Annotated in this window: 89 protein-coding genes and 2 tRNA genes; 37 read left to right on the top strand and 54 right to left on the bottom strand. The window is 40.2% G+C overall.

The genetic code is table 11. The annotated features are described in order from the left end of the window. Nucleotides 1-46: 46 nt before the first annotated feature. The 9 genes from ACESMA_RS05765 to ACESMA_RS05725 all read right to left on the bottom strand — a co-directional run bounded on the left by ACESMA_RS05765 (nucleotide 47) and on the right by ACESMA_RS05725 (nucleotide 14,013). Nucleotides 47-271, bottom strand: a complete 225-nt coding sequence (locus ACESMA_RS05765) for a hypothetical protein (RefSeq protein ID WP_372947825.1) — start codon at nucleotides 269-271, stop codon at nucleotides 47-49. Nucleotides 272-286: 15 nt separating this feature from the next. Next, nucleotides 287-2,689: an Hsp70 family protein gene (locus ACESMA_RS05760; protein ID WP_372947824.1), complete on the bottom strand. Its 2,403-nt coding sequence runs from the start codon at nucleotides 2,687-2,689 to the stop codon at nucleotides 287-289. A 38-nt stretch (nucleotides 2,690-2,727) separates the two neighbouring features. Continuing rightward, nucleotides 2,728-3,963 (bottom strand): deoxyguanosinetriphosphate triphosphohydrolase family protein, encoded by a 1,236-nt coding sequence (locus tag ACESMA_RS05755; RefSeq protein WP_372947823.1) that lies wholly within the window; start codon nucleotides 3,961-3,963, stop codon nucleotides 2,728-2,730. 17 nt (nucleotides 3,964-3,980) lie between these two features. Further along, nucleotides 3,981-7,178 (bottom strand): Eco57I restriction-modification methylase domain-containing protein, encoded by a 3,198-nt coding sequence (locus ACESMA_RS05750; protein WP_372947822.1) that lies wholly within the window; start codon nucleotides 7,176-7,178, stop codon nucleotides 3,981-3,983. Nucleotides 7,179-7,327: 149 nt separating this feature from the next. Beyond that, complete coding sequence (locus ACESMA_RS05745) at nucleotides 7,328-10,624, bottom strand: helicase-related protein (RefSeq protein WP_372947821.1); 3,297 nt, start codon at nucleotides 10,622-10,624, stop codon at nucleotides 7,328-7,330. Nucleotides 10,625-11,124: 500 nt separating this feature from the next. Beyond that, a complete protein-coding gene (locus ACESMA_RS05740; protein ID WP_372947820.1) occupies nucleotides 11,125-11,556 on the bottom strand; it encodes a hypothetical protein in 432 nt (143 codons plus the stop codon). Between the two features lie 49 nt (nucleotides 11,557-11,605). Further along, nucleotides 11,606-12,220: a recombinase family protein gene (locus ACESMA_RS05735; protein WP_372947819.1), complete on the bottom strand. Its 615-nt coding sequence runs from the start codon at nucleotides 12,218-12,220 to the stop codon at nucleotides 11,606-11,608. Between the two features lie 195 nt (nucleotides 12,221-12,415). Continuing rightward, a complete protein-coding gene (locus tag ACESMA_RS05730; RefSeq protein WP_372947818.1) occupies nucleotides 12,416-13,105 on the bottom strand; it encodes a hypothetical protein in 690 nt (229 codons plus the stop codon). A gap of 209 nt (nucleotides 13,106-13,314) precedes the next feature. Next, entirely contained in the window at nucleotides 13,315-14,013 is a 699-nt protein-coding gene (locus ACESMA_RS05725; RefSeq protein WP_372947817.1) for a hypothetical protein, read from the bottom strand. A 141-nt stretch (nucleotides 14,014-14,154) separates the two neighbouring features. Here ACESMA_RS05725 and ACESMA_RS05720 point away from each other — a divergent pair, with 141 nt between their 5' ends. The 4 genes from ACESMA_RS05720 to ACESMA_RS05705 all read left to right on the top strand — a co-directional run bounded on the left by ACESMA_RS05720 (nucleotide 14,155) and on the right by ACESMA_RS05705 (nucleotide 17,358). After that, the gene (locus ACESMA_RS05720; protein WP_372947816.1) at nucleotides 14,155-16,038 is read left to right on the top strand and encodes a hypothetical protein; all 1,884 of its coding nucleotides are present in this window, start codon (nucleotides 14,155-14,157) and stop codon (nucleotides 16,036-16,038) included. 208 nt (nucleotides 16,039-16,246) lie between these two features. Beyond that, complete coding sequence (locus ACESMA_RS05715) at nucleotides 16,247-16,432, top strand: hypothetical protein (RefSeq protein ID WP_372947815.1); 186 nt, start codon at nucleotides 16,247-16,249, stop codon at nucleotides 16,430-16,432. Nucleotides 16,433-16,450: 18 nt separating this feature from the next. Continuing rightward, a complete protein-coding gene (locus ACESMA_RS05710) occupies nucleotides 16,451-16,897 on the top strand; it encodes a hypothetical protein (protein WP_372947814.1) in 447 nt (148 codons plus the stop codon). 5 nt (nucleotides 16,898-16,902) lie between these two features. After that, a complete protein-coding gene (locus ACESMA_RS05705) occupies nucleotides 16,903-17,358 on the top strand; it encodes an HAD family hydrolase (protein WP_372947813.1) in 456 nt (151 codons plus the stop codon). 33 nt (nucleotides 17,359-17,391) lie between these two features. Here ACESMA_RS05705 and ACESMA_RS05700 read toward each other — a convergent pair whose 3' ends face one another. From ACESMA_RS05700 to ACESMA_RS05685, 4 genes are all read right to left on the bottom strand, one after another. After that, nucleotides 17,392-17,631 carry a hypothetical protein gene (locus ACESMA_RS05700; protein WP_372947812.1) on the bottom strand — a complete coding sequence of 80 codons (240 nt, stop codon included), beginning with the start codon at nucleotides 17,629-17,631 and terminating at the stop codon, nucleotides 17,392-17,394. A 3-nt stretch (nucleotides 17,632-17,634) separates the two neighbouring features. Next, a complete protein-coding gene (locus tag ACESMA_RS05695; RefSeq protein ID WP_372947811.1) occupies nucleotides 17,635-18,225 on the bottom strand; it encodes a hypothetical protein in 591 nt (196 codons plus the stop codon). A 1,200-nt stretch (nucleotides 18,226-19,425) separates the two neighbouring features. Beyond that, nucleotides 19,426-19,698 (bottom strand): HU family DNA-binding protein, encoded by a 273-nt coding sequence (locus tag ACESMA_RS05690; RefSeq protein WP_372947810.1) that lies wholly within the window; start codon nucleotides 19,696-19,698, stop codon nucleotides 19,426-19,428. Nucleotides 19,699-19,971: 273 nt separating this feature from the next. Beyond that, nucleotides 19,972-20,045, bottom strand: a tRNA-Ala gene (locus tag ACESMA_RS05685). A gap of 327 nt (nucleotides 20,046-20,372) precedes the next feature. Between ACESMA_RS05685 and ACESMA_RS05680 the strand changes: the two genes are divergently transcribed. Both ACESMA_RS05680 and hflX read left to right on the top strand, forming a co-directional pair. Further along, the gene (locus ACESMA_RS05680; RefSeq protein WP_372947809.1) at nucleotides 20,373-21,062 is read left to right on the top strand and encodes an energy transducer TonB; all 690 of its coding nucleotides are present in this window, start codon (nucleotides 20,373-20,375) and stop codon (nucleotides 21,060-21,062) included. Nucleotides 21,063-21,177: 115 nt separating this feature from the next. Beyond that, entirely contained in the window at nucleotides 21,178-22,386 is a 1,209-nt protein-coding gene (gene hflX, locus ACESMA_RS05675) for a GTPase HflX (RefSeq protein WP_372947808.1), read from the top strand. Between the two features lie 69 nt (nucleotides 22,387-22,455). Here the strand turns inward: hflX and ACESMA_RS05670 are convergent, their stop codons facing one another. Then, complete coding sequence (locus ACESMA_RS05670; RefSeq protein WP_372947807.1) at nucleotides 22,456-24,009, bottom strand: GNAT family N-acetyltransferase; 1,554 nt, start codon at nucleotides 24,007-24,009, stop codon at nucleotides 22,456-22,458. 95 nt (nucleotides 24,010-24,104) lie between these two features. Then, nucleotides 24,105-25,115, bottom strand: a complete 1,011-nt coding sequence (locus ACESMA_RS05665; protein ID WP_372947806.1) for an aspartate-semialdehyde dehydrogenase — start codon at nucleotides 25,113-25,115, stop codon at nucleotides 24,105-24,107. A 68-nt stretch (nucleotides 25,116-25,183) separates the two neighbouring features. Here ACESMA_RS05665 and ACESMA_RS05660 point away from each other — a divergent pair, with 68 nt between their 5' ends. From ACESMA_RS05660 to ACESMA_RS05645, 4 genes are all read left to right on the top strand, one after another. Beyond that, nucleotides 25,184-26,638, top strand: coding sequence for a lamin tail domain-containing protein (locus ACESMA_RS05660; RefSeq protein ID WP_372947805.1), 1,455 nt, complete (start codon nucleotides 25,184-25,186; stop codon nucleotides 26,636-26,638). A gap of 97 nt (nucleotides 26,639-26,735) precedes the next feature. Continuing rightward, complete coding sequence (locus ACESMA_RS05655; protein WP_372947804.1) at nucleotides 26,736-28,208, top strand: DUF5687 family protein; 1,473 nt, start codon at nucleotides 26,736-26,738, stop codon at nucleotides 28,206-28,208. 120 nt (nucleotides 28,209-28,328) lie between these two features. Beyond that, entirely contained in the window at nucleotides 28,329-29,057 is a 729-nt protein-coding gene (locus ACESMA_RS05650) for an ABC transporter ATP-binding protein (protein WP_372947803.1), read from the top strand. A 73-nt stretch (nucleotides 29,058-29,130) separates the two neighbouring features. Beyond that, complete coding sequence (locus ACESMA_RS05645; RefSeq protein WP_372947802.1) at nucleotides 29,131-29,601, top strand: regulatory protein RecX; 471 nt, start codon at nucleotides 29,131-29,133, stop codon at nucleotides 29,599-29,601. 27 nt (nucleotides 29,602-29,628) lie between these two features. On the opposite strand, the gene ACESMA_RS05640 is transcribed toward ACESMA_RS05645, so the two are convergent. The 3 genes from ACESMA_RS05640 to ACESMA_RS05630 all read right to left on the bottom strand — a co-directional run bounded on the left by ACESMA_RS05640 (nucleotide 29,629) and on the right by ACESMA_RS05630 (nucleotide 31,947). After that, on the bottom strand, nucleotides 29,629-31,173 hold the full coding sequence (locus tag ACESMA_RS05640) for a Fic family protein (RefSeq protein ID WP_372947801.1): 1,545 nt from the start codon (nucleotides 31,171-31,173) through the stop codon (nucleotides 29,629-29,631). Nucleotides 31,174-31,282: 109 nt separating this feature from the next. Next, on the bottom strand, nucleotides 31,283-31,696 hold the full coding sequence (locus tag ACESMA_RS05635; RefSeq protein ID WP_372947800.1) for a type II toxin-antitoxin system VapC family toxin: 414 nt from the start codon (nucleotides 31,694-31,696) through the stop codon (nucleotides 31,283-31,285). Beyond that, on the bottom strand, nucleotides 31,693-31,947 hold the full coding sequence (locus ACESMA_RS05630; protein ID WP_372947799.1) for a DUF6364 family protein: 255 nt from the start codon (nucleotides 31,945-31,947) through the stop codon (nucleotides 31,693-31,695). The genes ACESMA_RS05635 and ACESMA_RS05630 overlap by 4 nt, the downstream gene beginning before the upstream one ends. 117 nt (nucleotides 31,948-32,064) lie before the next feature. On the opposite strand from ACESMA_RS05630, the gene prfB reads away from it, so the two are divergent. Together prfB and ppk1 are read left to right on the top strand one after the other, a co-directional pair. Further along, a protein-coding gene (gene prfB / locus ACESMA_RS05625; protein ID WP_372947798.1) for a peptide chain release factor 2 occupies nucleotides 32,065-33,154 on the top strand; the annotation gives its coding sequence in 2 pieces (ribosomal slippage) (nucleotides 32,065-32,127 and nucleotides 32,129-33,154; 1,089 coding nt in all). Between the two features lie 99 nt (nucleotides 33,155-33,253). Continuing rightward, entirely contained in the window at nucleotides 33,254-35,656 is a 2,403-nt protein-coding gene (gene ppk1 / locus ACESMA_RS05620; RefSeq protein WP_372947797.1) for a polyphosphate kinase 1, read from the top strand. Nucleotides 35,657-35,761: 105 nt separating this feature from the next. On the opposite strand, the gene ACESMA_RS05615 is transcribed toward ppk1, so the two are convergent. After that, the gene (locus tag ACESMA_RS05615) at nucleotides 35,762-36,556 is read right to left on the bottom strand and encodes a hypothetical protein (protein ID WP_372947796.1); all 795 of its coding nucleotides are present in this window, start codon (nucleotides 36,554-36,556) and stop codon (nucleotides 35,762-35,764) included. Nucleotides 36,557-36,919: 363 nt separating this feature from the next. Here ACESMA_RS05615 and ACESMA_RS05610 point away from each other — a divergent pair, with 363 nt between their 5' ends. The 6 genes from ACESMA_RS05610 to ACESMA_RS05585 all read left to right on the top strand — a co-directional run bounded on the left by ACESMA_RS05610 (nucleotide 36,920) and on the right by ACESMA_RS05585 (nucleotide 42,387). Further along, nucleotides 36,920-37,861 (top strand): hydrogen peroxide-inducible genes activator, encoded by a 942-nt coding sequence (locus ACESMA_RS05610; protein WP_372947795.1) that lies wholly within the window; start codon nucleotides 36,920-36,922, stop codon nucleotides 37,859-37,861. 45 nt (nucleotides 37,862-37,906) lie between these two features. Further along, nucleotides 37,907-37,988, top strand: a tRNA-Leu gene (locus ACESMA_RS05605). A gap of 83 nt (nucleotides 37,989-38,071) precedes the next feature. Beyond that, nucleotides 38,072-39,424, top strand: coding sequence for a trigger factor (tig, locus tag ACESMA_RS05600; RefSeq protein WP_372947794.1), 1,353 nt, complete (start codon nucleotides 38,072-38,074; stop codon nucleotides 39,422-39,424). 101 nt (nucleotides 39,425-39,525) lie between these two features. Beyond that, nucleotides 39,526-40,209: an ATP-dependent Clp endopeptidase proteolytic subunit ClpP gene (gene clpP / locus ACESMA_RS05595; protein WP_372947793.1), complete on the top strand. Its 684-nt coding sequence runs from the start codon at nucleotides 39,526-39,528 to the stop codon at nucleotides 40,207-40,209. Between the two features lie 21 nt (nucleotides 40,210-40,230). After that, nucleotides 40,231-41,445 (top strand): ATP-dependent Clp protease ATP-binding subunit ClpX, encoded by a 1,215-nt coding sequence (gene clpX / locus ACESMA_RS05590; RefSeq protein ID WP_372947826.1) that lies wholly within the window; start codon nucleotides 40,231-40,233, stop codon nucleotides 41,443-41,445. A 273-nt stretch (nucleotides 41,446-41,718) separates the two neighbouring features. Further along, complete coding sequence (locus ACESMA_RS05585) at nucleotides 41,719-42,387, top strand: fasciclin domain-containing protein (protein ID WP_372947792.1); 669 nt, start codon at nucleotides 41,719-41,721, stop codon at nucleotides 42,385-42,387. Nucleotides 42,388-42,490: 103 nt separating this feature from the next. Here the strand turns inward: ACESMA_RS05585 and sppA are convergent, their stop codons facing one another. Beyond that, a complete protein-coding gene (gene sppA, locus ACESMA_RS05580) occupies nucleotides 42,491-44,263 on the bottom strand; it encodes a signal peptide peptidase SppA (protein ID WP_372947791.1) in 1,773 nt (590 codons plus the stop codon). A gap of 85 nt (nucleotides 44,264-44,348) precedes the next feature. Here sppA and folK point away from each other — a divergent pair, with 85 nt between their 5' ends. The 4 genes from folK to ACESMA_RS05560 all read left to right on the top strand — a co-directional run bounded on the left by folK (nucleotide 44,349) and on the right by ACESMA_RS05560 (nucleotide 50,017). Further along, nucleotides 44,349-44,837: a 2-amino-4-hydroxy-6-hydroxymethyldihydropteridine diphosphokinase gene (gene folK, locus ACESMA_RS05575; protein WP_372947790.1), complete on the top strand. Its 489-nt coding sequence runs from the start codon at nucleotides 44,349-44,351 to the stop codon at nucleotides 44,835-44,837. Continuing rightward, nucleotides 44,834-46,171: a SpoIID/LytB domain-containing protein gene (locus ACESMA_RS05570; protein WP_372947789.1), complete on the top strand. Its 1,338-nt coding sequence runs from the start codon at nucleotides 44,834-44,836 to the stop codon at nucleotides 46,169-46,171. Before folK ends, ACESMA_RS05570 begins: the two co-directional genes overlap by 4 nt. A 79-nt stretch (nucleotides 46,172-46,250) precedes the next feature. Then, nucleotides 46,251-48,725, top strand: a complete 2,475-nt coding sequence (locus ACESMA_RS05565; protein ID WP_372947788.1) for a glycoside hydrolase family 9 protein — start codon at nucleotides 46,251-46,253, stop codon at nucleotides 48,723-48,725. Nucleotides 48,726-48,727: 2 nt separating this feature from the next. Beyond that, the gene (locus tag ACESMA_RS05560; protein WP_372947787.1) at nucleotides 48,728-50,017 is read left to right on the top strand and encodes an AmpG family muropeptide MFS transporter; all 1,290 of its coding nucleotides are present in this window, start codon (nucleotides 48,728-48,730) and stop codon (nucleotides 50,015-50,017) included. Nucleotides 50,018-50,031: 14 nt separating this feature from the next. Here ACESMA_RS05560 and ACESMA_RS05555 read toward each other — a convergent pair whose 3' ends face one another. The 7 genes from ACESMA_RS05555 to ACESMA_RS05525 form a co-directional block, all read right to left on the bottom strand. Next, nucleotides 50,032-50,694 carry a hypothetical protein gene (locus ACESMA_RS05555; protein ID WP_372947786.1) on the bottom strand — a complete coding sequence of 221 codons (663 nt, stop codon included), beginning with the start codon at nucleotides 50,692-50,694 and terminating at the stop codon, nucleotides 50,032-50,034. Nucleotides 50,695-50,759: 65 nt separating this feature from the next. Continuing rightward, nucleotides 50,760-51,158 carry a DUF2752 domain-containing protein gene (locus ACESMA_RS05550; RefSeq protein ID WP_372947785.1) on the bottom strand — a complete coding sequence of 133 codons (399 nt, stop codon included), beginning with the start codon at nucleotides 51,156-51,158 and terminating at the stop codon, nucleotides 50,760-50,762. A 3-nt stretch (nucleotides 51,159-51,161) separates the two neighbouring features. Then, nucleotides 51,162-51,479: a CD225/dispanin family protein gene (locus ACESMA_RS05545; protein ID WP_372947784.1), complete on the bottom strand. Its 318-nt coding sequence runs from the start codon at nucleotides 51,477-51,479 to the stop codon at nucleotides 51,162-51,164. Nucleotides 51,480-51,637: 158 nt separating this feature from the next. Then, nucleotides 51,638-51,817 carry a DUF5320 domain-containing protein gene (locus tag ACESMA_RS05540; RefSeq protein WP_372947783.1) on the bottom strand — a complete coding sequence of 60 codons (180 nt, stop codon included), beginning with the start codon at nucleotides 51,815-51,817 and terminating at the stop codon, nucleotides 51,638-51,640. An 11-nt stretch (nucleotides 51,818-51,828) separates the two neighbouring features. After that, entirely contained in the window at nucleotides 51,829-52,353 is a 525-nt protein-coding gene (gene def / locus ACESMA_RS05535) for a peptide deformylase (RefSeq protein WP_372947782.1), read from the bottom strand. 48 nt (nucleotides 52,354-52,401) lie between these two features. Further along, nucleotides 52,402-52,848, bottom strand: a complete 447-nt coding sequence (locus ACESMA_RS05530) for a methyltransferase family protein (protein WP_372947781.1) — start codon at nucleotides 52,846-52,848, stop codon at nucleotides 52,402-52,404. 14 nt (nucleotides 52,849-52,862) lie between these two features. After that, the gene (locus tag ACESMA_RS05525; protein WP_372947780.1) at nucleotides 52,863-53,885 is read right to left on the bottom strand and encodes a putative manganese transporter; all 1,023 of its coding nucleotides are present in this window, start codon (nucleotides 53,883-53,885) and stop codon (nucleotides 52,863-52,865) included. Nucleotides 53,886-53,972: 87 nt separating this feature from the next. Between ACESMA_RS05525 and ACESMA_RS05520 the strand changes: the two genes are divergently transcribed. Then, complete coding sequence (locus ACESMA_RS05520; protein WP_372947779.1) at nucleotides 53,973-54,362, top strand: VOC family protein; 390 nt, start codon at nucleotides 53,973-53,975, stop codon at nucleotides 54,360-54,362. A 39-nt stretch (nucleotides 54,363-54,401) separates the two neighbouring features. After that, nucleotides 54,402-55,286 carry a metal ABC transporter solute-binding protein, Zn/Mn family gene (locus tag ACESMA_RS05515; protein ID WP_372947778.1) on the top strand — a complete coding sequence of 295 codons (885 nt, stop codon included), beginning with the start codon at nucleotides 54,402-54,404 and terminating at the stop codon, nucleotides 55,284-55,286. A gap of 331 nt (nucleotides 55,287-55,617) precedes the next feature. Here ACESMA_RS05515 and cobO read toward each other — a convergent pair whose 3' ends face one another. Genes cobO through ACESMA_RS05500 form a run of 3 tightly spaced genes read right to left on the bottom strand, consistent with a single transcriptional unit; the run spans nucleotide 55,618 to nucleotide 57,066 of the window. Continuing rightward, on the bottom strand, nucleotides 55,618-56,139 hold the full coding sequence (gene cobO / locus ACESMA_RS05510) for a cob(I)yrinic acid a,c-diamide adenosyltransferase (protein ID WP_372947777.1): 522 nt from the start codon (nucleotides 56,137-56,139) through the stop codon (nucleotides 55,618-55,620). A 4-nt stretch (nucleotides 56,140-56,143) separates the two neighbouring features. Further along, nucleotides 56,144-56,395, bottom strand: a complete 252-nt coding sequence (locus ACESMA_RS05505) for a hypothetical protein (protein WP_372947776.1) — start codon at nucleotides 56,393-56,395, stop codon at nucleotides 56,144-56,146. 5 nt (nucleotides 56,396-56,400) lie between these two features. Beyond that, nucleotides 56,401-57,066 (bottom strand): class I SAM-dependent methyltransferase, encoded by a 666-nt coding sequence (locus ACESMA_RS05500; protein WP_372947775.1) that lies wholly within the window; start codon nucleotides 57,064-57,066, stop codon nucleotides 56,401-56,403. A 187-nt stretch (nucleotides 57,067-57,253) separates the two neighbouring features. On the opposite strand from ACESMA_RS05500, the gene ACESMA_RS05495 reads away from it, so the two are divergent. From ACESMA_RS05495 to ACESMA_RS05475, 5 genes are all read left to right on the top strand, one after another. Beyond that, nucleotides 57,254-57,580 carry a cupin domain-containing protein gene (locus ACESMA_RS05495; RefSeq protein ID WP_372947774.1) on the top strand — a complete coding sequence of 109 codons (327 nt, stop codon included), beginning with the start codon at nucleotides 57,254-57,256 and terminating at the stop codon, nucleotides 57,578-57,580. A 21-nt stretch (nucleotides 57,581-57,601) separates the two neighbouring features. Next, complete coding sequence (locus ACESMA_RS05490) at nucleotides 57,602-57,850, top strand: YfhL family 4Fe-4S dicluster ferredoxin (protein ID WP_372947773.1); 249 nt, start codon at nucleotides 57,602-57,604, stop codon at nucleotides 57,848-57,850. Nucleotides 57,851-57,914: 64 nt separating this feature from the next. Continuing rightward, nucleotides 57,915-58,592, top strand: coding sequence for a YggS family pyridoxal phosphate-dependent enzyme (locus ACESMA_RS05485; protein ID WP_372947772.1), 678 nt, complete (start codon nucleotides 57,915-57,917; stop codon nucleotides 58,590-58,592). 12 nt (nucleotides 58,593-58,604) lie between these two features. Then, a complete protein-coding gene (amrS, locus tag ACESMA_RS05480; RefSeq protein WP_372947771.1) occupies nucleotides 58,605-59,678 on the top strand; it encodes an AmmeMemoRadiSam system radical SAM enzyme in 1,074 nt (357 codons plus the stop codon). A 23-nt stretch (nucleotides 59,679-59,701) separates the two neighbouring features. Further along, complete coding sequence (locus tag ACESMA_RS05475; protein WP_372947770.1) at nucleotides 59,702-60,454, top strand: ATPase domain-containing protein; 753 nt, start codon at nucleotides 59,702-59,704, stop codon at nucleotides 60,452-60,454. Nucleotides 60,455-60,476: 22 nt separating this feature from the next. Here ACESMA_RS05475 and ACESMA_RS05470 read toward each other — a convergent pair whose 3' ends face one another. The 4 genes from ACESMA_RS05470 to ACESMA_RS05455 all read right to left on the bottom strand — a co-directional run bounded on the left by ACESMA_RS05470 (nucleotide 60,477) and on the right by ACESMA_RS05455 (nucleotide 64,256). Beyond that, a complete protein-coding gene (locus tag ACESMA_RS05470; protein ID WP_372947769.1) occupies nucleotides 60,477-61,235 on the bottom strand; it encodes a Sir2 family NAD-dependent protein deacetylase in 759 nt (252 codons plus the stop codon). Between the two features lie 74 nt (nucleotides 61,236-61,309). Further along, the gene (locus ACESMA_RS05465; RefSeq protein ID WP_372947768.1) at nucleotides 61,310-62,254 is read right to left on the bottom strand and encodes a radical SAM protein; all 945 of its coding nucleotides are present in this window, start codon (nucleotides 62,252-62,254) and stop codon (nucleotides 61,310-61,312) included. A 14-nt stretch (nucleotides 62,255-62,268) separates the two neighbouring features. Further along, nucleotides 62,269-63,342: a class I fructose-bisphosphate aldolase gene (locus ACESMA_RS05460; protein WP_372947767.1), complete on the bottom strand. Its 1,074-nt coding sequence runs from the start codon at nucleotides 63,340-63,342 to the stop codon at nucleotides 62,269-62,271. 47 nt (nucleotides 63,343-63,389) lie between these two features. Next, nucleotides 63,390-64,256: a universal stress protein gene (locus ACESMA_RS05455; RefSeq protein ID WP_372947766.1), complete on the bottom strand. Its 867-nt coding sequence runs from the start codon at nucleotides 64,254-64,256 to the stop codon at nucleotides 63,390-63,392. Between the two features lie 383 nt (nucleotides 64,257-64,639). Between ACESMA_RS05455 and ACESMA_RS05450 the strand changes: the two genes are divergently transcribed. Further along, nucleotides 64,640-64,933, top strand: a complete 294-nt coding sequence (locus ACESMA_RS05450; protein ID WP_372947765.1) for a hypothetical protein — start codon at nucleotides 64,640-64,642, stop codon at nucleotides 64,931-64,933. Nucleotides 64,934-65,109: 176 nt separating this feature from the next. On the opposite strand, the gene ACESMA_RS05445 is transcribed toward ACESMA_RS05450, so the two are convergent. Next, nucleotides 65,110-65,709: a hypothetical protein gene (locus ACESMA_RS05445; RefSeq protein ID WP_372947764.1), complete on the bottom strand. Its 600-nt coding sequence runs from the start codon at nucleotides 65,707-65,709 to the stop codon at nucleotides 65,110-65,112. Nucleotides 65,710-66,008: 299 nt separating this feature from the next. Here ACESMA_RS05445 and ACESMA_RS05440 point away from each other — a divergent pair, with 299 nt between their 5' ends. Further along, nucleotides 66,009-68,474 carry a TonB-dependent receptor domain-containing protein gene (locus ACESMA_RS05440; RefSeq protein ID WP_372947763.1) on the top strand — a complete coding sequence of 822 codons (2,466 nt, stop codon included), beginning with the start codon at nucleotides 66,009-66,011 and terminating at the stop codon, nucleotides 68,472-68,474. On the opposite strand, the gene ACESMA_RS05435 is transcribed toward ACESMA_RS05440, so the two are convergent. The 14 genes from ACESMA_RS05435 to mfd all read right to left on the bottom strand — a co-directional run bounded on the left by ACESMA_RS05435 (nucleotide 68,471) and on the right by mfd (nucleotide 89,122). Next, a complete protein-coding gene (locus tag ACESMA_RS05435; RefSeq protein WP_372947762.1) occupies nucleotides 68,471-69,061 on the bottom strand; it encodes a DUF3109 family protein in 591 nt (196 codons plus the stop codon). The two genes, ACESMA_RS05440 and ACESMA_RS05435, sit on opposite strands and share 4 nt — an antisense overlap. After that, nucleotides 69,058-70,590: a 2,3-bisphosphoglycerate-independent phosphoglycerate mutase gene (gene gpmI, locus ACESMA_RS05430; RefSeq protein WP_372947761.1), complete on the bottom strand. Its 1,533-nt coding sequence runs from the start codon at nucleotides 70,588-70,590 to the stop codon at nucleotides 69,058-69,060. Before gpmI ends, ACESMA_RS05435 begins: the two co-directional genes overlap by 4 nt. A gap of 18 nt (nucleotides 70,591-70,608) precedes the next feature. Further along, nucleotides 70,609-72,732 (bottom strand): peptidylprolyl isomerase, encoded by a 2,124-nt coding sequence (locus ACESMA_RS05425; RefSeq protein ID WP_372947760.1) that lies wholly within the window; start codon nucleotides 72,730-72,732, stop codon nucleotides 70,609-70,611. Between the two features lie 235 nt (nucleotides 72,733-72,967). Further along, nucleotides 72,968-73,639, bottom strand: coding sequence for an LPS export ABC transporter periplasmic protein LptC (lptC, locus tag ACESMA_RS05420; RefSeq protein ID WP_372947759.1), 672 nt, complete (start codon nucleotides 73,637-73,639; stop codon nucleotides 72,968-72,970). Then, on the bottom strand, nucleotides 73,614-75,245 hold the full coding sequence (locus ACESMA_RS05415) for a tetratricopeptide repeat protein (protein WP_372947758.1): 1,632 nt from the start codon (nucleotides 75,243-75,245) through the stop codon (nucleotides 73,614-73,616). The genes lptC and ACESMA_RS05415 overlap by 26 nt, the downstream gene beginning before the upstream one ends. Nucleotides 75,246-75,277: 32 nt before the next feature. Continuing rightward, nucleotides 75,278-76,573 carry a hypothetical protein gene (locus ACESMA_RS05410; RefSeq protein ID WP_372947757.1) on the bottom strand — a complete coding sequence of 432 codons (1,296 nt, stop codon included), beginning with the start codon at nucleotides 76,571-76,573 and terminating at the stop codon, nucleotides 75,278-75,280. Further along, nucleotides 76,560-77,291, bottom strand: coding sequence for a type III pantothenate kinase (locus ACESMA_RS05405; RefSeq protein ID WP_372947756.1), 732 nt, complete (start codon nucleotides 77,289-77,291; stop codon nucleotides 76,560-76,562). Before ACESMA_RS05405 ends, ACESMA_RS05410 begins: the two co-directional genes overlap by 14 nt. Nucleotide 77,292: 1 nt before the next feature. Continuing rightward, entirely contained in the window at nucleotides 77,293-78,138 is an 846-nt protein-coding gene (gene nadC / locus ACESMA_RS05400; protein ID WP_372947755.1) for a carboxylating nicotinate-nucleotide diphosphorylase, read from the bottom strand. After that, nucleotides 78,135-79,715 carry an L-aspartate oxidase gene (gene nadB, locus ACESMA_RS05395; RefSeq protein WP_372947754.1) on the bottom strand — a complete coding sequence of 527 codons (1,581 nt, stop codon included), beginning with the start codon at nucleotides 79,713-79,715 and terminating at the stop codon, nucleotides 78,135-78,137. The genes nadC and nadB overlap by 4 nt, the downstream gene beginning before the upstream one ends. 77 nt (nucleotides 79,716-79,792) lie before the next feature. Next, nucleotides 79,793-80,119, bottom strand: a complete 327-nt coding sequence (locus ACESMA_RS05390; RefSeq protein ID WP_372947753.1) for a cupin domain-containing protein — start codon at nucleotides 80,117-80,119, stop codon at nucleotides 79,793-79,795. A gap of 5 nt (nucleotides 80,120-80,124) precedes the next feature. Beyond that, complete coding sequence (locus tag ACESMA_RS05385) at nucleotides 80,125-81,480, bottom strand: TolC family protein (RefSeq protein ID WP_372947752.1); 1,356 nt, start codon at nucleotides 81,478-81,480, stop codon at nucleotides 80,125-80,127. Next, nucleotides 81,464-84,529: an efflux RND transporter permease subunit gene (locus ACESMA_RS05380; protein WP_372947751.1), complete on the bottom strand. Its 3,066-nt coding sequence runs from the start codon at nucleotides 84,527-84,529 to the stop codon at nucleotides 81,464-81,466. Before ACESMA_RS05380 ends, ACESMA_RS05385 begins: the two co-directional genes overlap by 17 nt. Next, complete coding sequence (locus ACESMA_RS05375; RefSeq protein ID WP_372947750.1) at nucleotides 84,526-85,560, bottom strand: efflux RND transporter periplasmic adaptor subunit; 1,035 nt, start codon at nucleotides 85,558-85,560, stop codon at nucleotides 84,526-84,528. The genes ACESMA_RS05380 and ACESMA_RS05375 overlap by 4 nt, the downstream gene beginning before the upstream one ends. A 208-nt stretch (nucleotides 85,561-85,768) precedes the next feature. After that, nucleotides 85,769-89,122, bottom strand: a complete 3,354-nt coding sequence (gene mfd / locus ACESMA_RS05370; RefSeq protein WP_372947749.1) for a transcription-repair coupling factor — start codon at nucleotides 89,120-89,122, stop codon at nucleotides 85,769-85,771. A gap of 182 nt (nucleotides 89,123-89,304) precedes the next feature. Here mfd and ACESMA_RS05365 point away from each other — a divergent pair, with 182 nt between their 5' ends. From ACESMA_RS05365 to ACESMA_RS05355, 3 genes are read left to right on the top strand one after another with little or no spacing between them, the layout of a single operon-like run. Further along, the gene (locus tag ACESMA_RS05365; RefSeq protein ID WP_372947748.1) at nucleotides 89,305-89,553 is read left to right on the top strand and encodes a DUF6364 family protein; all 249 of its coding nucleotides are present in this window, start codon (nucleotides 89,305-89,307) and stop codon (nucleotides 89,551-89,553) included. 3 nt (nucleotides 89,554-89,556) lie between these two features. Next, nucleotides 89,557-89,985, top strand: a complete 429-nt coding sequence (locus ACESMA_RS05360; RefSeq protein WP_372947747.1) for a type II toxin-antitoxin system VapC family toxin — start codon at nucleotides 89,557-89,559, stop codon at nucleotides 89,983-89,985. Next, nucleotides 89,982-90,815, top strand: coding sequence for a patatin-like phospholipase family protein (locus tag ACESMA_RS05355; RefSeq protein WP_372947746.1), 834 nt, complete (start codon nucleotides 89,982-89,984; stop codon nucleotides 90,813-90,815). The genes ACESMA_RS05360 and ACESMA_RS05355 overlap by 4 nt, the downstream gene beginning before the upstream one ends. 105 nt (nucleotides 90,816-90,920) lie before the next feature. Here the strand turns inward: ACESMA_RS05355 and ACESMA_RS05350 are convergent, their stop codons facing one another. Both ACESMA_RS05350 and ACESMA_RS05345 read right to left on the bottom strand, forming a co-directional pair. Beyond that, complete coding sequence (locus ACESMA_RS05350; RefSeq protein ID WP_372947745.1) at nucleotides 90,921-91,523, bottom strand: DUF1080 domain-containing protein; 603 nt, start codon at nucleotides 91,521-91,523, stop codon at nucleotides 90,921-90,923. 21 nt (nucleotides 91,524-91,544) lie between these two features. After that, nucleotides 91,545-92,207 (bottom strand): hypothetical protein, encoded by a 663-nt coding sequence (locus tag ACESMA_RS05345; protein ID WP_372947744.1) that lies wholly within the window; start codon nucleotides 92,205-92,207, stop codon nucleotides 91,545-91,547. 105 nt (nucleotides 92,208-92,312) lie between these two features. Here ACESMA_RS05345 and ACESMA_RS05340 point away from each other — a divergent pair, with 105 nt between their 5' ends. Beyond that, nucleotides 92,313-93,425, top strand: coding sequence for a carboxypeptidase-like regulatory domain-containing protein (locus ACESMA_RS05340; RefSeq protein WP_372947743.1), 1,113 nt, complete (start codon nucleotides 92,313-92,315; stop codon nucleotides 93,423-93,425). Here ACESMA_RS05340 and ACESMA_RS05335 read toward each other — a convergent pair whose 3' ends face one another. Together ACESMA_RS05335 and ACESMA_RS05330 are read right to left on the bottom strand one after the other, a co-directional pair. Beyond that, the gene (locus ACESMA_RS05335) at nucleotides 93,426-94,721 is read right to left on the bottom strand and encodes an efflux RND transporter periplasmic adaptor subunit (protein ID WP_372947742.1); all 1,296 of its coding nucleotides are present in this window, start codon (nucleotides 94,719-94,721) and stop codon (nucleotides 93,426-93,428) included. 70 nt (nucleotides 94,722-94,791) lie between these two features. Next, nucleotides 94,792-96,042, bottom strand: a complete 1,251-nt coding sequence (locus ACESMA_RS05330) for an aspartate kinase (protein WP_372947741.1) — start codon at nucleotides 96,040-96,042, stop codon at nucleotides 94,792-94,794. Between the two features lie 132 nt (nucleotides 96,043-96,174). Between ACESMA_RS05330 and ACESMA_RS05325 the strand changes: the two genes are divergently transcribed. After that, entirely contained in the window at nucleotides 96,175-96,999 is an 825-nt protein-coding gene (locus ACESMA_RS05325; protein ID WP_372947740.1) for an aldo/keto reductase, read from the top strand. Nucleotides 97,000-97,036: 37 nt separating this feature from the next. After that, nucleotides 97,037-99,418, top strand: a complete 2,382-nt coding sequence (locus ACESMA_RS05320) for a prolyl oligopeptidase family serine peptidase (protein ID WP_372947739.1) — start codon at nucleotides 97,037-97,039, stop codon at nucleotides 99,416-99,418. A 281-nt stretch (nucleotides 99,419-99,699) separates the two neighbouring features. On the opposite strand, the gene ACESMA_RS05315 is transcribed toward ACESMA_RS05320, so the two are convergent. Next, entirely contained in the window at nucleotides 99,700-99,879 is a 180-nt protein-coding gene (locus tag ACESMA_RS05315) for a hypothetical protein (protein ID WP_372947738.1), read from the bottom strand. Nucleotides 99,880-100,001 lie beyond the last annotated feature (122 nt).

Below are 100,001 nucleotides of genomic sequence, written 5' to 3'. Positions count from 1 at the left end.
TTAAAATCGTTATTAAGTACATAGCCCTGAGCCCGGCGGATGTAGTTCAACATGGAATAATCGCTGGGTACTGCGTACCGCTCATATTCCTATTTATTGCCCTTGGTTCTTTTCTTAAAGTATCAAGCATGCTATGGATTAATAATACGGATTTACCACTACCTGCAAAACCCTGAACCCATATATTACCCGGTCTTTTAACTCTGTTATTTACAAATTCAAGTTGGTCAGTATCCAATTGGTCTTCACGAATCATCCAGTCTGTTGCCATATCGAAAAATGTTTGTTAGTTTATATCGTTGATGTTTGAAGCAAGATTTGCGGCATTATACCCTTTCTCAATCTGACGATTGGGTTTGGCATTCGCCACTTCATTTGCAAAACTGTGTTTCCCCATTTCACTTGCACACGATATTAACCAGCTATATTCATTCTTTTGCAAATTCCCCGACTGATAACGTTCCTTCCATATTTCAAAAGATTTTTCAATCATTATTTTACCTTCCTCTGGTTCATTATGGTACTTTTTATATCTCCCCAATTCAAATAATGCATGTGCATAATTCCCATCCATTTTTAAAACTTCCTCCATACACTCCACATAACGTTCTTCGTCAACATATTTAAGGCTAACCCCGAGATTAAATGCTGAATACGGTTTTGGGTCATATTCATAAGCTTTTTCATAAAATTTAATGGCAAGTTCATCCTGTCCAGCTGCATTGTAATGGAGACCAATTTGATTATAATCTTTGTTCCATGGAAATTTTTCGTTTATTTCTTCCAAGGTTTCCGCAGCCTTAAATTCAGATTCTTTTTCGCAATACACATCGTACAATTTTTTTAATGCATTTTCTGATTCACCACCTTTTAGCGATGCAATTTGGTCGTTGTATCTTTTTTCGGCTTCAAGTATCATTCGTTCCTCGGTGGTTAGCTCTTTATTTGAAAATGGATTTACTGGTGTGACAATTACCTGCTGATTTCCAACAGAAGCTTTGATGTACAGAATTTTATCTGCACTAATTTCAACCGAAATATTAACTCTGTCTCCTTTATTGAAAACTCCGTTGTCGGGTGTAATTTTTACATTAAAAAGCAGTTTATTACTACTGCCAATACAAATTGGAAGTTCTAATTGTGACTGGTTTTCATTCTCTATGTACAAGTCATCAAAATGAGCAATTTCAGTTGGTATTTCTGAACTTGCAGGAATAAGCACTTTAGGTATCTCGTCTTTGGTTATTACCAATATTGGTTCACTTGTAATGGGTTTTATTATGTTCTTTTTTAAACCATTAAGTACAAGTGAATGTATGGCCGCTCCCCTCGACACCTGAATTTGAGTATCACTTGGTACTAATAAATCGGATTTTTCGAAATATTTTTTTAATGCAAATTGAATGTACGGATTTTTCGAACTGCCACCAATTAGCAATACATTATCAATATCGGCTGTTTCTAAATTTGCTTTTTCGAGAGCTGATTCAATGGGTTTGAAAATACTTATAAAATCATCCTGCCCATTTACCTCAGGGGTAAACCGAAATCCATCTTCCGAGGTAAATTTTTTCATCAATTCGTTAAATTGATAATAGGTAATTGACGGTTTTTTCAGTTTTAAGGTTTTATCTCCAACGGGTATTTCAATTTCAACATCCAAATCAATTAACAAGTCACTTTCGGCTTCCTCGGGTAAAGTATAATTGTATGAAAGAATGGAAACCCCTTTACATACCTGTATTTTTAAAATTTCGGCTGATTTTAAAAGTTTAGGTAAAATTTCTTTATTGATAACTTTTGACCGGAAATCTTTTAGCGAAACTTTATTCTGTTTAAAAAGTTGCGGCATTAAAATTTCAAATGCAATCATCCTATCTACATCGTCACCCCCTAACTTTTCAAATTTCGAAATACTCAGGTTTTTTGAATAGATTTCGTTTTTTACTGCACCTACTTCCAATATCGATATATCACATGTGCCGGCTCCAAAGTCGAATACCAATATATTTGAATTGTAATCGGGAATTTGAACGGGTTTTTTGTTTTGGGTAGATTCCCACACATAACTAATAAAAGCAGCATTGGGTTCATCAATAAGCGATTGACTGTTTATTTGCATCCCATTTTCAAACAAACAATCAATTAAATCTTTACGCTGATTAGCTTCAAACGAGGCAGGAATACTAATGGCATACTGAATCTTTTTTGACCACCCTTTTTTCTCGACGATAGCATCTATTTTAAGTTTGAGGTATTTAAAAAAAACACGGGTTGCATCTTTTGCATTCAGGATGTTCCATTCATCGCCAGTATTTAAAACGCTTTCTGAAAAGGTTGCACCAAGGTCGGCTCCCAATTCCATTTTAAACGAATACCAAACATCGCGGTTTCGTTTTAAATTAAATTTTAAGTCGGCTGCACCTGAGCCAACCAATATATTTTTATCTACACATGCGATAACCGATGGAAGGATTCCACTTTTAATTTCTGTTCCATCTGCTGCTTTTTGTGGAATCCATAGAACTTCTGTATCGATTTTTTTTGTTTCAGGAGACATGGTTGCTACTGAAACTACGGTTGTTGATGTGCCAAAATCGATTCCAACAAAAGTAAATTGTTGGTTAAAAACATTCTCCGACAATTTTGATGGAAGTAAGCGGTCGATGGTAAGGTCAATTGAGCTCATAGTATTAATGACAGTTTAGATTTAAACGATTTTAATATTCAAAATGAAATTATCTCATGATATACTTTCAACGCAAAATTATCGGTCATTCCCGATATGAAATCCAAACAACACTTCACGTATGATTCACGTTTGAGAGCATCATAAATAATCTTGTTTTTAAACTTCAACTTATCTCTCCTTTCCAAGTCAATGTTGGAATATTTTAATAGCCACTCGTAAAAGTATCTGCTGAGAACAGGAAAATTTTCTTTGCTAAGAATGATTCTGATTTTATAATCGCGATATTCAAGATACCGCATCAATGTTTTAAAAATCGCACTAATAACGACTGTTGCATAATCCTTGAATGATTCTATTCTCCAATACTTATAAATTACAGAATAGTTGAAATTTTTAATATCATTCATTAACCCAAGATAATCAGGAGATAATCTGATTCCGTTTTCAGGCGAGCTGTTTTTAAGAAGGTTGGTAATAAATCCATGAATTAATATCCCATTATTAATTTCCCTCAAATTTGATTTTGGAAAATGTTTTTCCAGAATTGAGGTAAGTTCTTTGTAATTACCGAAATTCAGAATCTTAAAAAACATGGCATCTTCAATATCCCGCCCCAAATAGGCGATCTTATCTGCAATTTTCACTACACATCCTTCCCAAGTATAAGGCTGGTATTCATTGGACTTCGAAATATCTTCAAGATCAATGTACTCGGTTCTTGGGTAAATAGCATCTTGATTAACCTCTCCGCAATGTGAAATAATTCCATCCCTGACCGCATAAGTCAAGTTTAGGTTTTGCTCGTAACCTTCAGAATCAGTAAGGGTTTCAATATGATCGACAAAAAACAAACTGTTCTTTTCGTGCCAGAAACTGTTTCCGGGAATTTCATCATTCATGATTTTTCGTATTACAGACTCTCCATGATGACCAAAAGGTGCATGACCAATATCGTGGCCAATTGCAATTGCATTAACAAGGTCGTCGTTTAAACCAAGCTGTTTGGCAATGGTTGAACTAACTGATGCCACATGATTTACATGTTCAATCCTTGTACAGATATGGTCATTTTTTGTAGCAAAAAATACCTGCGTTTTTGTTTTTAACCGCCGGTATCCGTTGGAATGTAAAATCCTTGTATAATCACGTGCAAACTCAGACCTTATATCATTTGTGCGTAGGTACAAATCTTTTTCCCTTTTGATAAGGCTCCCCCAATTTGGACTTAAATTGTTGGCTCGTTCAGTTTTAAATACTTTTTTCGTTTTCATTGTTCAGGATTCACATTTTATTCTATTTCAAATGCTTCATATTCTTCCCTGTTCATCCAAAATTCAGGGTCAACCACCAATACTTCGTCCCAACTTAAATCATAAAGTTTGCATACTATGACGTCTATTTTAGTTTCTAAATCGGTAGTACTCTTATTTTCTTTTTTAAGTTTTAATATGGATTTGGATAAAGTCTCTAATTCAGTTATTAAAAAATTACTCGGGAGAGGGAATGAAATTTGTTTTATATAATCTGCTTTAATTGCAAGATTTAAAAACTTGGTTAAAAATATGTAGTCAATTAACTTTGAGTTAATTATACTAATTAAAAAATAAACTGAATATTGATAAGTTTTTGGAACAACGAAATTCATTCCTTGAGAACCATACACGCCAATTTCATCAACTGTTGCCACAATTCGTGGTTTTAGCCGTTCATTTCTTGTGTTTTGAATAATAATTTTTGGCACTATGTCTAATTGAGATTTATCTCTTGCCCATTGTAGGGAATACCAATAGATTGCACCAGTCTTACATTCTCTCCTTTTTGAAAGTTCAAATTTGAAAGGGGAAAGATGATTTTTTGCTTGAGGATAAGCATTAATATCAGCTTTTGCTCCAAGATAAATAATCCTTCGATTAATGTTTTTAATTGTCCATTTTCCGAAGTCTCTCCCATGAAGCAATATGTGTAATAACTCTTTTTCGATATTTGAATTTTTCCATTGTTCGATTTCATCAAATATAAACACAGGATTATTCCCTGTTACAATACCTTGAAACACGTCAAAGTGAGTTTCTATATTAATGTTACTGGAATTAAATATTTTATCAAACATATCATTTGAATTATCATCCCCTGCTACACTAATTACATTTCCAAATTTTTCAAAGAAATTTGGTTCAACTTTCATTGATGATATATTTTTAAAGTCCAATGCATTTATGAGATTAATTTCTTTATTCCCATTTTTATTGATAAGTAAAATTACGGTATCGACAGTAACTTCTTCAAATATTTTGTTTCCCGTATAGCAAACTGTATGTAACCAATTATTTGATAATATCTTATTTCTAATCAATTTGTAACTAAGATTATTTAATACGATTGATGGTATAATGAATGCAAGTTTCCCTTCAGGTTTTAGCAAATTACAAATTGAATGGTCAAGAAATACACCAAAAATATCTGTGCGTTTATAAAATACTTCAAACTTTTTTCTTAATATTTCTTTGAGTTCAGAATCCATGTGTTCAACATTAAGATACGGTGGATTCGCAATCACGATATCAAATCCCGTATTTGTTCCCATTATTTCATTGTTAAGAATTTCAGGGAAATCGAGTCTCCAATCAAAATGAATAAAAGGCCTTTCTGAGTGTCTTTTAAGTATTTCTAATTTAATAATGGTTTTCTTCCAAATTTGCGTTTTTTGGTATTGTTCGGTTTGGCGATTTAGTATTTGTCCGGTAGCATTGCTTTGTACATTCTCCAATCCATTCTTTTTAACCTGCAACTGTAATTGATTAATCAGTAAATCAATTTTCAGATTACGTATTTCGAGAGAAAGTTTATCTTTTTGGTGATTTTCTGCTGCGAAAAATTCCTTTTGTTTTTGAGTAATATTTTTTAAAAGTTTTTGTTTTGTTTTCTCCGTTTCATCTCCAAAAAGATTTCCCTGAGTAGCTTTTTCTTTTATTTCCCAATCTATATCAATAACTTGATTTTCAAATTTACTTAATATCGAATCTCCCACTACAATTTTGTAATCCAAGCTGGGCAGAGTGGTTGGTTTTTCTTCATCAATTATCAAGGAAAGCCAAAACCGCAAACGGGCAATATCAACCGCACCTTTTTCAATATCCACCCCATAAATAGAGTTCTGAATGATGTGTTTTTTTACGGTTGCAGGTTGCCAATTGTCCATTTTCCAAATGTCTTCCACCACATCGGGGCTGGCATTGTGCAACACATTTATCAACATCACCATTTCATTCAGAATCCCCATAGGGAATGCACCAGAGCCAATAGCGGGATCGCAAACTTTAATATCGTACAGAGCTTTGGCCAAAAGATGGTCGTGTTCGATAATGTCTTTGGCTTCATATTTCCGAACAAAGTTTCCAATCTGGTTTTCGAGATTGGTTTTTTCTTCCTCTGTTTTAACCAATCCTTCTTTTTCAAACGAAGTGATAAAATACTGAATCAATGATTCCTGACACATGTATTTTACAATCGGTTTTGGGGTGTAAAAAGCACCTTTATCTTTGTTGTCTTCGAGCAGGTTTTCAAAAATATGCCCCAGCATTTCAGGGTCAATTCCTATCTCGTTTTCATGTGGGTCGTTTTCGTCGATGGTAAAATTATACTCGTTAAAAAAATCAAACAAATTTTCAAAAAGTGATTTTGGAAAGGTAAGAAAGTCGGGTTCATTCCTGTCTTTTTCAAACAAACCGCCTCCTAAATATGGTATTCTGAAAGTTTGACCATCGGATAAAGTAAATACTTCTTCCGGCCTGTTATTTTGGTTTAAAGCATCAAAAAACAACGGTGCAAGTATTAACTGATAAAAAGTTTCCCTTTTCCCTGAATTCTGCCAAAGGTTGTACATAAACTGTTTTTCGCCATCCTGATAGTTTTCATCAGTAGCTCCCAGCCATCCTTTTTTCTGAACAAAATGAAGAAACACAATCCGGCCAAGCATGATTTTCACAAAATCGCGAATGGCTTTTTCTTCATTACTAAATGCAGATATCTTATAGCTGGAATTGTTCAGGTAATTTACAAAAGCGGTGTAATGTTCTTTATACTTATTAAAGAATTCTTTGCTAAGCCTTTCAACCGAGAAAGCAGTTTCCACGTCTTTTATGGTTGCTTCTTCCTTGTGCTGGCTCAGTTCCCAAAAACGGTCGCGGGCTGTGCGGCAACTTTCGTTTGCCCCCAAAACATAAGTAAACCTTTTGGTTTCGGTTTCCTTATCAACAAAATTACCCGTGGTTTCATCGTAATCGGTATCTTTTGCAGTAAATGTAAACCTGTATTCTTCAGTACCTTTTTCATAAATGGCAAGTACGCCATGATTTCGTTCCTGATCGATATACCCAGCGACAAGTTTACGCAGAGCTACACGGTTACGTGCAATATTTACATTTGGCTTAACGTGTACTTCAAACATGGCAAGGTTTTTCCCATCTTTTAACCTTACAGTTCCCACTTGTTGAAACGATTCCACCAAATTGTTGTCGGCTGGAATTGTAATTGGGTTTCGCAGGTATGAAACATTGGGGAAAGTAAAATCAACCACCTTTTTCCAATTGTCGAATTGATAAGGCTGATTTAGTAAGGTACGAAGATCTTCTTTGTTCATGATTGTTGAGGATATGAATAGGATTCGGAAATTATGATTTCAGGTTTTAGTTTTTCGAAAGAACGGACGGTAACAGTTGGCCGGTTATCAGGATTATCATCGGTTTCCAAAGGATATTTACCGAGAATCTTTAAAATAGCATCTACCAACTCTACTGCGTTAAGCGGTGTTTTTTTTACATTCTTTTTAAGGGCATTTACTTCGCGTTGAAGTTTTTGAAATTTACCCAGTTTTATGGCTTGTTTTGCTGCTTTAATCAAATCTATTTCTTGGCCAGATAAAAATGGAAATTTTAGGAATCCATCGAGGTATGACAATGCTTTTTTCTCGTTTGGCCCCTGAGTTGTATCCACCACCATTTGACTTGCTGCTTCTACCTGAAGTTTCTTTTCGAAATCGGTAATTGCAACCTGCACATGTTCATGATGATTTTCGTGTAAAGGGATACCTTTTTCTGGTGGATCGGCCCTAAATTCTTTGGCGGTTTCCACGAAAGTCAATTCTTCCAGATCACCATTGTCGCGAATCCAGTTAAAGGCATCACGCCGTTCATTTCGGATAAAACAAATGGTTGTGTCCTTTTTCATCCGATCTTTTCGACCAACTCTTGCCCGAAGCGGCATGTTTCTGATTTTTCGGAATTTTTCAGGATTTTCATCTTTAAATTTCCGAAGCTCCATAAGCAACACCAGCTTTTCATCTTTTTCTTCGCTAACGGTTTTATCAAATAAACCGAATGTTCCAATTTCTTCAACAGTAGAATATATCTGACTGTCTTCGCCCAATGCCGAATGAAAAGCCTGCAACTTCATAACAGCTTTTTTCTCCAAATCTATATCCTTGTTAACCTTTGCTGTTGGGAAGAAATTATAAATATAAATGTTCGGAGCTGATGAACCAATACGATTGATACGACCAATGCGCTGCATTAAACGAGTTGAGTTCCAAGGTGTATCGTAGTTCACAATTACATTTGAACGGTGAAGGTTTACTCCTTCAGCTAATACTTCGGTTGAAATAATAATGTTAAAATCAGAACGATACTGGTCACGCGGAATATTGGCATCAAAATTTTCACGGATTACAGGAACCAGTTTATTTCGGTTCGATGCATTAACTTCCATTACTTTTGTAAATCCATGTTTTTTCAAATTATCAAGTAAGTATCCGGTAGTTTCTTTTGATTCAGAAAATATAACAAGTTTTTGTTGCGGGTTTATTCTTTTATTTAAAATCTCCCCATTGAGGTGATTTAAAAACTCATCCAGTTTGGGATCTTCAGTAACTAATTCCCATCGTAAAACCAATGTTTCCAAAATCGACAAATCTTTTTCCAGACCTTCGTAGAATCCGGGTAAAAAATCTTCAGGTGTGCAAACTTCAATAGTAGGATCTGTTTCCCGGAGCATATTAATCAATTCGATTAACTCATCTTCGCGATCTTCGATAATAAACTGGGAAACTTTCAAATTTGGAGCAATGTAAATTATTTTGTTATCGAACATTTTCATCATGGCTTTTGTGGCCAAATAGAATCGATTCAATGATTGTTTAAAAGCGTAAAAGCTACTATCGATGCGTTTTACCAATAAAACTTTCATGATATGTGCCAGCTGAGTTGCAGCTAAATCAGCGTTTTTGTATTTCTTCTTTTTCTCAGGAATCAGATATTTTATAGCCTGATATCTGTTATAGGTTAATCCTTTTCTTTCATCACCAATATAAAACATGGTTTCGTCATACAACTGATCTAATTTTTCATCCAGTTGGTAAAGAATTTTAAACGGTGGATTTATAACAGGGAAAATAACACTCTGTTCTTCCAAATCCACAGAATACTGTTCATGATCCATAAGGTCGGTACGCGTTCTGCGAACCGTTAACGGAGCAATCACTTTTTCCCTTATATCTGCATATATGTGTTTAATGCTGTTTTGAACTTCTGAAATACTGAATTTACCCGATTTTAATCTATTATAGGCATCAATCCGAATCCTGAAAAAGTGTTGAAGATTTGAAATTGAAAGAGTAGAATCCTTTGAGTCCATAAATAAATACACTTGATTGGCAATATCTTCAGGACGGTTATTTAATGGAGTTGCAGACAAAAGCATTACTTTTTTTTCTGCCTTGGTTCCATCTTTTAGCATGTGCCGGGTTTTTGTCTTACAAATCTTTTGTAACTCGTTATACATCTCGGCAGTATCGTTTCTGAATTTATGTGCTTCATCAACTATTACAATGTCGTACTTTTCAGGATTGGTTATTTTCGGAAGACTTCCGTTGGTAATAATTCTATAATTCTGCAAGCCAAACTGTTCCAAAGTTTCAACCCAACCTTCTTTTAATGCAGGTGGAATAACAACTAAGGTATTTGTGATATGCGAAGGAAAATCATTGGTATAAAAGAACCTTTTTGCAATTAATGTTGCTACCACCGTTTTCCCCAATCCAACTACATCGGAAAGGAAAAAACCATTGTGCTTCGTTAATAGCTTGAATCCTTCATTTACTGCATCGACCTGATATGATAATCGTTTAAAACCCTTGGGTAAATCAGAGATTGAATTGGGGTCAAACTCTACGCTTTTCCCAAAATACTCTATCAGAAATTTCATATAAACTTCGTAGGGTGTAAAGTTGTCATTCAGATAAGTTTCCTTTTTAACCTTTTCAATTTCTGTTGGCAAAATAATAATTCCCTCATTCCAAAGGGTTTCAAATTCGCTGGTAGCAAACTTTATGTCTTCGTAATTGTGCAGTATTACATTGAATTCATAATTGGAAATTTCACCGGAACCTAATCCCGCATCAGTAAGGTTTGACGAACCTGTAATTACATATCCTTCGTTGTGTTCGTTCCAGTTTTCAGGTCGGAAAATGTAAATCTTCGCATGAAGTTTTCGGCTGGGATGAGCTTTGATTTCAATTTTCTTTTCAGCAATATCTTTTATGAACTGTAAAATACCCTGTTCAACTTCATTTTTATATTCGGCAGTTTGGATATCTTCCTGAACTTCTTTTAAAAATTCCTGAATAGTCTGGGTTGCATCGCCCTGAAATAATAATCCCTTTGAATGATATTTGGCAATTAGTTTATCAACATCAATACCAACCAATATTCGAATTTTTGGTACATTGTTTAGATAGGGTCGTATAGCAAAATATCCGGATGCCCTAAAATAACCAACCAAAGCATCGAAAAACTCAATATCCTTGTGGTTTTCAAATATTCCTTTAAATTTTTGAAGTAAAGTATTATGGCCGTTATTGGTAAAAAAGTTGGTTGACATGTTTAGAAAACGAATTTTGTAAATGAAACGGCAATTTAGCAAAATTTGATAAGTAAATCTGTTGAACAAATGAATTATGATACGGGATTACATTGAATTAAATGGTGATACTTATTGTCGGGTTTTAGATAGCTAGAATTACTGGATGTATTTTTTATTTGACACAGCTAAAATTTCTGCTGGCCCCTATGGAAACGAAAAAATATTAATTGGCAACTAGGCTTCACTTAGTCCTTGAATATTGACCTTTTCGTGAAATCCACTCACATTTTACGACAAAATAGAAAATTTAAAAATAAACGATTGCCAATTAAAATTTTGAAACGCCGGGATCAAAATAGATCTGGGCTTGCGCAATTCTAAAGTGCATAAAAAAAGGTGCCATTAAAGACACCTTTATTTTGAGAATATTAATAACAGGTCATCACCAGTTTAATTATAAATATCTGACAACTCAAAAATTTACAATATTTCATCACAATAAAATCGTTGTTTAATAACTAAGAAATCAGGTTAACTATTTTGTCGGGATGGTTGGTGTAATAGTCAATACCTTTAAGAAAATCGGTTTTACTTTTCAAATGAATTAATTCATTGAAATATTTAATTCTTGCCAATGTACTTGTATGTATGGATCTTTCTGTTTCGGTCAGGGTCTCTTTCCGTTCCAACTTATCCATAGTGTCAAACCGATTTTTGCGTTCCGCCAACAGGAAATCGATTGAGGAAAAATTGAATGGGAAATAGTAATTCAGGTTATATTGATCTTCTATAAACTTTAGTTGCAGGTTGAGTGGTTCGGTGTTTTTATCTTGGTTATCCAATTCGGATATTCTTTGTTTTATTTTACCGTAATCAAATACCAATTGTTCTAAGCTGGAACAAATTCTTGAGTTAACTAAATCTGATATCGCATCAATAGATAAATTCATTTTATGATAGATGGTTTGTTTATTTTTAAATTGAAATTGCTTTTTCTGTTTAATTCATCGCCAACATAATTCGCTTTATCTTTGTGATCGTATTTACATGGATTCCTGTAATACGAGATACTTCAACATTTTTATAACCTCTTTTTAAAAGTTCTGTCGCTTTTTTGTTTTTGGGTTTTGAAAGAAATCTTAACGGGTCTTCGTTTGAACCTTTCTGTCTTCCTGTATAACGATTTTGTAATTTTGCTATTTCAATCCCTTCTCTTTGCCGCTCTAGGATCAACTTTTTCTCTATTTCGCTGACCACCCCAAGGATTGAAATGACCATTTTTGCCACGGGATTTTCTTCACCTTTTTCATCAAGTGTTGAAAGTCCTTGTGAAATAAAATGAACAGGGATCTTTCTTTTGGATGTAAAATGAAGAAAGTTAATAATATCGCGTAAATCTCTGCCGCACCGGTCGATTTGCCAAAAACTGATTGATTTCACCAAATCTTTTTCTATCAACTTTAAAAGTTCTGTTCCACCGGGTCTTTCAAACATTGGAATTGAACCGGAACATTTATCCTCTATTACTTTGTCATAATCTTTTTCATTTACCCGTTGCCGATCTGTTCGTTGGTCAATCGAGGAAATGCGGACGTACAAAATTGAAATTTTCATATTTTTAGCATGGTATATGTTCTATGCTAAAATACGAATAAAACACCTGAAAGCCGCATGAATTCTATGGTTTTTAGCTATTGTGAGAGTCACAAAAAAAGGTGTACGCTATTATTGTGAGTAAACTATAATTAATTTGATTATTGGAATAGGTCTTTTGTAATTTTCTGAAAATTTTGTATATGCTTGAATAGTTCAAAGTATAGCTAAAAGATTTGTTATCGATGATCTACATTGATTCTCATATTCTTGGATCATGTATGAATGTTGGCTATCCATATTAGGAAAAAGTGATTCGGTGTTTATAATTTCACTCAGTCTGTTTATTACCAATATTTCAAGTCGATTAACATTTAGGACTAAATCTCCTATTGAATTTTTAAAGAATAATTTATTGGTCGGATTAGATGAATGATAAGAAATCTCCATCTTTAGTTTTGGCAAATAGTTATGTGTCATGCCATGGCGATAAACTTTTATAAGAACAGTTAATTCTGCTTGGTCAATAAATGTTGATGGGTAAGCAAAAAATTCTTTGAAATTTTTAGTGGTATTAATATAGTCAGTTCCAGTCCTTGTTAAATAGCCAAGAACATCAATCGTGGCAAATAAGGTGGCTGTGTTGGGTATAGTCGAACGAGGAACAACTGCGGATCCAATCATAAATTCAAATGAGTATGGATATTTTGTCGTTTGTATCAGATTGGTAGAGGATGTTTTTTTGATGAAAAAGTTTCTACATCCTTTATTTTTTGATCTATTTTGAATTTTTCTTTCTATTTCTTCAGCAATCTTAGCATTTTGATGAAATAATTCAAGGTCTCCTAAGAGATACTTTTCGAGATATATTAAATAGCGATAAACATCTGTTGATTGGTATGCCATATTACATTATTTTAAAATACAAAATTAAATGAATTATTCTTTCCTTAATAGTCACACATTTGAATAACAGATTTAATACTGCGAATTGTAGTTTTTCAAGAGTTTTTGTCATGGTTAAATCTTCTATTATAAATCAAGATTAAAAGGAAAATATTTCTAATAGGTAATATCAAGGAACAAATCAACAATGCCAATTATTGGGAACTTTTTTAAAGACAATTACTTATTTCATTTCCAATTTTATTAAAAGCATCTTGAATTGATTTACGATCCTTTTCAATAAAGTCTTTCGAGTTCTTTTCATTATAAGACATATTTCTATATTCAAAGGCCATTATTTTAAACCCAAAGCTTTTTTTGTCGATTAAAGAGGTGAATAGATTAGAAGATATTAACCTTCTATGTTTAACGGTATTTACATAGGCATTTAAATATTGAAAGCTTGATAGATTTATAAGATTTTCAATTTCTGCTTTTAATGGAGAAAATTCAGGAAGGTCTTTAAGTTTTTCTAAAATGTACCTCAAGCTGATTCTATCTTCATCTACGGGAATAAAACTATCTTCAGAAAGGCTGTAATATATTATATGTGCCAAAATATCTGCCATAGAATGCAGAGTTTGAGCAAAAGCAATCAAATTAGCCTCTGCTGTAAAAAGATCAATATTATTCTTTTGAACAAGTTCATTCGAACCAAAATTCAATGCAATTTTCAATAATCTCTCATTTTTACTGCCAGTTTGTCTTCTCAATAATCTCTTTATTATTTTGCCATGTTCATCTGCATGATAATTTGCAATTAATAATTTCCAACTAAATGATGACATTGCAGGTTCAAAAAGTTGGACTTGTTTTTCACCGTATCTGTTATTTACCTTATCTCGTAATTCGCTGGGTTTCCATGTCATAATCAATGATTTTATGGACTTAAAAGAATATTTTAAAGTTACAAAAGGATTTAATAACGTGATTCAAGTTGATGGTGAATTGTTTTCCTAATTTTGGCTTAATTGTGAAGTAGTAAAAAACTATAATATCCGATTTGAAAAATGAAAATTCCAAAATTCAATAGTGAATTTGTCTCTATTATAGATATACATCATTTAGCCTTAGGTGCGGTAATTTCCACTTTTTTACATAAAGAGGGTACGTTCTTGAACATCTTTGAGCTGGGGACTGCTACGGCAAAAATATCTGATATTTCTGAGGACACCGTGGATGAACATGCTATCTCAAGGACGAACTTAACAGCAATGAATGTAAAGATTCACAATTCAATTAAAAGGTTAAAAGGGAATCCAACGGTAATATTAGGTGGGCTATCAGAAGAACAAAAAAGTTATTTGACATTTTTGGATGACTATCCATGTATTGAAATTGATACAGTTGAGAGTGTTGAATTATATTTATCAGGTTTCTCATACGATAAGGACAAAGTTATTTCTGTTAAATCTGGTGAAGTTCTTTTTGGTTTATACGATGCATTAATGTCAAATTCAATTTTGAGAATCGATGAAAATGCAGAACCATTAAATATAAGTTTAGGTGACTCAGAGGGTTTGATTGTTATTGAGGACACGGATACCATCTCATCGGTCATTGCGACAAATTACGCAGTCTCAATTAACGCTTCAGTTCGTTATGTTGCTGCTCTTGAGGAAGAAATACCCAATAAAATATTATATCTCATTGAAGAATGGAAAAAAGGAAATGCCGATAGTTATAAAGAGTTGGAAGCAATTATATATCCTAGATTAGAAGGAATCAACTTCTCCAACTTTAAATTTGGTACTTTTTTTACTGAGGGAGTACCTTATTCTTTATTCTTGAAAAATATTATTCCATTTACTTATGTACATCTTCACTTACATGTTGATCTCTTTATTTTTAATAATATTTATAAGGAGCATCAAGATAGTACTGGATCTTCAGTAATTTTTTCTCCATTAGAATTTGGATACAATGAGGAAACTAGTTTTGTTGTTGAGCAATTTGATAAAGCTAACTTCCATGTAACTAGCCTAATTGGGAAAAATGCAAGCGCATATAATCTTCATAAGTTCATTCAAGATTATCCTTTTGATTTACTTCATATATGTAGTCATGGTGGTGAAGTCCCGGGTTACATAGTAACAAGAAAATTTAATGACAGAGATGGGATACAGCATACAATTGAATTTGATGAAGTTATAAGTTTATCTCCAAGTGACAGGTTTAATGATGAAAATGAAAGATTGATAGAGGTGACCAGTAAGCAAATTTGGAAGAAATTTGATAACATGGTTTGGAAAAGTAAGGAATTAAAAGATAAGAATTACCCTGATTATGTATTTGCCGATATGTTAAATGAGGTTCACAAACAAGGTCATTCCGGTAAAAAGTACAATGAAATACCTAAAGGAAATATTCCATATTCATGTTCAATTAAATGTTACGGAGATGGAAAATTTATTTCTACTTATCAAGCAATGTTTAATAGGATAGCTTCTTCATACGTCACACCAATAATTTTTAATAACACTTGCTTTTCTTGGGCTGAGATATCAAGATCTTTTATAGAGAGCGGTGCTGGAACAATTATTGGGACACTTTGGAGCATAAATAATGAAACTGCCAAAGACTCAGCTATTGAATTTTATAAAAATATATTTAATAGTACAATATTAAACAGCTTATCCAAGTCTTTTGAAGTTAGTAAGGGAACAAAGGATGAAAATATATACATAATGTGGGGGCTTCATTTTACAACCTTGAGGACAGCGAAGAATATTCACGTTAGTCGAGGTAATATTTTAAGAATTTTGCAAAACTCAATAGGTGGTTGGAAACAGAAATTACTAACAACAACTAATTCCAGAATTAAAACGGATGCTGAAGGAATAATTAAGTGGTTAATGAAGCAGAGTTTTTTATTACTTTTCAGGCAGCAGTAATCAGGATTCTTGAATCTAGAATTCGTCTTATTTATTTGATAATAAAACTTAAATAAAATATTTCGCACTAAATTAATCGGCAAAACCATTAAACTAAATTGACAAACACACTCGTACATCTATGTATTTACGCTTAAATTCAGCCAGTTAAGTTTGGCACTCTTAAATACTAGCGGTATTTTTGATCTCGAAATCAAATTAAATCCACATGGAAAAATACATTCCAAAAAACGATAGTGACGATTTAAATCCGAGGTATTTGTTTCAATTAATTGCCACAGATTTACTAGTGGCAATTGTAAAGAAGCAAATCGATACTACTGACCTTGCCAACAGAGAATTGGCAAATCGGGGGTTGGATGAAAATGGGAAATGGGTTGGTTTCAAGGTTTAGGTTTCTTGCCACAATGGAATGAAAATACTAAAGTTCATATTCGTTTTATTAGCCATCTCATTAATTACATTCTTCACCCATTTTAATAACACTAAACGGGTAAATCCTGTTGTTGCCAATTATTATTCCACCCTGAAGGAGTCATTGAAAGAAAAGGGTTATTCGAACAATCTTTTGGTTATTAGCACAAAACGGTCAAAATGGGAGAATATCTTTTTTGAAAACTTTTCCGCTGCTGCTCATGATAGTCGCCACCTAACCAATGATGCAATGGACTTTCTTGTTGGAGATATTAATAATGACAATTTTATTGACGGGAAAGATGTTGCTATCATTTATCAAGTTTTAAATGATGAAATAATCCTGAATCAAGGTGGAATTGGTACATATAAGAAACAAGGGTTTCTTACCAAACAAATGGTGCATTTAGATTGCAGAGTTGAAAAAAAACGTTGGAATTATTAATGAAGATGAAAAAACTTACAATACTTGACCTTGACAACACCCTCATTTATGGAACAACCATAAAACGTAACCTGTCAGCGAAAATCCTTTTTCATTTCTCCAAGTATCTAACAATTTATGAAAGACCTCACGCCAGAGAATTTGTCAAAAGGTGTCATACAATCGGTGACGTGGTTGTTTTTACGACCGCAGAACGTGAGTATGCAACTAAAATTTGTGAACATTTGGAAATCAATCCGGTTGAGTTATTTACGCGCGAAGATTGTTTATTTTTAAATGGGTCTTATGTGAAATCTGTTCCTGAATATTATTTTGATGCTTATGATTCTATCACCATTATTGATGATATTCCCGAAATTTGGGATAAAAAATCACATCAAAAATGTCGGATAATAGGGGTGAAAGCGTTTACAGGTGAAGTGGTTGATGATGAATTGAGGAAGCTCGAAATTCGGGTTTGATTTCTTCAAGATTCTTATGTCATTTCCGAATTATTAGTCATCTGGTGGACAGAGTCCAAGAATTCTTTCACTTTCTTTCACTTTTAGTAAAAATAGTTTCCAAACCAACCCTCTTGTACTTGTTTCATCGCTAAACCATGTGTCGGGAGTAACCAAATCATGTGGATCAGTTTCTTTGAGTTCATCTATTAAGGGTTGGTATTCAGGTTTAACCACCTGTTGAATTTCGTCCAAGTAGGTTTCATATTTTCGGATGAATATTATTGAGTCCATAATTCAAAAAAGTTTTGTATTACAAAGTGAGTCGAATTTTTTTGTTTCATGAGAAATATACAAACGTTCAAGGTTGAACTGAGCGATAGGATTTGTTCGGGCAAGTTCTCGGTAGTCTTGGATTAAATTGTCATACAGAACATTTAAAGGGTGATTAATGTATCTTGAAACGATTTCAGCAAACCAATAATTTGATTCATCAATTTCACTTGGCTCTATGTCGTAAAAATCATAGTAGATGGCTTCATCAATTTCGGAAATAAACATACCTGAATAGAACCCTTCTAAATCATAGTCATATACAAATTGATCGGCATTACACCAAATAAAGACGTTATCTTTCTTTTCCTTCAAAACATCTACCATTGAATAATCAATAATAAAACCATTTGTCGTTCCAAATTGCTGCATAGTTAAGAGGCCACCCGGGCTGCCATGTCCCAACATAATAACTCTGTCGTGTTCTTTTATTACTTCACGTAATTCGGTTTTCGAAATACCACCTGTTATTACGGTTTTGTTTTTTAAAGGTGCATAAATTGGCTTCAGAAAATCGGTTGAAGAATCGCGTGGATGAATAATCAAATTGTTCATGAGCATAAAATTAACGCTACTTATTAAATTGCGCGCTAGATCTTGGTCGCTTTTTTTTCGAGGCAATGTTTATTGGCAAATTAATTGTTAATATCCCCAGAAGTCCCGTAAAGTCTGTACCCTAACCACATCCTCTGAAGTAAAATGTGACTCGGATTCTCAAATAATAATTGGCAAAAACCACTAAACCTAAACTGACATCTGGTGAGGTGGAATATTAAATTTAGTTTGCACCGGAAAAGCACCATGTTCACGGTGCCAATCCATAACCGTTAAGTGCAGTTACCCTCGTTCGTTTTCAGTTTTTTGTTAAACCGGTAGTCTCAAAAGAACAGCGCCAAAATTCTTCCGGTGTATAGCTAAGATAGTGATTTATTGTGGATTGGCCAAGATAAAACTGATGTATTTTGCTGTAATATAGTTGTTTACGGTGCTCATTTTGCAGGTTAAGTTGTAGGGGGATATCGGTTGAGTTTGTTTAGAAATAAATATACTGACTCCCTCTCCCCGGTATAAGTGGGTGGGTGTCTGTCCGTACCCATCCCCCCTCTGCTGGAAAAAACCTTTCATAACAAAAAAGGGGGGTACAGTCCTATTTCTCAAACGGGGATCATTTTTGGATGAAAATCTAAGAAATCAGAGAAATGTCAAAATTTGAAAAATATTTTGAAAATTTTTTGGTGGAAATATGGGTTGTGTATTTATCGGATATTAAGTTCACATCAGATTGATAGGTGAACCTTTTTTCTCTTTGAACGTACTTAAATTGATGAATTTACGCATAAGTAAAATAGGAAAAAACAAATGGCTATGTAGGTTGTATAAGGCATGGCGGGATTGGCTGCGATTCGGTAATCGAATCATCTACTCATCATCTAATCAGTCGGACAGGATTTCAAAGCAAAATCTGCCACAATCTCATAATAAGACCCTCACGTTTTAGTTCAAATAGTTCCCATCTTGAACTTATAATCTTCTGACCCATCATCGGAAGTTCTTTAAATAATCAATCCAATTCCATTTAAAAATAAACAAAGACACAACCTTCAATAAAACACCAAAATATAAATCTTGAAACTTTATAGAATCGATAGATAAATCTTGAAGACATCCCCAAAATTTGGGATTCTAAATCACATGAAAAATGTCGGGTTGGGGTGATGTGTTTTATCGGTTGTGTTGGTTATCAAAATTGGATTCTTACTTAACCTTTGAAGAAAATACTTTGGAAGGTTTAAATGAAGGGATATTATGTGCTGGAATAATAATTGATGTGTTTTTTGAAATGTTCCTTGCAGTTTTTTCTGCTCTTTTCTTCACAATAAAACTACCAAAACCTCTTAGGTAAACATTTTTACCATCAACTAATGAATCTTTTACGGTTTCCATAAAGCCTTCTACTGATTTTAGTACTGTTGTTTTATCAATCCCAGTTTGATTGGAAATCTCATTTACAATATCTGCTTTTGTCATGGTAGTATTTTTATTAGGATATTTCAATTCAGGATTGCTCAAAAGTATTAAAAAATTGACAGATTTGAATATTGAAGATTCTCAAGATTACTATTTCTTTATGAAACCGCTCAACTAAACCTGTTTTATCCGCCAAAATTACAATCTATGTTTGTTTAAAAATAAACACCACATAATCGGTTCTATTCGCGTCTTTATTAATACATCTTGGCAGAATCTTGGCAGAAAAAAAGGGGTCACGATTTTTTATTTCGTAACTCCTTGATTATCAGGTGGAGAATATCGGAATCGAACCGATGACCTTTTGACTGCCAGTCAAACGCTCTAGCCAACTGAGCTAATCCCCCAAAATATCATTTTTTTTATTCACTTTCCCTGGCATTAGCGAAGTTGCCTGTCCCGATTATTCGGGAAGCTAATGTCCCAAAAGCGGGGCAAATATAAAAATTTTTTAAGACCAAAAGCAAACTCTGGTAAAGTTTTTGTTGCTTCAAATAATGTAACTTGAAGTTCTGAGAAACAATTAAAGACCATGAACAGTGTTCATAGCAGGAATTTATCCGGCATAATGAAAAACCAAAAAAAATTGATTTGCAAGTGACAATTATTTTTTATCTTTAGCCCTCTTTAATGTGGGAAAGAAATTATAAAAGAAACTAATAAAAAAAAGTACTATGGAAGTTAAAAAATCACCAAAAGCAGACCTTGAAAGCAAAAGGAATGTGTTCCTGATGTTAGGATTGGTAATTGCGCTGGGAGCAATCCTTGCTGCTTTTGAGTACAAAGCTGCTCCAACAAAAACAGAATCGTTGGGTCAGGTTCAAATGCAGGAAGTAGAAGAAGAGATTATTCCAATTACCCGTGAGCAGGAAGTACAGCCACCTCCACCTCCTCCACCACCGCAAGTTGTTGAAGTTCTGAACATTGTGGACGATGATGTGGAAATTGAAGACGAACTGTTCATTGAAGATTCGGATGTTACGGATGACATGGTAATTGATGTAGCTCCGGTAATTTCTACGCAGGAAGAAGAAGAGGAAGAAGACACCCAGGTTTTCTTTATTGTTGAAGACATGCCTGAATTTCCGGGAGGAGAACTGGCTCTGCGACAATACATTGCAAACGCCATCAAATATCCGGTAATTGCTCAGGAAAACGGAATCCAGGGACGTGTTTACGTTACATTTGTTGTAAATACTGACGGTTCCATTGCCGATGCACGAATTGCCAGGGGCGTTGACCCTTCACTTGACAAAGAAGCGTTGCGCGTGGTTAACACACTTCCTAAATGGAAACCCGGGAAACAACGTGGAAAACCGGTGCGTGTATCATACACTGTGCCAATTAATTTTGTATTACAGTAAAAAAAAGAAAAATATATAATTGCTCCTGGTCCCGGTTTGGGGCCAGGAGTTTTTTATGGAATTAAATTAAACTTCAGAGAGTTGAGGATTTTCGAAATAAAAGGAAATAATTTATATGATTGAAACTGCTCCGCAAACCGAAAAAGCTGTTCTTGTTGGGTTAATTTATAATAACCAGGAAGAAAAACAGGCAATGGAATACCTGGATGAGTTGGAATTCCTGGCCGATACAGCCGGCGCACAGGTATTAAAAAAATTCACCCAGAAGCTGAATGTCCCCAATGTTTCCACATTTGTTGGTCCCGGCAAACTTGAAGAAATAGGCAATTACATTAAAGTAATGGAAGCCGATACAGTAATATTTGATGATGAACTCACCCCTACCCAATTAAGAAATATTGAACGGAAACTTGAATGTAAAGTGCTCGACCGGACCAACCTCATCCTCGATATTTTTGCCCGGCGTGCCAAAACTGCTCACGCCAAAACACAGGTAGAGCTCGCACAGTATCAATATCTTCTTCCAAGGCTTACACGAATGTGGACTCACCTCGAACGCCAGCGCGGTGGTATAGGTCTGCGTGGCCCGGGTGAAACGCAAATTGAAACCGACCGCCGGATTATACTCGATAAAATTGCACGCTTGAAAGAACAACTCATAAAAATTGACAAACAAAAAGCCACCCAACGAAAAAACCGCGGAAAACTGGTACGGATTGCTTTGGTTGGATATACCAACGTGGGCAAATCAACGCTCATGAATCTACTTTCTAAATCGGATGTGTTTGCTGAAAACAAACTCTTTGCAACCCTCGACACCACAGTCAGAAAAGTAGTTGTGGTAAACCTTCCTTTTTTAATGGCTGATACGGTTGGATTTATCCGAAAATTACCTCACGATTTGGTTGAATCGTTCAAATCCACTTTAGACGAGGTGCGTGAAGCCGATATTTTGGTACATGTGGTTGATATTTCACATCCGGGATTTGAAGAGCAAATTGAAACCGTAAACAATACGTTAAAAGAAATTGACTCGGGAGTTAAACCCAATATCTTCGTTTTCAACAAAATTGATGCATTTACTCATGTTCATAAAGATGAAGATGATCTTTCCCTCAAAACAAGGGAGAACTTCACGTTAGATGAATGGAAAAACTCCTGGATGGCGAAAAATAATCTACCGGCTGTTTTCATTTCTGCCACCCAAAAAGAAAACATCGATGAATTGAAGAAAATCTTGTACGATGAGGTAAAAGTAATTCATTCCCAGCGCTTCCCGTTTAACGATTATCTTTATGACATTACCTGGGATGAAGAAGAATAGAAGCAAATGAAATTGAAAAAATTTTAACCCCTTCAGAAAGATAAAATTCTGTCGGGATTCATTTCAAAATCAAATTTTTCGTGTACTCACCGGAATTTTATCTGAATTCAAACAAACCGAATATAAATCGGTGCGACGGTCTTTCAAATTGCGCACGGCTCCAAAATTGTGCAATTCTTTCAAGAGGTCGAGATCCACATCGGCGACCAGAATCATCTCTGTATTGGCAGTTGCTTCAGCTTTAATTCCATTGGCAGGAAAAGAAAAATCACTTGGTGTAAATACCACGGATTGAGCAAACTGGATGTCCATATTTTCCACTTTGGGCAAATTACCCACCGAACCGGCAATGGCCACGTAACATTCATTTTCAATGGCACGCGATCGGGCGCAATATCTCACCCGCGAATACCCGTTTTGTGTGTCGGTGAGAAAAGGCACAAACAAAATACTCATCCCCTGTTGGGCAAGGATTCTGGAAAGCTCAGGGAATTCCACATCGTAACAAATTAAAACGCCTATCGGACCACAATCGGTTTCAAATACTTCGATTACATCTCCTCCCGAAAGTCCCCAGGTTTTAATTTCATCGGGGGTAATATGAATTTTTGTGTAGGTTTCGTAGGTTCCGTTTCTGCGACATAAAAAGCCTGTATTGTACAATTTTTCATCTTTTACCAAAGGAAAGCTGCCTGTTACAATATTAATATTGTAAGTAATGGCCAAGCTCATAAATCGTTCGCGAATTTCTTCGGTGTATTCGGCCAGTTTGCGAATGGCTTCCGCATAACTCAAATGGTTATAATCGGCCATCAGCGGCGCATTAAAATATTCCGGGAAAAGTACAAAGTCGCCGTTGTAACTGGCCACCGCATCCACAAAATATTCCACCTGGGTAAAAAGTTCATCAATGTTTTTGTACAGCCGCATTTGCCATTGTATCAGCCCCAGTCGCACAATTGATTTGTAATCACTTGCTTTTGCCGAAATTTTCTGGTAATAGATGTTGTCCCACTGCAACAATACCGCATAATCTTTTGATTCTTTATCGCCGGGCATGTACCCTTGCAAAACTTTTTTCACATGAAAATCGTTGGAAAGCTGAAAGTTAAGTACCGGATCGTTAATTTCCTGATATTTAACTTTCTGAATGTATTCTTTTGGCGACATTTCTCCCGAATATTTGTGGTAATTGGGAATTCGTCCGCCAAAAACTATGGCTTTCAGATTTAATTTTTCACAGAGTTCTTTACGCGCATCATATAATCTTCTGCCCAGTCGCATTCCGCGATATTCAGGGCGGATAAACACATCAATTCCGTAAAGTGTATTTCCTTTCGGATTGTGTGTGTTAAATGTATAATTTCCAATTATTTCTTCGTAAGTATGGTCGTCGCCAAACAACTCGTACTTCACAATAATGGAAAGTGCAGACCCCACAACTACATCATCAACCACCACAGCAAACTGGCCTTCAGGGAAAATTTTCACCAGTTTCCGGATGTCTTTTTTTTCCCAGTAGTCTTCCGGCCAGTTGGGATAAGCCTCTTGCAACGATTTAAACATCTCCTCGTAATCGCCTATATTGAGTTGCCGGACTTCTACTTTTCCAATGTTATCCATGATTTGAGCGTTGTTTTAATTGGTGTAAAAATAAAAAAGAAGCTGTCGGGAAAATATTTTTTTGACAACTTCTTTCAATTTTTTTTAGCAGTATTTTATTTTACTTCGCCTTCCTTAATCAGCCATTCAGCAATTTGAACCGCATTCAGTGCGGCGCCTTTTTTAATCTGGTCGCCCACACACCAAAATGTAATACTGTTCGGATCGGTAATATCTTTGCGGATTCGGCCCACATACACATCATCTTTACCTGAAACAAATAAAGGCATTGGGTATTGCTTTTCTGCCGGATTGTCGATTACCGATAACCCTTCGGTTTTTTCGAAGGCTTCTTTCACCTCTTCAACCGACAGTGAATTTTCGGTCTCCACCCAAATGGCTTCTGAATGTGCCCGTGCCACCGGAATGCGCACACAAGTGGCGCTCACTTCAGCATCGGTATGCATTATTTTTTTGGTTTCCCAGTTCATTTTCATCTCTTCCTTGGTATAATCGTTTTCCAGGAAAACATCAATGTGTGGGATGATATTCATGGCCAACTGATAAGGAAACTTACTAATAGTTGGTTCGTTTCCGTTTGCAATTTCCTTAACCTGCTGTTCCAGCTCTGCAATTCCTTGTGCACCGGCACCGCTGGCAGCCTGGTAAGTGGCAACGCGCACCCGTTTAATTTTCGACAAATCATTAATGGGTTTTAACGCAACCACCATTTGAATAGTAGAGCAGTTGGGGTTTGCTATAATATTTCTTGGCCTGTTTTTCGAATCTTCGGGATTGACTTCCGGCACAACCAGCGGTACGTCATCGTCGTAACGAAACGCACTGGAATTGTCAATCATTATTGCGCCATGTTTGGTAATGGTTTCTGCATATTCCCTTGAAATACCTGCCCCAGCCGAGGTCAGCGCAATGTCAATATCTTTAAAATCGTCACCGTGTTTCAATTCCTTCACTACGAGCTTTTTTCCTCTGAATTCGTATTCGTTCCCGGCACTTCGCACCGACCCAAACAATACCAGTTCATCCAGCGGAAAATTCCGCTCCTCAAGCACACGCAGGAATTCCTGTCCGACTGCTCCGCTTGTTCCTACAATTGCAACTTTCATTACTTAATTCTTTTTTATTAAACTCTGTTTTAAGTGAAAATTAATTCCCGTAAAATTACTATTTTGCCATGAATTGCTGTAAAATGACCCGGAATATTCTAAAAATCTTAACAATCATTCAGTTGTGCATGTTCAATCAGGTTTTTGCACAAGAAATCTGGCGCGAAAGTTTTTCTGTTCCCGAAAAAGGCATTTGGGGAAGCAACGATGCAGATTATATCAAATCTGATTTTGAAGGTATTTTAACTTGGACACTGGATTATTCAAATGCTTTCCCTGTTGATTCTGAAGATTATGCCAAAACCGTTTCTACATCAGGTGGCAGATTTGAAGTTTGCGACATTGACGGAGAAGTCATCTGGCGCTCGGAATGGATTGATATTTCGGGTTTTGATAAAGTGGATATAGAACTTTCTGCTTCGGAAACCGGTAGTGGTGCCAACACCGAAACCAAATACCTGAAAGCTTTTTACAGGCTGGATGATGGCGAAGAAATTCCTTTTACGGAAAACAGTGAAAATGCCGGGAACTGGGGTTCTGTGCAAGCTGTGAGCAAAAGCCTGGAGGGGAATGCGCTGCAAATTATCTGTTACCTCTCCAATCATTATGCAGCCGACAAAGTGATTCTGGATGAAGTGGTGGTTGCTGCGGAGGAGAAACACTATCCGCCGGCCGAACCGGATGAAATTATTTTAAATGAAATTCTGTTCAACCCATTCCCCGGAGGAGAAGATTATGTGGAGATTTACAACAACTCGGAACGTGAAATTCCAATCGGAAAACTGTTTCTGGCTTCACGCGATAAAAATCTTCAGTTGGAACAGATATACGATTTATCGGGGAAAATTTATCTTATTCCGCCCAAAAGTTACGTGGCCATTACAAAAGATACGAGCGGCGTTTTTCCTTTTTTTCAAATTAAATGCAGCGAATGTTTTCAGCAGGTTGCACGAATTCCGTCGTTCAACAACGACGACGATTACGTGGTTTTGCTGAACGAAAACCTCGAAATTCTTGATGAATTGTATTATACCGAAAAAATGCACACGCCATTTTTGGCCGATAAAGAAGGCGTTTCGCTGGAGCGGGTTTCTTTCACTCAACCAACCAACTCTCCCGTAAACTGGCATTCGTCTTCTTCGGATGTCGGTTACGGCACCCCAGGTTACGAAAACTCACAGACTGGCAGGGAACTGACCGAAAAACCCAAAGTCATTTTTGAGCCGGAAGCTTTTTCGCCCAATCACGACGGCTACAACGATGAGTTTGTAGTTCGTTATGAAATGGCGAAACCCGGCTACGTGGCCAACATTACCATTTTTGATGCAGCAGGCCGGTTTGTGCAACACCTGGCCAAAAATGAAATATTGGGAACCAGCGGAGAGTTTGTATGGAATGGCGAAAATGAAACCGGAAGTCGGCAACTGCTCGGCGTTTACGTGGTAATTGTTGAGGTTTTTAATGCCGAAGGAGAAATTCACCGGTTTAAAAAGGGTGTGGTTTTGACAGATGTGTTGGATTAAAAAGACTTTGCGGTGTTCGCAGTGTAATTATTTCTACTAAAATGAACCAATAAACAAATCAAATTTCTTAAAGCGAACCATCATTGTACTCAAAAAAATGAAACGAAATTTTGCCTTTTTTGCCTGGCGGGAGTTCACCCGTTCCTCCTACTTTGGGAAAAACATAGCTGCCAAGGGAGTGCTAATTTTTCTGGCCGTTTATTTTTCAGCTACTTTCCTCATTCTTGGTTTCAGTTTGAGTATGTTGCTGGCTGAAAAGTTTCCGGACCAGTCGCTGGTTTCCGCATTTAATTCCATGATTCTTATTTACCTTGGCGCCGATTTAATTTTGCGCATTTTCATCCAAAGCCTGCCTACGTTTGGGTTTCAGCCGTTTTTGGTTCTCCCCGTAAAAAAACGCCGCATTGCCCGGTATATGCTGAACAAATCGGTATTCCATTTTTTCAACATTCTGCCGTTTTTTATGGTACTGCCCTTTTTGTTTACTTCGGCTGTGAAAGAACTTTCGGGCATTAGTCTTTTTGTTTGGTTCGCGGGACTTTTTTTTCTGGTTTTGATCAACCATTTTTTGGCCATTTACCTCAAGTGGCGCACCAACGAAGACGACCGGTTTTTTTATGGATTTCTGGCTTTGGCAGTGGCAATCTTTGCACTCAATTATTTTGGAATCGTTGATTTTGCGGGAACTTTTGGGAAATTTTTCGAATGGGTAATTCAAAATCCTGTATCAGTTTTATTGTTTCCATGCGTTGCAGTTGCCCTTTATTTTCTGAATCAGAAGTACATTCTCAACCGGTTTTACCTCGACGAACTTTCGGAAAAAAAGAAACAGGGTTCGGCACACGATTTTTCATGGCTTTCGAGGGTAGGTGAATACGGCAGAATGTTATCGCTGGAGGTGAAAATGATTCTGCGCAACAAACGTCCGCGCACTTCAGCCATCATGTCGGTTTTGTTTATTTTTTACGGCTTGCTGCTTTATAAAGACAATGGAGAGGAAATATCCGATCTTATTCTGGTTTTTGGCGGTATGTTTATGACCGGCATTTTTGGAATGTCGTACGGACAATTTTTTCCTGCCTGGCACAGCCGCTACTATTCGCTTCTGATGACACAAAACGTAAAAATGAAAGAGGTGCTGCAGTCGGCTTTTTTCCTGATGGCGGCCACCAATGTGGTTTTTTACCTGCTTTCGCTTGGTTACATGTTCATTACTCCAAAAGTGCTTTACATCCACCTAGCCGTAATGCTTTACAACGTGGGTGTAAACTCAGTTGTGATTTTTGCTTTGGGATTAAACAGCCGGAAATCCATTGACCTCGACTCGCGCGGCATGTTCAACTACCAGGGAATGGGCGCCACCCAGTGGCTGATGGCTTTTCCCATACTGTTTGGCCCCATGGCAATGTATGGAATTATGGCCTTCGTTTTTGGAAAAATGACCGCACTTTTTATTCTCGGTTCACTTGGTCTGATTGGAATCATCCTGCACCCACGACTGATTGATTATTTTACCAGACAATACACGAAAAGGAAACATAAAATGATAGCTGCGTACAGGAGCAGTTAGAAGTAGGAAGCACGAAACAGGAAGTGGGAAGATGGAAGCACGAAGTCTGAAGGATAAAACTTTAAGTTACTGATATGCCTACAAATAATGGATTTAAATTTGAAAACGAATTAAAATATCATGATTCAAGCAATTAATTTACAAAAAGCCTACAGCCAAATAACGGTTTTGAACCTCCCAGAACTCACAATCAACCGCGGCGAGGTCTTTGGCCTGGTGGGCAATAACGGTGCCGGAAAAACCACGCTGTTTTCACTTGTTCTCGATTTAATCCGGGCTACCAAAGGAAAAGTGACCAGCAACGAAGTTGAAGTGGCCCGCTCCGAAGAATGGAAAAGTTTCACTGGCGCTTACATCGACGAAAGCTTTACCATTGGCTACCTTACGCCCGATGAGTATTTTGGGTTTCTGGGCGAGCTCCGGGACATGAACCAAAACGACATCGATCTTTTCAAAAACCGGTTTGAAACCTTTTTTCACGATGAGATTCTGGGGAAAAAGAAGTTCATTCGCGACCTCTCCAAAGGGAATCAGAAGAAAGTGGGTGTGGCCGGGGCTTTTATGGGAAATCCCGACGTAGTCATCCTCGACGAGCCGTTTGCCAATCTCGACCCTACTTCGCAGTACAGACTGCGCGAAATCATTAAGGAATATGCAATAAGAGGTGAAAAAACGCTGCTCATTTCCAGCCACGACCTCGACCATGTGGCCGATGTTTGTACCCGCATCGTTATTCTTGAAAAAGGCGAAATTGTAAAAGATGTTCCCAGAACCGAAACCACACTAGCCGAACTGGAAGAATTTTTTACGGGAGTGAAACAGGAAAAGCCTTTTTATGAGGATTTGTAAGAGCCGATTATACATTTTTTAGATGAGTCATTTTTCTTACCTTTATTTCCTTTAAAACTCAAAACCTTTTCTCATGGAAACCGAAGAAAAAACAGCGCAGGAAATTTATGCAAAAATGGCCGCCCTTTGCAGTCGTTCCGAACAGTGTTCAACCAATATTCATAAAAAAATTACGGTTGCCGGACTGAGCAGTGACGAGGCAGACGAAATCATTGAAAAACTGAAAGCCGAAAAGTTTATCGACGATGAGCGGTACATTCGTTCGTATGTTTCCGACAAATTCAAATTCAATAAATGGGGAAAAGTGAAAATACGCCACTACCTGAAAATGAAAGGGCTGCCGGGTGAACTCATCCAAAACGGTATGAACGAAATTGATATGGAAAAATACAAGGAAACCCTCATCAAGACGATGAAAGAAAAGGCTCGCAAAGTGAAAAAGAAAACCAAATTCGAAAAAATGGGACAGATTATCCGTTTTGCCCAAAACCGCGGCTTTGAACCGGAAATGATTCACCGGTATTTGAATGAGGTAGTGGAGTGATATTCCACTCTTTTTATAAAAAAGGATTTATTTTTTAAAAATTTCAGCATATTGTTCCTCAATTAAAAGGATTTCGTCTTCTGATAATTCGTCAAAAAACTTTTTCCTTTTTCTTGTAGAGATCCTGCCATTGTTTTGATCCAGAAATTTTATAAGCAAATCAACCTTTGAGTTTGGTAAATTGATAAATGCATTTATGGCATTTGTCAGTCGGTCATATTTTTCCAGATAATCAATTTCTGCCGGAATTATTTTATTTATGGTTTCTTCAACACATTCGTATAAAAATTCTGCCTGGGTTGTTAAATCAAAATAGCGGTAAAGATCAGCAGTTTCATTTAAAATGCGAATGTTGTGATCTGGTGTTGGTTTCCATTCAATTAAATCAACTCTCGGTAACGAAAAATCTTCCAGTAATTCCTGATAATCACTTATTCTGTTCAGGATTGCCGCTGATACCGGGAATATCATCTCTCTTTTAACAAAACCCATCCAGGTTAAAACATGATGGATAAGATACCGGTGAATTCTTCCGTTTCCATCAGACAAAGGATGGATAAAGACAAAACCAAAGGCAATAGTAGCGGCTGTTAACACAGGATCATATTTACTGTTCTGAAGGAGATTATTTGTTTTAAGCCAGCCATTCAACAGGGAATCCAGGTCATCAGCTTTTGCTGAAATGTGATCGGGAAGCGGTGTAAATGTTTCGCGGTCGTGTTCTCCGATAAAACCTTCTTCCGTTCTGAATCCCATACGTTTAAGCTTTTTGGACCCGATTACAATATGTTGTAAACGCTCAATTTCTGCCAGAGTTAATGCCTTTTTCCCAGCCAGACCTATTGCTTTCCCCCAATTGCGGGCCCTCATGTTTGGTGGAATTTCACCTTCTATGGCAAATGAGGCCCTGGAATCTTTCAGTAACAGAAAGGCTGCAGTTCTGCGAATGATATCTTTGTCACGGTCATTTAACCCTTTGTGAATCGCCTCATCCAGCCTGGAATTTATAAAGTTTTCCAGTTTCTCAGTCTTTCTGATTAGCGGACAGAATTCAGGCGTTCCGGGCAGGTTGTTTTTTACCCGGTGCCTGCCCGAATTGTTGGCAGGTCCTGCATATTGCAACTCAGGATTTAAAACATCCACATACGTGCCCTTTTTCAGATCGGGTATGTTCAGTCTGATATTGAACAACCATTCATAAAGAAACCAGATTTTTCTGTAATACTGACTCGTTGGCATCTTCATTACGGCTTCTTCAATGAATTTTTTTTCTAAAAGCTGGAAAGTTGTTTTTAAAATCAGCAAATCTATGCCTTCATATTTCAACGCAAAAACAACATGGCTCAAAGCATCATTCTTCGGTTTATGTCTTTTTGTAAACACCTGCCATTCAGAAGTATTGTATCTTTGATGTTTTTCTGTAATCATGGCAAGTTGCCGGGGAAGCGGCAAAAGTTTACCGGATTGCTCTTCAATAAACCGGAGTAAAAAGGCGTAACCGGTTAGAACACCCTTCTCGGGAAGTATCCTATCGTGAAAAATAGTTATTTCTTGTGAAAAATGATTTTCCATTGGCTGTTTTCATGAAATTCAGTTACAAATATAACATGAAAAAGGGATTAATTTATATGAAAATCATTTATTATTCTGTAAAATGCATGAAAAATGCTTATGGAATATATCACTCAAAAGCAGCCAGAAATTCCCTGGGTGTCTGAATAACCAGATGACTGAAAGAATAATCTTTGGTATTGCGGGTTATGATAGTCGTTAATTTCCCTTCCTCTGCACAAAAATTTTGCAACCCGTCTTCAAAATCCCTGAAATCAGAGAAAAGCGATTTTTTTACGGTTGATTTTGCAACAGGTAATATTTCAATCAGTTCGAGCAGGGCAATCAATTGCTTTTTGGCATTTTTGGCAGATTCCAGTTTACTTACAACATAGTTTATATTGTTCACCGAAAGTGAAGAAACAAAAAGTTTCAGTTTTCCCCGGCTGGCGTATTCAAAAATTCGCATGGCCGCTTCATGAAAAGGTTCCCTTTTGGTCAAAAAATCCAATACCACATCCGAATCAATAAAAACCTTTGTCATTGTTTCAAATGTTTTTTCAGAATTTCTTCTTCAACCAACTCGTTGTAATCTTTCCCCCCGGACATCGGTTTTACAGACCCCCAGAGTGATTTGACCAAAGTACCGGGTTCAATTTCCTTTTTCCTTTTGGAAATTAAAGATTTCAAATATTCTTCAATGAGTCCTGAAAGACTCCTGCCATGTTCCCGGGCGTACTGTTTTGCCTCTTCAACCACAGTTTTATCTACCGTAATATTCAATCGTGTTGCCATAATTATGCGTATCAAATTCATTTCAAATATACGCACAAAATTATTTTTTATCAAATTCCGTTCAGCAATATCCTTTTATATTGTTTACCTTTGCAAACCATAAAAATTTAAAAGAAAATGATTTTAAAAGACCAGGTAAAAGACCTCCTGGAGCGCCGGGATGCGCTGAGGAGGCATCTTTGACTACGATGCAAAGTTGCTGCAGTTAAAAGAAGAAGAACTCAAAACGCAAGATCCTGATTTTTGGTCAAACCCCCAGAAAGCTGAAAAACAGATGAAAGCCATCAAGTCGGTAAAAGAATGGACTACCGGTTTTGAAAAAGTAAACCAGTCTGTGGAAGATTTTGGCGTGCTGTACGAATTTTTTGAAGCCGGTGAAGCTACTGAAAAAGAAATCGACAAGGCTTATGCCGACACAATCGACCTGGTTGAAAAACTGGAAACCAAAAACATGCTGCGCAGCGAGGAAGACCATCTGGGCGCGGTGCTGAAAATAAACGCGGGTGCCGGTGGTACCGAAAGCAATGACTGGGCCGAAATGCTTTTCCGCATGTACACCCGCTGGTGCGAAGATAAAGGCTACCAAATTAAAGTGGCCGATATGCAACCCGGCGACGAGGTTGGGATAAAAAGCTGCATTATTGAAGTTGAGGGTGATTTTGCGTATGGATACCTGAAAAGTGAAAACGGTGTGCACCGCCTGGTGAGGCTTTCGCCGTTTAATGCCCAGAACAAACGAATGACCTCGTTTACTTCGGTTTATGTAGCCCCGTTAATCGACGACAGCATTGAAATAGAAGTAAATCCTGCCGATATTACCTGGGACACTTTCAGGAGCGGCGGCGCCGGTGGTCAAAATGTGAACAAAGTGGAAACCGGAGTGCGGTTGCACCATGCTCCTTCGGGAATTGTAATTGAAAATACGGAAAGCCGCTCGCAGGGCGGAAATAAGGAAAATGCACTTCGCTTGTTAAAGTCGCAGCTTTACGAAATGGAATTGCGCAAACGCCGCGAAAAGGTGATGGAAATTGAATCGCAAAAAAAGAAAATAGAATGGGGCTCGCAAATCCGCTCGTATGTCCTGCAGCCCTACAAAATGGTGAAAGACCTGCGCACCAGCTACGAAACCGGAAATGTGGATGCCGTGCTTGACGGCGAACTCGACGGACTGATAAAAGCCTACCTCATGGAATTCGGCGGTCAGTAAATGCCGGAAATATTTGCCGGTCAGCTTTCTTTTTCTATTTTTAGGAAGGAATCACAAAAGCAAAAAAACGAAACGTTTGCTTCTAAAAAATAGTCTGGTATGTATTCGAATGAAAACTTTATAAACCGCGAAATCAGCTGGCTTTCGTTTAACGAACGGGTTTTGCAGGAAGCAGAAGACCCCAACACACCGTTGTTTGAGCGCATTCGCTTCATCGGAATTTTTTCCAACAACCTCGATGAGTTTTTCCGTGTGCGTGTAGCCACCGTCCGCCGAATGGTGGATATCGGAAAAGATGAGGAGAACCTGCTGGGAAACCTCACTCCGCCGGAATTGCACGAAAAAATTCAGGAAATTGTTTCGGCACAGCAGGAAAAAGTGCAGCAAATTTTCCAGGATATTCTCGACGAGCTCAACCAAAACAACATTTTCATTGTCAGTGAAAAGGAACTGAACCACAAACAGGGCATTTTTGTGAAAAAATATTTTTACGAAAAGGTATTGCCCAATCTGGTGCCCATCATGTTGAGCAAAAAGAACAAGTTCCCTTATTTGCGCGACCGGTCGGTTTACCTCGCCGTTAAGCTGATGAAAAAAGCTGACCCCACAGATTTTGCTTACTCGCTCATTCGCATTCCGGGAAGATCTGTACCTCGCTTTTTGGTGTTGCCAAAAGATCGTAAAAAAACGTATGTGATGTTACTCGACGACGTCATCCGGTACTGCTTCGACGACCTGTTTTTCTACTTCGATTACGACATGTACGAAGCCTACACCATAAAAATTACACGCGATGCCGAGCTGGACATCGACGACGACATATCCAAAAGCTTCATTGAAAAAATGTCCAGCAGTCTGAAAAAAAGAAAGAAAGGAAAACCGGTTCGACTGATTTACGACCGTGAAATTCCTCAGGATATGCTGGATTTCATTCTAAAAAAAATGAAGCTCGACAATGAGGAAAATGCAGTGCCCGGCGGACGGTACCACAACCACAAGGATTTTATGAATTTTCCGGAAATTGGGAAAAAGCGCCACTATTACACCAAACTTCCACCGTTTACCCACAAGGATTTGCCCATGCACACCAGTATTTTGCGTGTGTTGCGCAAAAAGGATGTGATGCTGCATTACCCTTACCAAACCTTCAACCACTTTATCGACTTTTTGCGCGAAGCGGCCATCGATCCGCAGGTGAAAGAAATTGGCCTTACCATTTACCGTGTAGCGCCGGCATCAAGGGTTGTCAATGCCTTGCTGAACGCTGTGCGAAACGGAAAAACCGTGACCGTGGTCATTGAACTGCAGGCGCGGTTCGACGAAGAGGCCAACATCATGTGGTCGAACAAGTTGCAGGAGGAAGGGGCCAATGTGATTAATGGCATTCCGGGCATGAAGGTGCACAGCAAACTGGCCTGGGTAAAACGGCAGGAGGAAGACGGATTCAGAAACTATGCCTACATTGGCACTGGCAATTTTCACGAAGGAACGGCACGTGTTTATGCCGACGACGGACTGCTCACCGCCGACCCGCGTTTGGCCGACGAAGTGGAAAAAGTATTTGGGTTTTTCAAACAGAATTACCGCCACTACAACTACAAACATCTGGTGGTTAGTCCGTTTTTTATGCGCGATGTTTTTTCAGAACACATCGACCGCGAAATTGAACTGGCCAAAACCGGGGAAAAGGCCTGGATGATTCTGAAAATGAATAGCTTGATTGACCCCGGTATGATGAAACAATTGTATCGTGCCGCAAAAGCGGGAGTAAAAATCGAACTCATTGTGCGGGGCATTTTCGGGTTGCAGCTCGACAAGAAAAAATTCAGGGAAAACATTACCGCTGTTAGTATTGTAGACAAATACCTCGAACACTCGCGCATCTTTTTGTTTGGCAACGGCAGCGACGAAAAAATGTACATTTCATCCGCCGACTGGATGCCCCGCAACCTGAACCGGAGAATTGAAGTAGCCTGCCCGATTTACAATGAGGGAATTCGGGAGGAACTGAAAGAGATGCTGAAAATCCAGTTGCGCGACAACACCAAAGCACGAATCCTCGACCCGGGATTGCAAAACAATTACAATAAAAATAACCTGGAAGCAACTTACCGCGCACAGGAAGATTACTACAATTACATCAAAAACAAACACCATATTGTTATGAAAATTTATCATAATCCTCGCTGCGCCAAAAGCCGTGCCGGACTCAAATACCTGGAAGAAAAAGGGTACGACCTTGAAATTGTGAAGTATCTGAACGACGGTTTGTCGGAAAATGAACTGAAAGAGGTGATTGCCAAAACCGGAAAAAAACCAGTGGAGTTTGTGCGCATCCAGGAACAGGAGTACAAAGAAAATTACAAAGACAAGGAACTTGCAGATGACGAATGGATTAAAGTGCTGGTTGAAAACCCGAAATTACTCCAACGCCCTATTGTGGTGAATGGCGATAAAGCCATTTTGGCCAATCCGCCGGAGAAAGTTGAAGAAATTATTTGAGTTTAAATTTCCCGCAGATTACGCTGATTTTCGCAGAAAAATCATATCAAAATCTGCGTTTATCAGCGCAATCTGCGGGAACACAATCTTTGGCTCAGAAACAATTTAATTGATATTCAAGGTTTTTTGCAATGCCGCTACTTCAGCTTCCAACGCGTTTTTTTGCTTTAGTGTTTTGGAAAGGGCAAGAGCATCTTTCACCGCCTGTTTGTCGTACGATTCCAAAATGATGTAATAATATTCGTTGCCCAGGAAAACGGCTTTCAGGTTGCGGTCAATATGGTTGGCAATGAACTCCATTACGCCATTGTCTTTGCCGTTGCGGTAGCTCACTTTTTCCCATTTGGCTTCCATAAAATCGCTGCGGTGGTTGTTTGGGTCGCCAATGGGAATTTCTTCGGTTTTGGCATCGTCGCCCTGGTCGTAAACACGCAGGGCGGTGTGGTCGAGCCATTTTTCGCCGTGGTAGTTGCTGCTCAGGTAAATTTCACCCTGTTCATCCAAATGCACCTGAATGTAGGAACGGTCCCAAGCCCGCTGAAACGTTTGCCGGTTGTGAATGTACTGCGTGTAACGGTCGAATTCCGTTTTTTCCTTGCGGAACGGTTTTTCAAGCGCTTCTATTTTCACTTTCAGCGAATCCAGTTGAGCCTCTTTTCGGTGCAGCAAATCGAACTGAACCTCGCTCACCAGGTTTTTGGCGGCATTCAGCGCGTAAACCGCTTTCGGGTAAAGACGCGGAATGCTGTCGAGGTGGCGCAATGCAGTGGCCGTATCATTTTTCTCCAGCAGCGACTGGGCAAAGTTCAGTTTTGCACTGGCTTTTTCTTCGTCGGTTGGTCCGCAAGCCAAAAAAAGTATCCCGGCAACTAAAACAGTTATATAAATGGTAAACTTCATCGTTTCATTATTTTCTGCAAAATTAAGAATTTCTGACAGACGCTGCCGGATTTTTAATTCGAAGAACTTGTGATTTAGTCAATATTCACATGGTAACTGGTACTGCGCCCCTGTCCTGTAACCAGAAAAGCTTTAATTTCAGCGGGATGTTGCCATATAAAAAATTCTTGAGCCGAATACAAATTTTTTCCGACTCAAACAGATTGAATTTTGTGAGCCGAAAAAAGGGATGAATCGGCTCAATACCGGATTATTTGTTAAAAGGTTTTGCCAGTTAATATTTTGTTACCAACCCACTTTATCCCGCCTTTCTTTTTGCATCAGGCAATTAATTTCTATTTTTAGGGCCAAATTTTACGCGCCATGATTACGCTGACCCAATTGGAATATATTGTTGCGGTGGATACCTATCGCCATTTTGGCAAAGCCGCCGAGTCGTGTTTTATTACCCAGCCCACGCTTTCCATGCAAATAAAAAAGCTGGAGGAAGATTTGGAAATCATCATTTTCGACCGCAGCAAACAACCGCTTATTCCCACTGATGTTGGGCAGCGAATTGTTGAACAGGCGCGCATTGTGCTGAAACAGTCCGAAGAATTGAACAATATCGTAAAAGACCACAAAAACCAGGTTTCGGGCATGTTGCGCATCGGTATTATTCCAACGCTGGCGCCTTACCTGTTGCCCGTTTTTATTGGTCGTTATAAAAGGAAATATCCCAACATTTACATTAAAGTGGTGGAGCAAACCACCGATGAAATTGTAAGCCTCCTGAACAAAGATCTGATTGATGTGGGAATACTGGTCACACCGCTCAAAGAGGAAAAAATTATTGAAAAGCCGGTATTTTACGAAGAGATGATGATTTATGTGAATCCGGAAAGCAAACTGCACAAAAAAAAGGAAATCACATTAAAAGACATTGCCATACCCGAAATCTGGCTGCTAAGCGACGGCCACTGCTTTCGCGATCAGGTAGTAAATCTTTGCTCATTCCTCGGCACCGTTGACAGCCAGTTGCCCTTCCATTTCGAAGCCGGCTCGCTGGAAACGCTCATGAATATTGTTGACCGCGAAGGCGGAATTACACTCATTCCTGAGCTGGCTACCCTCAGTATGGCGGAAAAAAGGAAGGAAAACGTGCGCTCATTCAGCAACCTGAAACCGCTGCGCGAAGTGAGCCTGGTTTACTCGCGCCATTTTGCCAAACACAAACTGATTAATCTGCTGTGGCGCGAAATAAAAGACGCCATTCCGCAGGAGCTTCAAAATGAACAACGCGGAACCGTTGTTGAATGGAAATAATTTTCTGCTATTCAAAAAAATAATTACCTTTGCGCCCTGTTTTTTGCGGACGTGGCGGAATTGGTAGACGCGCCAGACTTAGGATCTGGTGCCACACGGCGTGGGGGTTCGAGTCCCTTCGTCCGCACAAACACCGCCGGCTAATCCAACCAGTGATTTTGCCGGCGGTGATTTAATAAAAGGTTCTGAAAATAAATTTATCGATTCAATATGAAGGTTACCAGAGAAAATACCGACAATGTAAATGCGGTAATTAAGGTTTTAATTGAAAAAACAGATTACGAAAAAACAGTTGAAGACACGTTAAAAGACTATCGTCAAAAGGCTTCAATTCCCGGGTTCAGGCCGGGTAAAGCGCCCATGGGACTTATTAAAAGGCGTTTCGAAAAATCGGTGATGGTGGAAGAAATCAACAAAATGCTTTCGCAAAACCTCACCCGCTATTTGATGGAAGAAAAACTGCAGATTTTGGGCGAACCGCTTGCCAGCACCGAACACCAAAAACCCATTGATTGGGAAAAGGATGAAGATTTTGAATTTGCATTCGATGTGGCATTGGCGCCAAAAGTTGAAGTTCAGTTAAGCGAAGAAGATAAACTCAATTATTTCACCATTAAAGTAACCGACGATATGGTGAACGAACAGGTGGAGATGATTCAATCGCAAATGGGCGAAAATATCGATGCCGATGAAGTAGCAGAAAAGAGCCTGGTACGTGGCGATTTTGTTGAATTGGATGAAGAAGGAAACCAGAAAGAGGAAGGAATTAATGCCGATGGTGTATTGCTTTCGGTTGACCTGGTAAAAGATGAAGGTATTAAAAAACAATTCATTGGAAAACAGAAAGGTGAAGTGCTGACCTTCGACCCGGTTGTTGCTTATGGCGACAGGCACGAAGTGGGCCACCTGCTGAAAATCAGCCACGAACAGGCACACGATTTAAACAGCAGTTTCAACTTTACCATTTCAGAAATACTTGACTACCAAAAACCTGAATTGAACGAAGAACTTTACAAAAAAATATACGGGGAAGACACAGAGGTGAAGACCGAAGAAGATTTAAGAAATAAACTGAAGGAAGAAATAGCCAATAGTTTGTTGCAGTCGTCTGACCGCCGTTTTGCCTACGATACCCGCGATACACTGGTTGAAAAAGTAAACCCCGAATTGCCGGAAGCTTTTCTGAAACGCTGGCTGAAAGAAGCCAACAAAGATGTTACCGACGAACAGATTGAAAAAGATTTTAATGGGTTTATGAAAGACCTGCGCTGGCAGCTTATTAAAGATTTCATTGTAAAGGAAAATGAATTGAAGGTTGAAGAAGAGGAAGCATTTGGATTAGCCAAACAAATTGCGCACGCGCAATACAGCCAATACGGTATTTACAATGCACCGAAAGACCAGTTGGAGTCGTTTGCCAAAATGATTCTTGAAAAACCGGAAGAAAAAGAACGGTTATACAATAAAATTTTGGAAGACAAGGTAATTGGCGTGGTAAAAGGAAAAGTTACCCTTGAAAATAAAGAAGTAACCCGCGAGGAGTTTGAGGAAATGGCCAAATAACCTTTGAAGGGGTTTAACCAAACAACTTTTTTATAACTTTGTAGTTCGTTTTCAACTTGAAACAGAATTACAAAGTTATTTTTTTATAAGGAGAAAGTACAATGAATAAGCACGATGAATTCAGAAAATATGCCGTTAAACACGAAGGTATCAGCAGTTTAACATTACAGCGTTATAATTCAGCCTACGGAAGCTATATTTCGCCCACCATTATTGAGGAACGCCAGTTAAATGTGGCCTCCATGGACGTATTTTCGCGTCTGATGATGGACCGGATTATTTTTTTAGGAGTTCCGATTGACGATACAGTTGCCAACATTATCCAGGCGCAGTTGCTGTTTCTGGAATCAACGGACCCATCGAAAGACATTCAGATTTACCTGAATTCACCCGGCGGACATGTGCATGCAGGTTTGGGAATTTACGATACCATGCAATATATTTCGGCTAACGTAGCTACCATTTGTACCGGAATGGCTGCATCGATGGGCGCTGTGCTGCTAACCGCCGGAGCCAAAGGAAAACGTTCGGCACTGAAACACTCGCGGGTGATGATTCACCAACCCATGGGGGGTGCCCAGGGCCAGGCTTCAGATATTGAAATTACCGCACGCGAAATCATCAAAATAAAAGCTGAATTGTACAACATCATTTCACATCACACCGGAAAACCGGTAAAACAGGTAGAAAAAGATGCTGATCGTGATTACTGGATGACTTCGGAAGAAGCAGTGAAGTATGGCATGATTGATGAAATTTTAGTGAGAGATACGACAAAAAAATAATCAATGGCAAATAAAATCAGAATGGATAAATGCTCTTTTTGCGGACGTGAAAAAAAGGAAGTAAACCTCTTAATTGCCGGAATCGAAGGTCACATCTGCGATCGATGTGCAGAACAGGCTTACTCCATTATCCAGGAAGAAATAAAAAAGGATAGCTCATTTGATTTGGCAGGTATTCAACTTTTGAAACCAAAACAAATCAAGGAGTTTGTTGACCAGTATGTTATTGGTCAGGATGAGGCGAAAAAAATTATTTCGGTTGCCGTTTACAATCATTATAAACGTCTCACTCAGCCGCTGGACAAAGACGAAACCGAAATCGAAAAATCCAACATCATTCTGGTAGGTGAAACCGGAACAGGAAAAACACTGCTGGCACGCACTATTGCAAAAATGCTGCATGTGCCGTTTACCATTGTGGATGCCACGGTTCTTACCGAAGCCGGGTATGTGGGCGAAGACATTGAAAGTATTTTAACCCGCCTGCTTCAGGCTGCCGACTACAACACCGAAGCTGCCGAGCGCGGCATCGTTTTTATCGACGAAATTGACAAAATTGCCCGCAAAAGCGACAATCCTTCCATTACCCGCGATGTTTCGGGCGAAGGTGTTCAGCAGGGATTGCTGAAACTGTTGGAAGGCGCCGTGGTTAATGTTCCTCCGCAGGGAGGGCGCAAACATCCCGAACAGAAACTCATTCCGGTGGATACCAAAAATATCCTGTTTATTTGCGGCGGTGCTTTCGACGGCATTGAACGGAAAATTGCCAACCGCCTGAATACAAAGGTGATTGGGTACAGCGCTGCTAAAGAGGTGGATCGCATCGAACGCGAAAACCTGCTTCAGTACATTGCGCCACAGGATTTGAAATCCTTTGGATTGATTCCTGAGATTATCGGTCGTTTACCGGTTCTGGTTCACCTCGATCCGCTGGACAAAACTGCCCTGCGCCGGATTCTTACCGAGCCCAAAAATTCAGTAATCAAACAATACAAAAAGCTTTTCAAAATAGATAAAATTGAACTGGAATTTGAAGAGGAAGCGCTGCAATACATTGTGGATAAAGCCATTGAGTTTAAACTTGGCGCCCGCGGTCTGCGTTCAATTTGCGAAGGCATCATGAACGACGCCATGTACGAAATGCCCTCTGAAAAAACTGATTACCTGATTATTACACAGGAATATGCGCAGGGTAAAATGGACAGGTCGAGCATCAGAAGGTTGAAAGCAAGTTAATTCGAAAAGTTGACAACATATTTTTTTAAAACCGGGAAATCCCGGTTTTTTTATTTCCTGTTGAGTATAAAATAGATATCTTTATTATTTTAACTAATTTTAACAATTTTTTAAACAATTGATAATTAGATATTTAATATAAAAGATATGTTTAAAAAGCAATTTTGTTGTAATTTTATTAAAGATTTTTAAACAAAAATTTCTTTTTTCAGTTTTAGATTACGAAAATTTAAAATTATTAAAACGTAATTGTAAACATTTAAAATTAGAAACATGAAAAAACTGAATTTGAAAAACAAACTGAACTTCAGAAGTTTGGTGATGGTAGGAATCTTTTCTTTGGCCCTGGTGGCTGTAAGTTGCAACAAAGCTGATGACGGATTTTTCCCGGAAGAAGCATTCTCGGCACAAGATGCAGAATTGAAAAAGGGTAAGGCTGTAAAACCCGGAAACCAAACAATTGCAGAAATTGTAGTTGCTTCTACCGAAGCGGAAGAACCTCAGTTCACTCTGCTCTTGGGCGCACTTGAATACGCCGGATTGACCGGAGTTTTCACCGGTGGCGAACAATACACTGTTTTCGCTCCGACCGATGAGGCTTTTGTTAATTTAGTTACTGCCGTTTCAGGTTTACTTGATCAGGACATTCTGGCAAATGATGGACCGTTCGCAGCCATTGACGCACTGCTCGGTGAAGGTACTATTTCAAACGTACTTCTTTATCACGTGGTTGAGGGCCGTCGTGCAGCCAATAGTGTAGTTCCTCCACGCGGAACACGCACCATTACCACACTGTTGGGTGCCACTTTCACCGTTGGAACTGACTTGGGAATTACTGCAGTTGGAAACACAGCCAATATTATTGATGCTAACATTTCAGCTTCAAACGGAATCATACACGTTATTGATGCAGTTATATTACCAGTCGATCTTGGATTATAATAATATTTATTGCCCCATACAAAGCACAAGAGGCTGTTCGGATATCTGAACAGCCTCTTGCATTTTAAAGGGAAAATTTTAGCATCAAGTAAATGATTGCCTGCTAATTTATGTTTATATCATATGGAATTCGGGCATAAATGCCATTCATTTCCGATGATTTTTTCAGGAATTCATAGTACCGGTAATTTTCACCCAGTTGATTTTTCAGGAACCAGGCCCTGACGTTGTCGGTGCCGGTTTTAAACATTTGCTGGAACGGATCCATTTGAGCAGGCAAAGCAACGGTTCGATAGTTTCCCAGACCTTCAATTTCGGCTGCCAATTCAATGGCATGTTGTAATCCGCCAAACTCGTCAACCAGTCCAATTTCTTTGGCATTTTCGCCACTCCAAACACGGCCTTCCCCAATTTCATCCACTTGCTCTTTGGTCATTCCGCGGCCATCAGCCACATGCGAAATAAACAGATCGTATCCTTCCTCAATACTTTGTTGCAAAAGTTGCCGCTCGTATTCGGTCATGGGCCGTGTAAGAGAAAGCAGATCGGAATTTTTATTGGTTTTTACCACATCGGTAGAAATGCCCAGCTTGTCATTAAAAAGTACACCCATATTGGGAATCATTCCGAAAATACCAATGGAACCGGTAATGGTATTCGGGTGAGCAACAATCTGGTCGGCCGGGCAGGCAATATAATAACCTCCCGAAGCTGCCACATCACCAAACGATACCACCATAGTTTTTTCTTCGGCAGCCAGTTTCACTTCACGCCAGATAACTTCCGAATCAAAAACAGCTCCGCCGGGCGAATTCACACGCAATACAATAGCTCTGTAGGAGCTGTCCTGGCGCACTTTTCTGATTTCCCTGCCAATTTCATCTCCAATAATTGCTTCGCCACCCATAGACATTCCAATATCGCCACTGGCATAAATCACGGCAATTTTATTCCGGCTGAAAGGTTTTTCAGCGCCTTTAACCTGAACTTTCGCATAATTGGTTGCACTGATAATCGGAACGCCTTTTTTTGCTTCAATTCCGGTAATTTCCCGCAAATCGTCCAGCACTTCATCTTTGTATTTGGCGGCATCCAAAAGGCCCGATTCAACGGCTTTTTCGCCCTGCCGGAATGTTTGAACCTCGTCGGCCAGGAGATTTAACTGGTCAACAGAAATGTTTCTGGCTTCCGAAATTCCTTTTAACATGTGATTCCAAAGACTTCCCATATAAGTAAGTTGCTGTTCCCGATTTTCTTCGCTCATTTTTTCAAGCATAAAAGGTTCCACAGCCGCTTTAAATTTTCCGTGCCTTACGATTTGCATTTCAATCCCCAACTTATCCAACGCTTTGGTAAAAAACATCATTTCGCCACCTAGTCCCCTGAAATCAACCGATCCCAGTGGATGAACCACAATTTCATCGGCCACAGTTGCCAGGTAATACGATTTTTGGTCGTACATATCTCCGTAGGCATAAACCGGCTTGTCGCTGCTGTCTTTAAAAGCAATCAGTGCATTTCTGATTTCTTCAACCGAGGCCATTCCTCCGTTAACCATAGAAAGTTTCAGGTAAACGCCTTTTATGCGGTCGTCGTGTACAGCTTTTTGCAACGAAGTTTGGATATCGTCGAGGCCAATGGTTTTTAACTGCGGAAATCCCGGGATATCCAAATCCTGGAAAGGATCGTTCGGCGCCCGGTCAACAATCTGCCGCTCCAAATCGAGCACCAGCATAGAATTATTCTGTACAGAAACCTGTTTTTCTGTTGAGGAAATTAATATCCCTATCGCCATAAAAAACAGGAAAAATCCGATAACTGAAACCGCAATTACTCCAACCACTGTCGCCAGAACATACTTAAAAAATTCTTTCATATCTATTGAATTTATGTTTTCATTACCGTTATTTGGTAAATGATGGGTAAATTTATCTCCAAAATAATTACAAATATACGATTCAATGCACCAGGTTTTTTTAGGAATTGGCGGAAATCTTGGAAACAAACACAATAATTTGACAAATGTTCTTCTTCTTATTGAAAATGAACTGGGTGCAATCCGCAAAAAATCTTCTGTTTATGAAACACCTCCGTGGGGGTTTCAGGCCGAAGAGAATTTCTGGAACATGGTGGTGGAAATAGAAACCGGGTTAAATCCTGAAGAACTTCTGCAAAAAATTAAATCCATTGAACAGTTATTTGGCAGAAAGCGCAGGTCGGAAAATTATTCTTCACGGGAAATGGACATCGACATTTTGTATTTCGATAGCCATGTTTTGGAAAATGAACGACTAATAATTCCTCATCCACACATTGCGGAACGGCTTTTTGTGCTGGTGCCGCTGACTGAAATTGCCCCTGAAAAAAGACACCCTTTGTTACAAAAAACCAGTAGTCAATTGTTAGAGAATTGTTTGGACAAATCGGAAATAAGAAAAATAAAACTATGAATAATCAACCTGAAATTGCTGTTGGAATTTTGGCAAGCAAAGATCTTAAATTCAACCTTGGTTGTGATTTTTTATCAGAACAAAAGGAAAAATTTCCGGCAGGTGAATACACAGCGCTTTTAAAAAATAATCAAATTATAATTCGAACGCGGTCCAATGAAATAAATTTCGGAAATCTCCTGAAGCTTTCACCCGAAAATAAAGATTCGTATTTTGAATTGAAAAACGTCATCATTGGCGTTGATTTTCACTGGGAACAGGAAGAAAACCAACGGTTTCAGGGAGCGTTGAAACTGATTCCCGAAGACGGAAAAGTGCGCGCCATTAATGTGATCGGCCTGGAAGATTACCTGAAAAGTGTGATTTCTTCGGAAATGAGCGCCACCAGTTCGCCTGAACTGCTGAAAGCTCATGCAGTAATTTCCCGCAGTTGGCTGCTGGCGCAAATTGAAAAAACCAAATCGCTGAAGGCCGGGGGCGGACTTTACCAGACGTCGCACGAAACTGCTGATGAAATCATCCGCTGGTACGACCGCGAAGACCACACTACTTTTGATGTATGTGCCGATGACCATTGCCAGCGGTACCAGGGAATCACAAAAATTCATTCGGAGAAAGCATTGCAGGCGGTGGAAGCAACCCGAGGCGAAGTGCTGATGTATGAAGGAAAAATTTGCGATGCCCGGTTTTCCAAATGTTGCGGCGGCGTTTCCGAAAATTTTGAAAACGTGTGGGAACCGTTGCGACATCGTTATCTTACCAAAGTGGTTGATTCGGAACTTGGCGACACCACCTGCGTCGATCTCCGGCAGGAAGACGAAGCTGAATTGTGGATTCGCAACAAACCTCACGCGTTTTGCAACACCACCGACCAGAAAATTCTAAGCCAGGTGCTTCCCGATTTTGACCAGAAAACCACCGATTTTTACCGCTGGAAGGTGGAATATTCGCAAAAAGAATTGTCAGAACTGATTAAAAAACGTTCGGAAATAAATTTTGGCGAAATAGTAAAACTGGAGCCGGTAAAGCGCGGGCACTCCTCGCGACTGGTTAAACTGAAAATCCATGGCACAAAAAAAACGCTATCCGTTGGCAAAGAGCTTGAAATCCGCAAGTGGATTTCGGAATCACACCTTTACAGTTCGGCTTTTGTGGTTGATCATCTGGAGTTAAAAAACGGTATTCCGCAAAAATTTGTTTTAACCGGCGCCGGCTGGGGCCACGGCGTGGGACTTTGCCAGATTGGCGCTGCCGTAATGGGCGAAAAAGGGTATTCGTATAAGGATATTTTAGCACACTATTTTAGGGATGCGGTTTTGAATAAAAGTTATTAACCATGAAAATTTGGAATTGGATTCCGGATTTTCCGCTTTATTTGTAGGGCAAATGATTTCAAGAATAAACTGAAAACCGATGAAACGAAATTTCTATCTTCTTTTTCTGTTTTTAATGCTGTTTTTTTCCGGCACCAGAATAATTGCAGTAGAAGTTATCCGCATCAACCAACTGGGTTACCAGCCGCAGGCAGTAAAAGTGGCGGTGTTTCTGGCTTCAGATGAAATCAACGCGAGAAATTTTACCCTGCACGATGCCATTACCAACAACGTGGTTTTCAAAGGAAAAACCGAACTGAAGTCTGCTGCAGAGTGGGGCATGAAAACCGCTTACCGGCTCAATTTTTCCAATTTTGAAACCCAAGGTGGCTATTACCTGAAGCTGGGTGATGCCCGTTCATCCAACTTTCGAATACATGCAGACGTTTATGAAGGAACAGCCGATTTCCTGCTCAACTACATGCGACAGCAACGGTGTAGTTATAATCCGTTCCTGAAAGATTCGTGCCACCTGCACGACGGGATTATTGTCGATCATCCCACCCGCTCGGGCGAGCTCATTAACGTTACCGGCGGCTGGCACGATGCCACCGATTATTTGCAATATTCCACTACTTCCATCAATACCATTTTTCAGATGATGTTTGCCTACAAAAATTATCCTGAAATCTGGGGCGATTTTTACGATGCCAGCGGGGATGAAGGCGCCAACGGAATTCCCGATATTCTGGACGAAATTAAGTGGGGCCTGCAGTGGATGCTGAAAATGAACCCTGCGCCGGGAGAAATTTACAACCAGATTGCCGACGACCGCGACCATATTGGCTTCCGGCTGCCAACCAACGACCCGGCTGATTACGGGTTGGGGAAATACCGGCCGGTTTATTTTGTAACCGGCAATCCGCAGGGACTAGCCGAATTCAAAAACACCAGTACCGGTGTTTCGTCCATCGCCGGAAAATTTGCATCCGGGTTTGCTTTGGGAGCTGAACTTTTCGGAGAATCCGACCCGGAACTGGCGGAACTGATGAAACAAAAAGCGCTGGACGCCTTTGATTTTGCCCTGTCCGACACCGGCTACACCCAAACCGCCTGCAATGTTTCGCCCTATTATTACGAGGAAAAAAACTATGCCGACGATTTGCAACTGGCGGCGACACAACTTTACCGGCTGACAGATGAGGAAAAATTTTTGAAAGAAGCCGAATACTGGGGGCACCGGGAACACGTGAGTCCGTGGATTAAAAACGACACAGCCGGACATTACGAGTCCTATCCGTTTGTGAACCTTGGCCACTTTTTTATGATGCAGAATGAAAAAGAAGAGTTTGCCGGCTTTTATGAAAAAGGATTGCAGCTTTTAGCTGAACGGGGGAAAAACGATCCATTCTTTTTCGGTTTGCCGTTTTTGTGGTGCTCGAATAACCTGGTGGCTGCGGCCATTACCCAGGCCAGGCTTTACCGGGAACAGACCGGAAATACCGAATTTGAAGAGATGGAAGCTGCCCTGCGCGACTGGCTGTTTGGCTGCAATCCGTGGGGAACAGCCATGATTTGCGGACTCCCGGGTGTGGAAGATTCGCCCATGCTGCCGCATTCATCGTACACGGTTTTGCTGGGCGGAACAACACCGGGCGGCTTGGTTGACGGGCCCATTGATGCACGGCGCCATAAAAACCAGATTGGAATTGCATTGCAAAACCCCGATGAATACGCGGCTTTTAACAATGGCAAAGCGGTTTACCACGACGATATTGGCGATTATGCCACCAACGAACCTACCATGGACGGTACCGCAAGCCTTAGTTATTACCTGGCTTCGCTGGAAAATGACGGGCGGAAAATGGCACAGAAAGCTGAAAAAATAAAAGACGATCAGGGCGCTGTCATCCGGTTCAATCCCAATGAAAAAAATATTTATCTCGCCTTTACGGCTGACACGCAGTTTGAAGGCGGTGAACATGTTTTGCAGGTCTTGGAAAAACAGGACATCAAAGGTTCGTTCTTTTTTACCGGAAACTTTTTGCGAAATCCCGAATTCAGGAATATTATCAAAAAGATTGTGGAGCAGGGGCATTACGTGGGAGCCCATTCCGACGGGCATCTGCTCTACTGCGACTGGGAAAACCGGGATTCAACTTTGGTTTCATTTGAAACATTTGAAACCGATTTGAAAAGCAATTTTGCAGAACTGGAAAAATTCGGTGTAAAATCTAAAGAAGCACGCTGGTTTATGCCGCCTTACGAATGGTACAACCGGCAAATAGTGGACTGGAGCCGCAACCTGGGCCTCGAAGTGGTGAACTTCACGCCCGGCACGGGAACCAATGCCGATTACACCACCCCGGAAATGGAAAACTACAAATCATCTGTAAAAATTTATACCAACCTCCTGCAATTCGAGCATAAACAACCTAAGGGACTGAATGGTGCCATCCTGCTCATTCACCCCGGAACAGCTGCCGAACGCACCGATAAATTTTACCGGATTCTGGAAGACCTGATCCGCCATTTTTCTTCCAAAGGATACCAGTTTAAATCGTTAAAACCGTAATTATGTCGAAACCAGCAACCCGTAACCCGTGGGCATGGATTCCCACCCTTTATTTTGCCGAAGGGCTTCCCTACGTTTTTGTAATGACCGTTTCTGTAATCATGTACAAACGTCTCGATATTTCCAATACCGATATTGCATTGTACACGAGTTGGCTTTACCTGCCCTGGGTGATTAAACCGCTTTGGAGCCCTATTGTGGATATCCTGAAAACCAAACGGTACTGGATTGTGGTGATGCAACTGGTGATTGGCGCCGCGCTGGCCGGAGTTGCGTTTACGCTACCGGCAGACAAATTCTTTCAATATACCATTGCTTTTTTCTGGCTGATGGCGTTCAGCTCGGCCACGCACGACATTGCTGCCGACGGGTTTTACATGCTTGGCCTTTCCAAACACGACCAGGCATTTTTTGTGGGAATCCGCAATACGTTTTACCGGTTTGCCATGCTGGCAGGGCAGGGTCCGCTGGTTATTCTGGCCGGGCAAATGGAAGAAATTGCTGGCGACAACAACCAGTGGGCATGGAGTATCACTTTTTTCGTTTTTGCCGCCTTGTTTCTGGCGTTCTTCATTTGGCACCTGTTTATTTTGCCTTATCCTACTTCCGATGTAAAACGCGAATCGAAATCGCTGAAACAGGTAATGGCCGGTTTTGTGGAAACATTTGTCACCTTTTTTAAAAAAGATGGAATTGTGCTCTCCATTGTATTTATATTGATTTTCAGGCTTGGCGAAGCACAACTGGTGAAACTCGCTACCCCGTTCTTGCTCGACGATCCGGAAGTAGGCGGACTGGGACTTTCGACCAGCAACATTGGGTTTGTTTACGGAACAGCCGGGATGATTGCACTTACGCTTGGTGGTATTCTCGGAGGAATTGTCGTTTCGCGAAAAGGACTCAAATACTGGATGCTTCCTATGGTTATTACCATGAACCTGCCCAACCTGATGTTTGTATTGCTGGCCTATGTGCAACCTGAAAGTCTTTGGATTGTCACCGGGTCAGTTGTTATTGAACAGTTTGGATATGGTTTTGGATTTACCGCATTTATGCTTTACATGATTTACGTTTCCGACGGTGAGCATAAAACCGCCCACTACGCACTCTGCACCGGATTTATGGCGCTGGGCATGATGCTTCCGGGAATGATCAGCGGTTGGATTCAGGAGATGATTGGCTACAAATACTTTTTCATCTGGGTAATGTTATGCACCATCCCGGGTTTTATTATCATCAATTACCTGCGGTACGATCCGAAATTTGGAATGAAAAACGGGAAAGAACAGTAACGGTTAGCAATATTTTATGAGTTACCTTGCCATTTTTCAAATGAAAGAATTGAATGAAATAGTTTGGAAAATTTTTTCCGGTTGGCTGAAGTGAATCGAACTGTTACACCTTCGCTTTCAATGTAAAAACGAAATCGCAGCTGTTCTGCCTGGCTCAATTTTTCCCATAAATCGCGCGGTATTTCAAAGGTGCGTTTCATTATTTGTAGGGGTTGGTCAGTGGTAGTGGTTTCTGCGGTGGTAGTGGTTTTTTCAGCGTCATCCTCTTTTTCTTTATCTTCCTTTTTTTCAACTGAAGTGGTTGTGGTTGTGGAAACTGAGCGGTTCACAAAATGACGGGCTGCATATTCACGGGATATAAATTGAAATTTTTCTCCATCGGCTTCAATAAAAATCAGAGAGTCGAGCTCTTCCGGCCTTGCTTCTGTTTGCAGGGTGAGTTCTGCAGTCACTTTCCCATCCTGGTTTTGCGGTTTTATGTACAGTGTTTTTAGGGTTACAATGTAATCCGGACCTAAAAGTCGTCCGCGCTTTTCATCAGAATAACTTTCCAGTTCCTGAATGAGCCGGATGCTTTTTTCATTTTTGAACTCGTCATCGACGGTTATAATTTGATTGATATTTGAACAGGCTGATAAAAGTACGATTACAGCGAATAGGTATAAAAAATGTTTCATGGCTTTTATTTTTGAAAGTCTTTCAAAATTTATACCATAACACGCATTTAGTAAAGTAAAAGATGCTATCCGGGAGCCAAAACAGAAAACGGATAAACCGTCAGGTTTCGCAATACCCAAAACAGCAGGATAATTCCGAAAATAACCCAGGGCGTATTTTTCAAGTAAAGAATATTGGGAAGGCGCCAGTTGAGTTTCTTGTTTAAAATGGGATGTGTGTAGTGATAAAATATGACGAGCACTGCCGGCAAAAACAGAATATTATTTTGAACCACACCGGTTATGTTCAGGTGTAACAAGCTATGAATAGCCCGCTGGGAACCGCATCCCGGGCAATACCAGCCCGAAAGCGAATGAAAAATGCACCGGGGGAAAAAAACATGCTCGGCAGGGTCGAGCACAAAAAAAAGGACTGCCAAAGCCGCCAGGGCAATCAGCAGTCCGCCATAAATGATTTTTTTCATCGGTTAAATATCAATTCCTTCCAGTGCTTCCAATCCTAACCCGGCAAATATTCCGAAAATAGCCAGCAAAAATGAAATAATAATGCCAACAATTGCCACGCCAAAAGAAATCAATGCCCAGAGTTTGGCATTTTTACTCGAAAGTTTTGCCCCCTCGTAATCGCCCATTTGCCATTTAGAGTTTACCTGTGCAGCATAAACAATGGAAACAATACCAAATGGGAGGCAGCATAAAATAGTTGTCAGGATAGCCCATACCAAATAATTTGGTGGTGGAGTTTGCTGGGTAGATTGCGGCTGTTGTTCAAGTTGATCGTTCATAATATTGGATTTTAAAAAAGTTGATATTTTCACAGAAAAGTCTGTCAAACAAATTTACTTCTTGATTTTTAAAAATAAAACAAAATATAACCTAATTTTTCCGGCAATAATAACTCATGAAATTTTGCTTCCACTTGAGGTTGTAAAAAAAATTTAAATTAACTATCATATTTCAATCTATTTCCCTTTCCTTGACCACCTCCTGATTTACGGCGTTTACCCAATCCTTTACCTAGTTTTTGCAGTAATTCTTCAAAAGGCCGTTTTTCACATTTCCCTAAACCCCTTCCTGTTTTCGGGCCTTTTCCGTCAGGGCCGGTTCCGTTCAATTTTGGCATAACTTTCCGTTTTAAATGATTACGTATTTCTTTTTTGCAATTTGACGAAGTTTGCCATCAATGAGCTTTCTGCTGAGGGCGTTCAGTCTGTCCACAAATAGTATTCCCTGCAAATGATCATATTCATGCTGAAAAATACGGGCTTCCAGTCCGGTTAATGTTTCTTCTTTCCAGTCGAAATTAAGATCACGGTAACGCACTTCCACTTTTTCAGGGCGCTTTATGTCTTCATGAATTCCCGGGATGCTCAGACAACCTTCGTTGTACCAGGTGGTGTTGTCATCGTGGTTCAGGATTACCGGATTCAGAAAAACTTTTTCGACGGGTTTTATGCCGTCACTTTTTATAGGTGTGGTATCCACTAAAAAAATGCTTTTCAACAACCCAACCTGTGGGCCTGCCAATCCAATACCTTCGGCATTTTTGAGTGTTTCTTTCATGTTTTCAGCCAGTTGAACAAAGTCGTCTCCGGCATCAAGCTCAAAAGTTTTCTTTCTAAGAACAGGTGAGCCGTATATTATAATTGGCATTCTCATGATTTCGTTTTTGTTACAAAATTAAACAAATGCTTGAAATTATCAAAGCTACAACCACCGGCGAACCTTTAGCTTGTATTTCAAAAAGTCTTCACCGAACTGCTCTTTCAGATATAGTTCTTCTTTTCGGATATAAAAACTTTCCATAATAAATACAAAAAAAAATGACGGTAAAATTAAAAGGACAGATTTTAGCAAAATTGCTGTGCCTGCAAGAATGAACAACATGCCGAGGTACATTGGATTACGGCTGATACAAAACGGACCTTTTATAATAAAACAAGATGGTTTCAGATACGGCTTGACCGTTGTTTGGTGTTTTTTGAAAAGATTGTCTGTCCAAAGGTTGAACGCTATTCCTAAAATTACAGGAATCCATCCCAATTGATTGTAAGGAAATGGAATCATTCTTTTTTCTCCAATCACAAAATTCAAAAGAATTGTGATTGCAAGAAAACCTAAAAACCAGGTTGTCGGCATTATTTTTCTTTCCATTGCATTCAAAAAATTTACATGTTAAAAACAAGTAATAAATAACCCACCAACAAACCCACCAGTAAATTTATCACTTTTACTTTCAAAAAGTCTTTTCTCGATTCTGCCAGCAACGGCAACATGCCGTGACCGTCCTGCACAATGGAGTTGGCCAGCAAAATACTGAAAGGAAGCAGGTTTTGTGAAAACAGTGTAACCAAAAACAGATGAGGTCCGGATTCGGGGATAATTCCCATAAGAACTGCAATCAACAACACCACATCCAGGTTGTTTTTCATCAGGCTGGTAAGCGCAAGATTCGATTTTACAAAGTGCAACACCAGAAAGGCGCCCCATGTCCAAAGGAAAATACGCAGCAAATGCTTTTTAAGAATGTGGTTGTATAAATGTTCTTTCAAAAAATGGTTGGGGACTGTGAAGAATATAAAAAGCAAAAATAAAGCTCCAACGAGAAATGTAAATTTTTTCCAGTTCCATTCATTGGGGCCAAGGACTCCAATAACAATCATTAGTGTAAAAAGAAATGTGGATATTATGAGCAAAGAACGTTCGAAAGTAATTTTTTTAAGCTGGGGAAAAACGATTGTTTTATCGAAACAGCGGCAGATGTCTTCCTGGTGTACTTCAAAACCATGAATTTCATCAGTGGTTTTTTTGCGTTCAAAAAGATGGACCACCCAACCCGTAGCAATTGCAATAATCATCAGGATTCCGTTTAGCAAAAGTGCTTTGCTCGGGAATAGCGCAAACATCACAAATGCTTCGTCGCCCGAAGTGGCAATCATTACGGCTACAAGTCCTGCCAGTCCCATCATGCGGTGTGTGTACAAAGAGACTACGGTGAACGCACCCATGCATCCCGGCATAATTCCCAACAGGGCTGCAATAGTGATTTGCAGGAAAGGTGATTTTTGTAGTTTTTCTGCCCAGATATTCCGGCTTTGGACATTGATATATTCAATAACCACCATCATAAATAACACGAAAGCGGTTATCATCAATGTTTGTTTAAGTGTTGCGATGAATACTTCAGTCATGGCATCTAATTTTTATTTAAACCAATTCCAAATAATTTGCAAAATAAACAAAAGTTTATTTAATTTTGCGAATTAAATGGCAAAAAAATGAGATTGAATCACGCGGCTTTCTCTGTGAATGATTCAGAAGAAATCGAAAATTTCTATGAAGATATTCTGGGTTTCAGGTTGCAGCGTAAATTTTTGATGGATGCCGCCATCACTTCAAAATTCTTCGGTGTAAATAAAAATATTGAAGTTTACTTTTTGGAAAAAAACAGTATTGGACTTGAAATATTTCTTTACCCGGAGAAAAGAGTGAAAATTTTTCCTCATTTGTGTTTTGAGTATTTCGGTTGTAAAGTTATTTATTTCAAAGCACAACAAAGGGGGTACAAAACAGTAGTAAAAATTAATTCGGGAGGAAACAATACTTTTTTTATCTGGGACAAAAGTGGAAACATGTTTGAACTGAAAGAAGCTAAAAAAGAGTTATAAATAATACGTACATTCGGCAAACAAATCTTTTATTCGGGAATGATGTTTAATGTAATAAAAACACTGGTAATTATTTTAACCGCCATGCTTTTTGCGTGTGGCTCGCAAAAGGGCAAAAATGAAGTGGAAGAAAAACCTGTAGTAACAGTCAGTATTTTACCCATAAAAACTTTTGTGGAAGAAATTGCCGGCAACGATTTTGAAATTAATGTTTTGCTTCAGCCCGGGTCAAGTCCGGCAGATTTTACGCTTATTCCCTCGCAGTTAAAAAACATTTCCCGTTCTGAAGTCTGGTTCCGCATTGGATACATCGGTTTTGAGTATTCCTGGAAAGATAAAATTGAACAAGCCAACCGGAAAATGAAGGTTGAGAATCTTTCGGAGGGGCTGGATTTAATTACCGATGAATATCTTCCGTCGGGTGAAAAAAGCTCCACCGGAGGAATTAACCCGCACACCTGGCTTTCTCCCACGCTGGTAAAACAAATGGCCGGTCGTATTACTGAGGAACTTGTTTTGTTAAATCCCGAAAATAAAATTAAATATCAGGAAAATTTAGCCCGCTTTGTTGAAGAAATTGACGAACTGGATGATGAAATCAGGGATAAATTGAAGAATTTTGAAGGACGTCAGATTATCTTGTTCCATCCCAGTCTGTCCTACTTTGCACGCGAATACGGGCTGATTCAGTACTCGCTGGAACCCGGCGGCAAGGAACCCACTCCGCAACGGATGGCCGCCCTGGTCGATTTCGCCAGGAAGGAAAATATCCGGGCTATTTACATTCAGAGCGACTTCGACCGGGAGCAGGCCCGCGTGTTTGCCGAGGAAATCGATGGAGAAGTAGTGGAAATGTGGCCGCTAAATCCTAAATGGTTTGAAAACTTGAGGAGTATTACCGAATTGTTAATCAGGCATTTTTAAAAAGATTTCAAGTTTGTCATGAAATGTCGTTTCAACGAGTTTACAATGAGAAATCTCTGAATTTGAAACAGATTTCCTGCCAGACGAATTCATTCAGGCGGGCTCACCTTCGTGCCTCAGGTTGCCAATGACAGATTTAATAGCAGACCCTGAAACCCCGCCTGAACGTCGGGCAGGAAGTTCAGGGTGACGTACTTTAATAAAAATGCGAATAAACTTAGAACGTCATGCCGAACTTGTTTCGGCTTCTCTGTCATTTTCTCATTATTCCCAATAAAATTGGGTGTGCACTCGAAGTGACACCATCGAATAACAAGCGTCTGACCTGACACTAAAACTCAATCCCTTTTCTTGCCTCAATTCCTTTGGTGTAGTAATGTTTTACCTCTTGCATTTCGGTAACCAGGTCGGCCATTTCGATTAGTTCCGGAGGGGCGTAACGGCCGGTAACCACCACTTCGGTTTCCGGGTTTTTCTTTTTCAAAACATCCAAAAAATCATCGATAGAAAAAAGTTGGTAGTAGAGTGCGATGTTAACTTCATCCAGAATCACCAAATGGAAGTCTCCTGATTTTAAAATTCCAGCCACTTCTGCAAGTCCTTTTCGCGCAGCCTGAATGTCGGCCTCGGTAGGTTTTTCCACAATAAAACATCCCAGCCCATACTGTTTGATTGTAATTTCAGGGACAAATTTTTCAATGGCTTCTATCTCAGAATACGGTTTCCCTTTGATAAACTGCGCGAAAAACACTTTTTTGCCGGCACCCACGGCTCGCAAAGCCAGGCCCAGTGCTGCCGTTGTTTTTCCTTTTCCGTTTCCGGTGTAAACCTGAATGTATCCTTTTGATGCCATAATTTTACGTTTTACAGGTTTTACAAGCGCTGGAAATTTTCAGGGTAAAAACCGAGGGATATTTTTCTAAGAATGGTTTGAGTTGCCGGTTCAGCAGTTCCATCACATCCTCGTAACTGCCGGTCAGGAGACTGCTCATCGTCCCGCTTTCAAGGGTGATTTTTTTGTTTTCGACCAGTTTTTCGATGAAGTGTTCAACAGGCTTTTCATAATTATCCATTAACGGATAGTAACCAATTTCAACAGTTATTTCCATGGCTTTTATTTTTGTTTTTCTACCGATGCCGCAATAAATGCGGGCTCAGCGGTTGATTGTTTTTCGGTTCCATCAAGTATCTCAAATCCAAGGGAAAAATACACGCCTGCCGATAACCGTGGGCTCCCAAAACGGGAGAGCATTTCAATAATTTCGTTCGGTGTAAAAAAGTGTGCATGTTGAAACACCGGATCATTGTTTTTATTTTTACCTGGTTCCGAAAGTGCATTCAGGCAGCCCAGTACAAGTGTTCCTCCCGGTTTCAAAACACGGTCGATTTCATTTAAAACCAGTCCCAGATCGTCCACAAACTCGAGCATCGTAATCGAGATAATTCCTGAAAAATGATCATCGGGAAAAGGCAGTCGGGCAGCGTCGGCTTGCAAAAACTCAACATTTTCCATATTTTTCGAACGGGCGATTTTCAGCATCGCTTGCGAGTTATCCACGGCAGTAAGTTGTAATCCGTTTTCACTGAAAAATTCTGTCCAGTGGCCGGTACCAAACCCCAATTCCAGCCAGTTCGTTTTGGGAAGATTTCTTAAATAACCAGAAATAATTTCTTTTTCAATTTTGTCAACTAATTTCCCCGTTTCTGTTTGGTAATAGGCATCATATTCCGATGCAATTTCAGGAGTCAGAAAAATATTTCGGGTGTTTTTTGTTTTCATAAAATGCTAAATTTCAATTTCAGTAAAAGATAAATCTTAAAATTTACTTTTATCATTTCTTCAAACAAATTTACAAAACAATCTTTTCTTTATGTGTAATTTTTTATCTGAAATTAATCTAAATAAATCATTGTATAATGAGAATATGTTTATTATATTTAGATGTAATTTAAAGGAGGACCATAAAATGAAAGCACAAATGAATTTGTACAACGAAGCCCATTGGGAGGAAGCTTCGGAATATGGAAGCGGTGCGGAAAAGAAAACATTGCGTGACGAAGACGGTAAAAAAACAATTCTACTCAGGTTGCCCGAAAATTTCCACATGGCCGATCACACACATGTGACTACCGAGCAGCATTTTATTCTGAAAGGAGAATATAAAAGCGAAGGAAAGGTTTACCACGAAGGCGACTACCAGGTTTTCAGCGCACATGAAAACCACGGGCCTTTTGAATCGGAAAAAGGCGCTTTGGTACTCGTTGTTTGGGATCCTTATTTACCGAAAAACTAATAACACGAAAGGAGGCAAGTCATGGCAATGATGATTACTGAGGAATGTATCTCTTGTGGTGCATGTGTAAGTGAATGTCCGAATAACGCCATTTCGGAAGGCGATTTTTATTATGTAATTAATCCGGATAAGTGCACCGAGTGTGTCGGTTTTTTTGATGAGCCGCAATGTGTTGAGGTATGTCCGGTAGATGCCATTGTTCTCGATCCGGACCATAGCGAGAGTCACGATGAATTGCTCGCAAAAAAGAGACAGCTCCACGGCGAGTGATTCGATTAAAGTTGTTGGTAATGATTCCGTTAAAATAGCGCGGAATCGGTTAAAAATTGAATAAATGGATGAATTGGCTTTGGATACCATTCGAAAGAATGTGACCGGAATTCTGCAAAATTTGCCTCCGGAGGTGTTGCTTGTTGCTGCGGCAAAAACAAGATTACCGGAAGAAGTAAAAGCCGCCATAAAAGCAGGTATTCAAATTGTTGGCTACAATTATGTACAGGAAGCCGAATTTCTGAGACAAACCATCGATGAACCGGTAAAATGGCACATGATTGGGCACCTACAGCGCAACAAGGTAAAAAAAGCTGTACAGCTTTTCGATGTGATTGAAACCATTGATTCAGTCAGGCTTGCCAGAGAGGTAAATAAAGAGTGCGCCAAACTGAAAAAAGTTATGCCGGTGCTCATTGAAATCAACAGCGGGAAAGAATCGAACAAAACCGGTGTACTGCCTGAAGATGCCATAGCACTGATCCAGCAAATAAAGGATTTAAGCAATTTGGAAATACTGGGCTTAATGACTATAGGGCCACGTTTTGGAAACCCGGAAGATGCCAGGCCTTATTTTAAAATCACTAAAACCCTGTTTGAACAAATCAAAAAGCTCAAAATTCCCCATGTTAAAATGCGTTACCTCTCGATGGGCATGAGCAACAGTTACCAAATTGCACTCAACGAAGGTGCAAATATAGTGAGGATCGGAACCCGGCTATTCGGCTCCCGAAATGCTTAAAGAACAGGCATTGTGCCGGGGAAAATCAGAGCTGAGACCAAAAAATATCCTGAAAAAAATGTGGGAGGTTTTATGAAGGAAGCGGTTTTATATCAGAAACTTGAAAAGGAAAATATTCAATGTAACCTTTGTGCCCACCGGTGTGTGATTCACCCCGGGAAATCAGGGATTTGCAAGGTCAGGGAAAATGTTGACGGTAAACTTTATACAAACGTATATGGCCGTGCCATTGCGCAGCATATCGATCCGGTTGAAAAAAAACCATTATACCATTTTTACCCCGGCACCAAAGCTTATTCTTTCGCCACCCCCGGATGTAACTTTCACTGCAAGTTCTGTCAGAATTGGGAAATATCCCAGGTTTCCAATGAAAGGATTTTGGAAATGGGGCAAAAAATAACACCGGAGCAAATCGTTTCGAATGCCAAATACTCCGGTTGCACAAGCATTGCCCATACTTACACCGAACCTGCAATTTTTTTTGAATACAGCTTTGATGTAGCCGTCATGGCGCATAAAGAAGGACTTAAAAACATTTATGTTTCAAACGGATATATGACTTATGAAATGCTGGAGATGATAGGCCCGTATCTCGATGCTGCCAATATCGATCTTAAAGCATTTCGGGATGAAACGTACCGGAGGATTATTGGCGGAAGTTTGCAGCCGGTGCTGGATAACCTGAAAAAAATAAAGGAAATGGGAGTCTGGCTCGAGGTTACCAGTTTAATTATTCCGGGAATTAATGATGATCCGGAAGAAATTCGCGATATGGCCAATTTTATGGCAGAAGAACTGGGAACAGATGTTCCCTGGCATATCAGCAGGTTCTTCCCCGCCTGGAAAATGGAAGAAGTGCCTGCCACACATTTAAATACTTTACAGTTGGCAGAGGCAACCGGATTTGAGGCAGGACTCAAGTACGTTTATATTGGAAATGTTGCATCAAACAGAGATGCAACAAGATGTCCTGCATGCGGAAAAGTATTGATTAACCGCATGGAATTTGGAATATTGAAAAATAAAATTCAAAACGGCCGTTGTCCAAATTGCGGAGCACAAATATCCGGAGTAGGATTAGGATAAAAATTTTTAAAATTAAGATGATGATGAAAAAATTAAGAACCAATATTCCCTGGTTTGAAGAATTGTTACCTGAAGGAATCCTCATTCCCTCATCGACTTTAATCAGCGGCCCGGGAGGCACCGGTAAACCGTTGGTTGAGTTTGCTTTTGTTGATGCGTGGTTAAAAGCCGGCGGTTCGTTAATCGGGGTACCCTTGCAATATCCCTCCGGTGAACTGGTGCGAATAGCCATACAAAAACTCTACGGAATGCATCTGGAGAATTACCAGGGAAAAATCGCATACATTCAGTTTGAACCGTTTACCAACCGAAGTGTAATTGTCAATGAAAATACGGTAAGAGCAAATGTTATAAATCCGGATATATGGGACGAAGCCATTGAAAAAGCTGAAAGTTTGGTCGATAAAAACGATTTGGGAACGATGGTTTTCGGCTCGGCATTAAACCTGCTGCTATTTTCCAAAACATTTAAAAGGAGCATTCTGGAAAAATTGAAATCCATCCTTCAATATGACAAGAGCCGGACTTATGTTTTTGCAGTCAGCACCAGTGCGATGGCCAATGAAATTAAAACACTGGAAGAAGTGGCAGACAACCTGATGTTTACGCGAATGGAAAAACCCATGAAACTTTTTTTAAAAGTTGAGCGGATGAAAGGCGTTGAATTCTCAAATGAAGAAATTGAAGTTCCTATTTCGGCTGAATTGCTTAAAGAAATCAATGAAATTGCAGAGGCTACCCGCAAGACAAGGATTCCTGAGATTAGAAAAATTTAAAAAAAAGAGGTAACCCGTTTTGCTACAATACGATTCCGGTGAGGATAAATAATAACTCTTCCATTATCTCTGTAGCTTTTCCCTGGATGAAAATATCTGTAATTGTGGTTGAATAGTTTGAAGGAGCAGTGTTGATTTCAATTATTTGGGATTTGTTCTTTTTGGCTTCAATCGGAATTAGCGATGATGGCATTACTTCACCGGAAGTCCCGATGAGTAAAAATACCCGGGCATTCCTGACTTCGGCTAAGGAATCAGTGTTAGCAGGCTCCTGAAGGGGTTCGCCAAAAAACACAAAATCAGGTTTTAGAACAGCACCGCAAACCGAACACACTGGTGGTAATTTGGCTAGATCGATTGCTGAAACCGGATATTTTTTCAAACACTTTTCACAAACCAAATACCTGCAGCTTCCGTGAAGTTCATATACTAGTCTGCTTCCGGCTTCCTGGTGAAGGTTGTCGATGTTCTGCGTAATGACGGAATGTAATAATCCTGTTTTTTCCATTGCCGCCAAAGAAAAATGGGCCGCATTGGGTTTTACTTTTCCATAGTAATCGCAAAATATTTCTTTTATTAGCGGCCATGATTTTTCCGGGTGTTTGTGAAAATAATTAATGTCCAGGAACCCGGGATCGTATTTCGTCCATAAGCCATTTTCCCTGCGAAAAGGCGGAATGCCGCTTTCCACCGATATGCCGGAACCTGTAAATACAACTGTATGTGCAGAATATTTTATCAGTTCCGCTGCCTGTATCATTATGTCTGAAATTCCGTTCACACGAATTGTTTTACCAGCGAATTTGTTTTAGCTCGGACAGCCGTATTTTTTTCGAATGTTGTACCCGGGGAAATTCACCTGGTAAATTTTCTCAGATAATAGGAATGTCCGCTGTATTGAACTTTTTCCACCAGGTTTTCCTGCAAAAGTATAGCAAGTGAATTTTTATTGCCGTCTGTTTTATCCAGTAACTCCAAAACTGCATCTTCGCGCATGGGATGTACCGCCGTGATGCTCAGCAAATCGTCCCTGAAATTTCCTGCAGAAGCAAAAACGTTGCCTTCGTAGCCCGTTAACAATTCCACATTTTTAATGTATTCCCTGAAAATATGGTAAGCTGCATTCACGGTGTTTTCATCCGGTGGTTCAACTTTTTTAAACGCCGGCGGGCGTGTTGGTATTGCAATGTAGGCTACTTCAGGTTCAAAACTTTCGATAATCCGGGCAGTGTTTTTTAATTCCTCAGGTGAAACGTTTACTCCTTTTACCAGCATGGTTTCTGTAACCATTTTCCCGGAGAAATAATTTCTGAAAACATGTATCCCTTCTTTTATTCTTTGAAGGTTGAGTTGCTTATGCGGGATATTTATTTTTTTCCAGATTTCGGGGGAAAAAGAATCGGCCTTAAAAGAAACAAAATCGGCTTTGAGCAGATCGTTTTGCACTTCGGGCTGATCGACTAGCGAAGCATTGGTAATAACTGCAACAGGAACACCCAACATTTTAAGCTTCTCTATTAAAATGCCCAGATTGATGTCCAGCGTTGGTTCCCCGTCGGGAACGATAGTGATGTAATCAGGGTAATCCTTTTCATTTTGAATGTGGTTCAGCAACTCTTTTGCTTCATCAACTAGATCGTCGGGCTTATAAAATTCCTGCCGGTTAATTTGCATTTTAATTGCTTTTCCCACCTGACAATAAATGCAGGAATAGGTACATATTTTATAGGGAATATTATTCACCCCCAGGCTTTTCCCCAACCTGCGTGAAGGTACCGGTCCAAAAACTCGTCGTTCCATACTATTTTAAATTTTCAGGCTACCATTATTTCTTTATGTAGGTAAACATCCTGAATGAGATTTAATAATTTGATGCCCTCTTCCATTGGCCGCTGAAAGGCTTTTCTTCCCGAAATAAGGCCTGTACCACCGGCGCGTTTGTTGATGACAGCCGTGCGTACAGCCAGTGAAAAGTCGTCGGCACCCGATGAAGCACCACCTGAATTGATTAACCCGATTTTTCCCATGTAGCAGTTGGCCACCTGGTAGCGGCAAAGGTCAACCGGATGTTCCGACGTCAGCTTTTTATACATATCGGGGTGGGTTTTGCCAAACTTAAGGGCGGTAAAACCTCCGTTGGTTTCGGGCAACTTTTGTTTAATCAGGTCGGCTTTGATGGTAACACCCAAGTGGTTGGCCTGCCCGGTGAGGTCGGCTGCAGTATGATAATCCTGTTCTTTGGTTTTAAAATTGTTGTTGCGTGTATAACACCATAAAACCGTTGCCATTCCCAGTTCGTGCGCCCGCTCGAAAGCTTCTGCCACTTCAACAATTTGCCGGTTCGATTCCTGCGATCCAAAATAGATGGTGGCTCCCACGGCTGTCGCGCCAAGATTCCACGCTTCTTCCACGCTTCCAAACATCACCTGATCGTATTTATTGGGGTAGGTGAGCAGTTCGTTGTGATTTATTTTTACAATAAAAGGAATTTTGTGCGCATATTTCCGGGCATGCAACGAGAGGCCGCCAAACGTTGTTACCACCCCGTTGCATCCGCCTTCAATGGCCAGTTTGATAATATTTTCCGGATCAAAATAATCAGGATTGGGTGCGAACGAACTGCCTGCCGTATGCTCAATTCCCTGATCGACGGGCAGAATAGACAAATAACCTGTGTCCGAAAGCCGTCCGTGGTGATAAAGGGAAGACAAACTTTTTAATACCTGCACATTCCGGTCTGAAATACCGAAAACTTCATCCAGTGTTGCAGGGCCTGGAACGGTTAATCTCTCTTTGGGAATACACGTAGCTTTGTAATTCAAAAGGTCTTCTGATTCACGGCCCAGATATTTTTCAATCATTGCCATGCTATTTATTGTATTTTCCATCTTTTAAAAATTTAGAATTTCGTTATTAATTCCATAATCAGGTATAATTACAACCTGTGCACAAAATCGTCGGGAATAGCCGGAATGAAGCTGTTAACCGTAAACACAGGTATTTTACAGCTATGTACAAGTTCCGATACAAAGTTGCCAATGCGTGTATTTTTAAGGTTCGATTCCTGATGTGTACGTATAATAACCATATCCGGGTTTTCTTCCTGAATAAAGTTGAGAATTACCTCATGTTTTTTTTGTCCGGGAGTATGAAGTATTTGCACTTCACATTCAATACCCCGTTTCGAAAGTATGGATTTTATTTTTTCTGAATTTTTGTAAACCAGGCTTCTTTTAATATCGAGATTTAACGTCAGCGCAGAAACGATGATGATTCTTGCTTGGTATTTTTTAGCAAAATATGTAGCCCACAACAATTTCTTTTTTGTTGATTGTGTAACATCAACAGGGATCACTATTTTTTTAATCTTTGTTATTGGATGATTTTTATGAATGGCCATAACCGGGCAATAAGAGTGGCCTATCAACTTGTCTAATTCACCTATATTTAAAGCGGATTTCGAATTACTTTTATCAACAACCAGAAATTCATAGCCTCCTTTTTTTGACTGCCTGATTAAAAGAGGAAGTCGTTTGCCCGATTTTACCCGGAATGAGAAATGCTCCAGCGCTTTAGCCGGGATGGTACTTTTGGTGAATTCCCGAAGTTTTTCAGGAGTAATTTTTTCTTTTAATTGTTTCTTGGTAAAAAAAAATTTCAAAAGCGGTGGTTTTTCGTTAATGCTGCAAATAAATACCCGCATTCCCAATGTTTGCTGAAAAAATAGTGAATGCTGTAATAGAAGTTTTCCTTCATAATCGGGTGAAAGATAAACCACAATATTGTTTGATCTGTAATACATTTACCTTTTAAAGATTCTTGTTTCTTTATTCATATACGATAGTTTGTGTATTATTGTTTACTAATGTTCATTAAAAATTTATGAATTGACACAGAATTCATTTATTAGAATTTGATTTACAAATAATTACAAACAGGCTATTAAATAAAAGAGAGAAAATTGATGTAATTTAAAAAAATAATGCCCGATGAACCTAAGAGGAATAGATTCTCGTATAGTGAGAATATGTTTGTTATATTCAAGAGTAATAAAAACGAATACCATAAAACAAAACGTCCAAATTAGTTTGTGATGCTAAATGCTAAATTATTACCTTTTTTCTGGTTAGAATATTCACTTGAATGATAGTCAATTGCAGGTATTCAGAAAAAGATTCATAGACAATGAAAAAGGCTATCTTAAAGAAAATAGCAAAAGCTGAAAAAATTCTTCAGGAAGAAAAGGATGAATTATTGCGGATGGTTACTACCGACGGGCAATATGATTTCGGCAGCCCACGGGATTTTTTGCCTTTAGCTGAGGAGGATTCAAAATATCGAATTCGTAAGTTGGGCCTTCCAAAATTCCTTTTAAAATACTACCTGAACAAACTGTGTGACATTTACGGTCCCTACTCAGAAGATCAACCCGGCAAAAGAAAAAAATATTACAACAACGATTTGTACCTTGAAGGTTAAATTACTGAAAATGACTAACCTTATTTTCTCATTTTTACTAAGCAGGTGTAATTAATGAAAATTTAAATGAACCAGCTGTTGGGCATGGCTTAAAGTTACAAATGGGAAACAAATTTCTTGTGTGAAAAAAAGGCAGGTGACGCGCCTGCCTTTTAATTATCCCGGAAATGTGTCCTTTAATTTTCCGTAATGGTGTAAAGAACCTGTACGGAAAAAGTTTCTGCCATCACCATATCAATTTGATTTTCTTTTACTCCAAGACTGTATGTTAACCTGTGCCCTTTGCCTTCGCCATTTTCAGTGAAACAACTTCCAATATTTTCAACCACAATGGATGGTCCTTTCTTTAACGGTATTTTTTCTTGTTTTGCTTTACCCGTTTGGCCCCCTCCTGAATTTGCAGGTCCAACTTCCAGAAACAGTTCCATTCCATTTGGCAGATTTTCCTCCAGTTCTGCTTTAATCTTTCGCGTTTTTCCCTGACCGTTTCCGTTTTCTTGTTTTTCAACTAAAGAGGTGTAATTTAACCACAGGCTGTTGTTGGTTGCTGTGCCAAAATCAATTTTCTCTCCAGCTTCCAAACCTGATATATCAGGAGTTAGATTTATGGACGGTTCATTTCCCTCCGGTCCTTCTATTCCAATTAAAGCAACATCGGGAACAGTTATCCCAACAAAATGGCTAACTTCTTTTCCGTTATTACTCTCCTGCGAATATCCTTTAAATACCGGGGAGCAAAAAATAATGAGTGAAATAATAAAAATTAACTTTTTCATGATTGCTTTTGTAAAAAATTGGTTTGTAAAAAATCTTCAAGCGTTTCTGTGCCCATTACATTCCAACAGTAGTGCCAAACCACATAATCAATTGATATTTAAATCATTTTGCTTAAAATTAAATTTCAGGGAAAAATCATTTTGAGGAAAACAAGTTTCATTTTGGGACTAATTCTTGTCCATCTTACAAAAAACCATGTATTAACAACTTATTAACAAAAAACAGATTAAACCAACAAAAGAGCTTTTTGTCTTAATATAGTGAGAGAAATTAAACCATTTTTAGAAAAGAAAAAACAATGAAGCAAATAATGATGCAAAAAATTCTTATTTTAAATACACTTCTAATATTTCTGACAGTTATTCCTGCTGCAGGAAATTCACCGGAAGACGATTCAAAGGCAGCGAGAATTACAGGAATTGTTCTCGATGAGGCCAGCGGAACTTTCATGGAGTTTGCCAATATTGCTGTTTACAGCCAGGCCGATTCGTCATTGGTTTCCGGTGGAATTACCAATGAAAAAGGCTATTTCGAAATAGCAGGAATTGATTATGGAGAATATTATCTCGAAGCAAATTTTATTGGATTTGGAAAGGCGAAAGTTGAAGATATTGCCATCACCAGAGAAGAACCGGTTCTTGATGTAGGAAGAATTGAGCTGCGCCCATCATCGGTTGAATTGGAGGGAGTGGAAGTTGTTGCTGACAAAGCGCAGGTTGAGTTTAAACTCGATAAAAAAGTGGTAAACGTATCGCAGGTAATTAGCGCAGTTGGCGGAACCGCTGTTGATGTTCTGGAAAATACGCCTTCGGTTCAGGTTGATATTGAGGGAAATGTTTCTGTTCGGGGGTCTTCAAACTTTACCGTATTAATTGACGGCCGTCCAAGTGTACTCAGCGGCAGCGATGCCTTGCGGCAAATTCCCGCTTCGGCACTGGAAAATATCGAAATAATAACAAATCCTTCAGCTAAATATGAGCCCGATGGAATGGCCGGAATTATTAATCTGGTTACCAAAAAGAATTCGATGAACGGCTTGAGCGGTATTGTAAATGCATCGGTGGGAACCGGCGACAAATACCGGGGCGATTTTACACTGAATTACCGGACTGAAAAATTCAACTTTTTGCTTGGAGCCGACTGGCGCGATGAAACAAATTATGGAAATATGAGTTCCTCGCGCGAAACCTTTTCAAACGACACGACTACTTTTTTACTGATGGATGGTTCCCGCAATTTTAATCGCGGTGGAAACAACCTAAAAGCAGGAATTGAGTGGTTTGCATCTGATAAAACCACGTTTGGCCTTTCCGGAGAAACAGGAAAATCGAAAAACAGGGGATTTGGAAATGGTGAAACAAGGAGATATACTGAGCCTGAAAGTGAAAATATTTTTTCTGTTACTGAGGAGAATTCGGAAAGAACCAGCAATTTTTACAGTTTCAATTTCAATTTTCAACATAATTTTAATAACGAAGGGCATAAGATTGAGGGAATGGCCTTTTATTCGGGTGAAGAAAGCGATGATTTAGAGGAGGAAAGCGAAATACTTGCGAATTCACAATATCAAAAAACCGACCAGTTTATTGAACGGGTTTCAGCGCTTGAAACTGAAGAAGAAACAGAATTCAGGCTGAAGGTGGATTACACCAATCCGTTTAGTGAAACAGGCCGGCTGGAAGCTGGTTTACTGAGCCGAATAGACGCTGAAGTTGAGGGGCTCGATTTTAAGGTTTTTGATGAGGAAACCGGAAACTGGATTGTTAATGAGGATTATTCCAATGTAACTGATTTCAGGCGTGATATTCATGCAGTTTACACCACTTACAGCAACGCTTTTGGCGATTTTCAGTACATGGGCGGACTGCGTGGTGAACTTACCCTACGTGAGATTAAAAACACCAATGCCGCATCTACTGAACTCAACCGGTTCGATCTGTTTCCCACTGTTCACACTTCCTATAAATTAAATGAAAATAACGAGTTGATGGCAAGTTACAGCCGGCGTATTAACAGGCCATCGGGAAGAGACCTCGATCCGAATCCCAATTATTACAACCGTTATACCATCAGAATCGGGAATCCGAATTTGGAACCGGAATATACCAATTCTTATGAACTGGGCGCCATGCGGCGTTTTGGTGAAGGACGTTCGTATGTTTCGCTCGATGCATTTCACCGGGTTACAAACAACAAAATTGAAGGGTATCAAACCCTGGAGGATGATATTTTTTATTTAAGATCAGACAATTTTTCCAGAGATTATTCCACCGGATTGGAGTTTACCGGGAATATTAACTTTACGGAATGGCTGTTGGTAAATGCAAGTGTGTCAATGTATAATTACCGGTTAACCGGAGATTTATTAGGGGAAAGTATTGACAGGGAAAGCACCAACTGGAGCGGACGGATGAATACGACCCTGAAATTTGCAGAAAATTCGAGAATGCAGTTCAACGGATTTTTCCGCGGACCATCAGTTTCTGCGCAGGGTGAATCAAAAGCAATGTTTTTTTCGAATATTTCATACCGCCATGAGTTTTTTGATAAAAAGTTGTCGGCTACGTTAAGCGTTCGCGACCCGCTGGGAACAGCAAAATTTGAACGGGAATCCTATGGCGAAGATTTTAACAGTTGGTTTCAGTGGAAGCGTGAGCCGCGTGTGGTCATGTTAACTCTTAGTTACCGCATCAATAACTTCAAATCAGACGGAAGAGGAGATAATGGTGGTGGTGGAATGGATATGGGTGGAGGTGAATTCTAACCCAACCTGCTTTTTTTCTGTTTTTCCAGATAACGGCCTGCAATTTCAACTTCTTTATACCACTCTTCCCCATATTTTCGGGTCAGTGGTTCTTTTAGAAACTGGTAAAGTTTAACTTTTTGTGATTGACCACATTCACGGCCCGGTTTGCAGATTTTAAGTTCTTCATAATTGACTGCATCAAACCGCTTGTATTCGGTAATTCTGATGGGAAACAAATGGCAGGAAACCGGTTTTCGGAAACTGGTTTTTCCTTCAAAATAAGCTTTTTCGATGCTGCATTTCAAAATGCCTTTTTCATCAAGAAAAGAATAGGCACACTGGCGTTTGTTTACCAAAGGAGTTACCAGGTCGCCATCATCATCTATCATGGAAAAACCCTGTTTCTGAATTTCCTTCCGATGGTTTTCGGGCAGGTATTTCTCAAAAACAGGGTAATCGTTTTCAATAATTTTCGCCTCATCAGAAGTGAGCGGTGCACCGGAATCACCTTCAACACAGCAGGCTCCCTTGCATTTCAGTAAATCGCAAACAAAATGCTCTTCAAATATTGCCCGGCTGAGTATGGTGCGACCGATTTCAATCATGAAATCAAATTTCTGCCAGTCATTTCTTTGGGAACTTCTAACCCCATTACATTCAGAAGTGTAGGAGCAACATCAGCCAGAATTCCATTATCAAGCTTCATTTTGGTTTTATTGTTGCTCACAAAAATACACGGTACCGGATTTAAAGAATGGGCTGTATTTTCCGAGCCGTCTTCATTCACCGCATTATCGGCATTTCCATGGTCGGCAATAATCATCACATCGTAACCGCCTTCCAGCGCTGCCTCCACCACTTCTTTGGCACATTGGTCAACTGCCATAATAGCTTTGTATATGGCTTCATAAACACCAGTGTGGCCTACCATATCGCCATTGGCAAAGTTCAGGCAAACAAAGTGAGCAGCCTGGTTTTTCAGTTTTGGAACGATGGCATCTTTCACTTTTGGCGCCGACATTTCGGGCTGAAGATCATAAGTGGGAACTCTTGGCGACTGAATCATGATGCGCTCTTCCCCTTCAAAAGGTTCTTCTCGCCCACCGCTGAAAAAGAAAGTTACGTGAGCATACTTTTCAGTTTCGGCAATGCGTATTTGTTTCAATCCGGCTTTTGAAACCACATCGCCCATGGTATTGGTAACATTTTCCTTATCGAAAATTACGTTAATACCTTTAAAATCCGATTTGTAGTTGGTCATGGTGTACCACTGTAAATCCATGGTGTGCATTCCGTATTCCGGCAGGTCTTGCTGAGTAAATGCAATGGTTGTTTGGCGCAACCTGTCAGTGCGGAAGTTGAAACAGATAACCACGTCGCCCTCTTCGATTTTAGCTAAGGGTTCACCGTTTGCATCCACCATTACAATGGGTTTCATGAACTCGTCGGTAACACCATTGTCGTAAGATTTTTGCACCGCCTCCAGAATATCGGTTGCTTTTTCGCCTTTTCCCTGAGTGTATAAATCGTAAGCCAGTTTCAGGCGGTCGTAATTTTTATCGCGATCCATTCCGAAATAGCGTCCAATTAAGGAAGCAAATTTGGCTTTGGTAGGTTTCAGGGCTTCCAAATCATCTTTGATAAAACCATAGCCGGAACGTGGGTCAGTATCTCGTCCGTCAGTTAACCCGTGAATAAAAATATCTTCCAAGCCCATGTCCGTTGCAACCTGGCAAAGCGCCACCATGTGTGCGCTCAATGCGTGCACGCCACCAGGGCCAATGAGACCAATCAGGTGAACCTTTTTATTATTTTCTTTGGCGTAGGTGTATGCTTTAACAATTTGCGGATTATTCCACAACGATTTGTCTTTAATGGCGCGGGTAATTTTCACCATGTCCTGGTAAAGTACGCGCCCGGCGCCAATATTCAGGTGGCCTACTTCAGAGTTTCCCATTTGCCCGTCGGGCAAGCCAACATGTTCACCGGAGGCAAGCAATTGAGAGTGCGGATATTTTTCAATTAACGAATCCATAAACGGAGTGGGAGCCTGAGAAACGATATCGCGTTTCGAACCGTCGCCAATTCCCCATCCATCGAGGATCATCAGTAATGTTTTTTGAACTTCAGCCATTGTATTTATTTAAATTCCCTAATAGAATTTTGCTCTTTGATCTTCAACCTCAGCCTTCTCTCTGTGAGCATTATAAGCCTGTGATGAAGCTCTGAAAGTCAGATTTTGCGCAAGACGTGCTTTTTCGTTTTCAATATTCTGATCTTCTCCTTCATTTACGGTAGTGACTTTTACAATAAAAACACCGTTATTGCCTGCAACAGGCTGAGAAATTTGGTCAGGAGAAAGGCTTGTTGCTGTACCAATTACTTTAGGTTCCATGCCAATGCCGGGAATTTGAATGGAGGTAAAATTAACATTGGCAGCATTTCTCACCGTAGTGCCAAGTTCCGATGCAACTGCCTCCAAATCGGTTTTTCCACTCATAGCAGTTTTGGCCTTTTCAACTAAAAACTCACCTTTCTTTTGTTTAAGAACGGCCAATTCAACACGATCTTTTACACTTTCGAAACTGGCAACTCCTTCTTCAGTTGCTGAAACCAGGGTTGCAATAACAAAATTATCGCCAAAATCGAAAATGGTTGAACCTTGCAGGTCTTGTATAATTGTACCGACTTTCGAGTCGTAAGCAGCCCGAATCAAAGGCCTTGAATTTTCGAGTGCGCCAACTTGTCGATCAGTTTCCCTGAGTGAAGCACTTCTTTTATTCAGGTTTTGCTCGGCTACAGCAGCGTCAAAGTCTTCCTTTGTCAGGTTTTTGCCTGCAAACTCACTGGCTTTTGCGTAAACACTCTGGTAGGTTTGTGTACTTGGCGTAACATTTCTAACCAGGTATGCCACCTGTACCTGACGTGTTTCCGGTCCGCGGGCAGTAGTTTGTATAATATGAATTCCGAATTGTGAATTAACAATAGTAACTTCGTTCACTTTGTTACTAAATGCTGCGTCTTCAAATGGTTTAACCATCATACCACGGCCAAACCACCCCAGGTCTCCGCCCTGAATGGCAGACCCCTGATCCGATGAAAATTCCATAGCCAGGGTTGCAAAATTACTTCCGTTTTCGATAGCAGTTTTTAAACTATCGGCTAATGCCTGCTGGCTAATCATTTCCTCTTGTGTGTTCACCTGAAGCAAAATGTGCCTTGCTTCTACCGAATCGGGCATCATTTCTGAGGCATGCAATTTTGCCAGTTTATAGGCATCATCTTCGAAATAGGGTCCGAAAATGGCATTTATTTCTGCATCGGTTTCAAAAATCCAGGTGGCAATATCTTCCGGAAGATCTTCTTTTTTGTACCATGTATCATCAAAGCCAACATCAGAATTGGAATTTACAAATGATACATTATTCGATGCCGAGGCAAAATCAGAAACAATGCTATTTATCCACTCTTCTGTTGCAGCAAAATCTTCACTTGAAGGTTCAACCGGAAAAGTAATGTATTCAACCTGACGTAACTTTTCCTGATTGTAATTATTCTGGTTTTGATTGTAATAATCTCTCAACTCTTTGTCGGTTACAACAACCTGAGTGTCGGCTACTGAGTTGTGATTAAGCATGATATAATCAAAACTAACTTGTTTGTTACGGCCTTCCAAACTGTTTTCAGCTTCAAGAGAAGTTACATACAGACCTTTCCCAACCAAATTATTGTATTTGCTTTGAATGCGTTCGTCCACAATTTGGTCTTCGAGGTAGAGCCAGTACTGACGTTGTTCAGGTGCTACTCCGGTTTCCAGATTCCGAAGGAATTGAACCACTGCACCGCGGTCAACCTGTCCTGTTTCAGGATTCCGAAAAAGTTGCTGAACAATTGGGTGAAGATTTGTTCCCTGCAGCATATCGAAAAGTTCGTCTGAACTAACCTTAATTCCAAGGTTTTCGTAAACATCAGTCATCACAATATTGCGAATCATTGTTTGCCAGGTTTGTTCGCGCACCTGCACCCATGTATCTTCATCTAACTGGTTTTGCTGGGTATTCATACGGTAAATATCACCCAGTTTTTCAACTTCCTGCTGAAATTGCGGATATTGAATGGATTCTCCATTAATTTCACCTACTTCCATGCGATTGCCCTGAAGAAGTGAACTACCTCCCTGAAACATGTCGCCAAGAATAAATGCCGCAAGTGAAATTCCAATTACAATTGCGACCAATAATCCTGCTTTTGTCCTAATCGTTTGTAACGTTGCCATTGATTTACAGTTATTTTAATGCAAATTTTACTTGTTTTTTTTCGAGCTACGAAGATAGTAATTTTCAAAAGAAACCATGAGAAATTATTTATTTTTGGGGAGGGAGTTTGTTCTCATAAGCATTCTTCTAAAAATCAATATTTTGTATGTTATTTTTGTGGATTTTAAAACGAATAATTTATATCGGAATGTTTGTTTTTAAATCAGGCGAAATGCATAAAAGGAATCATTACTGCTAATTTTCAAATTCGAGTTCCCGTCGGTTGACATTTTGTTGTACATTATTTTCCGGCGTTGGCGGCAAAGAATCGGTTGCGGATGGTTCAACATTGATATAAATTGTTCCTTTGGGATTTTTAATTCGCCAGTTTTGTAATGACTGGTCAGACTGAAATCCAATTCCGGTAATAATCTGGTCTTCGCGGATTATTCGAACAAATTCCTCAGTATGTATTCTTTCTTCTTTTTCCTCCCAAATAAGGTGTTCGGTTTTTAGTGTGTCGCCCTGGGCATTGGTAGCCACTACATTATTTTTTGCCTCCCACTTTTCATCTCTTTCAAATTGTTTGGCATAGTCGGCAGTAATGCTGGAAATTATATTTTGGTGTTCGTCGAATTTAACCAATTCAATTCCTTCCGGAAATTCAACGTAAGGTTTTCCTTCGCCTTCGAATCGCAGGAGTTTGGGAGCTTTAAGTGAAAATCTCACTTCTCCGCTGTCGGTAAACATGGTTGCGTAATTAGTAGCTTCTACTGTGGGAAGGTTTTCGGGTGAGCTGAATGCTTTGATTTGTTCTATATTGTTTTCGCAGGCAAACAAAAGAAATGCAGCCCCTGTAAAAAGGGCTGCAATCCTTAAAAAATGTAATATTTTGATGGTATTAAAACCGAACTTTTGTAGTTTCATTAATCCAACCTCCTACTTTGTAGGTTTGCCCTTCCTGCAAACTACGGAAGAAAGCTTCTTCCTTGTTTGGGAAATACCTGCGGTAGCTATTTGCTTCTTTTGATGCGTCAACTGCGCAGTCGGGATTTGAGCGTGCACGTTCATAATAATCAACGGCCAGCCAGAATACGGTTGATTTTTCAAAATCATCAGAGCCATAAGAACGGCTTGCAGCGACGTAAATATTTCCAATTAACATTAATGCTTCGCAATAATCCGAATTAATTTCAAGTGCTCTTCTGGCATAGCTTCTGGCTTCCTGTAAAGCATTTTCTTTGGCATAAATAAAAAGTGCGTATTCGTAATAATATTTTGACAGCAATTCTTTGTCAGTTTCCTGCTCCATAGCCTGCTGATAATATTTTTTTGCCCTCTCGGAATCATCTCTTTTTAAATAGCGACGTGCCATGTTGAAAGCAGCTTCGGCAGATGGTTCAAGCTCATAAAGCCTTTCTGTGGCTTCAGAGAACAACGGTGATTCTTCACATTTGGCATTTCCCAAACGTCGCAGCATATTTTTTATGAAATCAACATCGCTGATATTTTCCTGATATTGTGGCGTGAATATGCTTATAAGCGCTTCACAGTCAGCAGCACCTGATGTACCAAAAATGTCTTCAATATATGCCTGAACATCGGTTACGTTTTTAATGGTCTCTTCATCAGTAGTTTTTTCACGTATTGAATTCAAAATTGAATTACAGGAATCGTAATTTTTCACTACTGTTTCCTTGGGCAAATCACCCAGTTTAAAAAGTGAGCGCGTGGTTTGCATCAACAAAACCAACACCGGAAGTTCAGTCTCATTTCCTCTTTCAGTAACTGATTCACTTAACCAGTCATACCCTTTTTTCATGGTTTCTTTTAAATCGCCGTTGTCCTGCTCCCTGTCGTTGTCGAGTTTATATTTTAACCAGTCGGCGGCTTTACGGCCCAGCACATATCCTTTTTCTCCGAAATGTCTGATTCTTTTATCGTAGAGCTTCATTAAATCGTCAATGTACTTACTTTTTTCTTCGGGAGTTGAAGCGTTTTCAATCAGCTTTTGATGCATGTTCGCACCATGGATGTAAAGGTTTAGTGTTGATTTCGGATATTTGTTGTAAACCATTCTCCAGTGTGGCAAGGCCGATTCTATATTGTCTTGTTTGTAGAATTCGTTATATAAAGACAATTCGTTCATAAAATCCCTGTCTTGCTCACGAATGAGTTCTTCTGCTGATTTAAGTACAACGTCCCCAGATTCTATTTCTGTTTCATCACCCGGAAGTTTGCCATCGAAAGCAAAGTCGAAAACATCACCCGGTTTATCTGAAATATCCAACCGTTCCGATTCGTTAATGAATGTAAACCTGATCCATTTGGTTTTATCACTGGCTTCCAGTTCATATTTTCCATCGAAACTGGTCATCATTGTGCCGCCACGGTGTGCTTCAACAGTAACTCCTGCGGCTGGTTTACCTTCGCGGTAAACAGTGCCTTTAATTACTCTCTGAGCCTGAATAGTTGTGACGGCTGCCAAAACCAGGGAGGCCATTAAGAGCGATATGCGAAAAACAGCTTTCATAGTTTTATATTTATTAATGTTTTTACTTTATTTTAATCAAATCTTCGTTGTATAAACCACAAGTCGTACAAGTTTACGCTGAGGTTTAATTTTGCATAATTTTCAAGAACTAAGTTGTTTTGTATTGTTCCTCTTCTTCCCAGCTCGGCCGAAATATTGATGGTAGAATTGGAACGATAAACCGGTAATCCTACTCCAAAACTTATGCCAAAATCGTTAATTTGCTGGTTATCAAACTCAAGGTATGTATTTTCATATTTCAATCCCGCCCGGTATGCAATGCGGTTGAGATAACTCCGAATGGAGAACTTGTCAGGAATCCATTCTGCTCCAAGGGCAAATTTATTTAAATCTGTTAAAACATCGCTACCTCCGCCCGGTAAATTTACATCTGACCAACCTTGTCGGTAATAATCTGCATTTATTTCCAGTGAATTATTTTTTACGTAAGAAATTCCAAATCCGTAAGTAAGCGGAAATTCAAGATTCCCTTTTTCTTCAGTCCTGAAAGGTTTTATGGTGTCCTGGTCGGCACGGGTTGTATTATTTACCTGTATTTGAATGTATTTGGTGTTCAAATCGGAATAAAACCGGGTAAAGGTGGGTTTGTTTTCAACTATTGCAGCCAGGGTAATTCGCTGCTCGTTTTTTAATGGGATAGTAGCTTGCGCCCCCAAGCTCAGGTTGAAATCGCGAATTCTTAAAGATTCATTCCGTTGATTGGTATAAAAATCGCCGGCATCTAAAAAATAGGTTTGTGCACTGCGGTTAAGCAAACCAAACATATAGTTCAGATTAGCGCCCACCGAAATATTTTTTACCGGGTCAACCGCCAGGCCCAGATATGCTTTCGACAGCGATCCTTCTCCGGCATACCTGTAAAGGATGTTTCCGGTATTTTCCACTTCATCGGTAACTTCCACGTTGTAGCCAACATCGGAGTAAGGGGTAAGCCCCAGCGAAGTTGCCATCCAGTTGGTAATCTGGAAATTCATGGCAAAATACCTGAAATTGAAATCGTTGGCATTCATGCTGGTAATGTCGTTGCTGTAATTGGCAAATTTACCACTCACACCAAACTCGAACATAAAACCAAGAGAATCAACAGATGTAAAAGATGCAGGGTTCGAGGTGTTAATTTGCTGGTTATTTCGGCTGGCCAGCGAGGCGCCGCCCATAGCGGCTGTTCGCCCAAAACTGTATGGCTGAAGGTCGCCTAAACCAAACCGTGAATACGGTGAACTGGTGTTGTTATTAAATTGTGCAAACAATAAAGCCGGCATCAAAAGCATTCCGGCCAGTAAAATTACGCTTCTAAGTCTCCCCATTATGTTCTAATATGCGGTTTAAACCGATGGCTATTAAATTGAAATGTACAAAGAAAGAATTTTTTAATTTCTTATCAAAAAAATTGGCATCGCCTCCGGTAATAATAACGTTTAAATTTTTATAAAATTCCTTAAATGTATCAATGGCTTTATCTACCTCAAAAACAACACCATGCTGAACTCCAGCCCGAATTGCTTCCTCAGTGGTTTTCCCAAAAAGTTTTCCAAAATCTTTTTTCTCAACCAATGGTAAACGACCGGTGAACTGATTTAGTGCTTTAAATCTCATGTCAAGGCCGGGTGAAATGTTACCGCCCATGTACTGCCCATTTTCGTTGACCAAATCGTAGGTAATTGCAGTTCCGGCGTCAATTACCAGCACATTTCTGTTTGGGTAAAGATGTAAAGCTCCCACTGCTGCTGCAATCCTGTCCTTTCCAAGTGTTTCTTTTGTTTGGTAGCAATTTTCAACCGGCAATAAAGTGCCCGCATCCAATTCAATAAAGCGTTTAAATTTTTGCTGAAGCTGTTTCTTTAATTCAGGCGAATAATCTTTTACCGTTGAAAGAATAACCTTTTCTAATGAAGGGTGTTCCTTTAACAGCACATCAATATGCGATGGCAAAAATTCATCTACCGGCACCGAAATCATCTCTTCGCCGTGGTTGAACACCGAAAATTTGGTACGTGTATTTCCTATGTCAATTATCAGGTTCATTTTAATCGATAATCCGCTGGGTAATATCGAGGGCTTTTACCGAATGAGTGAGTGCGCCAATGGAAATATAATTTACACCGGTGGCTGCCACTTTTCTGATTCGTTTCAATGTCATGTTACCCGAAGCTTCAATTTTTGCACGGCCTTTAATTAGGTCAACCGCCTCCCTCATCATTTTGGAACTCATATTATCGAGCATAATGATATCCACATCGGCATTCAAAGCTTCCTGAACCTGGTTCAGGTTTGAAGTTTCCACTTCAATTTTAATGCTTTTCGGGATTTTTGAACGGATTGCGTCCACAGCTTGTTTAATGCTGCCGGCAACCTGAATATGGTTGTCTTTTATCATCACCATATCGTACAATCCGAAACGGTGATTAGAAGCTCCACCCATTCGCACGGCATATTTATCGAGGTACCGGTAACCAGGTAACGTTTTTCGGGTGTCCAGAATTTCCACATTGTGACCTTCAATTTCTTTCATGCATTTATTGGCATAAGTTGCAATTCCCGAAAGGCGTTGTAAAAAGTTCAGGGCTTTGCGTTCGCCGGTGAGCAATGCGCGGTAGTTTCCTTTAAATTCCGCAATCACATCGCCCGGTTTTACTTTGCTGCCATCAGGAAGCATCACTTTCCATTCAATCTGTGGATCGAATTTTTTAAACACCATTTCAGCTACAGGAAGCCCGGCAATTACACCATCTTCCTTGGCAACCAGAATTGCGGTTTTACTGGTATCGGGCGGAACCAGATTGTTGGTAGTAATATCACCGTCGCCAATATCTTCGGCATAAGCCAAATCGAATAAAACCTCAGCCGATTTTAATATTTTTTCATCTATCATTTCTTCTCTCTCCTGACTGGTTCAAATTGAATTTCTTTGTTTTTCTGCTGTAATATGTGTAATTCAAAATTGGGGTTTTCCTTCGGGAAGTCAGTTCGTATGTGCCCTCCCCTGGATTCTTCTCGTGTTAATGCGGCATTCGCAATTAAACGGCTTATTGTTGAACTGCTTTTTATTTTCAGCAGGTTATAGTCATTCTGAATATTTTCGTAATCTTTTTCAATTGCTTCAAATTTACTTATGGCTTCTTCCAATCCCTGTTTATTCCTGACAATACCCAAATTTTTCATCATTTGAGATGCAATTTCATTCTGAATTTTTAGAAATGTATTTTCCGTGGCAGAGTTTGGAAATACCGGTAAAATCTCAGGCAGATTTTTTTGAGGCCAGGAAAGTTTAGCTGCAGTTTCACTGGCGCGTTTTCCAAACACCAGACACTCGAGCAAACTATTACTGGCCAGTCTGTTAGCACCCATCACACCTGTTGATGCAGCTTCGCCACAAACAAATAGGCCGTTAACGTTTGTTTCGCCATTCAAATTCGTGTGGATTCCACCAACCATGTAATGAGCAGCAGGAGAAACCGGCAGCAAATCTTTTGCAAGGTCTAAACCAAATTCTTGCAGTTGAAGGTGAATATTTTTAAATCGCGATCTAATTTTCCTGGCATCCAGATGCTCCAGCGAAAGGTAAACATAATCTTTCCCCGATTCCTGAATTTCCCTGAAAATATTAAAAGCAACCACATCGCGCGGGGCAAGTTCGGCAAGCGGATGAATGTCTTTCATAAACCTTTTACCCTTATGGTTGAGCAGCCAGGCGCCTTCTCCGCGAACTGCCTCGCTAATCAGGTATGCTTCCTTACCTGGAATATAAAGAGCCGATGGATGAAACTGGATGAATTCTATATCAGAAACCTTTGCTCCGGCTTCCCATGCAAGTGCAATGCCATCGCCGGTTGCAGTGTGCGGATTGGTTGACCGGGCAAAAATGCGGGAAAGTCCTCCGGTGGCAAGAATTACTGCTTTGGTTTTAAAAAGCAGATTTTTCCCGGTTTTAAAATCCAAAGCCTGCACTCCGGCAATGCATCCATTGTTTTTCAACAATTTTACTGCCGTAGTATATTCAAAAGGAGTGATATTTTTTTGTTGTTTAACTTGCTGAAGAGTAAAACAGGTTAGCATTTTTCCTGTTGCATCGCCTCCTGCGTGCAAAATCCGGCGCCTGCTGTGAGCGCCTTCAAGTCCGAGTACAAATTTGCCGTTTTTTTTGTCGAATTGCATTCCCAGATCAATCAATTCCAAAACACGCTCTTTTCCTTCGTTTACTAAAATACGCACGGCATCTTCATCGCAAAGTCCCCGTCCGGCTATCAGTGTGTCTTCCATGTGCAATTCCGGCGAATCGTCATCGGCTATGGCTGCAGCAATGCCACCCTGTGCATAATATGAATTGCTGGTATCGAGTTCCGATTTGGTAACCACAGCAACATTTCCAAATTTTGAAGAATAAAATGCCGCAGTTAGCCCGGCGAGGCCACTCCCAATGACAACCGTATCAAATTCAAATATTTGCATGGAATTGCTTTTCGTAAATGCGCGGCAAAGTTACTATTTCTTTCAAGTAAATGCGCGATTTTCTTTTAAAGCTTTTTTTATTCCGGCAGATAATCTGGCCGAACTGGCGAAAATGTTTCCAGCACAATGGAATCTTCAAGAATTTCCACTTCATGTTCAACGTTTTCCGGAATGCTCCAGGCGTCACCGGGATGGGCCATTTGCCATTTATTCCCTATTCTGAAATTCAGTTTTCCTGAAACAAGTGTTCCTGTTTGTTCATAGGGATGACTGTGAGAAGGTAGCCTGTGACCTTTTGCAAGTTTAAATTCGCAGAGATTTGTCTTTTCACCAAAAGCCAGCGGGCGCATTTCAACACCTTTCATGAGCTGGCGGGAATCGTATGTATTTCTTTTTGTAAACATAAAAGTTAAACGTAATCCATTACCCTGCCAGCAATCTGCAGTAATGAAATTTCTGCCAGTTTAGTCTGAAACTTTACCGAGATAAGCCGTTCCTCGGCATCGAGCAGGCTTTTTTGCACCTCGCGCAGTTCCAGTCCCGACAAAGCGCCCAACCGGTAACGTTCCAGTGCAATTTCCAGGTTTTCGCGGGCCACATCCAGGTTTTGCTCTTCCATTTGCACCAGGCGCAGGTTGTTTTCATATGCATAATAAACCGTCAGCAATTCAGCTTTAATATCCTGCTCAATTTCCTGATAGCGGTACATCCGGTTTTCAACTTCAATTAAAGCGTTTGTTTTTTCGCGCCGGCGGTTAAACCCGTTAAAAATATCCATGCCAAGGGTAAGTCCGTAATTGAATGTTCGGGTTTGCTGGTTGGAAAGTGCCAGTTCCCCGTAATCGCTAATGGTTCCGGTGCCGTAACCGCGGTAAGCGTAATTATACCCAGACGAAAGGTTTAAATAGGGATATGAGCGTGAAGAAATAATTTTATGATCCAATTCAGAGATGACCTGATTTTTTTGAGCTATCTGCAAACTGGTGTTAAAATCGAGGGTCAATTCCAGTAACTCTTCATAAAGCAAATCGGAATTAAAAACGATAGATGTATCGAGCAGAACAATATCAGTCTCCAGGTTTTCCAGTGCCATTAGTTTTTTAAGTCGCACAGCCGATTCAAGTATGGCTTCGTTTTGACGGGCAAGCCGCGAACTGTCAGCATTCAGATAAACAATGGACTGCAACAGTTCAAGTTTGGAAGAGGCGCCTAAAAGATATCGTTCTTCATCAATCCGCACCCGCTCTCTTGAAAGTGAAACAGCGTACTCCATATTGTTGAAGTAATTAAGCTGCTGAATATGATAATAATATTCGGCTACAATTTGTGCCACGAGATTTTCCATCGACATTTGGGTATTCAATTCCCCCATTTGTTTCAGTTCATTGAGTTTCTGATAAGAGGTCTGAATATTAAATCCGCGAAACAAAGGCATGTCCAGATTTAATGCCGCTGTACCAGTGGTATTATAAACACCGGTTGAAACCTTTTGCGTACCGTCGTTCATGTTTTGGGTGGTAGAAGTTAAATTTCCTCCAAAACGGTTTGTTGTGGTAACCGATGGTAAAAATCCTGCATTGCCGCGGGTGTAATTGTTACCTGCAATTTCTTCCTGGTTGCGGGCCACTTTTACTGAAAAATTTTGTTCCAGGCCGGTCACCACACAACGGCTGAGGTCATAAACTTCCTGAGAATAAATAATACCAGGAGAAATCAAAAGGAGAATAACCGGAATTAAAATTTTTAGTTTATGCAGGTTGTTCATTTTTATCAGGAGTATTCGCATTTTCACTTATATTTTTTGATTCGCTTGAAATAAAGAGATAAATTCCAGGTACAACGTACAATGTCAGGAAAGTTGCAATCAGCAAACCTCCAACTACGGCAGTACCCATGGCAACACGGCTTTGGGCGCCTTCACCAAACCCCAATGCCAGGGGCATAATTCCAAGTATGGTTGACAAACTGGTCATAAGAATTGGCCGGAAACGAGCTGCCGAAGCAAATTTAATCGCTTGAAATTTTGTCATTCCGGCAAGTTTACGTTGGTTGGCAAATTCAACAATTAAAATTCCGTTTTTGGAAACCAGCCCGATGAGCATGATAATTCCAATCTGGCTGAAAATATTCATGGTAATATCGAAATACCACATAAACAGCAGGGCGCCGGTTAACGCAAGCGGAACAGTCATCATTACAATGATGGGGTCTTTAAAGCTTTCGAACTGGGCAGAAAGCACCAGAAAAATAAGCACAATGGCCAAAACAAAAGCAAACATCAGGCTCGAAGAACTTTCCATAAAATCTTTGGAATCACCGTCGAGTGCAGTCCTGAACGAATCGTCAAGCACTTTGTCCCGAATTCTGTCCATTTCCTCAATTCCCTGGCTAATGGTTGTGCCGGGTGCAAGGTTGGCCGAAATGGTTGCCGAAACAAAGCGGTTGTATCTGTAAAGTTCCGGCGGAGCTGTCGATTCTTTAAGGGTAACAAAATTATCGAGCTGAACCATTTCACCTTTGTCGTTTCTAACGTAAAGCGATTTCAAATCGAGAGGTTTGTTCCTGTCTTGCCGGTGTAATTCGCCCAAAATCTGGTACTGCTTTCCGTTCATAATAAAATAACCGAAACGTTGTCCGCTGAGCGCCAGTTGTAGTGTTTGCCCAATATTTTGCGTGGAAACACCCAACAGGTTAGCTTTGTCGCGGTTAATTTCAATCTGCAATTCTGGTTTGGTGAATTTCAGGTTGACGTCGGGCATTACATATATGGGATTGTTGTTCACTTCGGCCATAAATTCAGGCAATACCTCTCTTAATTTGTCAATTGTAGGAGCCTGAATAACATATTGAATTGGCGGCCTGGCGCGCCTTCCGCCAAAGGTTGACTGTTGAACCACGGTAGCTCTGGCTTTTGTTTTTTTCCTGAGTTCGGTGGTCAGTTCGTTGGCAATCTCCTGCTGTGAACGATCCCTGTTATCGGGGTGGGTAAGCACCACCCGCACAAATGCCCAACTTCCTCGCACCAGTGTGGTAATATTTTCTCTCTCTGGAATAACATCCTCAACCAATTTTGCAATATCTTCAACATAGTCGTAGTTGAATTCGTAAGTTGCTCCTTCAGGCGAGGTAACCCGCGCACTCATTTGCGAACGGTCTTCAAGCGGGGCCATTTCAGCAGGAATAATTCGCCATAAACTGTAAATCAGTACGAAAGAACCTAATAAAATAAGAATTGAAAGGTATTTTCTTTTCAAAAATCCTTCCAGAGAGTTTTTGTATGCATTATTAAGCCTTACAAAATATTTTTCAGACCAGTTGTAAAACCGATTGTGCTTTTGCCTCGATTTCAGCAGTTTGGTAGAAAGCATTGGCGTAAAAGTAAGAGCAACAAACGATGAAATCATAACTGCTCCTGCAATTACTATACTGAATTCGCGGAAAAGTCTTCCGGTCATTCCTTCAAGAAAAACAATAGGAAAGAATACGGCAACCAGTGTAATTGTTGTGGCAATGATGGCGAAAAATATTTCGTTCGAGCCTTTTATTCCCGCTTCAAGCGGGGTCATTCCCTGTTCAATTTTCACATAAATATTTTCCATCATTACAATGGCATCGTCAACCACAAGCCCAATGGAAAGAACAATAGCAAGCAGGGTAAGCACATTAATGGTAAATCCGGCAAGGTACATGATGAAAAATGAACCGATAAGCGAGACGGGAATAACCAAAATGGGGATTATGGTAGTGCGCCAGTCGCGCAAAAAGAAAAAGATAATTACCACCACAAGAAAAAATGCGAGATAAATGGTGGTTTGAACTTCGCTGATGGATGAACGAATATATTTGGTGTTATCAAATCCGATTTCAATTTCTACATCGTCTGGGAGGTCTCTTTTAATGAATTCCAGCCGCTGGTAAACATCATCCACAATATCAATATGGTTTGCACCGGGTTGTGGAATAATTATGGTGGCAATCATTGGAATGTCGTTCATCTTCATAATTCCCCGTAAATCTTCCGGACTCAGTTCGGCACGTCCAATGTCCCGAACGCGGACAAGCTGGTCGCCCGACTGTTTAAGAATCAGGTTATTAAATTCCTGCGGTGTGGTCATTAACCCGAGTGTGCGAATAGTCAGTTCTGTTGTATTTCCTTCAATACTTCCTGCCGGAAGTTCCACATTTTCGCGCATAATAGCATTTCGCACATCAAGCGGAGTCATTTGGTAACCTGCAAGTTTGGCCGGATCGAGCCAAATACGCATGGCATACCGTTTTTCGCCCCAAATGCCTACTGAACTCACTCCTGAAACAGTTTGCAATTGTTCCTTGAAAGTGAGCTCTGCAATTTCCGAAAGCCCGAGCAACGAGCGTTTCGGACTTTTTATAGCAATCATCATGATAGGCTCGGAATCTGCATCAGCTTTTGAAACAGTTGGCGGATCGCAGTCTCGTGGCAGATACCGCTGAGCCTGAGAAACTTTGTCACGTACATCGTTGGCGGCGGTTTCAAGGTCAACCGACAACTCAAATTCCACACTTATCCGGCTGCTTCCCTGGCTGCTGCTGCTGGTCAGGGTTCGAATTCCCGGAATCCCATTAATTGATTGTTCAAGCGGTTCGGTAATCTGAGATTCAATAACATCGGAGTTTGCACCCGGATAAGAGGTACTTACAGAAATAATGGGCGGATCGACGCTGGGAAATTCTCTCACTCCCAGGAAAGTCATTCCAATGGCGCCAAAAAGCAAAATGACCAGGGAAAATACCGTGGCCAGTACCGGACGTTCTATGCTGACGGATGAAAGACTCATTGAATTTCGTTTACTAAATGTTGGTTTGTAACTAAAGTATCAAGCTGAACAGGAAGATCGTCTCTTAGCTGAAGAGTTGCAGAAGTGAGCAACGTATCCCCAAAATTCAATCCTGTTCTGATTTGAATATGTGACTCTGTTCGCAATCCTGTCGTAACTTTTCTTTCGCGGGCTTTTCCATTGCTAAAAATAAAAACTTTTTCTCCTTCCATTTCAGGAATTAAAGCTTCGGTGGGAATGGAAACGGCGTTTTCAATTTCCGAAAGCCTTGCCCTTACACTGGCAAACCGGCCCGGTTTCAATTCTTCGTTCGTATTCGGATAAAGCGCCCGAGCTACAATGGTACGCGTATTCATATCCACTTTGGGGTCGATGGCATAAACCTGAGCTTCAAATGATTTTGGAATTCCATCAATGTCAAATGAAATGGAAAACCCCGGTGTTACCTCGCCTGCATATCTTTCAGGGATGGAAAACTCGATTTTCAGCGGTCGTGTTTTCACCAGTCTTACAATTTTAGTTTGTGTAGTGGCAAAAGCGCCTTCAGAAATCATTCGCAAGCCTACTATTCCGTCGAAAGGAGCACGTAGTTCGGTTTCGGCAATTCGGGCTTCTATGAGCATAATGTCTGCTTCAATCGATTGTAGTTCAGTTGCCACCTGGTCGTAACTTTCGCGGCTGATGGCATCCCGGTCCAACAATTGTCGTTGCCTGAATTCACGTTCCTGGACAAGTTTCTGTTGTGCCTGTAATTTTAACAATTGTGCCTGCAAGGGTCTGTCATTTATTTTGGATAGTAATTCGCCCTTCTTCACTCTTCGGCCTTCATCAAAATAAAGGCCTACCACTTTACCTGAGGTTTCAAAAGCCAGGTCAACTTCCTCATCGGGAAGTAATGAGCCGGTACTGTAAATCATTTCGTTCATTTTGGTGGGAACCAAAACATAACCGCTTGCAAACAACGGTTGCTGTCCTCCGCCCATTCCACGCATTCCAGGTTGTGTACCGCTCCCCTTTTCTGAACTGAACATCGGTTTTAATTTCGGGTAAAATATAATTCCTGCCAACACCAATGTCAGGATAACTGTTATGGAAACTCTGAAAATATTTTTACTTGCCACGTCCTTAAATTGTTAAATAAATTTTAATATGGTTTTTTCTTTTCTAAGCTGGTTAGACTGATAAAGTATTAAAAGGTTAAATCAGCGAAACGCCAAATTTAAAAAAATGTTTTTGTAATTATTCCGTTTTTACAGCAACCTCTCCAATCATCTCCTCCAAAATATACCCTGCAGTTTCCACATTCGGTACATTGGAGAAAGTGAGTGTGAGTTTATGATTTCGCTCACGCATCTGTCCTTTGGTTTTGCCTTGCTGAATGTATTGTACGATTTTCAGAAACAGCGCAGACTGGTAAAACGGCGACTGCTGGTCGGAAATAAAATAGCAAATCATTTTGCCTTCTTTCAGAATTATTTTTTCCATGCCCAGTTCAATGGCTTTCCAGCGGAGTTTCACCACTTCGAGCAGTTCGCGGGTTTCCGGGGGAAGTTCACCAAACCGGTCTTCCAGTCCGCCGCGGAATTGTTCCAGTTGTTTTCCGTTTTCAATGTTATCCAGTTCACGGTAAAGCAGCATCCGTTCAGAGCTTCCGGGAATGTAATTTTGCGGGAACAGCAGTTCCATGTCGGTATCGATTTGGCAATCCTGCGTAAATTTAATATTAATAAAAGCTTGTGCTTGTTTCTGATCATGCTCTTTGAAAACGCCCTTGAACTCTTCCTGCCGTAGTTCCTGAACCGCTTCGTTGAGTATGCGGTGGTAGGTTTCAAACCCGATGTCGGCAATAAAGCCGCTTTGTTCGGCGCCCAGCAGATTTCCGGCCCCGCGGATATCGAGGTCTTGCATGGCAATGTTGAAACCACTGCCCAAATCGGAAAATTCCTCAATAGCTTTGAGTCTTCGTCTGGCTTCGGAACTAAGGGTTGACAGCGGCGGTGTAATCAGGTAGCAGAATGCTTTTTTATTGGAACGCCCCACCCTACCCCGCAACTGGTGCAGGTCACTCAGTCCGTAGTTTTCGGCATGGTTGATAATCATTGTGTTGGCATTGGGAATGTCAAGTCCCGACTCGATGATGGTGGTTGCCACCAGCACATCGTAATCGCCGTTAATAAAACCCAGCATCACTTTTTCCAGTTGGTGACCTTCCATCTGGCCGTGACCAACAGCGGTTGAAACGCCCGGCACAATCCGTTTGATGGTGTTTTCTACCTCAATAATGTTTTGTACCCGGTTATGAATAAAAAACACCTGTCCGTTGCGTGCCACTTCATATAAAATGGCCTCACGGATGAGCTGCTCGTTAAATCCGTGCACCTCGGTAATAATGGGATAACGGTTGGGCGGCGGCGTTTGAATGATGGACAAATCGCGGGCGCCCATCAGCGAAAACTGCAAAGTTCGCGGAATGGGCGTGGCAGTCAGTGTTAATGTATCCACATTTACTTTCAACCGTTTCAATTTTTCTTTTACCGAAACCCCAAATTTCTGCTCCTCGTCGATAATAAGCAGTCCCAGGTCTTTGAATTTTACATCTTTGCTCACCAGCCTGTGTGTACCGATTAGGATGTCCACTTTCCCGGAAGCCACGTCGGCAAGGGTTTGTTTTATTTCGGCAGCAGATTTAAACCGGCTAATATATTCCACACGCACCGGAAAATCGGAAAGCCGTTCCGAAAATGTTTTGTAGTGCTGCAATGCCAGAATGGTAGTTGGTACCAGCACCGCCACCTGCTTGCTGTCGGTTACGGCTTTAAACGCTGCCCGGATGGCCACTTCGGTTTTACCGAAACCCACATCGCCGCAGACCAGCCTGTCCATGGGTATTAGTTTTTCCATATCTTCCTTCACGGCAGTGGTGGCTTTTTCCTGGTCGGGCGTGTCTTCGTAAATGAATGAAGCCTCCAACTCGGTTTGCAGGTACGAGTCGGGCGAAAAGGCGAATCCTTTTTCGGCCAGACGTTCGGCATACAGGGAAATCAACTCTTTGGCAATGTCTTTCACCTTATCCTTGGTGCGGTTTTTCATTTTTTGCCAGGCGCCGGTGCCCAGTTTGTTCAGTGTGGGTTCGGATCCATCCTTCCCTTTGTATTTTGAAATGCGGTGAAGCGAGTGAATGTTCACCAGCAGCGAATCGTTGTTTTTGTAAACCAAACGAATAGCTTCCTGCATTTTGCCGTTGGTTTCGGTGCGAACCAGCCCGGCAAATTTCCCAATACCGTGATCGATGTGTACTACGTAATCGCCGGGGTGCAGCATACTCAGCTCCTTCATGGAAATGGCTTCGCGCTGGGCTTTCCGGGTTTTCAGTTTAAACCGGTGGTAGCGTTCAAAAATCTGGTGGTCGGTGTAGCAGCAAATTTTCAGGTCGTGATCCACAAAACCTTCGTGTAGCGTAAAATATACCGGTTTGAAATGCACGGTTGCTTTAATGTCGCGAAAAATAGCCTGCAACCGTTCTATTTGCTTTTCCTGGTTCGAAAGAACAAAAACCTCGTATCCATCGTTTTGGTGTTCTTCCAGATTTTCGCCCAGTAAATTGAAATTTTTATTGAAAACCGGCTGACGGGCGTAAGAGAATTTAAAAATCGAATCCGGTTCGAAACAAAGGTCGGTGCCCCAGTCGCAAACGGTTTTGGGTTGCAGTTGTTTTTTTAATGTATCGCCTGTAACAATTCTCTCCGGCAAATTTTCCTCTTCGGCTTTGGCCAGAATGGTCTGCCGGTGCACATCGTTTACCTGGTGAAAACACTGATTCAGGTTGTCGCCAAAATAAAGTGTATTTTCAGGAAGAAACTCAAAAAGCGAAACCCGGCTGCCTTCCAGTTTTTCGTTTTGAATGTTGGGGATTATGGTTATCTTTTGGAACGTTTCCTTTGAAATCTGATTGTCTATATTGAAACTGCGGATGGATTCCACCTCGTCGCCAAAAAAGTCGAGTCGGTAAGGATCTTCGTTAGAGTAGGAAAAAACATCCACAATACTTCCTCTCACCGCAAACTGGCCGGGTTCATAGACAAAATCCACCCGCTCGAAACCGTATTCATACAAAAATTCGTTAATAAACTCGATGGAAATTTTATCGCCGGTGGCTACCTGTAAGGTGTTTAACTCCAGGTTAGTTTGCGAAATCACGGTTTCAATCAGCGCTTCGGGGTAAGTGACCACTATGTTAGTGGTTTCGTTGTCGCGCAACTTGTTTAGCGTTTCGGTCCTCTGGACAATGTTTTCCTGCTCAGGCTGACCGTATTGAATGGAGCGTTTGTACGATGACGGAAAAAACAGAGTGATTTCCCCAAGTCCCAGGTTATTCAGGTCGTTGAAAAAATAGGCGGCTTCTTCTCGGTCGTTGAGCAACAGTAACATGTTTTGGTTGAGTGCCTGATACAGATTGGCTGTTAAAATGGTTTTGGCAGAGCCAATAATTCCGTGCAGGTGGATTTTTTCACCCGGGGGGGCAGCGAGTTTTTTTGCCAGTTCGGCAAAATGTTTCTGCCCCTTAAAGTATTTGAGAAACGTTACAGGTTCCAAATTTCTCGGAAAATTTTGGCAAAAATAAGAAGAATGGATGAAAAGGTGACTGATGTGCTCATTTTGTTTGGGTTGAAGAAAAAAAACAAAATGTGACCACGTGTAGATAAAACACTATTTGCACGTGTATTGAATTTGTATTAAATTTACACTATAAAATTCACTAATTGGAGGAGTGTTAAATGAATACAAAACTGACACTGACTATTGAGCAGTCAGTTATTGAGAAAGCCAAAAAATATGCCTCAGAAAAAGGAAGAAGTCTGTCTGATATTATTGAGAACTACCTGAAAGTGATTACGAAAGAAGAAGAAAAAAAGGATATTGAATTAACACCATTGGTAAAATCATTAAAAGGGTCTTTTAAAGCTCCCAAAAACTTCGATTATAAAAGTGAAATTTCAAAAAATCTTGCAAAGAAATACCTTTAAATAATGAAAAGAGTTCTTGTTGATACCGATGTTATTCTGGATTTCTTTTTTGACAGAAAACCTTTTTCAGATGAAGCTGCCAGAATTTTGGCTCTTTGTGAATCAGGAGACATTGCAGGATATGTAACTTCTGTAATTATAAGCAATGTTTATTATTTGCTGAGACAAACTGCCCGGCATCAAAAAGTTATCGAAAAACTTAATCAATTGATTTCCATAGTAGAAGTCCTGATCACTGACAAAGAAATAATAAAAACAGCTCTCAGTTCAAGTTTCAAAGATTTTGAAGACGCTTTGCAAAACTACTCTGCTGAAATAAGTGGGGATATTGATGTTATTATTACCCGGAATATCAAGGATTTTAAAAACAGCAGGTTAGGAGTAATGACTCCGGAGAATTACTTAAAAATAAAGATTGCAGAACAGAAATGAACTCAACCTCATCTAAAAAAGACCTCCCCAAATTCGGAATTGCCCTGAGCGGTGGTGGGGCACGCGGAATTGCACACATTGGCGTTTTCCAGGCACTGGAAGAATTTGGAATTAAACCGCAAGTGGTTTCCGGTACCAGCATGGGCGCTATTGTTGGCGTATTTTATGCCGCCGGCTATTCCCCCAAAGAAATGTTAAAAATTCTGGTGGAGCGTAAATTCCATAAAATGATTAACTGGCACAGGCCGTTCAGCGGATTAATTGATATTGGACAAGTGAAAAAAGTAATGGCCGAAATGATTGGGGATGATGACTTTTCCTCGCTTAAAATGCCGTTTTACTGTGCCGTTACCAACCTGAACAGCGGCCTGGAAGAGATTAAATCGGAAGGAAAATTGTTTCAGTGGGTGATGGCGTCTGCCTCCATTCCCGTGGTTTTTGAACCGCAGATTATTGACGGACAAACTTATGTTGACGGCGGTTTGCTAAACAACCTGCCTGCCGAAGCCATCCGCGAAAAATGCCAGGTTTTAATTGGCGTTCATGTAAACCACAACGGGCCAGAGGAAGAGGTAAAGGGATTGAAAGCCATTGCCGAACGCGCTTTCAGGCTGGGCATTGCGCAAAATGTGGAGGACAGCAAACGCATTTGCGATTTTGTAATTGAACCGCCTGAGGCACGAAATTACAGCACCTTTGCCTTCAATAAAGTTGAAGAAATTTACCAGGTGGGTTACGATACCACGGTGAAACAAATTATGAAACTTTTTGAAGACATAGATTTGGAAAAAGTAAGGGAACTGAAAAAAAATAAAAAGGAAGATAGCTGATACCATAGGCTGAGGTATCAGCTATCAACTTTAATGAGAATACCTGGAAATGATTTGGCAGAATTGTAGTCTGCAATTCCGGGCAAAACATTACCGATTTAAAACCTACAGTTCCCTGACGTTAAGATTCCGCCATTTCACTTTAATCCCTCCACCGGAATGAATCTGCAGAGCAATAGAACCTTTTCCTTCAGCAATTTTTTCGTCGTTAATGTCAACCATTTGCTGACCGTTAAGCCAGGTAGTAACATGTCCGCCCTCAGCGCGGATTTTTAATTTGTTCCATTCACCCATTTTCAGGATATCTTCCTTTTCATCGGGGATTTGAACCAGCCAGCCGCGTCCGTACGATTCGTAAATTCCGCCGGTATCGTGGTTTGGCGGCGCCACTTCCACCTGCCAGCCGCTCACTTTGGTGCCTTCAAAAGTAGAACGGAAAAACACACCGCTGTTGCCGTCGGCTTCCTGTAAAAATTCCACTTCCAGTTCAAAATCATCGTAAAATTTTTCGGTGGAAAGGTATCCGTATTCAGCATCCGGTCCGCTTTCGCATATCAACAGTCCATCTTCCACATACCATTTTTCGGTACCGTGAATTTTCCAGCCATCGAGGTTCTTCCCGTTAAACAACGATTTCCATTCGCCGTTGCCGGCAAAAACAGTAGCGTTTAAAAAAACAGCCAGCAATAATAATCCTAACTTATTCATATTCAATATATTTTAATATTATTAGTTTCCTCCTCCAAGTTCCTTTTTCAGCAAATTCACATTATTCTGCAAACGGGTAATGGTTTCATCTTTTTCATTTAATTGACTTTTAAGGGTATTTATTTCTTCTCTCAAATTTACAAGTTGTTGTTCCAGGCCGGCCCGTTCCTTCTCTCCTCTCTCTTTTTCCCGTTCCAGCGAAGCTATTTGGTCGGTAAGTGCATTAATACGAACATTCCGGTCGCTAAGCGTATTGCTCTGACTGGACATTTCTTTTTCCAATCCGGCAATTTGCCGTTCCAGCGAGCGTATGGTGTTTTCCCTTTCCTGTAAGGTTTCAGAAAGCCGTTCGCGTTCAAAACCATAGGTAAAATTTCTTTCCTGAAGTGATTCTTGTTGTTCCTGGAGTTGATCATTTAAACCCGCAATTTCTTTATTCAGGTTATCGATGTACTGATCTTTTTCCGCGTTACTTTCCATCAGTTCATTTTTCATGGTTTCAAAATCAGCAATCATGGCTTTTATGCGATCTGCACGTGCATTATTTTCAGATGTAAGCTCCCGAACCTGCTCTTCAGCCTGCAAACGGCCATTTTCCATTTCGGTAAATTTCTTTTTCGAAACACAGGAACTGAAAAATATAGAAAACGTAGCAAAAAAAATTATCAATTGTTTTGGATTCATATTTTTTGATTTTGAGCAAATATAACAAATAATAAAACGGTATTGTAACGTTATTATTGAAGCGGGTAATATCATTTTATTACTTTTAGTGCAAAATTTAAAACAATGAACAGATACTTTCTCATATTGCTTTCGCTGGTTTTCTCTTATTCTGTATGGGCACAAACTGACACACGGGTTGCCCAAAACATTAAAGGAAAGGTGATTAATCTAATTACCAACGAAGCAGTTGCCTATACAAACATTGGAATTGAAGGCACTTTTTACGGAACGGCCAGTGATGCTGACGGAAATTTCGAACTTAAAATTCCTGAGGAGATGGTATCCAAAAAAATCTATTTTTCATCTCTGAGCTTTATGAACGATACCTTCCCGGTCAGTTCTCTTTTCGAAAAAGAATTTAACATTATAAAACTGGAACCTCAGTCGTATGATATTGAAAACATAGATGTTGCTGCACAATCCCGCGTACTTTTACGGATTTTAAGAATGGCATCTGAAAATACACCCTACAACTTTTTGGGTGGACCGTTTAATTTGGCCTGTACGTTTGAAAATGAAAAAACTATTGATGACACCACAAACGTTTCCGAAAAAGCCAGAGTGATGATTTACGATCGGAATGGTTACCGGCAGCCCTCAAAAACGGATGCATTTAAAATGCGCAAGTACGAAATAACCAAACAAAATCCGGATTACAGTTTTGCCACCGGAACAACCAATTTCGATGAGTTGCTCGAACTCGATTGGGTGCGGTCTGCAACTTCGGTTTTGAATCCGGCCATTATAAACCAGTTTGAGTTGGCACTCCAAGACGAGACCGAATTGGATGGCAGTCCGGTTTGGGTTATTTCTTTTAATCAGGAAGAACCTACACTTGCCGGATCACAAGACTTCCATGCCACTTCTTTTGAAGGGAAGATTACCATTTCCAAAGAAGATTATTCGGTTAAAAAGATTGAAGGTTCAGGTGTTTCCGAAAAGCACAACCGTCAGGGAAAATCATTGGCAGTGGGTAATTCCAATACCAATTTCTATGAAAATGTGGTGTACGATTTTGAAATAACCTTTGCTAATCTTGTTCCGCAGGAAATCTCTTTGAACAAAAATTACAGGTTCAACGGACAAAAAATAGAAGAAAGTTCACGTTTAATCGTTGAGCAGGTGCAAACTGCCAGCGTAAAAGAAATTACTTCGAGAGATTATTTCGCCGAATGATTATTTTTCGGCTTTAAAAAGTTCATCTTCTGTAACTACCTTAACAGCAATACTGTCCTTTAACGTTTTGCTGATGGCATTGTAAGGCGCAACAATAACTTCATCACCCTCACCAAGGCCTTCGGTAATTTCAATGCTCACGTTATCCTGAATGCCGGTTTTTACCGGAAGCTGCCATGCACGGCCATCTTTGTGAAGAAAAACCACTTCGGTTCGTTCGTCGGTTTTAGATAGTCCGGATTCGATTCCGGCAGTTAGTTCTTCCTCTGTTTTTTCATCCAATACGCGGGTGGTAACGGCGGCAATGGGCACCGAAATCACATTTTCGCGGGTGTTGGTTAAAATATCCACCGTGGCCGACATTCCGGGACGAAACGGATATAATTTCCGCGAAGTTGAATCGATTAAATCGGCATACGATTCGTGTAAAAGCAAAACCTTCACATCGAAATTTGTCACCTGATCGGCAGTTGTGCCGGAAACCTTTGCAGAGTTGGCAATTTCAGTCACTACTCCTTTAAACTTCCGGTTGAGGTAAGCATCAACTTCAACGAGTGCAGTATCATTCAAAGTTACTTTTACAATATCATTTTCATTCACTTCAGCCTGAACTTCCATTCGGTCGAGGTCGGCTACAACCATCATTTCGGTACCAATCATCATACTGGTACCTACCACACGTTCGCCTTTTTCCACATTCAAGGCAGAGATGGTTCCCGGAATAGGTGCAAAAATGCGGGTTTTAATTAGCTGTTCCCGTGCTTCTTCTACCGAAGCCTCGGCACTTTTTACTGAAAATTCAGCCGCGCGCACTTCTGACTGGGCAACTTTAAAGGCTGCTTCGGCCGATTCAAATTCTGAAACAGGGATGGTGCTGGTATCAAACAGTTGTTTTGCCCGCTTAAATGCCAGTTCGCGTTCAATTTGCTGGGCTTCGGCTTGTGCCAGTCTGGCCTTTGAAGAATTTAATGAAGCTTCTGCCCGGTTCAATGCCGAAATGTACATATCGGGTTTAATAACGCACAACGGATCGCCTGCCTTTACCTGGTCTCCTTCAGCAACATAAAGTTCAATTATTTCGCCGGAAACATCGGGACTGATTTTCACTTCGGTTTCGGGCTGAATTTTACCGTTGGCGGTTATAAATTCTGTAATGGTCTTACTTTCCACTTTTTGAGTAGCAATACTAATGGCGAATTCCTCTCCAATCCAGCCGGCTTTTTTGCCAACAACAAGAAAAACAACAATTAAAACCAGAAGTACGATGGCAATGGGCAACAGTTTTTTCTGTTTCATTTTACGCAATTTTGTTTCATTGGTAAAACAAGTTACAGAAAAATTACACTGTTGCAGGCAAATAAAAACATTACTCTTTTACAAGCATTCGGGCTGTAAGCCGGCTGTGCTGTTCCAGGTAAATGTCTTTTTCCTTTACCATCCAGTCGAGCACCTCTTCGGTGTAGTGTCTGATGGTAATCAGCGTTAGTCCGGTATTGTAGCGTAACGTGTAGTAAGGTGACAATTCCTGCATCAGCCAGTCCCAGTCGGCCTCCTGACCGTCGAGAACCAGGTTCAGGTCGATAGCCGATTGTTGCATCAGGGTCACTTTCACCCGGTTTTCTATTAAAAAATTTACCACCCGGTCAATGTCTTCAATGCTGATGAAAGAAAAATCTTTAGGCGAAAGTGTGATAAGTACCTGGTGTTCGCGCAGGATAAAAATGGGCGGCAACTGAATTTTGTGATCAATTTCGTGAATAACTGTTCCCGCATCATCAGGAGCCAAAAAAGATTTCACATACAACGGAATACCTTTATTATGCAACGGTTTCATGGTTTTGGGGTGAATAATTTTCGCCCCCGAATGGGTCATTTCCACTGCTTCGCGGTAAGAGAGCGAATCTATTTTTGAAGTACCGGCCATCTTTTTAGGGTCGGCACTTAAAACACCGGGCACATCTTTCCAGAATGAAACACTTTCGGCATTTAAAACATTACCAATTATGGCCGCCGTAAAGTCAGAGCCTTCCCTGCCGAGTGTAGTCGTTATATTGGCCGGAGTTGAACCAATAAATCCTTGCGTAATGTATAAGTTATTGTCAATAAAAGTGAAGGTTTCCTTACAAAATTCTTCGGTCAGTTCCCAGTCGATGTTGGCATCGCGGTATAAATCGTCGGTTCGTATCACTGTTCTTGCATCAATCCACTGGTTAACCTTTCCGCTGGCATTCAAAAACTCACTTACAATGCATGTGGAAACCAGTTCTCCAAAGCAAATGATCTGGTCGTATTCAAAATTATAATCGAGCGATGGTTTTTTTTCAAGTTTCTCTTCCAGATCGTCAAACTGCTCCAAAACCAGTGCCGGTGTTTTCCCCTCACCAAAAAGCTGATTACAAATTTCGGTGTGGTAATTTTTGAATTCACTAAAAATCTCCCATTTACTATTATTTTTTTCAAAATAAGCCCTTACAAGGGTTTCCAGCAAATCGGTGGTTTTTCCCATGGCAGATATAACCACCACTAAATTCTCGTCATACCTGTTTAATATTTTCCCGAGATTCCTTACTGCATCGGCATTTTTTACAGAAGCCCCTCCAAACTTGAATACTTTCATTTTAATTCGTTTTGAAAATTTTAGCAAAATAAAGAATTATTACGAAACCCATTAATTCAATTTTCTCATTTCTGGTTGTTCAGTCAAAAAATAGTAATTTAGAGGTTTTTCTAATAATAACTTGGATTGACTATGGATATTTCAACAAAAGTAAAATTAAACAATGGTGTGGAAATGCCCTGGCTTGGGCTGGGTGTTTTCAGGGCCGAAGACGGACAGGAAGTTGAAAATGCCGTGGTGGCCGCATTAAAGCACGGCTACAGAAGCATTGACACAGCGGCTGTTTACGACAATGAAAAAGGAGTAGGTACTGGTATCAAGAACAGCGGAATTCCGCGTGAAGATATTTTTCTTACCTCGAAAGTATGGAACAGCGACCAGGGATACAAAACCACGCTGGAAGCTTTTGAAAAAAGTCTGGACCGGCTGCAGACCGACTTCCTCGATTTGTACCTCATTCACTGGCCCAAAGGAAAACTTTCGGTGGAAACCTGGAAAGCCATGGAAGAATTGTACGAAAAAGGGTTAATCAGAGCCATTGGTGTAAGTAATTTTCTGGTACACCACCTTAAGGAATTTTTACCTGAATGTAAAGTAGTTCCGGCAGTAAACCAGGTGGAATTTCATCCTGAACTCATTCAACCGGAATTGCTGGAATACTGCAAGGAAAAGGGAATTCAGCCCGAAGCCTGGAGCCCGATTATGAAGGGAAAAGTGTTGAACATTCCGGTGCTTCAGGCGCTGGCGGCCAAATACCAAAAAACTCCCGTGCAAATTGTGTTGCGCTGGGATATACAAAAAGGAGTGGTGACCATTCCCAAATCAGTGAAACCGCAACGAATCATTTCAAATTCAGATATTTTCGATTTTGAACTTACCGATGAAGACATGGCTAAAATAGACCGGCTGGACAAAAATCATCGCATTGGTTTCCATCCTGATCATATCCCCTTTTAAAAACCAAAAGATTAAAAACAACCGCAAAACCAACTAAATGAAGAACATTTTGTTTTTTGTGCTCCTGTTCTTTGTAATGGCAGGCAATTCCCAAATTCAAAAAAATAATCAAAGCCAGCTCACCATTGAGCAAATTATGCAGGCGCCTGAAAAATGGATTGGCGCTTCACCCGAGGAAATATTCTGGAGCGAAATAAACAACGCCATCTTTTTTAACTGGAACCCGAAACAGGACACGCTGGCTTCGTTGTACAGGTATTCGCTGAAATCGAAAAAGATTCAAAAAGTTCCGTTGAAAGAAAAAGTGAAAGTTTCTTCAGGTGGAAAATATAATTCAGACCGAACCAAAAAGGTGGTTGTCCGAAACGGAAATATTTTTTTACTCGATCTGCAAAAAGAAACAGAAAAACAACTCACCAACTGGCTGGAGCAAATTTCATCCGTGCAATTTGCGTTGGACGATACACACATTTCATTTATGAAAAATCAGAATCTGTTTGTTTTGAATCTGGAAAGCGGAACTATCAGGCAGGTAACGCATTTTGTAAATGAAGAAGAAAAAACAGAAAAGGAAAGCAAAGGCCAGGAGAAATGGCTTGAAAACCAGCAAATTGAACTTTTCGAGGTTTTAAAAGAAAAGAAAGCCAAAGAAAAAGCCAGGGAAAACCGGCGCGAACTGGAAAAACCAGAGCTACCCGAAAAAATATTTCTGGGAAAAAACAGGTTGCAAAGTGCATCGCTTTCACCAACGGGTAATTTTGTAATTTATACCACCGGCAAAAATTCACAGGAATTAACCAATACATCGGTTACACATTGGGTTACTGAATCGGGTTACACCGAAGAGAAAGGTGCCCGTGCCAAGGTTGGCAGCGCTGAAACAAAAGTGGAAATGAGCATTTTCGATGTCAAAAACAACCAAAAAATAAACATTAAAACTTCATCCATTCCCGGGCTCAAAGATTTGCCGGATTACCTTTCGGATTACCCGGAGAAAATGCCCCAAGACAGTTCGGAAATCAAAGAGCGGAAATTTAACCTGCTGGGGCCGGTTTGGAACGAAACCGAAGATTTGGCCGTGGTGGTAGCCCTGGCGCACGACAATAAAGACCGCTGGATTTTACTGCTCGACCCGGCAATCGGCACCATGGAACTGCTCGACCGCCAGCGCGACGAAGCCTGGATTGGCGGTCCCGGAATCGGGGGATGGGGATCATCAACCGGAACAATCGACTGGCTTTCTGACGGCAAATCGGTGTGGTTTCATTCCGAAGAATCGGGTTACTCCCATTTGTATGCAGTGAATATCGAAACCCAAAAGAAAAAAGCACTTACTTCCGGGAAATTTGAGGTCTTCGATGCGTTTCTTTCCAACGATAAAAAACACTTTTATTTTACCGCCAACAAAGTGCATCCCGGCGTAAAACATTTATACAAAATGCAGGTTGAAGGCGGCGAACTGACGCAAATTACATCCCTGGAAGGAAACAGTGATGTTAAACTTTCGCCCGATGAAAAGTACCTGGCCATCCGATACTCGTATGCCAACAAACCCTGGGAGTTGTACCTGCAGGAAAATAAACCGGGTGCTGCTGCAATTCAGGTTACACATTCTACCACGCCTGAATTTGATGAATACGACTGGCGCATTCCGGAGTTTATCACTTTCGAAGCGGAAGACGGAGCTGAAGTTCATGCGCGGCTTTACCGCCCTGAAAATCCGCAACCAAAAGGACCGGCAGTTATTTTTGTGCACGGCGCCGGGTACCTGCAAAACGCCCACAAATGGTGGAGTCAGTACTTCCGCGAATACCAGTTTCACAATTTTTTGGTGGATAATGGCTACACCGTGCTCGACATCGATTACCGCGGCAGTGCAGGCTATGGCCGCGACTGGCGCACAGGAATTTACCGGCACATGGGCGGCAAAGACCTTTCAGACCATGTGGACGGCGCAAAAATGCTGGTTGAGAAATATGACGTTTCACCAAATAGAATTGGAATTTATGGTGGTTCCTACGGCGGCTTTATTACACTGATGGCGATGTTTACCGAACCCGGTGTATTTGCTGCCGGAGCTGCTTTGCGTTCGGTTACCGACTGGGCGCACTACAACCACGGCTACACCTCCAACATTCTGAACACACCGGTGGAAGACAGCATTGCGTTTGTGCGCAGCTCGCCCATCTATTTTGCGGAAGGACTGCAGGGCGCTCTGCTGATGTGCCACGGCATGGTGGACGACAATGTGCAGTTTCAGGACATTGTGCGCCTCACACAACGCCTCATTGAACTGGGCAAGGAAAACTGGGAACTGGCCGTTTACCCGGTGGAACCGCACGCGTTTACCGAACCCACAAGTTGGGTGGATGAATACAAACGGATTTATAAGTTGTTTGAGGAGAATTTGAAAGAATAAGCAGGTAACAATATGTATTTTTTAACACTGAAAAATGGGTTTCACCTCAGCAAACAAAATATTGACAGAGTTGAATTTCGAGTTGATTTGAATTTGGTGGTATGAAATAGTTGAGGAGTACGGAGACACTTCACTATCAAGATATAACAAACCTTGAAGCGAAAGAAGAAGTTGAACAACAGCCTAATTAACAATGTCTTGTATCGCTGTTTTGCATAGTTGTTAATTTCGGTTTAACTGCTTTTAATAATTTAAATCCTCAGTTGACAATTCAGTCCAGACTAGCTTGACCATTTTTCAATCATACTTTTTACATCATCGTTTGAAATAGTTTTACCTTCATTCGATTGTATTATGCCTTCTTCAACCTTTTCAACAAATAATAATTGTTCGATAAGCTCATCTATTGTAAACGAATCAGGAAAATTGTCAATAGATTGTCGTACAGTATCTTTTGTCAATATATCTTTAATTGTAATTAAAAACGGGTGCAGTTCTCATATTACGCAGTTAATTTTGTATAATACCTTTCAGAAAATTCATTCCAAAATCCTTTCCACCTGTTGGATTTTACGACTGTTCT

It is taken from the genome of Mariniphaga sp. (genome assembly GCF_041687215.1).
Lineage (GTDB): Bacteria > Bacteroidota > Bacteroidia > Bacteroidales > Prolixibacteraceae > Mariniphaga.
Note: the sequence above shows the minus strand (reverse complement) of the source record. Positions and strands in the feature narration are given on the sequence as shown.

Coding starts and splice junctions, on each gene's coding strand:
- ACESMA_RS05385 (WP_372947752.1), bottom strand. CDS start 81,480: ATGAACAACCTGCATAAACTAAAAATTTTAATTCCGGTTATTCTCCTT.
- ACESMA_RS05405 (WP_372947756.1), bottom strand. CDS start 77,291: ATGAACCTGATAATTGACATAGGAAATACACGTACCAAATTTTCGGTG.
- ACESMA_RS05550 (WP_372947785.1), bottom strand. CDS start 51,158: ATGAAAAAAATCATTTATGGCGGACTGCTGATTGCCCTGGCGGCTTTG.
- ACESMA_RS05555 (WP_372947786.1), bottom strand. CDS start 50,694: ATGAAACATTTTTTATACCTATTCGCTGTAATCGTACTTTTATCAGCC.
- sppA (WP_372947791.1), bottom strand. CDS start 44,263: ATGAAAGAATTTTTTAAGTATGTTCTGGCGACAGTGGTTGGAGTAATT.
- ACESMA_RS05690 (WP_372947810.1), bottom strand. CDS start 19,698: ATGACAAAAGCAGATATTGTAAATGAGATTTCCAATCAAACTGGGATT.
- ACESMA_RS05765 (WP_372947825.1), bottom strand. CDS start 271: ATGGCAACAGACTGGATGATTCGTGAAGACCAATTGGATACTGACCAA.
- ACESMA_RS05565 (WP_372947788.1), top strand. CDS start 46,251: ATGAAACGAAATTTCTATCTTCTTTTTCTGTTTTTAATGCTGTTTTTT.
- ACESMA_RS05650 (WP_372947803.1), top strand. CDS start 28,329: ATGATTCAAGCAATTAATTTACAAAAAGCCTACAGCCAAATAACGGTT.
- ACESMA_RS05635 (WP_372947800.1), bottom strand. CDS start 31,696: ATGACAAAGGTTTTTATTGATTCGGATGTGGTATTGGATTTTTTGACC.
- ACESMA_RS05380 (WP_372947751.1), bottom strand. CDS start 84,529: ATGAGTCTTTCATCCGTCAGCATAGAACGTCCGGTACTGGCCACGGTA.
- ACESMA_RS05715 (WP_372947815.1), top strand. CDS start 16,247: ATGGAAAAATACATTCCAAAAAACGATAGTGACGATTTAAATCCGAGG.
- def (WP_372947782.1), bottom strand. CDS start 52,353: ATGAGAATGCCAATTATAATATACGGCTCACCTGTTCTTAGAAAGAAA.
- ACESMA_RS05445 (WP_372947764.1), bottom strand. CDS start 65,709: ATGAAAAAGTTAATTTTTATTATTTCACTCATTATTTTTTGCTCCCCG.
- lptC (WP_372947759.1), bottom strand. CDS start 73,639: ATGAAACTACAAAAGTTCGGTTTTAATACCATCAAAATATTACATTTT.
- ACESMA_RS05680 (WP_372947809.1), top strand. CDS start 20,373: ATGGAAGTTAAAAAATCACCAAAAGCAGACCTTGAAAGCAAAAGGAAT.
- ACESMA_RS05760 (WP_372947824.1), bottom strand. CDS start 2,689: ATGAGCTCAATTGACCTTACCATCGACCGCTTACTTCCATCAAAATTG.
- ACESMA_RS05720 (WP_372947816.1), top strand. CDS start 14,155: ATGAAAATTCCAAAATTCAATAGTGAATTTGTCTCTATTATAGATATA.
- ACESMA_RS05515 (WP_372947778.1), top strand. CDS start 54,402: ATGATGTTTAATGTAATAAAAACACTGGTAATTATTTTAACCGCCATG.
- ACESMA_RS05375 (WP_372947750.1), bottom strand. CDS start 85,560: ATGTTCAGTTCAGAAAAGGGGAGCGGTACACAACCTGGAATGCGTGGA.
- nadC (WP_372947755.1), bottom strand. CDS start 78,138: ATGATAGATGAAAAAATATTAAAATCGGCTGAGGTTTTATTCGATTTG.
- cobO (WP_372947777.1), bottom strand. CDS start 56,139: ATGGCATCAAAAGGATACATTCAGGTTTACACCGGAAACGGAAAAGGA.
- ACESMA_RS05320 (WP_372947739.1), top strand. CDS start 97,037: ATGAAGAACATTTTGTTTTTTGTGCTCCTGTTCTTTGTAATGGCAGGC.
- ppk1 (WP_372947797.1), top strand. CDS start 33,254: ATGTATTCGAATGAAAACTTTATAAACCGCGAAATCAGCTGGCTTTCG.
- ACESMA_RS05360 (WP_372947747.1), top strand. CDS start 89,557: ATGAAAAGAGTTCTTGTTGATACCGATGTTATTCTGGATTTCTTTTTT.
- ACESMA_RS05725 (WP_372947817.1), bottom strand. CDS start 14,013: ATGACATGGAAACCCAGCGAATTACGAGATAAGGTAAATAACAGATAC.
- ACESMA_RS05545 (WP_372947784.1), bottom strand. CDS start 51,479: ATGAACGATCAACTTGAACAACAGCCGCAATCTACCCAGCAAACTCCA.
- ACESMA_RS05730 (WP_372947818.1), bottom strand. CDS start 13,105: ATGGCATACCAATCAACAGATGTTTATCGCTATTTAATATATCTCGAA.
- ACESMA_RS05755 (WP_372947823.1), bottom strand. CDS start 3,963: ATGAAAACGAAAAAAGTATTTAAAACTGAACGAGCCAACAATTTAAGT.
- ACESMA_RS05615 (WP_372947796.1), bottom strand. CDS start 36,556: ATGAAGTTTACCATTTATATAACTGTTTTAGTTGCCGGGATACTTTTT.
- ACESMA_RS05670 (WP_372947807.1), bottom strand. CDS start 24,009: ATGGATAACATTGGAAAAGTAGAAGTCCGGCAACTCAATATAGGCGAT.
- ACESMA_RS05640 (WP_372947801.1), bottom strand. CDS start 31,173: ATGGAAAATCATTTTTCACAAGAAATAACTATTTTTCACGATAGGATA.
- ACESMA_RS05645 (WP_372947802.1), top strand. CDS start 29,131: ATGGAAACCGAAGAAAAAACAGCGCAGGAAATTTATGCAAAAATGGCC.
- ACESMA_RS05485 (WP_372947772.1), top strand. CDS start 57,915: ATGGATGAATTGGCTTTGGATACCATTCGAAAGAATGTGACCGGAATT.
- ACESMA_RS05525 (WP_372947780.1), bottom strand. CDS start 53,885: ATGACTGAAGTATTCATCGCAACACTTAAACAAACATTGATGATAACC.
- ACESMA_RS05460 (WP_372947767.1), bottom strand. CDS start 63,342: ATGGAAAATACAATAAATAGCATGGCAATGATTGAAAAATATCTGGGC.
- ACESMA_RS05390 (WP_372947753.1), bottom strand. CDS start 80,119: ATGTTTACAAAAAGAAATACATACGATTCCCGCCAGCTCATGAAAGGT.
- clpP (WP_372947793.1), top strand. CDS start 39,526: ATGAATAAGCACGATGAATTCAGAAAATATGCCGTTAAACACGAAGGT.
- ACESMA_RS05325 (WP_372947740.1), top strand. CDS start 96,175: ATGGATATTTCAACAAAAGTAAAATTAAACAATGGTGTGGAAATGCCC.
- ACESMA_RS05350 (WP_372947745.1), bottom strand. CDS start 91,523: ATGAATAAGTTAGGATTATTATTGCTGGCTGTTTTTTTAAACGCTACT.
- ACESMA_RS05520 (WP_372947779.1), top strand. CDS start 53,973: ATGAGATTGAATCACGCGGCTTTCTCTGTGAATGATTCAGAAGAAATC.
- ACESMA_RS05425 (WP_372947760.1), bottom strand. CDS start 72,732: ATGGCAACGTTACAAACGATTAGGACAAAAGCAGGATTATTGGTCGCA.
- ACESMA_RS05705 (WP_372947813.1), top strand. CDS start 16,903: ATGAAAAAACTTACAATACTTGACCTTGACAACACCCTCATTTATGGA.
- ACESMA_RS05700 (WP_372947812.1), bottom strand. CDS start 17,631: ATGGACTCAATAATATTCATCCGAAAATATGAAACCTACTTGGACGAA.
- ACESMA_RS05540 (WP_372947783.1), bottom strand. CDS start 51,817: ATGCCAAAATTGAACGGAACCGGCCCTGACGGAAAAGGCCCGAAAACA.
- ACESMA_RS05710 (WP_372947814.1), top strand. CDS start 16,451: ATGAAAATACTAAAGTTCATATTCGTTTTATTAGCCATCTCATTAATT.
- ACESMA_RS05330 (WP_372947741.1), bottom strand. CDS start 96,042: ATGAAAGTATTCAAGTTTGGAGGGGCTTCTGTAAAAAATGCCGATGCA.
- ACESMA_RS05570 (WP_372947789.1), top strand. CDS start 44,834: ATGAATAATCAACCTGAAATTGCTGTTGGAATTTTGGCAAGCAAAGAT.
- ACESMA_RS05495 (WP_372947774.1), top strand. CDS start 57,254: ATGAAAGCACAAATGAATTTGTACAACGAAGCCCATTGGGAGGAAGCT.
- ACESMA_RS05410 (WP_372947757.1), bottom strand. CDS start 76,573: ATGGGGAGACTTAGAAGCGTAATTTTACTGGCCGGAATGCTTTTGATG.
- ACESMA_RS05505 (WP_372947776.1), bottom strand. CDS start 56,395: ATGGAAATAACTGTTGAAATTGGTTACTATCCGTTAATGGATAATTAT.
- ACESMA_RS05450 (WP_372947765.1), top strand. CDS start 64,640: ATGAAAAAGGCTATCTTAAAGAAAATAGCAAAAGCTGAAAAAATTCTT.
- ACESMA_RS05415 (WP_372947758.1), bottom strand. CDS start 75,245: ATGAAAGCTGTTTTTCGCATATCGCTCTTAATGGCCTCCCTGGTTTTG.
- tig (WP_372947794.1), top strand. CDS start 38,072: ATGAAGGTTACCAGAGAAAATACCGACAATGTAAATGCGGTAATTAAG.
- ACESMA_RS05530 (WP_372947781.1), bottom strand. CDS start 52,848: ATGGAAAGAAAAATAATGCCGACAACCTGGTTTTTAGGTTTTCTTGCA.
- ACESMA_RS05585 (WP_372947792.1), top strand. CDS start 41,719: ATGAAAAAACTGAATTTGAAAAACAAACTGAACTTCAGAAGTTTGGTG.
- ACESMA_RS05630 (WP_372947799.1), bottom strand. CDS start 31,947: ATGGCAACACGATTGAATATTACGGTAGATAAAACTGTGGTTGAAGAG.
- hflX (WP_372947808.1), top strand. CDS start 21,178: ATGATTGAAACTGCTCCGCAAACCGAAAAAGCTGTTCTTGTTGGGTTA.
- ACESMA_RS05465 (WP_372947768.1), bottom strand. CDS start 62,254: ATGGAACGACGAGTTTTTGGACCGGTACCTTCACGCAGGTTGGGGAAA.
- ACESMA_RS05740 (WP_372947820.1), bottom strand. CDS start 11,556: ATGAATTTATCTATTGATGCGATATCAGATTTAGTTAACTCAAGAATT.
- folK (WP_372947790.1), top strand. CDS start 44,349: ATGCACCAGGTTTTTTTAGGAATTGGCGGAAATCTTGGAAACAAACAC.
- ACESMA_RS05660 (WP_372947805.1), top strand. CDS start 25,184: ATGAATTGCTGTAAAATGACCCGGAATATTCTAAAAATCTTAACAATC.
- ACESMA_RS05475 (WP_372947770.1), top strand. CDS start 59,702: ATGAAAAAATTAAGAACCAATATTCCCTGGTTTGAAGAATTGTTACCT.
- ACESMA_RS05455 (WP_372947766.1), bottom strand. CDS start 64,256: ATGTATTACAGATCAAACAATATTGTGGTTTATCTTTCACCCGATTAT.
- clpX (WP_372947826.1), top strand. CDS start 40,231: ATGGATAAATGCTCTTTTTGCGGACGTGAAAAAAAGGAAGTAAACCTC.
- nadB (WP_372947754.1), bottom strand. CDS start 79,715: ATGCAAATATTTGAATTTGATACGGTTGTCATTGGGAGTGGCCTCGCC.
- ACESMA_RS05490 (WP_372947773.1), top strand. CDS start 57,602: ATGGCAATGATGATTACTGAGGAATGTATCTCTTGTGGTGCATGTGTA.
- ACESMA_RS05665 (WP_372947806.1), bottom strand. CDS start 25,115: ATGAAAGTTGCAATTGTAGGAACAAGCGGAGCAGTCGGACAGGAATTC.
- ACESMA_RS05560 (WP_372947787.1), top strand. CDS start 48,728: ATGTCGAAACCAGCAACCCGTAACCCGTGGGCATGGATTCCCACCCTT.
- ACESMA_RS05610 (WP_372947795.1), top strand. CDS start 36,920: ATGATTACGCTGACCCAATTGGAATATATTGTTGCGGTGGATACCTAT.
- ACESMA_RS05340 (WP_372947743.1), top strand. CDS start 92,313: ATGAACAGATACTTTCTCATATTGCTTTCGCTGGTTTTCTCTTATTCT.
- ACESMA_RS05745 (WP_372947821.1), bottom strand. CDS start 10,624: ATGTCAACCAACTTTTTTACCAATAACGGCCATAATACTTTACTTCAA.
- ACESMA_RS05655 (WP_372947804.1), top strand. CDS start 26,736: ATGAAACGAAATTTTGCCTTTTTTGCCTGGCGGGAGTTCACCCGTTCC.
- gpmI (WP_372947761.1), bottom strand. CDS start 70,590: ATGGCTGAAGTTCAAAAAACATTACTGATGATCCTCGATGGATGGGGA.
- ACESMA_RS05435 (WP_372947762.1), bottom strand. CDS start 69,061: ATGATTGAAATCGGTCGCACCATACTCAGCCGGGCAATATTTGAAGAG.
- ACESMA_RS05500 (WP_372947775.1), bottom strand. CDS start 57,066: ATGAAAACAAAAAACACCCGAAATATTTTTCTGACTCCTGAAATTGCA.
- ACESMA_RS05440 (WP_372947763.1), top strand. CDS start 66,009: ATGAAGCAAATAATGATGCAAAAAATTCTTATTTTAAATACACTTCTA.
- ACESMA_RS05355 (WP_372947746.1), top strand. CDS start 89,982: ATGAACTCAACCTCATCTAAAAAAGACCTCCCCAAATTCGGAATTGCC.
- ACESMA_RS05345 (WP_372947744.1), bottom strand. CDS start 92,207: ATGAATCCAAAACAATTGATAATTTTTTTTGCTACGTTTTCTATATTT.
- ACESMA_RS05735 (WP_372947819.1), bottom strand. CDS start 12,220: ATGAAAATTTCAATTTTGTACGTCCGCATTTCCTCGATTGACCAACGA.
- ACESMA_RS05335 (WP_372947742.1), bottom strand. CDS start 94,721: ATGAAACAGAAAAAACTGTTGCCCATTGCCATCGTACTTCTGGTTTTA.
- ACESMA_RS05365 (WP_372947748.1), top strand. CDS start 89,305: ATGAATACAAAACTGACACTGACTATTGAGCAGTCAGTTATTGAGAAA.
- ACESMA_RS05695 (WP_372947811.1), bottom strand. CDS start 18,225: ATGAACAATTTGATTATTCATCCACGCGATTCTTCAACCGATTTTCTG.